This is a genomic window from Sedimenticola hydrogenitrophicus (genome assembly GCF_029017505.1).
Lineage (GTDB): Bacteria > Pseudomonadota > Gammaproteobacteria > Chromatiales > Chromatiaceae > Sedimenticola > Sedimenticola hydrogenitrophicus_A.
The window spans coordinates 1-96,439 of sequence record NZ_JAQGEI010000020.1 but is presented as its reverse complement, the minus strand read 5'-3'; the positions used below and the strand labels follow the sequence as shown (position 1 = coordinate 96,439).

The window sequence follows — 96,439 nt, the reverse complement described above, 5'->3', positions numbered from 1 at the left end:
TACGCTACGTGGCCACCCTACGCGACTACAGGCCGTGCTGCAGTTTCAGCCGCAGCTGCAGTTTCTTGGCCTGTTTGAACGCCTCTTTGAGCATCAGCCGATGCAGCTCGTTCAGGTCATCGGGGTTGATGCGGTTGGTGTCGTCCGGATCCTCCGCCAGCAGCTGCTGGCGAAAGCGGAAGCGCTGGATCAGGTAGAACGACTCCACCTCCCCGGCCACCTGTTCGGCGGACAGGCGCAGCGGTTCCGCCACCGCCCGCAGGCGGTCCCCGGTGCTGGTGGCCCAGACCCCGTACATCAGGCTCCAGATCCGCGCCGCGTCGACGAACGGCCGTGCTCCGAAGCATTTCAGGTCGATGCTGTGGGGGTGTTCCACGCCGCCGTCAAAGACAAAGCCGCCGGTCCAGCCGAGCGGTGGCGTGCAGGTCAGCGCCTCTTCCGCCATGGCGCGCAGAAAGCGCGGATGCTCCGGGGGTTGCGGCAGCAGCCAGTTGCGCAGTGCATCCACCAGCTCATAACGGCCATACAGCGGGCGGAAATCGAAGAAGATGGTGCTGTTCAGCAGCGCCTTGGGGTCGGGGGTGTGCATCCATTCGCTGAACCGCCCCTTCCACTCGTCCAGGCTCAGGCACCAGGCCGGATTGCCGGCCATGATGCCGCCGCGGCAGAGGCTGAAACCGCAGGCGTCCAGCCCCTTGTTGACGGCCCGGGCGAAGGGCAGGAACGCCTGGCGCAGCGCGGCGGCGGCGCCGGCGTCATCGGCCTGGAATACCAGTCCGTTGTCCTGGTCGGTGGCGAAGGTCTGCTCCAGCCGCCCCTCGGAGCCCATAACCATCCAGCACCAGGGCACGGCGGGCAGGTCGAACTCATCCTCGATCAGCTCGATGACGCGCATCACCACCAGGTCATTGAGGGCCGACATCCAGTGGCAGATGGCCTCGGCGCTCATGCCGCCGTTGAACAGCTCGGCGCCGCGCTGGCGGATGGCGGCGGCGGCGTGGGCCATGTGCGCCACATCCATGGCGGCGGTGACGCCCTCGGCCAGCAGATCGGCGCCGCCGCCGCGCAGACCGAACAGGTCGGCCCGGGAGATGACGTTGCAGAGGCGACCATCGGCCTCCAGCAGCACGATATGCCGCACCCCGCGCTTTGCCATCAGCACGGTGGCCCGGTGCGACGGGGCGTCGGCCGGCAGGGTCAGGGGGGCGGCCGTCATCATCCCGGCAACCGGCTCATCGAGGCCGCCGCCGTCCAGGGTGATGGCGTACACCAGGTCGTTCAGGGTGACGATGCCGAGCGGCAGGCTCGCCTGCTCATCCACCACCACCAGGGTGTCGGCCTGCATCTGGTTCAGGCCGGCCAGCGCCTCGCGCACCGTGGCGGAGGGGGGCAGGGTGAGGGGTGGCCGCTGCACCAGCTGGCGCAGCGGGCCCTCGACAAAGCCGGGGCCGGCCGCCTGGCTGTAGGCGCCGCTCATCTCCAGGCGTGTCTCGCTGTCGTGCACCATATGGGTGGGCCTCCTCATGTCGTCGGTTGCAACAGCGCCTTCACCTGGCTGACCAGCTCCCGGGTGGCGAACGGCTTGGTGATGTAGGCGTCGGCTCCCAGCGCCAGCCCCTTCTCCTTCTCCGCGTCGCGCCCCTTGGCGGTCAGCATGACGATGCGCACCCCGGCCAGTTCCGGGTCCTGGCGCACCGCCTCGCACACCTGGAAACCGTTCAGTTTCGGCATCATGATATCGAGCAGCACCAGGTCGGGCCGGTCGTCGCGGATCCGCCGCAATCCCTCCTCGCCGTCATGGGCCACCGAGACCTCATAGCCCTCCCGTCGCAACAGGTAGTCAACGGAGATGGCGATGTTCTTTTCATCATCCACGATCAGAATATGCTGGCTCATCACTTGGTCCTGTCTCGCTTGCCGACAGCGTGCTGCTGCCTTTTGGCATCCTAAAGGAGAAGATAGCACCCTTTCCGGGTTGGTTTTCCACCCACAGGTGGCCGCCGAAGTGCTCGATGATCTGGCGGCTGATCGGCAGCCCCAGGCCGGTGCCCATGGGGTTGGCCAGGTTGTCGCCGTCGCCGCGCTGGAATTTCTCGAAGATCAGCTCCTGCTGCCCGGCGGCGATACCGGGTCCGTTGTCCGCCACGCTCACCAGGAAGTCGGTCTCGCCACCGCTCAGGGTGACGGCGATGCGGCCGTTGCCGGAGGGGACAAACTTGACCGCGTTGGAGAGCAGGTTGAGCATCACCTGCAGCAGCCGGTCGCGATCCGCCGAGACGCGGAAATCGCCCTCCGGGATGCGCGTCTCCACCTCCGCCCCCTTGTCGCGGAACAGCTGGCCGGTGGTCTCGATGGATTGGCGGATCAGTTCCGCCAGATCCACCTCGCCGGTAGTCCACTCGCCGCGCCCCGATTCGATCCGTGCCAGATCCAGCACCTGGTTGACCAGCCGGGTCAGGCGTTCGGTTTCACCGACGATAATGCCGAGAAACCGCATGCGGTCATCCAGTTTTATCCGTGGGTCGTCGAGCAGCATCTCCGAGAAGGCGCGGATCGAGGTGAGGGGGGTGCGCAGCTCGTGGGTGACCGAGGACATGAAATCGTCCTTCAACTGGTCCAGCTCCTGCAGCCGCGTATTGGCCTCGCGCAGTTCGGCGGTGGCCGCCTCCAGCTCCCGCGACTTCTGCTCCAGCTCCTTGCTGTAGGCGCGGATGCGCGAGGCCTCGTCGAGGATACCCATCACCTCCTCCAGGCCCAGAGGCTCCTCCTGGGCTACCGAGGCGACCATCACCCGCGCCGAGGCGCTGCCGATGGCGCCGGTCAGCAGGGTCTCGGCGAAGTGCACCGTCTCCGCGTCCGCCGGCTGGGCCGGGTTATAGCCGGTACCCCGGTTCCGGGAGAATTCGGCGAACGCCGTGTCGACCTTGTCGCGGCCGAGAAAGCGGCTGGCCAGCCGCTTCAGCTCGGCGACCTCGGCATTGCCGCGCCACAGGCCGATGGCCGGGCGGTCGTACTTCATGGCATCCACGAACAGGCTGGCCTGGGCGGTCTCTTCGGCATTGGGCGGCCGCAACAGGGAGACCATCAGGTAGGCGCCGATGTTCGCGGTCAGGCTCCAGAACAGGGTGTGACTGATCTCGTTCATCCCCTCCAGGCCGAACAGCGCCTGAGGGGCCAACAGGTGGATGCCGAAGGGACCCGACTCCAGAAACGCCATTGGCAGCCAGCCGGACTTGGCGAACGAGGGCAGCAGCAGGGTGTAGAGCCAGACCGTGAAACCGGCGCCCAGTCCGGCCAGGGCGCCCGCCTGGGTCCCGCCACGCCAGTACAGCCCGCCGATCATGGTGGGGGCGAACTGGGCCACCGCGGCAAAGCTGATCAGGCCGATGGAGACCAGGGCGTAGGCCTCGCCGGCGACATGGAAGTAGGTGTAGCCGAGCAGCAGGATGCCGAAGATCGCCCCGCGCCGCACCCGCAGCAGCACCGCGGTGAGGTCGGCCGGCACGCTGCGGGTGCGCCAGTGGCGCAGCAGTACCGGCATCACCAGGTCGTTGCAGACCATGGTGGAGAGGGCAATGGTCTCGACGATCACCATGCCGGTGGCGGCCGACAATCCGCCCAGGTAGGAGAACATGGCCAGCAACTCCTGGCCGTGGGCGATCGGCAGGGTCAGCACGAAGGTGTCGGCATCGACGCGGCCGTCGGGGAACGCCAGCTGGCCCGCCAGGGCGATCGGCAGGACAAAGATATTGATCAGCAGCAGGTAGAGCGGGAACAGCCACACCGCACGGGAGATGTGGCGTTCGCTGCTGTTCTCCACCACCGCCACCTGGAACTGGCGCGGCAGCAGGATTACCGCCATGGCGGCGAGAAAGGAGAAGGTGAACCAGTTCTGGTCGGAGACCGAGGTGGCATTCATCATCGACTGCAGCAGCCCGGCCTCTTGAGCCTGCTGCATGATGTCGGCGAAGCCGCCATAGAGGCCGAAGGTGACAAACAGGCCGACCGCGGTCAGCGCCACCAGTTTTACAATCGACTCGAAGGCGATGGCCGCCACCAGTCCCTCGTGGCGCTCGCTGGCGTCCAGGTGGCGGGTACCGAACAGGATGGTGAACAGCGCCAGCAGCAGCGCCACATAGAGCGCGGTGTCCTGCCAGATCGGCAGGGCGGTGGCACTGCCCGGCATGGTGATGTCCGGGTAGTGCATGAGGATGGTGAAGCTGTTGGAGACCGCCTTCAGTTGCAGGGCGATGTAGGGCACCACGCCGACCACGGCGATGACGGTGACCAGCCCGCCCAGCAGGTGGCTCTTGCCGTGGCGTGAGGATATGAAGTCGGCAATCGAGGTGATGCGCTGGGACTTGCTCACCCGGATCATCTTCAGCAACAGGAATACCCAGAGCGCCGCCCCCAGGGTGGGTCCGAGGTAGATGGGCAGGAAGCCGATGCCGCTCTGCACGGCGCGGCCGACACTGCCGTAGTAGGTCCAGGCGGTGCAGTAGACCGCCAGCGAGAGGGCATAGACCGTGGGGTGGGCGATCACCGAGCGCCCCTGGTCGGCGCGCCGGTCGGCCCAGTAGGCGATGGCGAACAGCAGGCCGAGATAGAGAAACGAGGTGACGACGATGAGCGGCCCGCCGAGCATCACTTCTTACCGCCGATGATCAGGGCCATGGCGGCGATCAGGATGGCCCAGACAGTGAACAGGTAGAGGTAGATCAGCGGGATGCCGAACCAGAACACTGGCCGGTCGAACAGTGACACGATGGGAGAGAACAGCAGCAGCATGCCGGTGAGAAACACCGCCAGCAGTCGTTGACTGGTGAGAATGGCGCGTCGCATCCAAGCCCTCTTGGTGGTGACTTTTATTCATCCAAGTATAGGACAAAGCCATGCCGGGGGGCAGTGGTATGGCGGGTGGTCACTCCAGATCCGACGCAGGGCAACCCTCGTGGTTGCCCGATGTTCCCGGGCATCCGCAAAAAGGGCAGGCACGGGGGCCTGCCCCTACGGGCCGGTGCGGGGGTCGTCCCGGCTCCTCGTTCCCACGCTCTGAGACTGTGAAAGAATTGCCAAATGACGCGAAAAGGGGGGTACCCAAACCCTTCCCGAGGTGGCGATCGCCTCTCTACGGGCTTCTCAGGCGGTCAATTTTTTTGCCGCGTTGATCAGCCCGAATACTTTCACAGTCTCTCTGCGTGGGAATGCATACCCGGCGGCAATGGTGAGGAGTGGTACATGGATGTACCGTTTACGGACCTGAGGATGGCATGCGCCCCTCGGTCTTATCCACCACGCGTATTCAACGTGCGCCGATCAGCTCGATGGGGTAACCGTCCGGGTCTTCGACAAAGGCGATGATGGTGCTGCCGGCGTTCATCGGCCCGGCCTCGCGCAGGATCCGGCCGCCCTGCGCCTTGATCTGCTCGGTGGCCTGGTAGACGTCGTCCACCTCGATGGCGATATGGCCGTAGCCGTTGCCCAGGTCGTAAGAGTCCACGCCCCAGTTGTAGGTCAGTTCGATGACGCTCTGTGCCGACTCGTCACCGTAGCCGAGAAAGGCGAGGGTGAATTCACCCTCCGGGTAATCCTGCTGTCGCAGCAGTCGCATCCCCAGGATCTGGGTATAGAAATCGATCGCGCGCTGCAGGTCGCCGGTACGCAGCATGGTGTGGAGTATTCTCATCGGTCTGCTCCTTGGGTGGTGGTGAATGATGCCATTATCCCGCCTCGCGCGGCCGGGGCAACGGAGTCTCCAGCTCTTCGCGCAGCCGGATCGGGGTGTGGTTATCCGGGTTGGCACCGGCGACGTCGGCATAAAAGGCGCGGATCCGCGCCATGTCGGCCGCTATATCGCCCGTCGGTACGAAGCAGAGGCCGATCCGCGCGGTCTTGCTGGCGTAATCCAGGGAGCCGCACAGCAACGGCACCCCGGCCGCCAGGGCAATGCGGTAGAAGCCGGACTTCCAGTACTCCCGGCGGCTGCGGGTGCCGTCCGGGGTGATCGCCAGCACCATGCGGTCCGCGGCTTGAAGCTGCCGGGCCAGCTGTGCGGCGACGCCGCTCGGGTGCCCGCGATCTACGGGGATCCCGCCCAGCCAGCGCATGAGGCCGCCATAAGGCCGGCGGAACAGGGTGTGTTTGCCGACCCAGTGGATCCGCAACCGCAGTACATAGGTGGCGGCGATGCCGACGGGAAAGTCCCAGTTGCTGGTATGGGGGGCGCCGATCAGCAGGAACTTGTTACCCGGGGGGATCTCCCCCTCCACCTTCCAGCCCATCATAGTCAGCATCAGCCACCCGATCCAGTAGCTGATCAGGCCGGTGGACTGACAATCGTGGGTGATCCGGGAACTGCGCATGAGCGACTCTTTTGGCTTTGTACAACGTCATTAGATTCGATACCCATGATACCGGTTCAACAGGGCCTGCGCCCGCCGATCCGTCGGTTATTCCTCCATGCAGCCCAGATCAAAACGGACCCCCCGGCTGGTGACCCCGAGGTGGTGGCGGCCCTCCTGCTCGAACGGCTCGCCGAACTCCACCAGGTCGAGGTAGACGGCGCGGTTGATCAAGGCCTCCAGGTTGTCCTTGAAATGGATGTAGGGGCGCGGTTCGCCGCTGGCGGGATCGAACATCACGCGGATCGGATGGTCCGCATCCGCCACGATCTGCTCACCCAGATTGGTGGTGAACAGCAGGCTGGGTTGGGGCTCCGTGAGCCGTTCCAGCTGCACCGCGACAAAGGGCGCGTCGTCCACCCGGATGCGCATCTTCTCGGCCGGGGTCAGCAGGTAGTATTCGCCGTCCGCCTCGCGCCGCAACACCGAGGCGAACAGTTTCACCAGTGACTCGCGGCGGATCGGGCTGCCTTCGTGATACCAGGTGCCGTCACGGGCGATGCGGATATCGATATCGCCGCACAGCGACGGCTGCCACGGCTGCCGGGCCGTGCTGCGGGCCTCCCGGGTCTTGATCTGTTCAAGGATCTGGTCGAGTCTGGACATGAGGGTCTGCGATAGTTGATAGCGGAGTGATTATCTCAAAGCATAGTCGAGCGCGGGCAACCGGAGCCGCTCCGCGCTGTGTCGGATGACGCTGCGCTAAAGCCGGCGGCACAGGATGGTGGCCTCCGCGGGGCAGAGGTCGGCGAACTCGCGGGTCCGGCGGATGCTCGCCGGTGTCTCTTCCCGGGCCACGTCGTAAAAGCCCAGGCGACGGAAATAGTCGGCGGCCGAGGTGGTCAACAGGTAGAGCGTCGACGCTCCCTGCCCGGTGGCGACGTGCTGGATATGCCGGACCAATCCGGCCGCCAGCCCCCGGCCCCGGTATTCGGGATCCACCACCAGGGAGCGCAGCAGGGCCTCGTTCCCATGGCACTCGATTCCGGCCAGGGCGACGGCCTTGCCATCCACCTCGATCAGGTAGAAGCGGGCCTGCGGATTGAGGCCCACATCCTCGCTCGGCAAGCCGGCGGAGCGCAGCAGATGCCTGACGCTATCGTGATCGGTTGCGGGTATGATGTGCATCGGTTTTCCTCGGTATGCCGGTCTGGTTATGCTTGAAATTACCTGATTGTACGAGCCCCGCCCCGGGCTGAATAGCCGGTTCACGGAGCAGCACCCTCACGGGTACGTTTGCCCCGGATAATGGTCTTGAGATTTTGCTATGCCGCAACGTTTGAGTCTATGGCGACGCGAGGCCACCCCCACCCTGCTGCTGGCGGGGCCCTTGGTGGTGGCCCAGCTGCTGCAGGTGGGGATGGGGTTCGTCGACACGGTGATGGCCGGGCGCCTCGGCGCCTCGGCACTGGCAGCGGTCGGCCTCGGCTCCTCGCTCTGGGGTCTGATGCTGCTCGCCTGTATCGGCGCCACTCTGGCGATCTCGCCCCTGGTGGCGCATCTGAACGGGGCCGGCAATGACCGGGCCATCGCCGCCGAGTTCCATCAGGGGCTCTGGGTAGCCGTTCTGGTCGGGGTTGTGGCGGTCCCGCTGACCTACGGCATGGCGGCGGCACTGCCGCTGCTGGCGATCGATCCGGAAGTCGCCCCCCTGGCCGCCGACTATCTGCGGATCAGTGCCTGGGGCATGCCGGGACTCTGCCTCTATCTGGCCCCGCGCTATCTGAACGAGGGGCTGAGCAACACCAAGCCGGTGATGCTGGTGCAGGCGCTGCTGTTGCCGCTCAATATTCTGGGCAACTACTTGTTCATGTATGGGTTCATGTTCGGCGGTTTCGGCTTTCCGGCCATGGGGGCCGCCGGGGCGGCGCTGTCGACCGCCATCGGCCTCTGGCTGGGGGCGCTGATGATGTTTGGCTATCTCGCGCGCAGCCGACGCTTCCGGCATCTGGAGTTGTTTGTGGCGTTCTCCGGACCGCGCCCGAAGGAGATCGAGCGCATCCTCAGACTGGGTCTGCCGATTGCCGTCTCCATCATCATGGAGGTGGGCATGTTCAGCGCCGTGGCGATCCTCATGGGCCGTTTGGGCAAGGTGGAGATGGCGGCCCACCAGATCGCCCTCAACTACGCGGCCATGATGTTCATGCTGCCGCTGAGCATCGCCCAGGCGATCACCATCCGGGTCGGCCATGCCGCCGGCGCCGGGGACTATGCGCTGGCGCTGATCCGGGGGCGGGTCGGGATTGTCATGGCTGGCGGCATCATGGCGCTCTCCGCTACGTTGCTGCTGCTGTTTCCGGAGCTGATCGTCGCCCTCTACACCCGCGACGCCGCCGTTGCCGAGATGGCCATGACCCTGCTGTTTGCTGCGGCCCTGTTTCAGTTCTCCGATGGCCTGCAGGTCTCCGCCTCCGGCGCCCTGCGCGGACTGAAAGATACCGCCGTGCCCATGTTCATCACCATGTTCTCCTACTGGGGTGTGGGCTTTCCCACCGCCTGGATCATCGGTGTCGAATGGGGCATCGGACCGCAAGGCCTGTGGGGTGGATTGGCGGTGGGCCTGACCACCGCCGCGCTGCTGCTCAACCTGCGTTTTTATCTGCTGGGGCGCAAGCGGGTGATGCTGGAGTGAAAGACAGGGCGCCGCGCCGGAGTCGCGAATCGGCATAAAGTCGAATAGACCTAAGTCTAATCCTGCCTGCGGCTCGACTTAGGTTCAATGAACTAATTGCCAACAGTAAAAATTCCCAATCCGCACATTATATCCCTGTTCCCATTGCCGCATTCCGGGACTTATTTCTGCGCGAGCCCTTAAATCGCGTATCACAAATATAACAGGAGGATTAGGTATGAGTTTACTCATTGCGTTATCAATCAGCATCAGTCTGCTTGGCGGGATTGCCACCTGGGCATTTTTGTCAGCCTGGAGCGGGCCCGTACTGATCTGGGCGGCGTTTGTCGCCTGGGGTTGCTTCTATCATTCCGGCGGTGACGATGCCGCGCTCAAGAACACCATCGTCGGCAATATCTTCGGTGTGGTTTGCGCCTGGACCGCGGCGGTGGTCATTCTCCTGATCCCGCTGGCTGCCGCGCTGACTCTGCCGGTGTGGGCAGGGATTGTGGTGGGGACTACCGTACTGGTCGTGGTCCTGGCCGCCCACATCCCGGCCTTCTCGGTCATTCCCGCTTCCGTTTACGGCTATGCATCGACCTTTGCCTTCCTGCTGCAAACCCCACAGGCGTTGACCGTGGAAAGCCTGACTACGTTGAATTTCGGCAATGCCCTGCTGATTGTCCCGGCTTCAATGATCCTCGGCGCACTCTTCGGTTATGCCTCGGCCAAGCTGGGTGGCGCCCTGGTCGGCAAGGCACCGGCCACCGCCTGACGGTAAAACCGGGCTTCTCTATCCGAGAGCTTGCGAAACGACGGAACCTGGTATCTGCTGGGTTCCGTCATTTGCTGTTGATCCCGACCGCTGTTTTTCCCGCCGGGTCCGCTTACAGACGCCTGGGAGCCATCACGACCACCCCTTTTCCACTGCCGGAAGGGGGCAAAAGTTTACTGGTTCATTGTTGCTGCATCACCGCTGCGCGTTGCAGGTACTGCTGGTAGGCGGGTATGGCGATCGCCGACAGGATGCCGACCACCATGACAACGGGGATCAGCAGCCCGAGGATCTTTACCCCGAGGGGATTGCCGCACGGCTCCGGCCCATAACGGTTGGCGCCCGTTGTGCCTCTGGCGAAGAGCAGGTAGAGGGCCAGCAGAATGTTTCCCACCGGCACGATGAACAGCAGGCTGAGCAGGCCGGTGCGGTTCAGGTCGTTGAGCCGCCGCTTGGCGTAGATGATGGCGATGGCGAACAGGAACAGATAGAGCAGGATCATCAACAGGCCGGAGCCCCCGGCGGCGGACGGTATCCCCAGCGGGCCGCTGATGCCGGACAGGGCGCCGAGAAAGACGAAGAGCAGGTTGGACAGCAGCATGAGGCCGGTGCCATAGGCGATGTAGCGCAGGCGCCCGATACGCCCGCTGAGGGCAAAAACACGCGGTTGGTAAGTCTGGCTATCGGCCGGCTCGACCGTCGCCGCCGGGGTCTGGTAGGGATTGGTAGTGTCCATGCATCGGGCTCCGTGAATCAAATCCTAGGAGTCTGTCGGGCTTGACCGATCGTAGCGAGGGAAAGCCGATTTGAGCCAGATTTTTCGATCTTTCGAGGCGAATAGTGGACCTATTTAACAAGAAAGATCGGAAAATATGGCCAAATCCGGCTTTTCCGCAGTAGATCAGCGTTAAGTCCGACAGACTCCTAGGGATATTAAGTCTCTTTACCCCGGGACGCAACGGCCGATCCCCCGGCTCACAGACTCTTGCCGTCAAACACCTTGCTCGCCATGCTGAGCGGATCGAGCCCTTCGATACAGCCCAGGTTGAGCCGGAAATGACCGGGCATGCGCAGGGTTTCGTGGAATGGGTAGATGCCGCAGCGTTTGCAGAAGTAATGTTTGGCCACGCCGCTGCCGAACCGGTAGAGGGCCAGGGAGCCCGGCTTGGCGTCGATATGCAGCTGATCGGCGGGGAGTATGAAGTCGGACATCAGGGCGCCCTTGCGGATACAGATGGAGCAGTTACAGTGCAGGCCGCTGTTGATTTCGTCGTGCTCAAAGGTGAAGCGGACGTCGCCGCAGTGGCAGCTGCCGTGATAGGTCGTCATGGGCGAACCCCTCTCCTGTGGTCGGTTGCCGATCGATTGGCGAGGCGGATGTATAGGGGGAACCCCCATACTCCGGTACCTGTGCTAGGATTCACTTCGGGAGTGCCGGTTTCCGGCACAGTCGGAAGTATAGTTGGCAAGTCGAACAGGTTCAGTGGGCGATGGGTGCGGTCGTGGCTGGGTAGGGGTCGACAGACGGATTTTGGAGAGTGGTACCATGTCAGAGTTTGTCAAGGAGAAGCGCGAGCAGATTATCACGGCACTCGGTTTTCCCCGCCTGCTGATGGAGCAGGAGATCAAGCGGCGTGTCTGTCCCGAACACTACCGGTTCAATGATCAGGTGGAGGAGTGCAACGAGTGCCTCTATATCCTCGAGTGTCAGTGCTACGGCGAGTACCTGGCCGGTCCGGCGCTCGGGAAGGCCTCCACCATTGAACTGGTGCGGCTGCTGCAGTTTGGCTATGAGTACGTCACCCACCAATTGAAACGGCAGGATCACGAGACCGCCAGTTGCTCTTGCGAGCTGTGCAGCTGGATCCGCTCGGTCACCCCGCTGCTCGAAGCCCAGGAGTCTGTCGGACTTACTAGCGCTTGAACAGCCGCCGGACCCAGCGCTCCGGCTGACCGCTCTCCAGGCGGTCGGCAGCGTGGCGTTTCCATCCCAGCGAAAGTGTCTTGTGTTCCGCCAATAGTTCCAGGTCTTCATGGCAGAAAGGCCGGTTGTAGAGGATGTCCAGGCAGGTGCGTACCGACAGGTTGGAGGTGGAGAGTTCGTGCAGTTTCAGGGTGTCGTCCGGGGTTACCGTGCCCTCCTGCAGCACCCGGTACAGCCAGCCGGTGCGGCCCGAGGCCTGTACCAACAGTGACAGCTGGGGATAGCCGAAGCGGAGATTCAGCTTGTAGCAGGGCGAGCGGGGCTGACTGACCTGCAGTACCGCTTCTCCCAGGGTGAAGACGTCGCCGATGTTGACCTGCTCCTCGGTTAGCCCGGTATCGGACAAGTTCTCGCCGAAGGCGCCGGGAAGCAAGCGGCTGGCCGGTGGCGGCAGCGCCATGGCCTGCCAGAACTCCTCCCAGTAGACGTAATGTTCCCCGGGATAATAGTGCAGGGCGCGCTCCACGCCACCGTGATGGCGCCGGTCCTGCTGCCGGTCCCCCTCCAGACCCTCCCGGCCGCAGTGCCGTGGGCCGCTGATCAGCTGCTTGTCGATGGCGCTGCTGGTTTCGCTGTCCAGCGGGGCCGTGGTGCCAATGAATATCAATGTGCTCATAACGCGTATAAACCGTGGGTCTGTGGTTGCACGATGCGCCGCGACCACGGCGGCATCGGCCAGGAACAGCGGTTACAGGACCCGTCTGGATGTCCAGTACACCGACTGCCAGTAAGGGCTGTCCAGCGCGGAGATCATGACGCCGCGGCTTTTCGACGCGTGCAGAAAGCGGTTCTGTTCCAGGTAGATGCCGACATGCTGCGTGGTGCCGTCGATCCGGAAAAACACCAGGTCACCAGTGCTCAGCTCGGACTGGCGCACCGGCTGGCCGCTGACGGCCTGCTGCCCGGTGGTGCGTGGCAGTGCCACCCCCAGCCGGGACCGGTAGGTCAGCTGGACGAAACCGGAACAGTCGATGCCGTCGCGGTCCTGGCCGCCGATGCGGTACGGCGTTCCTCGCCACGCCGCATGTTGCCGGTAGAGGCTGGCCAGCAGCGCCTGCTCCAGTTCCCCCGACCGGACGGTTGCCGGTGCCGGCATGGCGCTGCCGCGTTGCGGGGCTGGCGCCATGCCGCCGCAGGCGCTGAGCAGCATCAGCAGGGGGATCAAAAGCAGTCTGGGCATGCGCATCCGTCGTTGTCCTGTCCGCCAGCCAGGTCGCCTGCCGCCGGAATGGTTGCCGTATGGTGAAATAATAGCAGTGAATCGCCCCGGCCAGCAGTTTCCCGGTACAGCCGCTGATCAATCAATTGCGGCATCGTCTGGGGTGGCGAGCGGCTTCTCGACCCGTCCCTTGATCGCCCAGGCGCGCGCGCGCAGTCGGATGGAGCCGTCGCTGGCGGTGGGCAGGCGCTCCCTCAGGAGTTCGCGCAGGGCCGCCTGGTCGGTCTCTGGTTGTTGCAGCAGATAGGTCGGAGCGGTGCCCTGGCCGGCCTGGAACGGTCCCCAGAACTGCTCGAAGTCGGGGAACTCCTGGGTGATCTCGAACGAGGTGAGGGCGATGTCGGCAAGGCCGGCGTCGCTGAACAGCTGGCGCAGCACCGGTTTGTTGCAGTCGGCAAAGCGCTTGCCCTCGTGCATCACCTCGGCCATCAGGTTGAGTTCCACCGCCGCATCCCAGAAGTAATTCAGCATCTCCATGCTGCCGGCGTAGTCCCAGACATAGGCGGCGACGCTGCCGCTATCTGCGGTGACCCGCACCATCTCCCGCAGCACCCGGTCGGGGTCCGGCGGGATGTTGAGCAGCAGTCCGGAGACGGTGATATCGACGGCAGCGTCGTCCACCGGCAGGGCCGTGGCCTCGCCGACCCGCAGCTGGATGCCCTGGCGCAGGCGCATCTGCGCGGACTTGATGAAGCTCTCGGACTGGTCCACGGCATACAGCTCGGCCGGCTTGTAGTGGTTGAGGATGATATCGCTCAGCGGGCCGGTACCGCAGCCGACATCCAGCCAGCGCAGCCCCGGCGCCGGGTTCAGCCAGTCGAGGAAGGGTTTGGCGACGAGCCGGCTCCAGCGGCCCATGTAGAGCTCATAGGCATCGCCCGATTCCCAGGTCACTTTCATATAGCCAGCTCCCGATTGATTCAGTCATTTGGCCCAAGTGTGAACCAATACGGGGATTAATAAAAGGCATGAAATGATTACCGGGAGCTCCCCGGGTTGTCGGGGGGGGGGCCTCAGGGGTCGGAGTCAAGCCGCACAGGGGTTTCGGGAAATCATCTCTTGTTCGGGCGGCTTGACTCCGACCCCTTCCCAAGCAGTCTGGATTCCATCCTTAGGTCCGTAAACGGTACATCCCTGTACCACTCCTTCTGCACCACTCCTCCGGCCTGCGCCGGGATGACGGTCAAGCAAGTGCCATTCGACTCCGACCCGAATGCTACTTAGTTAAGCTTAAAACTCCCGTCATTCCGGCGCAGGCCGGACTAAAGCGCGAAGCGCGTTGAACGACTGAAAGTCGGCCCGAAGGGTGAGCGGAGCGAATAATCCAGAGAAGCGACCACCATTGGTGGATATGGATCCCGGCCTGCGCCGGGATGACGATCTACTTACTTTCACGGGAATAGACTGCCTAATTGAGTGCCATTCGACTCCGACCCCTAAATACGGCTCAGGTGGTTTCGCTCTCTATCGCAGCCAGCTCCTTGGCGGTGGTGGCGATGCCCAGGTCGTGCAGGATGCTGAACAGGGCGGGTACCACCAGCAGCACCAGCAGGGTGGTGGCCAGCAGACCGAAGACGATGCTGGTGGCCAGCGGCACCAGCACCTGGGCCTGCATGCTCTTCTCCAGCAGCAGCGGTGTCAGTCCGGCAATGGTGGTGATGGAGGTGAGCAGCACGGCGCGGAAGCGGTCGCGGCTGGCCAGCTTGGCCGCCTCGACGATGTGATGGCCCTCTTTAACACGCAGCTTGAGAAACTCCACCAGCAGGATCGAGTCGTTGACCACGATGCCGGCCAGGGAGGTGAAGCCGATGATGCCGGGCATGGTGAAGCTGAGCCCCATCAGCAGATGGCCCCAGATGACACCGATCAGGGCCAGCGGGATGATCGCCATCACCACCAGCGGCTCCACATAGCTGCGGAACTGGAAGCTGAGCAGGATGAAGATGCCCACCAGGCCGATGGCAAAGCTGCGCAGCATGGAGCCACCGGTCTTGGCGGTGTCCTTGGACTGGCCCTCGATCATCGCCTGCATGCCGGGATAGCGGTTCAGCAGCTCCGGGATGAAGTTGGCGAGGGTGTGGTTGATCACCTCCCGGGCGTTGGCCATGCGGGTATCGAGATCGCCGCTGATGGTGACGGTGCGTACCCCGTCGACCCGCAGGATACGCGAGAAACCGCGCGCCTCCTCGATCCGGGCCACCGCGCTCAGGGGTACCTGAGCACCCGCGGCGGTGGTGATGCGGAAGTCCTCCACATCGGTCAGGTTGGCACGGTCGTCCGCAGCCAGCCGCACGTCGATCTCATAGGCCTCGGGGCCGATCTGGATCTCGCTCGCGGTGGTGCCGTAGAAGGCGGCCCTCAGTTGGGTAGCGATGGTGGAGGCGTCCAGGCCCAGCGCCAAGGCGCCGTCACGCAGGCGCAGCCGCAGTTCCGGTTTGCCGGGACGCAGGTTGTCCGACAGGTCAAAGGTGCCGCGATAGCTGGCGAGCCACCCCTGCAGCTCCAGCGAGGCCTGTTTGAGCTGGTCCAGATCGGGGCCGGTGAGGCGGATCTCCAGCGGGATTCCGCCCGGGCCGATGGTTGGCTCCTTGAAGTTCAGTGCCACCAGGTCGGGGATCTCGCCGGTGGTTTCGCGCCACAGATTGATGTAATCGTCCAGGTGGCCGCTGCGCGCCTCGGCAGTGAGCAGGTCCGCCGTGACCGTGGCCAGGTGGGGCCCGCTCTCATTGGCATCCTGGTTGTAGTTGAAGCGCACCTGCACGTTGCGCACCAGCCGCTGCCGGTCCGGCTGCAGGGGGGCGAAGTGGTCGTCCACCACGCGGATGGCATCGGTCACCTGCCGGACCACCGCCTCGGTGCGCGCCAGCGGCGTGCCCTGGGGCAGCAGGATGCGCGCCTCGATAATGTCCCCCTCGATGTCCGGGAAGGACTGGAATTTCAGTTTGCCGCCCACCAGCATGCCGATGCTGAGCAGGAACAGTGCGATGATCATGCCGATGAACCAGTAACGCTGATGGATGGCCCAGTCCACCAGATGGCCCACCGTGTGGTCGCGGAAATGGATCAGGCGGCTGTCGAAGGCCTGGCGAAACCGGCTCACCTGCTGCTCGTGGTGTTTCAGGGAGTGGGCCAGGTGATGGGGCAGGATCAGGAACGCCTCGATCAGGCTGATCGCCAACACCAGCAGCAACACCATGGGGATGAACTGCAGCACCTTGCCCATGTGGCCGGAGAGAAACGCCAGTGGGCCGAATACCGAGACGGTGGTGAGAAACGAGGAGATAACGCCGGGAGAGACCTGGCGGGTGCCGTCGATGGCCGCCTGCATGGCGCCGTTGCCGCGGCGCAGCCGGGTGGCGATGTTCTCGGCGATGACGATGGCGTCATCCATCAGCAGGCCGATGGCGATCAGCAGCGCCACCATGGTGATCATGTTGATGGTCAGGCCGAGGATGCTCATGAAAAACAGCGCGCCGAGGAAGGAGACCGGCAGGCCCATGGCGACCCAGAAGGCGAAGCGCCCCTGGAAGAACAGCCACATCACCAGGAACACCAGCACCAGCCCCTGGCCGCCATTCTTCAGCAGCAGACCGAGGCGGTCCTTGACGATGGAGGAGCGGTCCTGGGTGATATGAAATTGCACCCCGCGGGGGGCGCCGGGGCGCAGCTCCCGCTCCAGGAAGCGGCTCACCGCGTCCATCACCTTGATGGTATCCTGCTGCTTGGTCTTGATCACCTGCAGCAGGGCGGCGCGCTGACCGTTGAACAGCACCTGCTCCTCGTCCAGCTCGAAGCGGTCACTGATGCGGGCGATGTCGCCGAGCCGGATCTCGGCGCCGGAGTTGGCACTCACTACGGTCAGATCGGCCAGCTCATCGGGGCTGCGCCGCAGATCGGTGAAGCGGATCAGCAGGTCGCGGTCGGCCGTCTCCAGGGAGCCGGCGGGCAGATCGATGCCCTGGCGGCGCACGCTGTCGGCCACGTCCGTCATGCTGATGCCGTATTGCAGCAGGGCGCGGGCCGGCACCTCGATGCGCAGCTGGTGGTCGGAAAAACCGTTGATCTCGACCTGCGAGATCTCCGCCAGCCGCTGCATCCGCTCCTTGACCTGCTCCGCGTAGGCCTTCAGGTCACTCACCGACATGGGGCCGGTGATGGCGATCGCCACCACGTTGTCGGTGCGCCCCAGCTCCTTGATCACCGGCAGTTCGGTCTCCGCGGGGAAGGTGTTGATCGCCTCCACCTCGCTCTTGATGTCGTCCATGAAGCGGGCCATGTCGCCCCCTTCCACCATCTCCGCCACCGCGATGGCGACCCCCTCGCGCGCCTCGCAGCGCAGCTCTTCCACTTCGCTGACGCCATCGATGGCGTCCTCCAGGCGCTGGCAGATCGCCTCCTCCACGTCCTCGGCACTGGCCCCGGGGTAGGCGACGGTGATCTGCAGCTGCTCGGCGGCGAAGTCGGGGAAGGTCTCGCGCTGCAGGCCGGGCAGGGTGGAGAACCCGAGCACGGCCAGAAACAGCATCAGCAGGTTGCCGGCCGTCGGGTGGCGGGCAAAGAAGGCGATCATGGCATCTGCTCCCCGGCCGCCAGGCGCGCCAGACGCTGTTCAGTCGCCGGGTCCTGAACCGGTTTGAGCAGCATCTCCTGGATGGCCGGCACCAGGTCCGAGATCACCACCTGTTCCCCCGGCTGCAGGCCGGCGGCGATGGTGGCGAAACCGGGTTGCAACATCTCCACCTCCACCTCGCGTATCTCCAGCCGCTGCTGCCCGTTCACCACGTAGAGACGCCCGGCATGCAGGGCGGAGCGCGGCACCACCAGGCTGTCGGGGCGGGCTTTGCCGGCCAGGGTGACCTGAACAAACAACCCCTTCACCAGCGGCGGTCGGCGCCCCGGCATCACATTGGCATAGGGCTCGTCTACCTCGACAATCACCCCGACGGTGCGGGTTTTCGGGTCCAGGGTGTCGCTCAAGCGGGCGAAGCGGGCCTCCCAGGAGGCACTCAACCCGTTCTCCCGCAGCGTGGCGGTGGCGCTCAGTCCGATCTGCTGCAGGGCATCGCCCGGGTCCAGGTTGAGCACATCGATGGGTCGGCCGGCGTGTACCAGGTGACTCATCTGGGTGATGGGGATCTGGATCTCGATCTCGGCCTTGTCCAGAGCGTCGGCGGCCACCAGCAGTTCGCCCTCGCGCACGTACTGTCCCTGTTCCACGTTCACCTCGGCAATCCGGCTGGTGAAGGGGAGACGGATCTCGGTATTGGCGAGACTGCGGCGCGCGCTCGCCAGGGTGGCCATGTGGCGTGCCAGCTGCGCCTCCAGCAGTGCCTTCTGGCTGGGGAACAGGTTGAGGGTGTTGATCTGCGCCTGCACGCTCTGTTGCTGGGTCAGCAGGCTGCGCTCCTGGACCTCCAGGTCGGAGCGGCTGATGCCGCCCTTGTCCACCAGCTGGCGCTTGCGCGCCAGCTCCTTCTGGTTCAGCGCCAGGGCGGCCTGTTCGATCTTCAGCGACGCCTCGGTATTGCTGGCCTTGGCGGCCAGTTCGTCGAGCTGCGCCCGGGTGGCCTGGATATCCGCCTCGGACTGGGCGATGGCCAGCTCGTAATCCGCCGGGTCGATGCGCAGGATCAGGCTGTGCGCCTCCAGGATGGCGCCCTTCTGCAGCGCCGGCTGTTTCTCCACGATCTTGCCCTTGACCTGGGCCACCGCCTCCCAGGTACGGCTGGGCCTGACGCTGCCGTGTCCCTGGGCGGTCGGTATCACGGTAAGGCTGGGGGCGCGGATCACGCGCACCAGGCGCGCCTGCTCCTGGCGTGCCTCCTGTACCGGTGGATTACTGCTCTGTTTGAGCGCCATCAGGGCGGCGACACCGGCAATGACCGGGATCAGGATGACCCACTTTTTGCTGATGGGCATGGTTTCAAGACTCCGAGGGTAGGCTGTTTCTTATTTGGCTGGGTATGACGGGCAGGGTACGGGATGGCACCGAGTAGTCTAGATTGATAGTAGGCGTTGTGCTGATTCTACGCGATGCGAAATATCAAGCCAGGTGAATTTTCCGCGGCCTTGCGGATGAAGCCTGGCGGGCTTGAGATTTGTCACCATTGGAGGTGGCTAAAAGTCACATTCTTCTCCGCTTCCGCGGCAGAGAAATAGAGCCTGGGGAAGGCGGCCTGCCGGGGGCCGAATTCTGTTGACCCTGCAGTGGGTTTAGGCTTTAGAGTCGACCTTGTATTCACTTGATATAAAAGTGATTTAAGGAGGTTTATGGATGAAGTGTTGACTATCGGGCAACTTGCCCAGCGTGCGGGGATCAGTGTATCGGCGATACGTTTTTATGAACAGAAGGGGTTGATCGACGGCCCGCCCCGAAACAGATCGGGTTACCGGACTTACCCCCTGAAGATGATTGAGCAGGTCCGTTTCATCAAGAACTGCCGGGACCTGGGTTTCCCGCTGCGTAGCGTGACGGAGTTGCTGAAACTCTGTTATCCGGAAGGTGACGAGATCGAGTGCGCCATGGTTCAGGAGCGTATCCAGCGGCAGCATGAACTGGTGTTGAAGCAGTTTGAGGAGCTGAACCGGCGCCGGGCAAAGCTGGAGAGACTGCTGGAGGCCTGCCCTTGTGAGGGTGGCTGGCCTGAGGAGTGCGACTTTATCCGGATCATGCTGGATTAGGCCGGGGCTTAACCCTACCTGATTACCCATCATACTTAGCCGAGTCGGATACCGGTCATTAAAGCCGCGAACAAACGCTAATAGGGAGCAGGTGGGCAGGCTTACCGCTCCCAGTTTGTGACCTGGGTGGAGTCCGCTCCATGGGAGCTGGACAGGCGCACAGCACGGTAGCCTGGATGAAGCCCGCCCCACGAAACCCCGACAGACCCTTGAACCCCAAGCGGGCGGAATCCAGGGCTCTGCTCGGCGTCCGTCCCACTCCCCGGATTACGCCGCCACCAGCCCCTGTGCTTAACTCCCTGATTCGGTGGTGGCGGCTTCATCCAGGCTACGATGCTGGATTAGATCGGGACTTAACTCTACGCTCCGCTCAATGAGAGCGGGGGCATCGCGCTGGTCCGGGCGGCTTGACTGCGACCCCTTCCCCCCGAGTTCTTTATGCGCGATTCATGAAATGCTCGGGCCGGGACCGCTCAGGACTCCTCGACCGGTTCTGAAAAGGAGCACTCCTTCTGCGGGCAGACCTTCTCGGTGCCATTGCGCTTGGTGGTCTTGATGGTGAGGATCGGCCAGCCGCAGCTGGGGCAGGGCTCGGCGACTGGCTCGTTCCAGGTGGCGTAATCACAACCCGGGTAGGTGGAGCAGGAGTAAAATATCTTGCCGCGCCGCGATTTGCGCTTCATCAGCGTGCCCTTGGCGCATTTCGGACAGGTGACACCGGTATCCTCGGGTTTCTCCAGCGGCTCGATGTGGCGACAGGCGGGATAGTTGCTGCAGCCGATGAACTTGCCGTACTTGCCCCGTTTGATCACCAGGTCGGACTGGCACTCGGGACACTGCCTGCCCTCGACGATGGTCGGCTCTTCCTGCTCCCGCTTGTCGCCGTTCAGATCACGGGTGTAGTCACACTCGGGGTAGTTGGTGCAGCCGATGAAGCGGCCGTGCCGTCCCAGGCGGATGGAGAGCGGCTTGCCACAGCTGGGGCAGGCCTCGTCCAGGGCCTCGTGGGTCACATCGCTGCGCTTGACGTTCTCCTCGGTATGGTCGATGCGCTCCTTGAACGGCGCCCAGAACTGGCGCAGCAGCGGCACCCACTCCTGTTCGCCGCGCGCGATGGCGTCCAGCTCGTCTTCCAGCCGCGCGGTAAAGTCGTAGTCCACATAGCGGGTGAAGTACTGGGTCAGGAACTTGTTGACCACCCGGCCGACGTCGCTGGGGTGGAAGCGTTTCTTCTCCAGCTGCACGTATTCGCGATCCTGCAGGGTGGAGATGATCGAGGCGTAGGTGGAGGGGCGGCCGATGCCGTGCTCCTCCAGGGCCTTGACCAGACTCGCCTCGCTGTAGCGCGGTGGCGGCTCGGTGAAGTGCTGTTCCGGACGGATCCCGTTCAGGGTGATCATTTCGCCCTCTTGCAGCGGCGGCAGCAGTTTCTCGTCGCCGTCGCCCTTCTTGGCGTCATCGACGCTCTCCATGTAGACGGTCATGAAGCCCGCGTTGGCCACGGTGGAGCCGTTGGCGCGGAAGTTGTTGCCCGCGCCGCAGGAGAGGTCCGCCGCCACGGTGTCGATGGTGGCGTGGATCATCTGGCAGGCGACGGTGCGCTTCCAGATCAGTTCGTAGAGCCGGTGCTGGTCCTTGGTCAGGTGGCTGTGCAGCGATTCCGGCGTGCGTTGTACCGAGGTGATGCGGATCGCCTCGTGCGCCTCCTGGGCGTTTTTCGATTTGGTCTTGAAGCTGCGCGGTTCCTTGGGCAGTTGCTCGACACCGTACTGGCAGGCGATGAATTCGCGCAGTTCGCCGATGGCGTCGTCGGAGAGATTGACCGAGTCGGTACGCATGTAGGTGATCAGGCCGATAGCCCCGCTGCCGGTGTCGATACCCTCGTACAGCTGTTGCGCGGTGCGCATGGTGCGCTGTGCGGTGAAGCCGAGCTTGCGCGCGGCCTCCTGCTGCAGGGTCGAGGTGGTGAAGGGGGCGGCCGGGTTGCGCTTGCGCTGCTTCTTCTGGACCTGCTCCACCTTCAGGCGGCCGCCGGCGGCCGCCAGCAGCTGCTGTTCGGCGGCCATGGCCGCCTCGCCGTTGTCGATGTCGAACTGATCGAGCTTGTTGCCCTGGTAGCGGGTCAGTTTGGCGCTGAACGGCTGCTCCTGTTTGCTCAGGTCCGCCTCGATGGTCCAGTATTCCCGGCTGACGAAGGCCTCGATCTCCTCCTCGCGCTCGACGATCATGCGCAGGGCCGGGCTCTGCACCCGTCCCGCCGAGAGGCCGCGGCGGATCTTCTTCCACAGCAGCGGCGACAGATTGAAGCCCACCAGATAATCCAGGGCGCGCCGCGCCTGCTGGGCGTTGACCAGGTCCATGGAGAGGGTGCGGGGCTGTGCCACCGCCTCCCGGATCGCCTTCTGGGTGATCTCGTTGAACACCACGCGCTGCACTTCCTTGTCCTTCAGCAGCTTGCGGTTGTTCAGCAGCTCATACAGATGCCAGGAGATCGCCTCGCCTTCGCGATCCGGGTCAGTCGCCAGCAGCAGGGTGTCCGACTTCTTCAGCGCCTTGGCGATCGCCTGCACATGCCGGTCGTTGCGTTCGATGACCTGGTACTTCATGTTGAAATCGTTGTCGGGATCCACCGCGCCCTCTTTCGGCACCAGATCCCGGACATGGCCGTAGGAGGCCAGCACCTCGTACTCCGGACCCAGGTACTTCTTGATGGTTTTACACTTGGCGGGTGATTCTACAATTACCAGCTTCATCGGATCGGTTCGGTTGTTTAAACTTGTCAGCTAAATTTATCAATGCAGACAGAGGGTGGTCTGTCCGCAAGCATTCAGCGGTTAGAAAATTGTCAGTCTGACAGACCCAAACGGGTTATCAGTGCAGATAGGCAGGGATGTCGTTGTACACCAACTCTTCCATCTGTGCAAAAGCGCTCTCCTGGCCTGGTTGGTTGATCAACACCATCAGTACGACCCACTTGATCTCTTCGACCCCGATGGTAGGGGTGCCCAGGGCGATGGCCCGGTCGATCACCAGCTCACGCCCTGCCGGTTCAAGGATGCCGTTCTGTTCCAGGAACATCAGCAGACCGCGTGAATCGGTATCGATGCGGCACTGCTCGTCCGCGGTGTAGATGCGCATGGCGCCCTGGGGCTGGTGGTGGAAGTTATCCGGCATCTGCCGTTCGGCCAGTTCGTCCATCCACTGGAAGGCCTTATCGACCTCCTGTTCGGGAAAGCCGGCCTGGATCAGTTCATCATGGATCTGGTCCTGGTCGGAAATAGGGTCCTGATCGCTGTCCATGTAGTTCTCATAGAGGTAGATCAGGATATCGACTACGTTTTCGTTCATGCTGCGTCCTTCATTGGGAGCCTGTCGGACTTAACGCTGATCTACTGCGGAAAAGCCGGATTTGGCCATATTTTCCGATCTTTCTCGTTGAATAGGTCCACTATTCGCCTCGAAAGATCGAAAAATCTGTCTCAAACCAGCTTTCCCTCGCTACGATCGGTCAAGCCCGACAGGCTCCTGGCAATGCCAATAAATGCCGGTAAAATCCGGAAAAATCTGCAAACTATTGGGGTTCGGTGCCCATCTTTCCGGTTCGACAATAACGTCCGCCGGCCGCAGCTGAGACAAAACCTTCAAGCTCAAGTAGCAGAAGCATGGAGGAAACCGCGTCCGCGGTCAATCCGCTGCGCTGAATCAGCAGATCCACCGGTGCCGGATCAAAATCCAGGGCCGCCATCAGTTGCTGGTACTCCTGGTCCCATTTCCGCGGCGCGGGCTTGACCGGATCCGCCGCTTGCGGGCCCGCCGCGACCAAGCTGCCGAGCAGCGGTCCCAGCTCCTCCAGGATGTCTTCCGCCGTCTCCACCAGTTTGGCCCCCTGGCGGATCAACGCATGGCAGCCGCGGGCCAGCGGGTTGTGGATGGAGCCCGGTATGGCGAATACCTCCCGCCCCTGTTCCGTGGCCAGCCGTGCGGTGATCAGCGAGCCGCTCTTCTGCGCCGCCTCCACCACCAGGGTGCCGATACTGAGGCCACTGATGATGCGGTTGCGGCGCGGGAAATTGGCCGGTAGCGGCGGGGTGCCGGGCGGCAGTTCCGAGACCAGCGCGCCCTGTTCGGCAATCCGGTGGGCCAGGTCGCGGTGGCGGGCGGGATAGACCCGGTCCAGACCGGTGCCGGTGACCGCCAGGGTGGGCGTGTCGGTCTGCAGCGCGCCGAGGTGGGCCGCGCCATCGATACCCGCGGCCAGGCCGCTGCTGATCACCAGGCCGGCCTGGGCCAGAAAGCGGGCGAAATCCATGGCGGTCTGTCGGCCGCTCGGGGTCGGGTTCCTGGAGCCGACGATCGCCAGTTGTGCCATCGCCAGGATCGTCGGGTCGCCCTGAACGAACAGCAGGGGAGGCGGGTCTTCGATCTCCTTGAGCAGCGCCGGATAGCGGGCGTCCCGCAGGGTGAGGAGGGTGCGGTCGTCCCCCTCCAGCCAGCGCAGGTCCCGTTCCACCCGATCCCAGTCGGGGGCGCGCAGCCAGGCGATGCTCTCCGGCCGGAGTCCGTTGTGGGCGGGATGCCGGGCGCCGAACAGGGGGCGGGGATTCCCGCCGCTGAAGCCCAGCAGCCGGTTGATACCGCGGCTGCCAAGCCCGGGGGTGTGCAGCAGTGCCAGCCAGTAAGCGGGGTCGGCCGCCGGATGTTCGCAGTTCCCTTCCCTGGTCTGCCGAGTGACCGGGTCACTCTTCTCCTGAATGGACATCGGCGCGGGGTAATCCTCTTAGGGGTTGTGCACCCGGTCCAGCACGTGAATGGCCCGGCTGGCCTTCATGATCAGGGCGAAACTGACCCGGTCGAAGGTGCGGAACACCATCAGGGTGCCGGCCGGTTCGTCCGGCAGGGTCACGGTCTCGCCGGCGGTCTTGGAGACGATATCGCGAATGGTCTCGCCCCGGTGGTCGATGGTCAGGACGCTGCCGGGCTCAAGGCCGTCGCTGGCGCCGCGGTCCAGTACCACCACATTGAACTGGCCGATCTGAGTGACCCCGTTGAGCACCGAGATGATGCTGCCATTGACCTCCTGCTTGGGGGCGGCGGGGAAGAAGGTGTTCAGCGGCGTGTCCTCCGCCACCGGCAGCACGCGGTCGCCCTTGATGGTCTCCAGCTCCATGTTGCTGAGCATCAGGGTGGCCGGGTCGCCGGGCTGCAGCAGGTCGCTGCTGCTGATGTAGAGCGCCTCGTAACCGAGGATTTCCCCGGTCTCGGCGTCCTTGTAGGCGTCGCCTGGCCGAACCACATCAAATTTTCTGTTGTCTGTAGTGTCGATGGCGCGGACATAGGCCTTGACGTCATTGCTGCCGAGTATGTGCTCGTCGGCGAATGCGACCACGTAGGGGGCGCTGTCCAGCTCGTCCTGGTCCATGACATAGGGACGGGTGAGGAACTGGTGGATGGCGTCGATCGGGATGGCCGGGATGGCGCCATCCAGCGGCGTGGAACGGATCTGGGGCGAGAGCTGCACCAGCGAACCACGCTCCAGGCCCAGACGCAACTGCCCGTTTACATAGGTCATTGTGATAATATCACCGGGGTAGATCAGGTGCGGGTTGGCGATCTGCGGATTGACATGCCAGACATCGGGCCAGAGCCAGGGATCCCGCAGGAAGCGCCCGGCGATATCCCACAGGGTATCCCCCCTGACCACCACGTACCGGTCGGGGTGGTCGGGATTGACGGCGACCGGTTCGGCAGCCAGTGCGCCCCAGGAGATGAGCAGGCCAAATACCAGGCAGGCGAGCTTGTTGCTAGACGTAGACATGGCGATCCCTTTGCGTTGACTGTTGGTTCCGGATGACCAGTAAATCCGGCCGGATGGGTGGCCCAGAATCCTGTATCATCATAATGTTAGCGAATTATTCTAGCTTTGTACTATAGATTGACGGAAAACCCAATGGCAATTCTGAACATACTCCATTTTCCAGACCCCAGATTGCGTAATAAAGCACAGGTTGTGAAAACTTTTGACGCTGATTTGCGCAAACTGGCCGCCGATATGCTGGAAACCATGTATCAGGCCCCCGGTATCGGCCTGGCGTCGATTCAGGTGAACGACCCGCGCCGGCTGGTGGTGATCGATGTCTCGGAAAACCATGATGACCCACTCTGCCTGGTCAATCCGGTGATCCTGGAGAAGCACGGCGAACACAAGATGGACGAGGGCTGTCTGTCGGTGCCCGGGGTGTTTGAGCCGGTCGTCAGGGCGACCGATATCAAGGTGCGGGCGCAGAATCTGGACGGCGAGACCATCGAATTTGCAGCGGACGACCTGCTGGCGGTCTGCATCCAGCATGAACTGGATCACCTGGAGGGCAAGCTGTTCATCGACAACCTGTCCAATCTGAAGAGGCAGCGGATCCGCAAGAAGCTGGAAAAAGAGAGCCGGCAGGGGCAGCCGGAGGCTGCCGGCCAAGCGCTTTGAGGCGCTTTGAATGGCGCCGCCGCGGTTTCCGTACCGTCCGTGATCCCCGTCGTGACGGCCTGAGCGGCCACGAGAACAATAATCCTAGATTCCTCGGTTGACCGCTTCGAGCGGCATGTAAGCCATTAATATGCGAAAAGTTACTCTGCAATCGTCGATACACCCATCGGGTGAAGGCCGCTACGACCGCCAGTGCACGCACCGCGCGGCACGCACCCTGGCGGCCGTCCAACTGAGGATTCTAGGATAATGAGTGACAAGCTGAAGATCATTTTTGCCGGAACCCCTGAGTTCTCGGTCCCCCCGCTGCGTGAACTGATCCGCTCCCCCCACCAGGTGGTGGCGGTCTATACCCAGCCCGACCGGCCGGCCGGGCGCGGCCGCAAACTGACCGCCAGTCCGGTCAAGCGGCTGGCGCTGGAGCATGCAATTCCCGTCCACCAGCCCAGGAACTTTCGCCAGGAGGAGGATCTGGCGGCGCTGGAGGAGCTACAGGCCGACCTGATGGTGGTGGTGGCCTACGGGCTGATCCTGCCGCAGCGGGTGCTGGATGCGCCGCGGCTGGGCTGTATCAATATCCACGCCTCGCTGCTGCCGCGCTGGCGCGGCGCGGCGCCGATCCAGCGCGCGGTGCTGGCCGGCGATGCTCGCACCGGCATCACCATCATGGAGATGGAGGCGGGGCTGGATACCGGCCCGATGTTGCTCCAGCGGGAACTGGCGATCGGTGCGGACGAGACCGGCGGCGCCCTGCACGACCGGCTCTCCGAGCTGGGGGCCGAGGCGCTGATGGCGGCGTTGCCGGGCGTCGCCGATGGCACCCTGCAGGCGGAGCGCCAGGACGAGGCGCTGGCCAACTACGCCAGCAAGCTGGAGAAGGCGGAGTCCACCCTGGAGTGGAACCGGGATGCGCGGGCGCTGGACCGGCAGGTGCGCGCCTTCAACCCCTGGCCGGTGGCGCAGACCCGGCTGGCGGGCGAGGTGCTGCGCATCTGGGAGAGTACGCCGCTGCCCGGCCCGATGGCGGCCGCGCCGGGGACCGTGGTGGCCTGTGGCCGCGACGGCATCGATGTGGCTACCGGGGAGGGGCTGTTGCGCATCCGTTCGCTGCAGTTGCCGGGAAAGCGGGCCATGAGTGCCGCCGACTTTCTCAACGCCCACGACCCGCAAGGGGTGGTACTTGGTTAATCCGCCGCCCATTCAGCCCCCAGTTCAGCCATGGTCATGAAGGCCGCCGTCCAGGGAAATCCACGGGTAGTGGCGGCGCAGCTGTTGCGCCAGCTGGCCGCCGGCCGCTCGATCTCCGATCTGCTCGAACAGGGGCTGGATGCGGTCGCGCCGCGCGACCGCGGGCTGGTGCAGGAGTTCTGCTTCGGGGTGGCGCGCTGGCGCCCGCGGCTGGAGCGGATCGCCGGGCAACTGCTGAGCAAACCGATCAAGCCCAGGGAGGGGGAGGTGCAGGCGCTGATCCTGCTCGGCCTCTACCAGCTGATCTATATGCGGGTGGCGCCCCACGCCGCGGTGGCGGAGACGGTGGAGGCGGCCCGGCTACTGAGCAAAACCTGGGCGGTGGGGCTGATCAACGCCCTGCTGCGCCGCTTCCAGCGTGAGCGCGAGGCGCTGCTGGCGGCGGCGGATGCCGACCCCCTCAGCCGCTACGCCGTGCCCGGCTGGCTGTACCAGCGTATCCGCCGCGATTGGCCCAACCACTGGGAGGCGATCCTGCAGGCGACCAACGAACATCCGCCCATGAGCCTGCGGGTCAATCTGGCGGCCAACAGCCGGGAACAGTACCTGGCGCTGCTGGCGGCGTCGAACATCGAGGCGACCCCCATTCCCCAGGTGCCCTGCGGCCTGATCCTGGGGAAACCGATGGATGCGACGGAGCTGCCCGGGTTTGCCGAGGGCCGGGTCTCGGTGCAGGACGGCGGGGCGCAACTGGCGGCGCCACTGCTGGATCTGCGGCCCGGCCAGCTGGTGCTGGACGCCTGCGCCGCGCCGGGCGGCAAGTCGGGGCATATCCTGGAAACGGCGCCGGTCCGGCTCACCGCCATGGACCTGGAGCCGCGCCGCCTGGAGCGGGTGCGCCACAACCTGGCGCGGCTGGGGGTAACGGCCGATATCGTGCCGGGGGATGCGGCCGATCCGCGGGGTGACTGGGCCGCCCGGCAGTATGACCGCATCCTGCTGGACGTACCCTGTTCGGCCACCGGGGTGATGCGTCGCCATCCCGATATCAAGCTGTTGCGCCGCGACCGGGACATCGCCGCCCTGGTGCGGACCCAGGGGCATATCCTGCACGCCGTCTGGCCGCTGCTGAAGCCGGGTGGCCGGCTGCTGTATGCCACCTGTTCGCTGTTGGCGGATGAAAATGAGGGTCAGGTGGGCCGCTTTCTTGCCCAGACCGCGGACGCCCGCGAACGGCCGATCGAAGCGGAATGGGGGCACCCCCGTGCGGCGGGCCGGCAGACGCTGCCTGGTGAAGCGACCATGGATGGGTTCTACTATGCCTGTCTGGAGAAAATCTAGTAGCGTATGTATTACTCTCGATCACAAGCCGGACCCGTGCAGACCGCCATCAGGCTGCTCCTGCTGTGTGCCGCCCTGACCCTCAGTCTGCCGGCGCTGGCCGAGGCGTTCGAGGTGGAGGGGCTGACGGCGCGTGAGGTGGAAGGGGCCTATCTGATGGAGGCCAGCATCCGTTACCGGTTCAGCGACGAGGCGCTGGAGGCGCTGGAGAGCGGGGTGCCGCTGACCCTGGAGGTGCATATCCAGCTGCGCCGCGAGGGCGCCTGGATCTGGGAGGCGGATCTGGTGGACGCCCGGCTACGCTACCGGATCCTGTACCAGGCGTTGCACGGCCTCTATCAGGTGACCGATCTCGCCAGCGGCACCCAGCAGTACTTCGCCACCCGCGAGGCGGCCTTCACCGCCCTGGGCCGGGTCCGGGATGTGCAGCTGATACGGGTGGAGAAACTGCAGCGGGGCGAGACCTACCGGCTGTCCCTCAGGTCCAGCCTGGACATCGAGGCGCTGCCCCTGCCGCTGCGTCCCCTGGCCTACCTGAGCCCGGCATGGAATCTGTCCAGTGAGTGGAGCCTATGGCGCCTGCAGCCCTGAAACGACTGACCAGTGGGGCGCTGCCGGTGGTCTTGCTGCTGGCGGTGGTGCTGGTCTCGCTGCACCTGATGAGCGGCGCCCTGCAGAACACCGAGGAGCTGAGCCGGCTGTTCATCCCGCTGCTGGTGACCAGCGTGCTCGGCCTGTTCGCCATGGTGATCGTGGTCAGCTTCAATATCGTCCGGCTGATCACCCGCTATCGCCGCCAGGCGGCCGGCTCGCGGCTGGCGCTGCGCCTGGTGGTGGTGTTCGTGGCGCTGTCGCTGGCTCCGGTGACGGTGGTCTATTACTACTCCCAGCAGTTTCTGCTTAAGGGTATCGACAGCTGGTTTGATGTGCATATCGACCAGTCCATGGAGGATGCCCTCAGCCTGGGCCGGGCCTCCCTGGATCTGCACAAACTGGAGCGCCTGAAGGTGGCCCAACTGCTGCTGGAAGAGCTGTCCGGCTCCTCGGTGGCCGGTCTCAGCCTCAGCCTGGAGGATCTGCGCGAGCAGTTCGGCGCCAGCGAGCTGGTGTTGATGGATGCCAACGGCAGGTCGATCGCCAGCGTCAACGCCGATCCCAGTATCCTGCTCACCAGCCGGTTGGATGGGGCGATGCTGCAGCAGATCCGCTCCGGCGAGGACTATGTCGGGGTGGAGCCGAACCCGAACGTGGAGGGGCAACTGGAGGTGCGTGCCGTGGTGGCGGACCAGATCCGCAGCCGCCTGCTGCTGGCGCGTTTTCCCATCTCCCGTTCCATCGCCGATCTTACCGTCAAGGTGGAGGGGAGCTACAGCCGCTACAAAGAGCTGGCGTTCCTGCGCAAGAGCCTGAAGAGCACCTTCACCCTGTCGCTGGTGATGGTGCTGCTGTTCAGCCTGCTGGCGGCGATCTGGGCCGCCTTCTTCACCGCCCGGCGGCTGGTCAGACCGGTGGCCGGTATTGCCGAGGGTACCCGCGAGGTGGCGGAGGGCAACTACGGCCTGCAGCTGCCGTTGCCGAAGGCGCGCGACGAGCTCGGTTTCCTGGTGGACTCGTTCAACTCGATGTCGCGGCGCATCGCCCACTCCCGCGACGAGACGGCGCGCACCCAGCGCCAGGTGGAGGCGCAGCGCACCTACCTGGAGACGGTGCTGGGTCGCCTCTCCTCGGGGGTGATGTCGCTCGATGCGGCCGGTCATCTGCGCACCGCCAACCAGGCGGCGGGGGAGATCCTGAAAGTGGATCTGTCGCGGATGCTGGGCGAGGATGCCGACGCTCTGGCCGAGGTGTCGCCGCGCCTGCGCCAGTTCATCGAGGCGGTGCGCGGGCCGGTGGAGCAGGAGCAGCGCGACTGGCGCGGCCAGATCACCCTGATCGGCGGTGAAGGGCGCCAGGTGCTGCTGTGCCGGGGCACCCCACTGGCCCAGCCGGACGACGAGTCGATGGGCTATGGCCTGGTGTTCGACGACATCACCAACCTGCTCAAGGCGCAGCGCGATGCCGCCTGGGGCGAGGTGGCACGGCGTCTGGCCCACGAGATCAAGAACCCGCTGACGCCAATTCAGCTCTCGGCGGAGCGGTTGCGGCACAAATACCTGAACAAGATGCACGGCAAGGATGCCGATGTGCTGGACCGGGCCACCCACACCATCGTCTCCCAGGTCGAGGCGATGAAGGAGATGGTCAACGCCTTCTCCGACTATGCCCGGCCCTCGCGCATCGATCCGCAGCCGGTACACCTGGACGGCCTGGTCCAGGAGGTGCTGGACCTGTACCGCAGCGCCGGCCTGAGCTCCGGCCTGGTTATCCACCTGGGGGCGGGCGAGACCCGGGTCGAGGCGGACCCGGTGCGGCTGCGCCAGGTGGTGCACAACCTGGTCAAAAATGCCCAGGAGGCGGTCAGCGGGGAAAAAAATCCGCGGATCGAGGTCAGCACAGCGTTGAAAATGGTCAATGATTGTGGCTTTGTCCAGCTGGAAGTGGTGGACAACGGCCCCGGTTTCGATGCCGAGATCCTGGCCCACCTGTTTGAACCCTATGTCACCACCAAGGTCAGGGGGACCGGGCTGGGCCTGGCGGTGGTTAAGAAGATCGCCGAGGAGCATGCTGGTACCATCTGGGCCGAAAACCGCCCGCAGGGGGGCGCCAGCGTGATCCTGAGGCTGCCCACCATCGGCGCGGAGCCGCACCATGCAGACCGTATCGAGCGGTCTGCCGGACCCAATGCGAGGAGTAGAACCCCATGAGCACCGCACCCCATATCCTGGTGGTGGATGACGAACCGGATATCCGCAGCCTGGTCAAGGAGATCCTCGAGGACGAGGCCTACGACGTGGTGATGGCCGAGGACGGCGCCAGCGCGCGCAAGGCACTGCGCGACCGGCGCCCCGACCTGGTGCTGCTGGATATCTGGATGCCGGACGTGGACGGCATCTCGCTGCTCAAGGAGTGGTCGGACGGGGACGACGGCCTGCCCTGTCCGGTGATCATGATGTCCGGTCACGGCACGGTGGAGACGGCGGTGGAGGCGACCCGCCTGGGCGCCTACGATTTCCTGGAAAAACCGCTCTCGCTGGCCAAACTGCTGCTCACCGTGGAGCGGGCACTGGAGGTGGACAAGCTGCAGCAGGAGAACATCGGGCTGCGCCGCCACACCCAGCATGTGGTGGAACCCACCGGACGCAGCGCGGTGATCCAGCGGCTGCGGGAACAGGTGAAGCGGATCGCCCAGCACGACACCTGGGTGCTGATCAGCGGCGAGCCCGGCTCCGGCCGCGAGACCTTCGCCCGTTATCTGCACTCGCAGAGCGTGCGCCGCGATCGGCCGTTCATCGATGTCGGCGTCTCCTCCATCGCCCGCGGCAACTCCGCGCGCGAACTGTTCGGCAGCGAACAGGGCGGGCAGATCCATTACGGGGCGCTGGAGCAGGCGCGCGGCGGTACCCTGTTCCTGGACGAGGTGGCGGACATGGATATCGAGGCCCAGACCCAGCTGCTGGGGGCGCTGGACGGCGGCGCCTTTCTCCGCGTCGGCGGTTCCGAACCGGTGCAGATCGACGTGCGCATCGTCGCCGCCACGCAGAAGAACCTGCAGGACGAGGTGCAGGCCGGCCGCTTCCGCGAGGACCTGTTCTACCACCTCAACGTGGTGCCGCTGCACATCCCGCCGCTGCGCGAGCACCGCGAGGATGTGCCGGAGCTGCTCGCCTACTACGTGGACAGCTACGTGGCCCACGAGAAGTTGCCGTACCGCCGCTTCGACGTGCGCGCGCAGAACTTCCTGCGCAATCACAGCTGGCACGGCAATATCCGTGAACTGAAGAACCTGGTACAGCGCCTGCTGATACTCGGTGCCGGTGACGAGATCACCCAGGATGAGGTGGAGGCGGCGTTGGGCAGTGTCGGCCTGGCGCTGGAGAGCGGGGCCCGCTTCCCGGTCTCATTCGACCAGCCGCTGCGCCAGGCGCGGGAGGCGTTTGAGAAGGCCTACCTGGAGTATCAGCTGGAGAAACACGCCGGCAATGTGAGCCAGATCGCCCAGGCGTCGGGCATGGAACGCACCCACCTCTACCGGAAGCTGAAGTCACTGGGCATTGATGTGAAGGAGAAACGGTAATAAGGCCATTGCAGGGAAAAATTGTGCCTGACGTGTGGATGCAGACGGGATGCGATGCAAGGCGCGACGAGCGTGGTGTGGCTGGCCCACACCAGCGAGGAGTAACGCCGCAGCGCGCCCGTATGCGCCGCACAAGGGTATAATTTTTTCAGGAAATGGCCTAAGCTCGCCGCTTTGTACCGGACAGTGTGCAGACTGGCCGCGGCGGCGAATCGACTCAACCCGGACAGAATCAGAACAGAAACAATGAAAATAATCATCCTAGGCGCCGGGCAGGTGGGGACTTCGGTGGCCAACAACCTGGCCTCCGAGGCCAACGACATCACGGTGGTCGACCAGAACCCCGAGCTGCTCCGGGAGCTGCAGGACCGGCTCGACCTGGGGACCGTGCAGGGGCACGCGGCGCACCCGGAGGTGCTGATGCGCGCCGGCGCTGAGGATGCCGACCTGATCCTCGCCGTGACCAACAGCGACGAGACCAACATGGTCGCCTGCCAGGTGGCCTACAGCCTGTTCCGCACCCCCACCAAGATCGCCCGGGTACGCGCCCTCGGTTATACCAAATACCCCCAGCTGTTCTCTCCCGAGGCGATGCCGATCGACGTGCTGATCAGCCCCGAGCAGCTGGTCACCGACTACATCATGCGGCTGATCGAGAACCCCGGCGCCCTGCAGGTACTGGACTTCGCCGGCGGCCGGGTGCGCCTGGTGGCGGTGCGCGCCTATTACGGCGGCCCGCTGGTGGGCCACGAGCTGCGCACCCTGTATGACCACATGCCCAATATCGAGGCGCGGGTGGCCGCCATCTACCGCCAGGGGCGGGCGATCCAGCCGGAGGGGGACACCGTCATCGAGGCCGATGACGAGGTCTTCTTCGTCGCCGCCAAGGAGAACATCCGCGCGGTGATGAGCGAGCTGCGGCGCCTGGACAAGCCGTTCAAGCGCCTGATATTCGCCGGCGGCGGCAATATCGGCATGCGCCTGGCCCACGCCCTGGAGCGCGACTACCAGGTCAAGCTGATCGAACGCGACCGGCGGCGCGCCCAGAAGGTGGCCGAGGAGCTGCCCAAGACCATCGTGCTGCATGGCGACGTGGCCGACGAGGATCTGCTCCTGGAGGAGAATATCGAGGGCACCGACGTGTTCTGCGCCGTCACCAACGACGACGAGGCCAACATCCTCTCCGCCATGCTGGCCAAACGGCTGGGGGCGCGCAAGGTGATGGCGCTGATCAACCGCGCCGCCTACGTGGACATGGTGCAGAGCGGACCGATCGATATCGCCATCTCGCCCCAGCAGGCCACCATCGGCAGCCTGCTGACCCATGTGCGGCGCGGCGATGTGGTGATGGTGCACTCGTTGCGGCGCGGCGCGGCCGAGGCGATCGAGGCGGTAGCTCACGGCGATCCCAGCTCCTCCAAGGTGGTGGGCCGGGCGATCGAGGAGATCAAGCTGCCGCGCGGCACCAACATCGGCGCCGTGGTGCGCGGCGAGGAGGTGCTGATCGCCCACCACGACACGGTGATCGAGTCCGAGGATCACGTCATCCTGTTCCTGGTGGACAAACGCCAGATCCCTGAGGTCGAGCGGCTGTTCCAGGTGGGTATCACATTCCTATGAAGGGGCGGGCTCGGGACGATTCGCAGGCCACCGGCGGCGGCGCCGGCCGGCGGGGTGACTGAACGCCATGCAGTTCAGCGCCATTCAACGCATTCTCGGGATCCTGCTGATGGTGTTCAGCGCCACCATGCTGCCGCCGCTGCTGGTGTCGCTCTGGTACGGCGACGGCGCCTACACCTCGTTTCTTATCGCCTTCATCATCATTCTCATGGTCGGCGCCGTCTCCTGGGTCACGGTACCGGACCAGAAGCGCGAGTTGCGGCTGCGCGACGGGTTCATGGTGGTGGTGCTGTTCTGGAGCGTGCTCGGCATCGCCGGTTCGCTCCCCTTCACCCTCACGGTCGATCCCCAGATGTCCCTCACCGACGCTGTATTCGAATCGATCTCCGGTCTCACCACCACCGGATCCACGGTGATCATCGGCCTCGACGAGCTGCCACCGTCGATCCTCTATTACCGGCAGCAGCTGCAGTGGCTGGGCGGCATGGGCATCGTCGTGCTGGCGGTGGCGGTACTGCCGATGCTCGGCATCGGCGGTATGCAGCTGTATCGCGCAGAGACCCCGGGGCCGATGAAGGATACCAAGCTGACGCCGCGCATCACCGAGACCGCCAAGGCGCTCTGGTACATCTACCTCGGGCTGACCCTCGCCTGCACCCTGGCCTACTGGGCCGCGGGCATGAGCCTGTTCGATGCCATCGGTCACGCCTTCTCCACCATCGCCATCGGCGGCTTCTCCACCCACGACGCCAGCATAGGCTATTTCGACAGCACCCTGATCGAGATGGTGGCGGTGCTGTTCATGCTGCTTTCCGGGGCCAACTTTGCCCTCCACTTCATCGCCGTCAGCCGGCGCAATCCGCGTATCTACCTGCTGGACAGCGAGTTCCGCTTCTATTTGCAGGTACTGCTGTTCGTGGCCCTGGTGGTGGTGGTGGCCCTGTACAGCACCGGCACCTATCCGGACTGGGGCGAGGCCTTCACTAAGGGGCTGTTTCAGGCGGTCTCCATCGGCACCACCGCCGGCTTCACCACCGCCGACTACTCGCTCTGGCCCGGATTCATCGCCATCGTGCTGCTGTTCACCAGCTTCATCGGCGGCTGCGCCGGCTCCACCGGCGGCGGCATCAAGGTGATCCGCTTCCTGCTGCTGATCAAGCAGGGGCTGCGCGAGATCACCCGGCTGGTCCATCCCAGTGCCCAGATCCCGATCCGGGTCGGCGCCAAGACCATCACCCCGCGGGTGGTGGAGGCGGTGTGGGGCTTCTTCGCCCTCTACGTGGCCAGCTTCACCCTCATGTACCTGGCGCTGGCGCTCACCGGTCTGGACCTGATGACCGCCTTCTCGGCGGTCGCCGCCTCGATCAACAACCTGGGCCCGGGACTGGCCGCGGTGGGGACCAGCTACACCGGACTCAACGATCCGGCCAAATGGATCCTCTGCTTTGCTATGCTGTTAGGGCGACTGGAGATCTTCACCCTGCTGGTGCTGTTGTCACCAGCCTACTGGCGAAAGTAGTGACCCCCATGGACCATACCCCCAGAGTCAACCCAAGCGTCGACCCAAGCGTCGACAAGCCGGGCCTGATCAAGGCGCTGCGGCAGATCCTGCCGGCGCAGCGGATCCTGCATGAGCGGGAGGCGCTGCGCCCCTACGAGTGCGACGGGCTCTCCGCCTACCGTCAAGTGCCCCTGCTGGTGGTGCTGCCCGACGATGCCGAACAGGTGCGGCGGGTGATGCAGTGCTGCCACGAGCGCGGCGTGCCGGTGGTGGCGCGGGGGGCGGCGACCGGGCTCTCCGGCGGCGCCCTGCCGCTGGCCGACGGGGTGCTGCTGAGTCTGGCCCGGCTCAACCGGATCCTGCATATCGACCCGCTCAACCGCACCGCCCGGGTGCAGCCCGGGGTGCGCAACCTGGCCATCTCCCAGGCGGTGGAAGGCCTGGAGCTCTATTATGCCCCCGACCCCTCGTCGCAGATCGCCTGCACCATCGGCGGCAATGTGGCGGAGAATTCCGGCGGGGTGCACTGCCTCAAGTACGGCCTCACGGTGCACAATGTGCTGCAACTGAAGCTGGTGACCGCCGCGGGCGAGCTGGTCACCTTGGGGGCCGAGGCGTTGGACGCCCCGGGCTTCGACCTGCCGGCGCTGCTGATCGGCTCCGAGGGGATGCTCGGTATCGTGGTCGAGGTGCTGGTGAAACTGTTGCCGACGCCCGAGCGCGCCCAGGTGCTGCTGGCCGCCTTCGATGATGTCAGCAAGGCGGCCAACGCGGTGGGGGACGTGATCGCCGCCGGCATCATCCCGGCCGGCCTGGAGATGATGGACGGCCTGGCAATCCGCGCCGCCGAGGACTTCGTGCATGCCGGCTATCCGGTGGATGCCGAGGCGATCCTGCTGTGCGAGCTGGACGGCGCCAACGAGGAGGTCTCGGCCCACCTGGCCCGGGTGCGCCAGCAGCTGCTCGACTCCGGGGCCACCGAGGTGCGCACGGCCGAGAATGAGGAGCAGCGGGCGCTGTTCTGGAAGGGGCGCAAATCGGCCTTCCCGGCGGTGGGACGCATCTCGCCCGATTACTACTGCATGGACGGCACGGTACCGCGCAAGCGTCTGGCCGAGGTGCTGCTGGAGACCAGCCGCTTGTCGGCGCATTACCAGCTGCCGGTGGCCAACGTGTTCCACGCCGGCGACGGCAACCTGCATCCGCTGATCCTGTACGATGCCAACCGTCCGGGCGAACTGAAGCGGGCCGAGGATCTCGGTGCCGAGATCCTGGAACTGTGCGTGCGGGTCGGCGGCACCATCACCGGCGAACACGGTGTGGGGCATGAGAAGATCCACCAGATGTGCGTGCAGTTCAACGCCGCCGAACTGGCCCAGTTCCACGCGGTAAAACGGGCCTTCGACCCCCACGGCCTGCTCAACCCCGGCAAGGCGGTCCCCCAGCCGCGCCACTGTTCCGAGTACAAGGCGCTGGGCAGCGATACCCTGACCCCGCCCAGCGCGCGGGATCAGGACGCTCGGGATCAGGACGCCAGGGATCACGGGGCATAGCATGGAAATCGCAGCCAACGACATCAGTCAGACCCTGTGTCAGAGCGTGGCCGAGGCGGCCGGACTCGGGCGGCCGCTGCAGCTGTGCGGTTCCGGCAGCAAGGAGTTTTTCGGGCGCCGGGCCACCGGTACGCGGCTGGATCTGACCGCCCATCGGGGGGTGATCAATTACGAACCGCGCGAGCTGGTCATCACGGTCCGTGCCGGCACCCGGCTGGCCGAGCTGGAGTCGCTGCTTGCCGCCGAGGGGCAGATGTTGGCGTTCGAGCCGCCCCATTTCGGGCCGTCCGCCACCCTCGGCGGCAGCGCCGCCTGCGGTCTGTCGGGGCCGCGCCGACCCTATGCCGGCGCGCTACGGGACTTTGTCCTCGGGGTGACCCTGATCAACGGTCGCGGCGAACGGCTGCGTTTCGGCGGCGAGGTGATGAAGAATGTGGCCGGCTACGATCTCTCCCGGCTGATGGTGGGGGCCATGGGCAGCCTCGGGCTGCTGCTGGATGTCAGCCTGAAGGTGCTGCCGCTGCCCGAGACGGAGCGCACCCTGGTGCAGGCGTGTACTGAAGAGCAGGCCATCGAACGGATGAACCGGCTGGCCGGGACGCCGCTGCCGCTGACCGGCGCGGTCTATGACGGGCTGCAACTGTATCTGCGGCTGTCCGGTTCCGAGCCGGGTGTGGTGGCCGCACAAACCCGGCTGGGTGGTGAGGTGCTGGCGGATGGGTCGGGCTTCTGGCGGCGGGTGCGCGAGCTGGAGCATCCCTTTTTCGACAGCTCTTCCGCTAATGGTCCCGACAATGGGCGGCCGCTCTGGCGGCTTTCGATCTCCCCCGGTTCGCCCCCCCTGGGTCTACCGGGCAGGCAGTTTATCGACTGGGGCGGCGCCCAGCGCTGGCTGATTATCGAGCAGCCGGGCGAGCAGCCGACCGAACAATTGGCCGAGCGGCTGCGCGCGGTCGCCGTTCAGCATGGCGGCCATGCCCAGCTGTTTCGCGGCGGCGATCGAAACGGAGCGGTCAACCACCCGTTACCCGGACCGCTGATGCAGCTGCATCAACAGTTAAAGCTGGCCTTCGATCCCCAGGGGATCTTCAACCCGGGCCGGCTCTATCCGGAGTTCTGATGCAGACCAACCTGCTGTCAAGCTATCTCGACACGCCCCACGGCCGGGAGGCGGATGCCATCCTCAGGAGCTGTGTGCACTGCGGTTTCTGCACCGCCACCTGTCCCACCTATCAGCTGCTCGGCGATGAGCTGGACAGTCCCCGGGGACGCATCTACCTGATCAAGCAGGTGCTGGAAGGCGAGCCGGTGAGCGAGCGGACCCAGCTCCATCTGGATCGGTGTCTCACCTGTCGCTCCTGCGAGACCACCTGCCCCTCCGGGGTGCGTTATGGACGTCTGCTGGATATCGGCCGCGGCGTGGTGGAGCGGCAGGTCGGGCGGTCCGCGTTCGCCGGCGCCGTGCGCTGGGGTCTGCGCCAAGTGCTGCCCTACCCGCAACGCTTCGCCCTGCTGCTCGGGCTGGGGCAACGGCTGCGGCCGCTGCTGCCGGCGAAACTGCGCCGGAAGCTGCCGGCCCGGGTCGCGCCGTCGCCCCGTCCCCCGACGCGGCACGCCCGAACCCTGCTGGTGCTGGAGGGGTGCGCCCAGTCCGTGGCCACACCCAATACCAACGCGGCGGCGGCCCGGGTGCTGGACCGGCTCGGCATCTCCCTGATCGCCCCCGCCACCCAGGGCTGTTGCGGCGCGGTCAGCCAGCACCTGGCGGCGGAGCGCGAGGCGGCCGGCTTCATGCGGCGCAATATCGACGCCTGGTGGCCGCATATCGAGGCCGGGGTTGAGGCGATCCTGATCAGCGCCAGCGGTTGCGGCACCCAGGTCAAGGAGTACGGCGCGCTGCTGCGCCACGACCCGGTCTACGCCGGGAAGGCGCAACGGGTCTCCGAGCTGGCGCGGGACCTGTGCGAGGTGCTGGAGGCGGAGCCGCTGGAGGAGCTGCCGATCCCCCGGCGCGGCCGGCGGGTCGCCTATCACTCCCCCTGTTCGCTGCAGCACGGCCAGCAGCTGGCCGGGCGGGTGGAGGCGATCCTGACCCGCCTCGGTTTCGAGCTGACCCCGGTGGCCGACAGCCACCTCTGCTGCGGCTCCGCCGGTACCTATTCGATCCTGCAGTCCGAGCTCTCGCGGCAACTGCTGGACAACAAGCTGGCGGCGCTGCAGGCGGGGGATCCGGAGCTGATCGTCTCGGCCAACGTGGGGTGTCAGCTGCACCTGCAGAGCGGTACCATTCGGCCGGTGCGGCACTGGATCGAACTGCTGGACGAGGCGCTCGCCTGAGGCGGTCCCCGGTGGAGGAGGAAGAACCACGGATGGACACGGATACACACGGATTCTGGATAGGGATGCTTTCGAACAGACGGTTGGCCGTACGATGGGGTATGCCTGTGCCCGACTGGAGGGTGACCTCTCTGTGTCCATCGGTGTGAATACGTGGTTCGGACAGGGGCGGTCGTGCTGTTCCCGCGTTTCCAAAGCGGTCGGTCCGCGTGTGCCCTCAGGTGTCGGAGTCAAGCCATCTCCATGCCCGGAAATACCCCACCCCGCAATACACTGCTTGACTCCGACACCTTAACTAAGGGATTTACTGGTGTTGGGCGCTTTCGGCGGTGCCGTGCAGTCGACCCGACCAGACGCCGTCCGACTGAAACAGCCGGTGCAGCCGCTGGGCGCTGACCGGCTTGGGTTCGAAGTGGCACCACGACTGGTCGCACTCCAGGGCATTGGCATAGCCGCTACAGAGGATGACGCGCATGGCTGGATTGAGCGCCCGCAGCCGCTCCACCAGCTCCATCCCGCAACCATCCGGCAGGTTGTAATCCAGCAGCCCCAGGTCCACCCCTCCCGTCTCGGCGGCGGCGATCGCGGCCATGCAGCAGTCGGTGGCGGTGACCCGGTAGCCCAGGTCTTCAAACTCCCAGGTGAGCATCTGCCGCAGTGAGCGGTTGTCTTCCACGATGAGCAGATGTTGTACGGGGTTCATTCTATTCAGGCGACCAGGGCTTGTTTCAGTTTATTGCGTGCCCGGAACAGCCGGGTGCCGACGCCCGCCGAGCTGAGGCCCAGTTTCTCGGCGATCTCCTTCTGAGAATAGCCTCCTATGACCTGATGCACCAGGGGTTCGCGATACTCGGCCGGCAGTTCCTCGATCGCCCGGCGCAGTACGAAGGCCTCGGTGGAAGTGTCGTAGTAGTTGTCGTTCGACTCCAGTGTCTCCAGCGGGATATCCGACTCCTGCAGCTGCTTGCGTTCGAAGCGGCGGGCATTTTCGCGCCGCAGGATAGTGAACAGCCAGCCCTTGGCCGCCTGCGGATTCTGCAGGTGATGGAGCGACTTCCAGGCGCGCAGCAGGGTCTCCTGGACCAGGTCCTCGGCGGTATGTTTGTCACCGGCCAGCCAGTGGGCATAACGCTGCAGGTCCAGGGAGTAGCGACGGGCCAGTTCGTTGAAGTGGCGGTCGTCGCGGCCGGTCTCGGCAGGTGCTGTGTTCCAATTCTGTGCCAGGGCTAGATTACTCATGACTCGATTCCTTGCGTGTGCTGTCGGGTGGTTGTTTGCAAGGAGTAAAGCAGGAGCCGTGCCAGGTTTGTAAGTAATTGAATTTATTATAAATACATACTAAATCCAATATGGATTTTGTAACGAAGTGTTGTAACGAAATGTTATACGTAACGATCTGATGCGGCCCGGTTACCGGGCGTTTTCCGTAGGGGCAACCCCCCGTGGTTGCCCGATTCACCCTGGACGAGACGGGGCTGGACTGGAGCGGGCAGGCACAGGGGCGGCCGAATACAGGAATTTATTTTTGCGCGGAGCCTTACGGAAGGATCAGGTCGTACTTCTTGATCTTGCGGTCCAGGGCGGGACGGGAGATGCCGAGGATCTCGCAGCTGTTGCCCTTGTGTCCCCCGGTATGCTCCAGCACGCGCTGGATATGCTCGGCCTCCACCTGATCCAGGGTCCGCTCCACCGGGGTGTTGGCGGAGGTGACGGGGCCGGTGGCCTGGGGGCCGGGTTGGCGCGACTGCGGGAATAGCAGCAGATCGGGTGTGAGGACATCGGTTCTGGCATGCACCAGCGCCTGGGTCAGCAGGTTCTCCAGCTCCCGTACATTACCCGGCCAGTCGTAGGCCTTGAGCGCCGCCAGGGTGGCGTCGGTGAGTTGGGCGGCCGGTTTGTGGATTTTGCGGGCGATCCGTTCCACCAGCGCCTCGGCCAGCAGCTGGATATCCTCCAGCCGCTCGCGCAACGGTGGCAGGTGGATGGAGATCACCTTCAGCCGGTAGGCCAGATCCTCGCGGAAGCGCCGGGCCGCCACCTCGGCAAACAGGTCCCGGTGGGTGGCGGCGATGATGCGGGCATTGGTGCGCAGCAGCTGACTGCCGCCGACCCGCTCGAAGGTCTGCTCCTGCAGTACCCGCAACAGTTTCGCCTGCAGTGCGGGGGCCAGTTCGCCGATCTCGTCCAGAAACAGGGTGCCGTCCTGGGCCAGCTCGAACTTGCCCTGCTTGCGCTCGCTGGCGCCGGTAAAGGCCCCCTTCTCGTGGCCGAACAGCTCGCTCTCCAGCAGGGTGTCGACGATGGCGGCGCAGTTGATGGCGACAAAGGGACCCGGCACCCCGGAGTGGTTGTGGATCAGCCGGGCCACCACCTCCTTGCCGGTGCCGGACTCGCCGGTGATCAGCACGGTGGCGTTGCTGCCGGCGCTGAGGGCGATCTCCTTGCTCACCTGCAGCATCGCCTCGCCGCGGCCGATCAGCTCCTGGTGGCTCTTCGGTTCCGGGCGCTCGGACTGCAGCGCCTTCACCTCGCGCGCCAGGCGCTGGTTCTCCAGCACCCGCTCCACCACATGCCGCAGCTCGCCGAGCTTGATCGGCTTGTGGATGAAATCGACCGCCCCCAGCTTGATCGCCTCGATGGCCAGTTCCAGGTCGTGCTGGCCGGTCATCATGATCACGCACTGGTTCAGTGACTCCTCGCCGATCTGGCGCAGCAGGTCGATGCCGGTGCCGTCCGGCAGCTGCTGGTCCAGCAACAGGAGATCGTAGGCGGCCGCCCTGATCCGCTCGAGTCCCTCGGCGCAGCGCGCGGTTCCCTCCACCTGGAAGCCCTGCTCCTCGAAATGGAGCTGCAGCATCTGGTTCAGGGAGGCGTCATCCTCAATGATCAGCAGTCGGGTGGTCATGGCGCTTAGCATATCCCAAAGTTGTGGTGCAGGGGTGGGTTTTCAGGGCGCGCGTTCCGCTGGCAGCCGGTAGATGGCGTAAGCCAGGGCGGCCCAGCCGGCCAGCAGGCAGAGCCCGCCAAACGGGGTGACCAGGCCCAGCACCCGGATGCCGCTCAGGGCCATCAGGTAGAGGCTGCCGGAGAACAGCAGGATGCCCAGCAGCATCAGCCAGCCGCTGCGGCGGATCCAACGGGCGTCGGGGCAGTGCAGGGCGAGCAGGCCGATGGCCAGCAGCGCCAGCGTGTGCAGCCCCTGATACTGCACAGCGGTCTGCCAGACGGTCAGCATCCGGCCCGACAGGGTGTCGCCCAGGGCATGGGCGCCGAACGCCCCCAGGGCCACGGTGACAAATCCGCTGACGGCGGCACACAGCAGCAGCGGCCGGGTCATGGCGTTCAATGGGACTGGTTCCGGCCCAGTTCGCCGAGGATATCCAGGGTCAACTGGCGGGTCTGCTCATTCATCCCCTTGCACAGTTTGTCGGCATCGCGCTCGCCGTTGATCAGCGGGCGGATCACAGCGGCCAGCCGCGCCATCGGGCCGCCGGCGCGGCGCATCTGCTCGGCCATCTCGGAGATCAGGGTCAGGGCCTCCACATTGCCGCTGGCGGCGGCCTGGATCATCCCGGCCAGCCCGGGGGCGGCGAGGGCGGGTTCCGGGCGGGCGCTGGGGTCGGGCAGGGTGGCGGGATCCTGCAGGCCGCGCAGGATCGCCTCGGCGATCACCCGGTCCTCTTCGTCCAGTCCGCCGAGTGCGCCGAGCTCCCGGTGACCGTCGATGACTCGTCTGACCGCCCGGGTCAAAGTGTGCCAACCGCTCGCCTCGGCCTGCTGCAACAGCTGCTCCAGTGCGGCCCGGTTGTGGGGCTGCTGGGCCAGCTGCACCACCTGGCAGATAAAGGGGGCGTGCAGGGTAATGATCTGCTGATGTTTGGGGGGTAGATTTTTCATGGTAGACAGCGTGTTAAATGGCTTTGACCCACCATAACCGAGGTGCCGCGGCGGGTCCATCATCAAATGCTTATCCTGCGAATAAACAGGGTTTATGCCCCGCCCAAAACTATTGTTTGGCACTTTTATTAGCAAATCTTTATGTTGTCCCTCCTGATGTCTGGAATGCACTGACGCCGAAGTGGCGTTTATGTCCTGAATGGCTGGACCGACAGGTCACCCATGAGATCAAGTCGCTGGTTTACGGACCCTGCAGGTCGTGGATCAACCAGAGAAAAATACCGAATTGAGCATCTTCCCGCGAGCCGGGTATCGACTCGAGAAAACGCCACTGATGTCAGGTGGTGATTTTAACACTGCAGTGAAACTAGGAGAATAAGTACCATGCCTACATTTGTGCGTACTGATAAGTGTGATGGCTGCAAGGGTCAGGACAAGACCGCTTGTATGTACATCTGCCCGCATAACCTGATGAAACTGGACATGGACGGCTCATTGACCGGTCATGCCATGAAGTCCTTCAACCAGGAGCCGGACCAGTGCTGGGAGTGTTACTCCTGCATCAAGATCTGCCCGCAGCAGGCCATTGAAGCGCGTCCCTATGCCGATATCGTACCGCTGGGCGCGTCCGTGCAGCCACTGCGTGGTACCGACTCGATCATGTGGACCATCAAGTTCCGCAACGGCACCATGAAGCGCTTCAAGTTCCCCATCCGTACCACCCCGGAAGGCTCTATCGATCCTTATGGTGGCAAGCCAGAGGCCGATATTTCCAAGATCGCCGAGTCCGGCTTCTTCGTACAGTGCAACGGTTACCGCGTTGGCGATGCCAGCGAGCTGATCAAGAAGTAAGCTGCGGCATAGCCGAACTGTATTTGCAAAGTTTTTAGAACAAAGAGGAAATTCAAATGGCTGGTGAATTCGGAAATCCTGAAGTCATCGAGGAAGAGGTAGACATCCTCATTATCGGTGGTGGTATGGGCGCCTGTGGTGCAGCTTATGAGATCGGCCCCTGGGTCGACGCTGCCAAGAAACAGGGCGTGGATATCAAAGTCAAACTGGTCGACAAGGCCGCCATGGACCGTTCCGGTGCCGTGGCCCAGGGCCTGTCCGCCATCAACACCTACATCGGTTCCGAGCAGGATCCGGCGGACTATGCCCGTATGGTCTCCAACGACCTGATGGGTATCACCCGTGACGACCTGACCTACGATCTGGGCCGTCATGTGGACGAGTCGGTGCACCTGTTCGAGGAGTGGGGCCTGCCGATCTGGAAGACCGACGAGAACGGCGAGCGTTTCGACGGTTCCAAGGGCATGACCCCGCTGAAGGACGGCGGCAAGCCGGTCCGTTCCGGCAAGTGGCAGATCATGATCAACGGCGAATCCTACAAGTGGATCGTTGCCGAGGCCGCCAAGAAGGCCCTGGGTATCGAAAACATCCAGGAGCGCGTGTTCATCGTCAAGCTGGTCAACGACAAGAACGACAAGAACCGCGTTGCCGGTGCCGTCGGTTTCTCGGTCCGCGACCACAAGCTGTTCGTCTACAAGTTCAAGGCCTGTCTGCTGGTGGCCGGTGGCTGTGTCAACATCTTCCGTCCCCGTTCCGTGGGCGAGGGTCAGGGTCGTGCCTGGTATCCCGTATGGAATGCCGGTTCCACCTACTCCATGGCGGCCGAGGCCGGCGCCGAGCTGACCCTGATGGAAAACCGCTTCGTACCGACCCGTTTCAAAGACGGTTACGGTCCGGTCGGTGCCTGGTTCCTGCTGTTCAAATCCAAGGCCACCAACGCCTTCGGTGAAGTCTACATGGACCGCAACAAGGAGATGCTGGACGACTATCCTCCTTACGGCCAGGCGGCTGTACCGGCTTCCTGTCTGCGTAACCACCTGATGCTCAAAGAGATGCGTGAAGGTCGCGGTCCGATCTGGATGGACACCGTCACCGCTCTGGCCAACCTGCGTGAGACCCTGACCCCCCGTGAGGTCAAGCATCTCGAGGCAGAAGCCTGGGAAGACTTCCTGGATATGTGTATCGGCCAGTGCGGTATCTGGGCCGGCGAAAACGTCGAGCCGGAGAAGAAAAACTCCGAGCTGATGCCGACCGAACCGTACCTGCTGGGTTCACACTCCGGCTGCTGCGGCATCTGGGTCTCCGGTCCTACCGATGTCGGCGCGCCGACTGACGAGACCATGGACGGTGTGCCTGCACACCTGCCGAAGGGCTGGAACTGGGGCTACCGTGGCATGACCACCGTACAGGGTCTGTTCACCGCCGCCGACGGCGTGGGCGCATCCGGTCATAAGTTCTCCTCCGGTTCACACGCCGAGGGCCGTATGTGCGCCAAGTCCATGGTGCAGTTCGTCATGGACAACCAGGGCCACACCCCGGAGCTGGAGACCAGCGTCGAGGATCTGGTGACCGAGATCTACCGTCCGGTACGTAACTTCCTGGAGTTCAAGGATTACACCACCGCGATCGACGTCAACCCCAACTACATCACTCCGCGTATGCTGCAGTTCCGTCTGCAGAAGATCATGGATGAGTACGTTGCCGGTGTCGCCACCTACTACACCACCAACGAGCACATGCTGGCGATCGCTGAAGAGAAGCTGGGTATGCTGAAGGAAGACTCCCTGAAGATGCGTGCGAAAGACCTGCACGAACTGCTTCGCGCCTGGGAGAACTACCACCGCATCCTGACTGCCGAAGCGCACATGAAACACATTCAGTTCCGCCAGGAGTCCCGTTATCCCGGTTTCTACTACCGCATGGATAAGAACTTCGTGGACGAGGAGAACTGGAAGTGCTTCGTGAACTCCATCTATGACAAGGAGACCAAGACCTGGACCTGCTTCAAGCGCGCCCATGTCGATCTGGTCGACAAGTCCAAGCTGTTCAAATAAGCCTTATTTGACAGCCTGATGGCAAGGAAGTCCGGGTGTCGCAAGGCGCCCGGACTTTTTTTGTCCAGAGATGGAATGGCACTTACTTAAACCAAGAACCACCGTCATCCCGGCGCAGGCCGGGATCCAGATTGCTTAATGGTGGTGGTATTCCTGGATTCCGGCCTGCGCCGAAATGACGAAAATCCTGCAATTCGCCTTAAGTAAGTGCCATTCGTCCAGGGAAGGACTTATACCGCGAAGGCCAAGGTAATTCGTAGGTTGGGGTAAGGCACGAACCCCAACAACATGGCGCACACCCATGAAACTCTGTTGGGGTCGCAGGCTCACCCCAACCTACGAGTTCTCAGGTTTTACCCGAATAGCTGAACACCGACCCAATGGTTTAGTATTACCGGAGAAGTCAGGACGCACCGGCCCGCATCCGCCAGTGGATTTCTTGTCCCTATTGATTTACACGCTGCAATCCGAGGCTCCCATGAGCGAAAAATTCGACATCCCGTTTCAAAGCAATGTAGTGCCCAGCATGCTGGATCTGGGCTCCACCCTCAAGTTCAAGTGCCACAAGGGGATCTCCTGCTTCAACGCCTGTTGCAGCAACGCCGACATCACCCTGACCCCCTACGACATTATCCGCCTGAAACAGCACCTCGGAAAAAGCAGTACCGAGTTTCTCAAGGAACACACCGTCCCGTTCCAGATGGACCAGGACGGCCTGCCCGGCGTCAAGTTGCGCACCACCAATGAGGGCGCCTGCCTGTTCATGACCGACGGGGGTTGCAGCGTCTACCAGGACCGCCCCACCGCCTGCCGCTACTACCCGCTGGGTAACATGATCCGTCTCGATACCGGCGCCAAGCAAGAGCATGTCGACTATGTGCTGGTGAAGGAGGAGCACTGCAAGGGCCATGATGAGGAGCGCGAGCTGACCGTGCAGGAGTACCTGATCGAGCAGGAGACCGCCCAGTACGACGAGATGAATCGCGAGTGGCAGCAGCTGATGCTGATGAAACGCTCCGGCGGCCCCAGCGTCGGCAAACCGCCCGAGGCGACCCTGCAGATGTACTTCATGTGCTCATTCGACATGGAGCGCTTCCGCCGTTTTGTCATGAGCGACAACTTCAAGGCCACCTACGACCTGGAGGAGTCGCTCTACGAAGTGCTGGAGAAAGAGGATATCTCCCTGATGCAGTTCGGCACCCGGCTGATGAAACAGGTGTTCTTCGGCCTGCGCACCATCCCGGAAAAGGGTGGTGTCTGGGAGAAGCGTATGGACGAACGCCAGGAAGTGTGGGAGGCGCGTCGCCAGGCCGAGATCACCCGCCAGCAGCAGGGGGAGGACCAGCGTTACAGCGGGGACAATGACTGAATCCCCGTTGTGACAAATCGTAGGGGCAGGCCCCCGTGCCTGCCCTGATCCGGCGCACGCGACAAGCCGACAGCAGTGAGTCTGGCCCTATTGATTCTTCGTTCAAGTCCGTTCGATCAGGGAGGGTAAGATAATGCGCGAAAAACTGTTTTCAATATATGTCCGAGATGCAGGCCTGGTTTCTGGCCGCATCGGCAGTTCAAGTGGCGATCACATGTTGACGGTTCGTGACGTCCGTGCGGGCTTTTCCCGTCGTACAGCACTCGCCGCAATCGCGGCCGTCGGGCTTGGCATTCTTGCGCCAGGCATTGTGTGCGCCGAACAGCAATTCCCGGATGTTCTGTCCGCGAGGGTCCGCGCAATCTCGAGTGGAATGTTTAACTTCGATGTGACGATTGCTTCGCCATACGACACCCCCAGCCGCTACGCGGATGGGTTCCGCGTAACTACCAAAGAGGGTGAGGTCCTAGGTGAGCGCAAGCTCTGGCACGATCATCAGAGCGAGCAGCCTTTCACTCGGGATCTCTACTCGGTGAAGATCCCGTCCAAGGTCAAAACGGTCCTGGTTCAGGCTCGCGATCAGAAGTACGGGTACGGTGGCCAGGTTGTTGAGGTTGGGCTGCCTGGGCGATAACGGTCAATGGACATCTGTTTTGAGCCACCGTTGGCCATTAAGATTGATCCACCCACATCCGCGCAAAGAATCATCCATATCCCCAGGCCTCTACCAGGCCAATAAGGAAGCTCTTCCAGCTCAGCTATTCAAACCCAGGTAACAAGTGAGCGCCAGGAGGCATACATCGCATACTCGGGCAGAGCCAAATCCCACACAACGCAAAGAGTGAAGGTGATAGTCAGAAACAGACTGGTTGCATGGCCGACGGCTAGCAGCGGGATACTGGTTTTCGTATATCTGGCCACGCGCTCTATTCCCATGCCTTCCCGGTACAGTTGTCGTAAGCAAGGCATTCCATTGATGCCAAGGTGGAAAGAAGGCCGTGAGCTTGAGGGGCCAAAAGCCCTTTAGCTGCTACATCACCCCGGCGAGCCATTCCCCCATTTTCATATCGACAACCAGGATGTGCTCGGTCAGCCAGTGCTCCAGGTACTCGAAGTCCGCGTCACTCATCTTTCCGCCATCTTGCAGGTACTTCTGCTGAAATGCGGTCGCGTTTTCGATCAGTTCCCGGTGTTCGGCCTTGTGCTCGGTGATATCCGCGTAGTGGTATTTCAGCATCAGGCGCTCCTCGTGCCGAAAGTGCCAGACGGTGCAGGCGATCAGTTCCTCAAGCACGGCCTCCCGGTACTGTGGAGATTCACCCTCCGCTACGGAACGGTTGAAGAGATTAAGCAGCTCCACCAGCCGTCGATGATCCTCGTCTATTTCATCGACCGAGACACTCAGGGTTTTGTCCCAAACCAGCTCACTCATGGCCGCACCTCCATACCGGTCAGTATGTTAAACAGGTTACTGCTGGACCATGCTACTCTCCAAATTCATGGGGTGGAAGGGGGCGGAAGTCACTCTGGCGTCTGGAGCAACGCTGGATCAGGTGGTTCCGGTCTTGTAGGCCACGGCCTTGTGGACCGTCCTTCCGGACAGGCGTCTGACCACGAGGTCTTCGAAACGCCATAACCGTCAGGGCGAGTAGACAGAAGAGGGCGCCGGCATAGAAGGTAAAAGACGCCCCAAGGCGATCCCACAGCAGGCCGGCCAAGGCGCTGGCGACCAGCATCGTCAGGCCGCTGAGCAGGTTGAAGAACCCGAATGCGGTGCCGCGCAGATCGGCTGGTGCCGCATCGGCCACCATGGTTGCCAGCAAGCCCTGGGTGATCCCCATGTGCAGTCCCCACAGGGCGACACCGAGAAACACCACGTCCCAGGACTCCGCATAGGCCAGCACCAGGTCGGCACCGATCAGGACCACCAGACCGAGCACCAGCAGTTTGCGGTGACTCATGCTGTCCGACAGCTTGCCGAACGGGTAGGCGGCCGCAGCATAGACCAGATTCATCGCGACCAGGACCAGCGGTATCCATGCCAGCGGCAGGCCGCCTTGCAGGGCGCGCAGGATCAGAAATGCCTCGCTGAACCGTGCCAGGGTAAATATGGCACCGATCGCCACTACCCACCAGTAAGCCCCGCGCAACCGCTTGAGTTCACGCCAGTGGATGGGATTGATGCGCTTCTCGCCTGGGGGCCGCTCCGCTTCCCGCACCCCGAAGAGCAACAACCCAACCGCAAGCACACCCGGGATCACCGCCACCCAGAACACCGCGCGAAAATCGTTGGACCACAGCAGCATCAATCCCACCGCCAGCAACGGTCCGATAAACGCCCCCACGGTATCGAGTGATTGGCGCAATCCGTACGCCGCGCCACGCACCCGCGGTGGTGCGAGGTCGGCCACCAGGGCGTCACGCGGTGCGCCGCGAATCCCCTTGCCAATCCGGTCCGCGAACCGCGCGGTGAACACCATGCCGGCACTGGTCGCCATGGCGAACAGCGGCTTGCTCAGCGCGCTGAGGCCATAGCCAATGACCGTCAGCGCCTTGCGCCTGCCCAGGTAGTCGCTCAATGTGCCGGAAAACACCCTGGCGATCAGCGCGGTGGCTTCGGCGACGCCCTCGATCAGCCCCACGGTGAGGGCGCTGGCGCCCAGGACAGAGACCAGGAATACCGGCAGCAGGCTGTGGATGAGTTCCGAGGAGATATCCATCAACAGGCTGACGAAGCCGAGTACCCAGATGCTCAACGGGATTTGTTGGCTGTTATTCTTGTTGGATAGGTCCATCACTTGCTGCCACAAAGCACAGGAGACTCACATTTCTATTGGCGCAGTGGATAGGCGCCCAGGCCGTTTCCGGAAAGAATAGCCTCATCCTGAATTATTTCAGCCGTGAGTAAGGTCGCTTGGGGAGGAGTGGACGGGCGGTAAAGCCGCGTCTGCCTCTATACTCCTGTAATGGTAGTGATTTCTGAACCGGCAGCGTTATGGTCGTTGGCCATGCGGATGGATTGAAGGGAGAATGTTGTGAATCATAAGGCGATACTCATACTAACAGTGAGCGCGCTCCTCGGTGCAACCGATGTTGCCGCGGAGAAAGCGGTATTGGCGGGTGGCTGCTTCTGGTGCATGGAGGCCGATTTCGAGAAGCTCGAGGGGGTGACCGATGTCGTCTCCGGCTTCACCGGCGGCACGGCGGAGAACCCCACCTACAACGGCGACCACACCGGCCACTACGAGGCCGTGGAGATCACCTACGATCCAGACAAGGTCAGTTACCAGAAGCTGCTGGATCACTTCTGGGTGAACATCGATCCGTTCGACGACCGGGGACAGTTTTGTGATAAAGGGCCGAGCTATTTAAGCGCCATCTTTGTAGCGGATGAGCAGGAGCAGGCCATAGCCGAGCAATCGAAAAGGGTGGTGGAGGCGCAATTTCCCGACCAGGAGGTGGTGACGCCAATCCTGGATGCGGCCACCTTTTATCCCATTAAGGGCGAGGAAAGTTACCACCAGGATTACTACAAGAACAATCCGGTCCGGTACAATTTCTACCGCTGGAACTGTGGTCGCGATCAGCGCCTGAAACAGATCTGGGGGGATAAGGCGACTCATTGAGCCGACAGGGGTTACCTCTTTCCGCTGCATTGACAAGTGTAACGCGACGCTATACGCTTTACCCATGATCAGGAGCTTCCGGCATAAAGGGATTAAACGGTTTTTTGAGACCGGATCGAAGGCAGGCATTCAGGTGTCCCATGCCGACAAGCTCAGACATCAGTTGAAGGCGCTGGACAGATCGATTGGGCCGGATGATATGGATTTTCCGGGATGGGGTCTGCACGCTTTGTCCGGTGATCTGAAAGGCCACTTTTCGGTGAAGGTCAACGGCAACTGGCGGCTGACATTCATGTTTGATGATGGTGATGCGATTCTGGTGGATTATCAGGACTACCATTGAGTCGCAATTCTCAATAGGAGTTTAAAAATGACTATGTATAACCCGCCACATCCGGGATCTATTCTGCGGCAAGATGTCCTGCCGGCATTGAAGATGACGGTTACCGAGGCGGCCAGCGAGTTGGGGGTGTCCCGTGCCGCCCTGTCCCGGGTGGTGAATGAGCATGCGGCCATTTCACCTGAGATGGCGTTGCGGATTGAGGCGTGGTTCAGGCGTCTGGGTTATAAGGGCGGGCGCGCCGAACAGTGGGTTGGGATGCAGATGGACCACGACATGTGGCTGGCCAGGAAGAAGTGGGAGGCGGCCTGATCCGCTAGTTTGGCTACGCCGGAAGGTCGGGTGAGGCTGGGAAAAGCAGGGGTGGAGTCAGACCGCCGGTTTCTGGTGGCACTCCAGGAGCCCGGATTGGCTTGACTCCGACCCCGATGTTCGCTCCCGAGCTTTTGGTTTCCCGGCAAAAACAAACGGCCCTCAATCGAGGGCCGAAACGTTATAGTTATATTGATTGCTTCTTAGTGAAACTATTTGCCGGCGATATCTTCCAGTGACTTGGCGCGGATGATCTGACCATCCAGCGCCGAGTCCTTGCTGTTGCGGCCGAAGGCGACGCTCATCAGCTGGCTGTAGTAGACCACCGGCATGTTGAACTTGCTGCCGAAGCGGGCGTTGATCTGGTCCTGGTAGATCTCCACGTTGGCCTGGCACAGCGGGCACGGGGTGGCGATCAGGTCGGCACCGTGGTCGTAGGCGGCCTCGATGATGCCGTGGATCATCTCCTGGGACTTCTCCGGCTCGGAGAAGGCCAGGGCGCCACCGCAGCACTGTACCTTTTTCTCGTAGGTGGGGATGGAGTCGGCGCCCACGCTCTCGATCAGGTGGTCCAGGTAGACCGGGTTCTCGAACGACTCCTCGGCGATGCCGAAGGGGCGGTTGGTCTGGCAGCCGACGTAGCTGGCGATCTTCAGCCCTTGCAGCGGTTTCTTTATCTTCGCCTTGATCGCCTCGAAACCGATATCCTCCACCAGCACTTCCACCATGTGGCGTACCGGGGTCTGGTTGTTCAGCTTCAGGTTGATCTCGTTCAGCGCGGTGTTGGCGTCGCGGAACATGTTGGCATCTTCATGCAGGCGCTCTTTCGCCTCGCGGGTGGATAGCCAGCAGGCGGCGCAGGTGGCGACGATCTCCTGGCCCGGGTTGTGCTGCTCGGAGAGCGCGATATTGCGCGCCGACAGCGTCAGGCGCGGCAGTTCGCCGCCACTGCCGTAGCCGATCGAGGCGCCGCAGCAGTTCCAGTCAGGGATCTCGTTGAGCTGGATGTCCAGCTCGTCGCACATGGTCTGGGTGGCGCGCATCATGTTGGATGATGAGGCCCCTGTCTGTGAGGAGCATCCCGGGTAGTATGAGACTTCTTTCTTAGCCATCTTGGTCGGTCCTCACTTAGCTGTTGCCCTGGATTTTGGCATCTTCGATCTCCTGGGCCTTCTTGATCATCTTCTGCAGACCGCTGGTGTCCTTGATACTGTGACCGCCGAAGAACTCCATGGCATTCATGCGCTTGGCCTTCATCATGTTCTGGCCCAGCTGCTTGTTGGCGAGGGCGTTCTTGATGCCCTGGCCGAAGCCGTCCTTGAAGTACACGGAGAGGCCCAGCTTCAGCTCGTTGACCCGGCCCTTCTTCATCAGGTTGTCCCAGAAGATCTGCGAGAACTGTGCGGTTGGCTGGTTCTTCGGCGCCAGGCCGAGGCGTTTGGCGTAGTGGGCCAGGCCGTGCATGATGTGGGTGATGGGCAGGCCGCGCGGGCAGCGGGCGATGCAGTTGTAGCAGGAGGTGCACATCCACATCGAGTCGGACGAGAGCACCGCCTCGCGCTTGCCGGCGCGGATCATCATGAACAGTTTCTGCGGGGTGTGCTCCCAGGCATTGCCCAGCGGGCAGGAGCCGGCGCAGACGCCGCACTGCATGCACATCTTGACCCATTCGCCCTCTTCGACGTTGGCCTCAACCTCCCTGAGGAAGCTGTTGTGGTACCTTTCGGTCATTGCGCTATTTAAATCGCTCATAATCCGTATCCCCTAGAACTTGAACGGGCTCAGGCCGATCTTCTCGACCGTCTCAGCCATATCGTTGATCAGTTTGGGCGCACGCTCGATATCGGTGATCGCCACCTCGTAGACCACGACCCGCTCCGGCTCCAGGTTGAGGGAGGAGAGGGTGTCTCCCACCTTGTCCATGCGTTCATGGGCCATGGCCGAGCCACGCACAAAGTGACACTGATAGTCGTCGCCCTTGGCGCAGCCCATCAGCACGATGCCGTCATAGCCGCTGTTGAGCGAGTCGGTGATCCAGGAGAGGCTGACCGAGCCGAGGCAGCGCACCGGGATGACCCGGGCCCAGGGGTTGATCTCGACACCGTTCATACCGGCCTGGTCGAGTGCCGGGTAGGCGTCGTTCTCGCACGCCAGCACCAGGATACGCGGCTTCTCATCGAACTCCTCCGGCACCTCCACGTTCTTGATCTGCTGGTTGACCGACTCCACCGAGTAGTTCTCGAACGAGATCACGCGCACCGGGCAGGCGCCCATGCAGGTGCCGCAGCGGCGGCAGCGTGACTCGTTGAACATCGGGTAGCCCTTCTCGTCCTCGTTGATGGCGCCGAACGGACACTCCACAGTGCAGCGTTTGCACTGGGTACAGCCATCCATACGGAAGCTGGGGAACGACAGGTCGCCGGCACGCGGATGGGCGGCCATGCCCTTGCCGGCATTCTCCGCCGCCTGGATCGCCTTCATTGCGGCACCGGCAGCGTCATCCTGCGCCTGGCGCATATCCATGGGACGGCGCAGCGGACCGGCGGCGTAGATGCCGGTGCGGCGGGTCTCATAGGGGAAGCAGATGAAGTGCGAATCGGTAAAGCCGTTCTTCAGGTGTGGCAGGTCGGAGCCCTGGCGGTAGTCCAGGTTGAGGATCGAGTCGACCGTTACGGTCGGTGCCCTGGGCGTCTCGCTGGCGGCTTCCGCCTTCTCGTCGATGACGATTGGCACGGCGTAGGGGTCGGGACCGGAGTTGGGCATCATGCCCACGTCCAGGACCACCAGATCGGCCTGCATGCTGGTCTCCTCGTCCAGGATCAGGTCCTGGAACTTGACCTCCAGGCTGTCGCCGGGGACCACTTCGCTGACCTGGCCCTTGGAGAAGGTAATCATCTTCTCCTGACCTGCGCGGTAGAAGTCCTCGCCGGCGGCACCCGGGGTGCGCAGGTTGTTGAACAGGATGGTGGTGTCGCAATCGTTGTTGCGGTCCTTGAAGTACATCGCCTGCTTGATGGCGATCAGGTCGCCGATGCCGGAGTGGTAGGGGAGCTGTCCCTCTTCGCTGGAGCTCTGGCCGACGTTCTGTACGAAGGCGACCGCCTTCACTTCCTTGCCGTCGGAGGGGCGCTTGATCGGCCCGCCGTCGGCGGCCTTGACCAGCTTCTCCAGCTCGGCATTGGTGACGATGTCCGGGCTGCTGCTGTAGCCGTACTGCGGCAGGTTGGAGGGATCATACAGTTTGAAACCGGTAGCCTGGATAATGGCGCCGAAGGTCTCGTTGCTGACGGCACCGGACTCGGTGGCGATATCCACATTGAAGCGGCCGGGCGCGCCGGCGGTCTTGGCCACGGTGCTGTTGAGGTGCACGGTGATCAGGCCGTTGGCCTCGATGGCCGCGATCATCTCGGCCACGCCGGTATCGCGCGGTTCCTTGTAGGGTGAACGGGTGGGGATGGCTTTGGCGTAGTCGGCCGCCTGGCCGCCCAGGGCGCCCTGCTTCTCGACGATGTGCACCGGATAACCGGCCGCCGCGGATTCCAGCGCCGCGGTCATGCCGGTGATGCCGCCGCCCACCACCAGGATGGTCTTGTTCAGGCTCTGCTCGCCGGAGGCGTGGGGCAGTTTCAGGGAGCGCAGCTCGGCGCAGGCCATGCGGATGTAGTCGTCCGCCATCTCCTGGGTGGTCTCCTGGTGCTCCGGTGCATCCGGACGCACCCAGATGACGCCCTCGCGCAGGTTGGCACGGGTCATGGCGACCTCGGGGAAGTTGAAGGCCTCCACCTTGGCGCGCCGCGAGCAGGCGGCGATCATGATGTGGCTGGCACCCTCACTGCCGATGTCGTCCCGGATCATCTGCACGCCTTCGCTGCTGCACAGCATCGCGTGCTGTTTACAGGACTGCATCTTGCCTTCGCGGGTGGCAATCATCTCCAGCTGGCTGGAGTCCAGTCGCTCACCGATTCCGCAGCCTGTGCAGATATAACCGGCAAATTTCTTTTCGTCAGACACGTTGTTAACCCTCCGTTCCGGCGACGCGGTTTACTACCTGAATGGCGCGCAGTGCGGCGCCTGTGGCCTGCTGGACCGCGCGATTCACGTCCAGCGCATCGGAAGAGCAACCGGCTGCGAAGATGCCGCCGTTTTCTGTCGCTGGCTCGATGAAGCCCTCTTCATTGATCACGATATCCACCGGGAAGCTGGCCTTGTCGACGCTGGGCTGCATGCCCACCGCCAGCACCACCAGGTCGTGCTCGTTGGCATAGCGGTGATAACCCTCGGTATCCACCCCGTTGAGCACCGGGTTGCTGTTTTCCCTGTTCTGGGTGATCGAGGCGACCTTGGACTTGATGAAGGAGACGTTTGGATTCTCCCGCACCGCCTGGTAGAAATCCTCGAACCGGTCGATGGCGCGAATATCGATGTAATAGATGGTGGACTTACCCTCGTCGCCCAACGCCTCCTGCACATAATGGGTCTGCTTCAGGGTGGCCATGCAGCAAATGCGCGAGCAGTGCAGCAGATGATTCTTGTCACGTGAACCGGCGCACTGGATGAAGGCGATGTTCTTGGCCACCTCGCCATCGGAGGGGCGCAGGATCTTGCCGCCGGTCGGGCCGTTGGGATCGGCCATGCGCTCGAATTCAACATTGGTGACGACATTCTGGAAGCGATCGTAGCCGTAGGGCTGGATCTTGTTGGCATCGTACGGCTGCCACCCGGTGGCCCAGACCACGGCGCCGGCCTTGAAGGAGACTGTCTCTTCCTGCATCTCCAGATCGACGGCATTCACCTTGCAGGCCGCCTTGGCCTTCGCCGCCTCCTCGGTGCCGAGGATGGCCGGGTCGATCACGTAGCGTTGCGGATGGGCCATGCGGTGCGGCAGGTAGGCGCCCTTGCGCTTGCCCAGGCCATAGTTGAACTCATCGTCAAACTCGGCACTGACCGCCCTGGCGCAGTCGCCGCAACCGGTGCAGTTGTCGTTCACGTAGCGGGGACTGATCTTCACGCTGGCGGTGTAGTTGCCCACGTCGCCCTGGATGTCGGTTACCTCGGCCATGGTCAGGATGGTCAGGTTGGGGTTCATCTTGGCCCGGCGCTGATTGATTTCCAGTCCACAGGCGGGGAAGCAGAGCTTGGGAAAATATTTGTAGAGCTGGGTGACACGACCACCAACATAGGGACGTTTTTCAACCAGGACGACCTGCTTTCCTGTTTCGGCGGCTTCCAGGGCGGCGGTGAGGCCGCTGATACCGCCACCGACCACCAGGATGGTCTGGTTGGTTGCAATTACTTCCGTCATGGATGTTCCTCCGTCGCGGAAAGGGTTCAATCGATTAGCTGGGCTGACAAGGGATCCCGATGGGAATTGCGGTCACCATTCAGGGTACGTAAAAACCCATAATTTAGAATTTGGTAAGATACTCTTCTTGGTTCGATCCCGCCAGATTAAACCGGTGTTACGGCAATCGAAATTTCCGATGAGTCCATAGGGACGTTGTATGAAGGTACCGCTAGGATATAAATGAGGTTGATGGGATTACGCGGGCTATACTTTTGGGAGGGTGGAAAGCTGACAGATCCGGAGCGGGCAGAGTGCCTGGTAACCGGACGGCACGCCGGGTGATTGTCGGGCCCGCGCGGAGCTTTCGCGACACTCGCCAACAGAGCAATACACCAAGAAGATTAAAAAGGAGAGCTGCCGTGGCCGAGAGCAATAATCCCTACCTCCTGCCCAGGCGCGCACCGTTGGCCAACGGTGACGATAACTTCGAACCCAAGTGTTTCACCGAACGGATGGAGCAGTTGCCGATCGGCAACATTGGTCAGGTAGCGCAGGATCTGCACCACCTGCTGCAACAGATGAACGCATCGGTGATGCCGGTGGCCGCTCGGGTGAGTAATCTGGAAGCGCTCCTGAAACCGCTGATGGTGGTCCTGGAAGCGCTGGAAAGCGGTTTTTCCCGTCAGTTACCGCCGCTCAACCCGCGAGCGGGTCTGATGTCCGACATGCACGGCAGTCTCTGCATCCTGGCCACCCAGGGTTACAAGGTGGTGCTTGACCAGTACCATCTGGAGAATTTCACCGGGCAGCTGTTGCACAAGTCCAGCAGGGCCATGGCACTGCACCGGGTGCTCTATTTTCTGGGCCGGGGTCTGCTGCACGCCTATCAGCTCTATCGGCTGGCGCCCCCCTATATCTGGCAGGAGATTCATGGCATCCATCGCTATGCATTCGACCAGAAACTGGCCGACCGCCCGGTGGATAATCCGGACCGGCGCCTGCTCCCGCACGCCACGGTGAACGATCTCTACAAGCAGATTCTGCTGCTCTCCATGGCGGGGCCCTATCGGCTGATGCAGGGGGAGGTGGTACGGGTCTATCTGGCGTTGCGACGCTGGGCGCCGGAGGCGCGACTGGTGGACCTGGGTAATTCCAATGGTGATGAAGGCCCATTCATCGTGGATATCGGTCTCGATGAGGCGCCGCGTTACAAAGGAACCGAACGTGATCACCAGGTGCAGCGCGGCTGGGTACTCGATACCAGCGATCTCGCGGTCACGTTGGCCGCCGAGCTGGAGGCGATGGGCGCCCTGCACGGTGCCATGCGACCCCAGGATGTCCCGGACAAGATCTCTCCCGACCTGCTGGCGCGGCTGATGCTGACCTGGGGGATCGGATCCAACCGGGTCGCCGAGCGGGACGAGACCCAGGGCGAGGTGGGCCTGGTTCGCGGGCTGAAGGCGATCTATCAGGAGCTGGAGGGCGAGCCGGTGCCCGATACCACCGCCAAGCCCGGGGCCTTCAATTCGGGACCTGCCCAGGGGGAGGTCGTGAAACCCGCCCACGGCATGCCCCGCTCCGACCTGGAGGCGGATGAACATGTAATAGCGGATACTTTCGGTTCGAAGACGCGCCGGGAAGCCGGTAACAATGCGCCCGTGCCCCGGCCGGCTGGGGCGCACCCGCCGCCACCTGCCTATCCGGTCTCGCGGCTCTGTCCGGTGTATAACGAAAGCGGCGGTGGTTACCATTTGGGCTGGAGCGCGGCAGGGGAGGAGACGATCAGCGTGGGCGAGCTGGTGGCGGTGATCCATTGGGACGAAGCCGGGGAGGAGTATCTGCGTCCGGGTGTCATTCGCTGGATGCGGGTCGAGCGTCCGGCAGTGATAGACTTCGGTGTGGAGCTGATACCGGGAGACGTGGAGCCGGTGATCTTTTTCCGTCAGTGGGGACAGCGTGGGCAGGAGAGTTACGGCCCTGGCCTGTTGCTGCAGCGTCCACAGGAGGATCAGACGGTCATCACCCTGCCGTTCTACTCCGAGCCGGGGGAGCGCACCTGGTTCATCTCACCGGGAGGGAGGCGCGAGATCCAGCTCAGCCGGGAGATTGAGGCAACCGCCTCGTTCATCCAGTTTTATTATCATGACCCGGAGCGGCCCGATCCGGTTGACGCGGATGAAAACAGGTCGGATGTGGCGGATTTCGAGCAGCTCTGGAACAGTATCTGAATTGTGTCCGGCGAGTGGCGGGTGGTCCTGTCCCGGGTTGAACTCCCCTTGTGCAGTCAATGTCTGCTGTTAAGGACCCGCGAAAGAATAAGTTCCTGTATTCGGTCGCCCCTGGGCCGCCGCTGGCGGTGTTACGCTTTTTGCCAAGGGAGCGGGTTTGTCCATGGATGGACTTATGCCGCGGAGGCCATGGATGGCCGGGAGCGGCCATTGCCTGCAAAGCGTGCCTTGCCAGCGTGGCCCAGGAGCGCCCTCGGTACTACGGAATTATTCTTGCGCGGGCCCTAAGATGATACTGAAGCGGATTTTGTTGGGGATGCGATGAACAACGGGCAGGGCGGCGGTGTCGGGGGTATCGGCAGGTGGATGATGATCCTCTCCTGGGTACTGTTGCTGGGGCTGATGGCGTTCCTGTTCAACGGAATCCTGGAGAAGCAGCGCAACCCCAACCAGGCACCGCTCACGCTGCGGGATGATCGCGGGGCACAGGTGGTACTGAAACGCAACCGCGCGGGCCACTATGTAGCGAGCGGCCGTATCAATGGTCATCCGGTGCTGTTCCTGCTGGATACCGGCGCCACCGATGTGGCCATTTCCGATGAACTGGCGCGGCGCCTGGATCTGCCCAGGGGACGGCAGTCGCTGAGTCAGACCGCCAACGGTACGGTCATCTCCTGGCAGACGCGGTTGTCCGAAGTGGGGCTGGGGGAGATCACCCTGACCGATGTGAGCGCCAGCGTGTTGCCAACCATGACGGGTAGCGAGGTGCTGCTGGGCATGAGTTTTCTGAAGCAGCTGGAGTGGACACAGCGGGGCGATCAGCTGATGCTGAGAAAGTTATGACCGGGGTAACTACTCACGGGGTGATTGTCCTGCCTTGCCGGCGACGTGAGGGATTCACTAATGCCGCGGGGGCAGGGATGCCCAGGAGCGGCCTCACACGATGGCTGGATCAAGATCGGCCAACAAACCAGGCCAATCACTTGCAGACCGGGTGAGTAGTTACGACCGGGAAAACTGTGACCGGCGCGGGCGGACGGAAATGAAGCGGGCGGCGACTGTTGGACAGGCCGCCCGTTTTATCTATCAGGCGACAGTGTCTTTCAACGCCTTCAGTGCGGTGACCTTGACTACGGTGGTTGCCCGCTTGGCGGCGATCTTGATCGGTTCGCCGGTGGCCGGATTGCGGCCCATGCGCGCCTTGCGTGCCGGCTTGACCACCCGGCGGACCTTGACCCCGGTTTCAGGGATGGCGAATTCACCGGATCCGCGACGGATCATGTGTCCCTTGACCAGGCCCCCCAGTGAGTTGAACACGTCGCCAACCTGCTTGCGGCTGAGACCGGTCTCTTCGGCAATGGCCTGAAGGATCTGGGTCTTGGTCTGTTTGGCGGCGATGGCCTTGGGTTTTGCTGGAGCTGAGGCTTGCTTGACGGGTGCCTTTTTCGCAGCGGCTTTCTTGGTCGGCGCCTTTTTAGCTACGGCTTTCTTGGCGACAACCTTCTTCTTTGCTACGGGTGCTTTTTTAGCGGCGGATTTTTTTGCAGCTTTTTTCTTGACGGCCATGGAAGACTCCTGGGTTAGACCTGATGAGTGCGCGCTAAACATAGCATAGATTTGTGTTTTTCCAAGTACTTCCAAGCGGAAATGCAGTAAAAACCGGCCTTTTTCACGTTTCCCCGGATTTTCCGCGGCGTCACTGTATGGATCAGGCATGACGGGCACACCGCGCTTCGACCCTTCCGGGGTTGAAGCACGGGATCACAAGCGATAGCAGACGCCGCCCCGGCGACTGTCGCCGCAGCCGGAGAGTTGGCCATTGTGTTTGCGCATCACCGAGTGGGCGCCACCAAAGAACAGGTTTTTTTCCGGCCAGCAGCGGATGTCGGCAAACGCCTTTCCCAGTGCCCGGAGGGTGGCGGCGGAGGGTCCATTTTCGATATTCAGCAGGTCGGACTCGAAATGCACACGCGGCTGTTCAACCGCCGGTTCGATCTCCATGCCGAAGTCGATCAGATTGATCAGCACCTGGAGAATGGCGCTGCGTATCCTGTTGGAGCCGCCCGAGCCGAGCGCAATGGTATCGCCGGCGGCCGTCTTGACCAGCGAAGGGGACATCATGGAAGCGATGCGCCGATTGTATGGCCAGCGATTGAAGCCGTGCGGATTGATATCCTCTTCGCCGAGCATGTTGTTCAGCATGATGGCGCATCCGGGCAGCACGTAGCCCGACCCCTCACCGTTGGACAGGGTCATGCTGGCCAGATTGCCTGCCCCGTCGGCGATACTGATCTGGGTGGTGCCGCGGGAAAAACCCCTGTGATTGCGCATCACCTCCCGGTAGCGACCGAGCAGTTCGCTGGAGAGGATGTCGAGCCAGGACGCCGTGCCATCCGAGCCGATCCCCTGGTCGCTGCGCAGTTGCTGGGTCAGCTTCATGGCGTGGCTGATGCGACCGAGGTGAGCGGCGCTGTTGACCCGGTACTGCCCCAGCTGCTCCTGCTCCAGCAGTGCCAGGGTGAAGGCGATCAGGATGCCGCCGATGGAGGGCGGCGGGTTGGTGAACAGCCGGGTGCCGCGATAGTCCAGGGTCAGTGGTGATCGGCGTACCACCCGATAGGACGCCAGGTCGGTCGGGGTGAGACAGCCGCCATGGCTATGACAGTCGCTGGTCAGTTGGCGCCCCATCTCGCCGCGGTAAAACAGCGCCTCCCCTTCCAGGGCCAGGATCTCGAGGCCATCCGCCATGGCGGGATTGCACACCGTCTCATCCCGCCCGGCGATCACTCTCGGTCGCCGCGCGCTGGCATGCAACTGCAACGCCTCCGGGCTTGACTGGATGATGGGGGAGACAATCTCGGCGATGTAGTGCTGAAAGCTGTTCACCCGCACGCCGTCGCGGGCGGCTTCACAGGCCGGCTGGATGATCTCCCGCAACGGCATGCTGCCGAGGTCGCGGTGGATGGCGAAGGCCCCCTTGATCGCCCCTGGGGTGGCGATCGATCCCATGCCGATATGGAACTCCTGCTGGGCGGTGCCGAAATCGGCCAGGATGGGATAAAAGTTGAGTTCGGAATCGACCGGTCGGGCGTGGGGTGTCTGGGCGAAAAAGTCATACAGCAACGGTTGCGTGTCGGCGCACTGGGCAGTCAGGAAGCCGCCACCACCGAGGGAGGCCAGCACCGGCTCGGCGACGCAGGCGGCAAACAGCGCCGCCAGCGCGGCATCAAAGGCGTTGCCGCCGGCGCGCAGAATCTCCGTCGCGGCACTGGCGGTGACCGGATGGCCGGCCGCCACGATTCCTGCTGATCTCTTCATTTATGTTGTGCTCGGGTTGAATCTGTGGCATCAGTTCAAGTATTAGTCTAATGAAGCCGATAAACTCCATGTTTCCATTGGCTAGTTTCTATCCTGAAACGGCGGCAGGCAAGGCGGTATCCGGTGGTGTGACCGATAAATGTTGGCGATGCTGATATCAATAACAACCCGCGAGCCGAAACCCCGGTGTTTCGCTGCCGGGTCGCGGATCCGCCGGGACCCGGACCGCGCCGGTGCTGGACCTGGCCGGTATGAAAACAGATTTTCTTCCACTCTGACAACAGTATGGCATCGCCCGGTGGTGGATGAGGGCGGCCCGAAGCCAGGGTGGTTTGATCTATGCTTTGCGTAGGCTTCCCGACCGGACTGCAGGCGTTAGCAACGGCGGTGGCGCGGGAGCGGCACGGCAGGACCCGGTTCAAGGAGTCCGGCGTGGAGAGTGCACATCGATTGTGAACGTCATCGGGGCGGGCGCATGGGGGATTGTCTATGGCGGTAGTGCCAAAACAGAACGGGTTGAACATTTTGCGGAAACTGGTTCCGCTGAATACACTCACGGAAGCGACCCTGGCCGAGCTGATGGAGGCGGTCGGGTTTGAGAAGATTGCCAAGGGCGATTACCTGTTCCATGAAGGCGATACCAATCCCGAGCGAATCTATCTGCTCTCGGGCAAGGTCGCCCTGCTGGAGGATGGCAAGGAGGTGGATACCGTTGCCGCCGACAGCAACATGGCCCGCTACCCCATTGCCCACCATCTGCCGCGCAGATTTTCCGTTCAGGCCAGGACCAAGGCCGAGATTGTCCGTATTGACGGCCACCAGCTCAGTGAACTGCTGACCCGTGGTGGTAACGCCCTGTATCAGGTTGAAGAGCTGAGTGCCGACGCCGATGAGGACTGGATGGGCCAGCTGCTGCAGTCACCGATTTTTCAGCGCATACCGGCGGCCAATATCCAGAACATCATGATGCGCATGGAGGAGGTGCAGGTCGCGGCCGGCGAGATGGTGATCCGCCAGGGCGACGACGGGGACTACTTTTACCTGATCAACCGCGGCCAGTGCTCCATCACCCGGGAGCGGCGGGATGGGGAGATCGAAGAGCTCGCGCAGGTCGGTGCCGGCCACTGCCTGGGCGAGGAGTCGCTGCTCTCCGGCAAGCCGCGCGGCAGCACCGTCTCCATGCTCACCGACGGCATCCTGTTTCGGCTGGGGAAAAAGGATTTCGTTGAATACATCAAGTTGCCGCTGGCCAATGCCATCAGCTATGAGGTGGCGCTGGGCAAGGTGGAGAAGGGCGCCGTCTGGCTGGATGTGCGATCGCCCCAGGAGCATCAACGCGTGCACATTCCGAACAGCCGGAGCGTGCCGTTCAACACCCTGCGCTCGGCACTGCCGGAACTCGATAAACAGAAACCCTATGTCATCTACTGCCAGGACGGACTGGTGAGCTCCACGGCGGTCTATCTGCTGATGGAGCAGGGGCTGGATGCCTATGTGCTACAACGGGGACTCGAATCGGTACCCGATGAGGCGCTGCACCAGGACAGGTCCCAGGAGCGCGCGCAGGTCATCAGCCTGCGCCCGGAACAGACGGGTGCCCAGGAAGGTATGCCGGATATCGGCTCGGCACCGGATGACGAGGCCGGGCTGCTGCGCGAGCGGCTGCAGAAAACCGAGGCCCAGGCCCAGGAGCAGTTGCAGCGGGCACATAAGATGAAGCTGATGCTGGAACAGCTCAAAGGGCGCCTGGCGGAGGCGGAGGCGGCGGAAACCCGGGAGGGCGAAGCGAGCCGGCGGCTGGCCGGGGAAGTGGAAAAGCTGCAGAAACAGCTGGATGCCGGCGAGAAAAGCCGCGAAACCCTGAAAAAGCAGCAGACCTCCATCGAGGCACAGCTGGCGAATGTGGCCGGCGAGCGTGACCGGCTGCAGGATGAACTGGGCGAGGTCCATCAACAGATAGGCAAGCTGGAGAAACGCCTGGAGGTGAAACAACAGGAGGAGGCGCGACTGCAGCAGTCCCAGGCCGAGGCCCAGGAGGCGCTGCAGCGGGCGCTGAGCGACAGCCGCACGGAGCTGGACGAAGTGCGGACGGAAAAAACCGTGTTGGCCCAGGAGGCCGGACGGCTGCAGGAGGCTCTGGAGGGGGCGCGCGCCGAGCTGGAGCAACTGGGGCATGAGCTGACACAATCCCGGCAGGCGGCCGAAGCGGCGTTGGCGAAACAGCAGGAGGAGGCGCGGCTCAGGGAGTCCCAGGCCGAGTCCCAGGAGGCACTGCAGCGGGCGCTGAGCGACAGCCGCACGGAACTGGGCGAGATCCAGGCGGAAAAAACCACGCTGGCCCAGGAGGCCGGAAGGTTGCAGGAGGCCCTGGAGGGGGCGCAGGCCGAGCTGGCGCAACTGGGAGATGAGCTGAGGCAATCCCGGCAGGCGGCCGAAGCGGCCCTGGAACAACAGCAGGCGACGCAGCGCGACCTGCAGGCGCTGCAGGAGGAGGCGGCCGCGATAGGCACCGTCCATGAACGGCAGCAGCACGAGGCGGCCGAACAGACGCAGGCCATGGCCGAGATCCTGGCGGCGGCCAACGGCCGGATCGAATCACTGGAGGCGGCCCTGACGGAGCGAGGTGCCGATGACGCCGCGCACAGCGCGGTACTGGAGAGCGCCGATCAACAGCAGCGGCTGCTCACTGCCGAACTGGACCGGCTGCGCAGCGAGCTGGAAGCCGCCGGTGACCGCATCAGTCACCTGGATGCCGAGCGGCAGGCCCTGGAACAGGCGCGGACAGAGCGACAGAGTGATCAGGAGGCGGCGCTACGGCAATCACTCGTTGAGGCAGTTGAGGGACGGGATCAGGCGCAGTTCGCGTTACAGGCCGCGTCGGATGAGCAGGAGCGGTTGGCGGCGGAACTGGCGGTGCTGCAGAACAGCTTTGCCCAGCTGCAGCAGCTCGCCGATGAGCGGGAGAGCGGCCTGGCCGAACTGCGCTTGCAGATGGAGCGTGAGCAGCGCGCCGGGACCGAGGATGAACGGGCACGCAGCCGGCAGCAGGCTGAACTGGAGCGGCTGACACAGGAGCTCGCTGCGGCCAACGTGGAGCTGGAGTCGGCCCGCCAGGGGGCACAGGAGAAGACGCAGTCGTTGACGGAGTTGCAGCAACTACGGGATACGGATCAGGCCGTGGTGCAGGAGACAACGGCGCGGCTGGAAGCGGCGGAGCAGGCGCTGCAGGAGTTACACCGGGAGCGTGAACAGCTGACCGCCGAGCTCTCCGGTCTGGACACTGAACGTAGCGACCTGACCCGGCAACTGGAGAACGATCGCCAGCGCCTCGCCGAGCTGGAAAACCGACTGGCCGAGGCGGCGCAGGCGGAGGAGCAGCCCTCCACCGAAGAGCTGGAATCGCTGCGTGCGGAACTGGCGGAGGCAACCGCGGCGCGGGTCGCGGCCGAGGATGCCCTGGCGGCGGCCGGCCGGGTGGCCACCGGTAGCCCGGCGGCGCAGGGTGAAATCAAGGCGGTGCAGGCCGAACTGGAGACCCTGAACGACGCGCTGGACGAGGCGGACAAGGCCTATGAGGCGCTCGCCCGGGAGAAGGCGCAGCTGCAGGAGGAGCTGGAGCGGCTGCGTGCGGCGGCGCCGGGGGCGGATGACAATGCGCGGCTGCAGGAACAGCAGGCGGCCGCGGAGCAGGAGGCGGCACGTCTCAGCGTGGCCCTGGAAGCGTTGCGTGAACAGGTCGAGGCCGAGGCGCAGCAGCGGCGCCAGGCGGAGGAGACCGCGGCGGAACAGCCGGTCGACACACCGGCCACCGAAACATCGGCCGAACGGGTAGCCGTACTGCAGCAGGCGCTGGAGGAGGCGCATGGCGCACTCAAGGAACTGGAGCTCAACAACTCGGCCGATGCCGCGGAGTGTGAGGTACTGCGCCAGGATATCGACAAGCTGAAGCGCTCGCTGGAGGAGCGCAGCGCCGAACTGGAGCGGACGCGCAAAGAGAGCCTGCTGTTGGAAGAGAAGACCGAAGAGCGCAACAGCGAGATCGATCGTCTCAGGCTGGCACTGGAAGCGGCCCAGGTCGAGGCCGACGAGGCGAACTTCAAAAAAGATGAGGCGCTGGAGGCGCGCAAACAGGTCGAGGATTCGCTGTATGCGCTGCAGAGGCAGATCGAACACGGACGTCCCCGGGATGATCTGCTGGACAAACGGCTGGCCGCGGCGAGGGACGGGCTGGTGGTTGGCCACGGTTCCAGCCGACAGAAACTGGTCGGTGTGCTGATCGGCGCGGTACTCGCCTTCGGGGTGGCGGAAGGGCTCTCCCTCCTGGGGGGCAATGGCGAGATCATCAGCGGCTTCCTGGGGGAGGCACCGGTTGTCTCCCCGAGCCCGGTGAGCGAGCCTGTTGCCCCGGCGGCGCCATCGGTCGCCTCGCCGCTCGCCAAACCGCCAGCGGAGCCGGCGCCCGCGCTGCCGGAAAAACCGCGGGCGCCGGTCGTTGCCGCGCGTGAGCCGGTGACGCCCAAGCTTCCCCCTGCGCCCCGGGGACCGACCACCGGCACCCTGATCCAGGATCGTCTGGCCGCTGGCGGAAGTGGCCCGGAGATGGTCTATGTCGCTGGCGGGGTGTTCCGCATGGGCAGCGCCATCAGCCAGTTGGCCAGTGAAGAGCAGCCGGTGCATGAAGTGCGCTTGCGCAGCTTCAGTATCGGGCGCTACGAGGTGACCTTCCGGGAGTATGCGCGGTTCGCCGCCGCCACCGGACGTGGGTTGCCGGATGATCTCGGCTGGGGACAGGGGCCGCGCCCGGTGATCAATGTCAGCTGGAATGACGCCAGGGCCTATACCGACTGGCTGAGCGAGCAGACCGGCCAGCGCTACCGGCTGCCGAGCGAGGCGGAGTGGGAGTATGCGGCCGCGGCGGGTACCGATACGCCGTACTGGTGGGGTTTCGATCTGGGATCGGGCAAGGCCAACTGTTTCAACTGCGGCAGCGAATGGGACGGCGCCACCACCGCGCCGGTGGGCCGCTTCGCGGCCAATCCGTTCGGGCTTCACAACACCGCGGGCAACGTCATGGAGTGGGTGGAGGACTGTTACCATGGCTCCTACGAGGGCGCGCCGACCGATGGATCGAGCTGGCAGGAGCCGGGGTGTCGCGAGCGGGTGGTGCGGGGCGGTGCGTTTAACAAACCGGGCGTGAGTCTGCGGGTCACCCGGCGGGGGCGGCATGAAGTGGATACCCGGCTGCTGGTACTCGGTTTCCGGGTGGTCCGCGAGGTGCGCTGATTGCCGCGCCTGATGCGGGCTCCTTATGATAACGGAAAGGCCCGTGACGCTGCAGCATCACGGGCCTCTGGGTGGGTGTCGATTTTAAACGAAGAAACTATCGATAGGTTTCAGTATGAGATCGGACTTCAGCCATACCGGCTCCGGTTCGTACGCAAGCGGGATCTCCAGGAGTTGAAGGGTGGGGCGCAGGATGTCGCTGGGTCCCTCACAGTGGACCGGGGTTGACCGCCTTTCTGAACGGCTCTGTGGGAGTCGTTCGCCGCTGGTCATGTCATATACACGGATCATATTGCACCCCTGGAGTCGGTGGACCGATTGATCTCACTATAATTAGCGGACGCCGCCGGCAAACCTTTAGGGTTTTCTGATGGATCTATCCCAGTTGGTTGTTGGTGTTGATCAGGCTTGGTGAATCACCCCGTAGGAGCGCCTCTGGCGCGAATGTTTTTCGCGGCGAAGCCACTCCTACAAAAGCTCGTTGCGCGGGTCCGGCACCGGCCCTGCTGCCGGAAGCCCGGCGCAACCATCCATCGCCCCGGATCACCTATACTGTGAATAAAGTAATGTGGTGGGCGCAGGGCAGGTATGGCAACAGAGCGAGAACGATTGCGGGTGACGGCGAAAGGCGGCGGTCGGGCGCGGATGCTGGTGGCCGCGCTGATCGGCGCGATGATGCTGAATCCGCCGCTGTTGGAGATCTTCTCCACCGCCACGGGTAGCCGTCCCTTCGGCTGGCCGCTGATCATCCTCTATATCAACCTGATCTGGTTGTTGCTGATTGTCCTGGTGGTCTATCCGAAAGTCTGGCGGCTGCTCAGGGAAGCCTGGCGTTCCAGGGCCGGCACCATGCGCAAAGGGCGGTATTGATGCCGTTTGTGTGGCTGGTCTTTGTTACCTCTCTGGCTTACCTGGGGCTACTGTTCCTGATCGCCCACTATGCCGACAGGCGTGCCCGGCAGGGCCGCAGTATCGGCGCCAATCCCTATGTCTACTCGCTGTCCCTGGCGGTCTACTGCACCTCCTGGACCTTCTACGGCAGTGTCGGCCGGGTGGCGACCGACGGCATCGGTTTCCTGCCCATCTATCTGGGGCCCACCCTGCTGTTTCTGGTGGCGCCGTTTCTGTTGCGCAAGATCCTGAAGATCGCCGAGGCGCAGCACACCACCTCGATTGCCGACTTCATCTCCTCCCGTTACGGCAAGAGCCAGAAGCTGGCCGGCCTGGTGACGGTGGTGGCGGTGATCGGCATCATGCCCTACATCGCCTTGCAGCTGAAGGCGATCTCCACCAGTTTCGATATCCTTGGGGGCTATCCCACGATCAGCACCTATCTTCCCCACACCACCAGCGTGCTCAATGACAAGGCGTTCTACGTCACCATCGTGCTGGCCCTGTTCACCATCCTTTTCGCCACCCGGCGCCTGGACGCCTCGGAACACCATGAAGGGTTGATGGTGGCGATCGCCTTTGAGTCGCTGGTCAAGCTGTTTGCCTTTTTGGCGGTCGGCATCTTCGTCACCTTCTTCATGTTTGACGGATTCGAGTCGATCTATGACCGGGTGGAAGCGGATGCGGGGCTCGCCCACCTGATCTCCGGAGAGGCGCTGTTCGAAAGCGGCAGCTGGACCTCGCTGATGGTGCTGGCGGCGTTGGCGATCTTCTGCCTGCCGCGCCAGTTTCAGGTCACGGTGGTGGAGAACACCAACCGCTCGCATCTGGATAAGGCGATGTGGCTGTTTCCGCTCTACCTACTGGCGATCAACTTCTTTGTACTGCCGATTGCCATCGCCGGGCTGGTCAGCTTTCCGCCCGGGGCGGTCAATCCCGACACCTTCGTGCTGGCGCTGCCGATGGTGGCGGAGCAGCCGGGGCTGGCGCTGCTGGTCTATATCGGTGGCCTCTCCGCCGCCAGCGGCATGGTGATCGTGGCGACCGTGGCCCTGAGTACCATGGTCTCGAACGACCTGATCGTGCCGCTGCTGCTGCGCCTGCGCCTGTTCCATTTCGGCAGCAGGGCCTCCGACACGGCCACCGGCATGCTCAAGGCGCTGCGCCGGCTGAGTATCCTGGGTGTGCTGTTCCTCGCCTACAGCTATGTCACGCTCATCGGCGACTCCTATGCCCTGGTAACCATCGGCCTGGTCTCCTTTGCGGCGGCGGCCCAGTTTGCGCCGCTGATCATCGGCGGCATCTTCTGGAAGGGAGCGACCCTGGCCGGGGCCCTGACCGGCCTGATGAGTGGTTTTCTGGTCTGGGGCTACACCCTGGTGCTGCCGGCCTTCGCCCTGTCCGGCTGGCTGCCGCTGTCGATAGTCGAGCTGGGACCGTTCGAGATCGGTTTGCTGAAACCCCAGGCGCTGTTTGGTGTGGCCTGGGAAAATCCGCTGATCCACAGCCTCTTCTGGAGCGCCTTTTTCAATATCGGGCTCTACCTGCTGGTCTCCCTGTTCTCCCGCCAGAGTCTGATCGAGCGCACCCAGGCGCGGGCGTTTGTGGATGTGTTTTCGCCCAAGAGCGAATACGCGACCCGCCCCTGGGAGGGGCAGATCCGCATCGCCGATCTGGAGCGGGTCGTCGAGCGGTTCGTCGACCGTGACCGGGTGGGGCAGCTGTTCGGGCGCTATCGCAACGGCGGCTCCTCGGCCTATTCGCCCGGCATGGATGCCCCGGCGGATCTGCTCACCCAGGTGGAGAAACTGCTCGCCGGGGTGGTCGGCTCCGCCTCCGCCCGCGTGATGATCAACAGCAGTCTGCGGCGTACCAATATCAATCTGGACAGCGTACTGGAGATCATTGACGAGGCCTCCTCGGCTGTGGAGGGGAGCCGCGAAGTACTGAAGTCGGTGATTGAAAATATCGATCAGGGCATCTCCATGTTCGACAAGGAGATGAATCTGGTGGCGTGGAACCGGCGTTTCGTGGAGATCAACGGGTTTCCGGAACGGATGCTGCGTAGCGGCGTCACCCTGCGTGATATCTGCAGCTATAACATCGATCAGGGTGAGTACGGCGTCGTTGAGGACCGGGAGGCCTTTATCCAACAGTACATCAGGGACAACTTCCAGCCGCAGCGGATGGTGTTTGAAAAGGTGCGACCCAACAATACCGTGCTGGAGCTGTGCCGTACCCCCCTGGCGGCGGGCGGCGTGGTCACCACCTATACCGATATCACCCAGCGCAAGCAGGCCGAGCTGGAACTGACCCGGCTGCGCAACCTGCTGGGTAGCATCATCGACTCCATGCCGTCGGCGCTGATCGGTATCGATGTGGCGGGCCGCATCACCCACTGGAACCGGGAGGCGGAACGGATGAGCGGGATCAAGGCGGCGGCCGCCATTGGCGAGACCCTGACCCAGCTGATCCCGCAATTCCCGGACGTCCTGCAGAAGGTGGAGCGGGCCATCGGCGAGCTGGCGCCGGCCCAGGAGACCAACCTGCGCTGGGAAGACGCCAAGGGCGAGGTCCACTACATGGATGTCACCATCTATCCGCTGTTGGCCGAGTCGGTGGAGGGGGCGGTGATCCGCCTGGACGACGTGACCGAGACGGTGCGTATGGAAGAGATGATGGTGCAGTCCGAGAAGATGCTTTCGGTGGGTGGTCTGGCGGCGGGTATGGCCCACGAGATCAATAATCCGCTGGCCGGCATCGTGCAGAGTGTGCAGGTGATGAACGCCCGTCTGGGGCCGGAGATGGCGAAAAACCGCCAGGTGGCGGAGGCCTGTGGCACCTCGATCGAGGCCATTGACCGCTACATGGATAAACGCGGCATCGCGCCACTGCTGGAGATGGTTTCGGAATCCGGCAAGCGCGCGGCCAAGATCGTCAGCAGCATGCTCAGTTTCAGCCGCAAGAGCGACCTGAAGTTCGAGCTGCGGGATCTGCGGCTGCTGCTGGATGAGACCGTGGAGATCGCCTCCAATGACTACAACCTGGCCAAGCACTACGATTTCAGACGGATCTCCATCGTACGCGAATATGCCGCGGATCTGCCGGACGCCTGGTGCGAGGGTGGGCAGATCCAGCAGGTGCTGCTCAATCTGTTGAAGAACGGCGCCCAGGCGATGTTTGAAGCCGCCACCAACGGCGACCAGAGTGGCCGCAATGACCGTTTCATCCTGAGGGCCTACCGGGATCGGCAGTGGGCCTGTGTGGAGGTCGAGGACAACGGTCCCGGTATGAGCCCGGCGGTGCGCCGGCGTATCTTTGAACCCTTTTTCACCACCAAGGAGGTCGGCTCCGGCACCGGACTCGGCCTCTCCGTCTCCTACTTCATCATTACCCAGAACCATCGCGGCAGCATCGAGGTGAAGCCGGTCAGGGAGGGAGGCAGCTGTTTTGTCATCCGTCTGCCGACGAAGCCGCCGGAGCGGGTCTGATTCACTCCCGGTCAGCAGAAAGCGCCGCTGCGGCTGGAACGGCCGCGCCGGCTGTTGTATTGTCGTCGGCAGACTCGCCGGGACAGGGCGATGCCGTAACAACAAATGACGGGAGGCTCCATTGAGCTGGTGGGGAAAATTGGCCGGCGGCGCGTTCGGCTTCATGGTGGGCGGGCCGATCGGTGCGCTCCTCGGGGCCGTGCTGGGCCACAATCTGGATAAGGGCATCAAGGGGTTGTCCGAGGACGAGCGCTTCGCCCCCGGCGACCAGGAGCGGGTGCAGACCGCCTTCTTCACTACCACCTTCTCGGTGATGGGCGCCATCGCCAAGGCGGATGGGCGGGTCTCGCCGGACGAGATCGCCCTGGCCCGCTCGGTGATGGCAGAGATGGACCTCAGCGAGGAGATGCGCCGCACCGCCATCAACCTGTTCAATCAGGGCAAGGCGGCCGGGTTTCCCCTGGACAGGGTGCTGGAGCAGTTCCGTACCGAGTGTCACCGCCGCAACACCCTGATCCAGATGTTCATCGAGATCCAGCTGCAGGCGGCCTACGCCGACGGCAGCCTGCACAAGGCCGAAGAGCAGATGCTGCTGCATATCTGCAAGCGGCTTGGTATCCCCGAATTCGCCTTCCGCCGTCTGGAGAAGATGATCCGCGCCGAGCGCCATTTCGGCGGCGGACGTCGCGCCGAGGCGAAACCCGCCCGCCCCTCGCTGCAGGACGCCTACGCCATGCTCAATGTCCCCTCCGATGCCAGCGATGCCGAGGTGAAAAAGGCCTACCGGCGGCTGCTAAGCCAGCACCATCCCGACAAGCTGGTTTCCAAGGGTCTGCCGGAGGAGATGATGAAGGTGGCGACTCAGAAGACCCACGAGATCCGCCAGGCCTATGAGCGGGTGAAAGAGGCGCGGGGTATGTAGCTACCCATGTTGCCGGGGGTGTGATGCGGCCAGTGCTTTCTTGGAAACGGATGGGTGGAGGAGGAACGACGTAACCCATCAAGTGGAAAGGCAGTGGTAGGGTGGAGACGTCTTGCGTGCCCACGCTGTCTCCTTGTGGTTGTTTCCGCGTGGGCGCAAAAGCGTGCTCACCCTACGAGCTGTGTTGTGGCATCCGCGTTGGCATAAAAGCATGCCCACCAATCTGGAGCCTCGGCACTACCGCGAGCGGAGTACGGGGTTCAATAGTCGGCGAAGACCGCGCTGTTGCCTTCACGGTCAAAGGTCAGCACCTGATAGGGGTCCTGGCGCGCACCCTCCATGCCGGGCGCACCTATCGGCATGCCGGGCACGGTCAGGCCGGCCACCGCCGGTTTCTCCCGCAGCAGACGGCGGATCTCGTCGGCCGGCACATGCCCCTCGATCACATAGCCGGAAATCTCGGCGGTGTGGCAGGAGGCGTGTTGCGGTTTCACTCCCAACGACTGCTTGACCTGGTCCATGCGGTCCGTGTTGTGGGTCTGCACCTCGAAGCCGTTCGCCTTCAGGTGTTCGACCCAGGCGCCGCAGCAGCCGCAGGTGGGGGATTTGTAGACAGTGATCAGCTCCCCGGCAACGCCGACGGTGGCGGCCAGGCTCAGCAGGCCGGTGGCGATCAGTTTGGCCAGTGTGTTCATGGGCGGTTTCATGGGCGTTTCCCGGATTGTGTTGAAAAAAAGGCAGTTCACTTGACCTCGCGGTCGCGTACCCCGAGCAGATAAAGTATACCGTCCAGTCCCAGGGTGGAGATGGCGTGGCGGGCGTTTTCCCGCACCACCGGTTTGGCATGGAAGGCGACGCCGAGACCGGCCAGGCTGAGCATCGGCAGGTCATTGGCGCCGTCACCCACCGCGATCACCTGTTCCAGGCCGATGCCGAGATCGCGCGCCATCTGCTGCATCAGCTCGGCCTTGCGGGTGCCGTCGACGATCTCGCCCTGCACCTCGCCGGTAAGCTTGCCGTCGCGGATATCCAGCTCGTTGGCGGAGAAGAAGTCGACCCCCAGTTTCTCCTGCAGGTGGCGGGCGAAATAGCCGAAGCCGCCGGACAGGATGCCGACCTGATAACCGAGCCGTTTCAGGTTGGAGATCAGCCGTTCCGCCCCCTCGGTGATCGGCAGCCGCTCGGCGATATCCGCCAGCACCGATGCGTCCAGCCCCTTGAGCAGGGCCATGCGGCGGCGGAAACTCTCCTTGAAATCGATCTCTCCCTGCATCGCCGATTCGGTGATGGCGGCCACCGCCTCACCGACGCCGGCGGCCGTGGCCAGCTCGTCGATCACCTCCACCTGGATCAGGGTGGAGTCCATGTCAAACACGATCAGGCGCCGGTTGCGGCGATACAGGTCGTCGGCCTGGAACGCCACGTCCACCTCGTCGCGGCTGCTGATCTCCAGCAGGTCGTGGCGCAGCGCGCCCAGGTCGGCGGGCTCGCCGCGCACCGTGAACTCGACACAGGCGCGGCGGTGGGGGTTGGCGCCGCGCAGGGAGAAGCGCCCCGACAGGCGGGTAATGCCGTCGATGTTCATGCCGTGCCGGGAGACCACCTCGGCCACATGGGCGATGGTGCTGGCGCTCAATTTGCGCCCCAGCAGGGTGACGATATAGCGCAGTTTCCCCTGGTGGCTGACCCAGGTTTCATAGGCCTCCTCGTCGATCGGGGTGAAATTGATCTGCAGGCCCAGCTGGTGCGCCTGGAACAGCAGGTCCTTGATCACCGGTCCGGATTGCGCCTCGGGCGGAATCTCCAGCAGCATGCCCAGCGAGAGGTGGTCGTGGATCACCGCCTGGCCGAGATCGAGGATATTGATCCGGTGATCGGCCAGTACCCCGGTCAGGGAAGCGGTCAGGCCGGGGTGATCCTTGCCGGTGACGTTGAGCAGGATGATTTCACGCATGATTCAGATGGTCTCGCCGTCATACAGGTCTGGTACCAGTTTGGGCGGCATCTGCAGGTGATAGCCCAAGTTGCGCAGATTGCCGATCACCTTGTTGACGTCCTCGCGTGCCAGTGGACGGTCGGGGTGCAGCGCCAGCTCCATCACCGGTAGCGGGGTGCCGAAGCGTTGTAATAGCGCCTGTGGCACATCCTCGAAGGCATCCTGGCGGGCGAGATAGAGGTACATCTCGTCCTTCTTGCTGCTGCGGTAGATCCAGCAGGGGGTGGTGTTCGGGGTCTTGGTCATGGTGTCTGGCGCAGGCTGAAAGTGGCTATTCTAACGCGAATTCCCCGGCCGCGCAGAGATCAGGCGCCGTTTCTCCGCGGCGCTCAGTTGTCTGATCTCCCATTCCCGCCGACAGGCGGCCGAGCGTGACTCGGCCGCTTCCTGATAGGCCAGGACCAGGGGGCGGCGGGCGCGGGTGTATTTGGCGCCTCTCGGACCGTGGTTGTGCTCATGCAGCCGGCGCTCGACATCGGTGGTGACGCCGGTGTAGAGCGTGCCGTCTCCACAGCGCAGGATGTAGATAAACCAGTTCCGCATACTTATTCACTCAAGTGTCGGAGATCAGTTCCAAATGCCGGGCGGGCCGCCCTGAACGACGCCTTGTGAACTACGAAACTTGAGTTATTCAGCGGTGACCCGGCCCGGGTTGGCTGGCTTCAGAAGAACTCCTCGTCGGAGATGGCCATGGCCCCGCTACCGCCTTCCACGTTGCCGCTCTCCGCGAGGCGGATCTTCAGCGACAGGTTGTTGCGCGAGTCGGCATTGGCCAGCGCCTCCTCAAGGGTCACCTTGCCATCCTTGTAGAGCTTGTAAAGGGCCTGGTCGAAGGTCTGCATGCCGCGCTCATTGCCCTGCTCCATGGCCTCCTTGACGGCGTGTATATCGCCCTTCTGGATCAGCTCGGCGACGAAGGTGGTGAGCAGCATGATCTCCACCGCCGGCACCCGTCGGCCATCCTTGCTCTTGATCAGGCGTTGCGAGACGACCGCCTTCAGATTGAGCGACAGGTCCATGAACAGCTGATGGTGGGCTGTATCAGGGAAGAAGTTGACGATGCGGTCCAGCGCCTGGTTGGCGTTGTTGGCGTGCAGGGTGGAGAGGCAGAGATGACCGGTCTCGGCATAGGCGATGGCGTGCTGCATGGTCTGGCGGTCGCGGATCTCGCCGATCAGGATCACGTCCGGTGCCTCGCGCATGGCGTTTTTCAGCGCCACCTCGTAGGAGAGGGTATCCAGCCCCACCTCGCGCTGATCCACCACCGACTTTTTGTGGGTGTGAAGGAACTCCACCGGGTCCTCGATGGTGAGGATGTGCCCGGTGGTGCTGGCGTTACGGTGGTCGATCATCGAGGCCAGCGAGGTGGATTTGCCCGATCCGGTGGAGCCCACCACCAGGATCAGGCCGCGCGGCATCATGATCAGGTCCTTCAGTGATTGCGGCAGGTTCAGCTGCTCGATGGTCGGGATGTCACCCTTGATATAGCGGATCACCATGGAGACGTCGCCGCGCTGGCGGAACACATTGACACGAAATCGCCCCAGCCCCTTCATGGAGACGGCCAGGTTGCACTCCATGGTGCCTTCGAATTCGGAGATCTGGTCATCACTCATGATCGAATAGGCGAGCTTGCGTACCGCACCGTGTGCCATCGGGGTGTCGCCGATCGGCATGGTGCGCCCCTCCGCCTTCAGATTGGGGGGGGCACCCGTGCTGAAAAACAGGTCAGAACCGTTTTTCTGAACCATCAGCTTCAGGTAGGGGATGATCTCCATAACTATTTTCTCCGGCGGGCTGGCCCATAAGCATTTCTTGTCCCATTATAGGCGGCAGATTTTCCTAAGAATGAAGGGCGGGTTTTGCGCATATTTGTGACGTCCATCACGCCGACCCCTGTGGACAAATTCCGCCAGGCTCGATAATACGGCGTTATCAGGCCGGACTAAACCGGCCGCCTGGCTGTTGAAAGGAGCACACATGAGCCAACTGACCCTCAGCGGACTCTATTTTTACCCGGTGAAATCCCTGCGCGGCATCGCCCTGGAGCGCGCGCCGGTGGATGGTCGGGGCATCCGTTATGATCGTCACTGGATCGTGGTGGATGCGGCTGGGAAGTTTATCACACAGCGTCAGCAGCCGCGCATGGCGCTGATCCGCACCGCGCTCACGCCGGGCGGCCTGCGGCTGTCGGCACCCGCCATGCCGGACCTGGATGTGACCTTCGCGCCGGACGGGGCAGCCGCGGCGACGGTGCAGGTGTGGGGTGACCAGTGTCTGGCGCAGGGCGCCGGCGCGGAACCGGCCGCCTGGCTGAGTCGGTTCCTCGGCATCGACTGCCGGCTGTTCTTCATGCCGGAGCAGACCGAGCGGGCGGTTGATCCCCGCTACGCGGGTCCGCAGGACCTGGTCGGCTTTGCCGACGGGTTCCCCTTTCTGCTGATCTCCCAGGCCTCGCTGGACGACCTCAACAGCCGGCTGGAGCAGGCCTTGCCGATGCTGCGCTTCCGCCCCAACCTGGTGGTCTCCGGATGCGCGCCCTACGCCGAGGACGGCTGGCGGCGTATCCGCGTCGGTGGACTCACCTTCCGGGTCGCCAAGCCCTGTTCCCGCTGCGTCATCCCCACCATCGACCCGGAGACCGGGGAGAAGGGGGTGGAGCCACTGCGCACCCTCAACCGCTACCGGCGCGAGGGCAACCAGGTCTATTTCGGCCAGAACCTGCTGCACGACGGGGCGGGCGAACTGAAGCTCGGCGCCACGGTGGAAGTGCTGGAGTAGCCATACTACCCGGGAGTCGCGGGCAAGGGGTTGGAGTCAAGTCGCGCGGATCGGTAGGAGTTTTCCGCCACCGCTGCGCGACTTGACTCCGACCCGAATGCTACTTAGTTAAGCACAGAACCATCGTCATCCGGGCGAATGCCGGGATCCAGGCGGCTCGATGGAGGCGGTTTTCCTGGATGATTCGCTTCGCTCACCCTTCGGGCCGACTTTCAGTCGTTCAACGCGCTTCGCGCTTTTGTCCGGCCTGCGCCGGAATGACGGAAACAGGTGCATCCCGGCTTAACTAAGTGCCATCCGACTCCGACCCCTATGTGTTCAACCGTTAACGGCTGTTGGAGGCCATATTCAGAATCGCTGTGGCGGGGGACAGGTCTTGTGAAGGTTCACCGACGGTATTAGAATAGTACTGACCGATCGGTCAGTATGGAATCCCGATGACACCGACACAAACCCCCGATATCACCCACCCGGCACGGAGTGAGGAACGGCTTTCTTCCGGCGGCCAGGCCGTTCTGGATGTCGCCGCCGGCCTGTTCGCCGAAAAGGGCTATGACGCCACCTCCATGAGCGAAGTGGCGCGCGGCGCCGGGGTGAGCAAGGCCAACGTGTTCCACCATTTTCGCAGCAAGCACCAGCTCTATCTGGAGGTGATCCGCGAGGCCTGCCGCGACAGCAGCGCGGCGCTGCGGCAGGGACGGGTTTCCGGGAGCACGGTTACCGAGCAGCTCTCAGCCTTCCTCGCCCATCACCTGGATACCCTGCTGCGCCGGGAACAGGTCTCGCGCCTGGTGGTGCGCGAGGTGATGGAGTCCAGCCCCGAGGGTGGCAAGGAACTGGCCGAACAGGTGTTTTTCGAGGGCTTCAGCGAACTGGTGGCGATTGTGCGCGAGGGGCAGGAGAGCGGGGAGTTCCGCCGCGACCTGGATCCGGCGCTGCTGGCGCACCTGATCATCAGCACCAATGTGTTTTTCTTTCAGAGCCGCAACGTGCTGCGTCATTTTCCCTTTGTCGATTTCGCCGACGATCCGCGTCGTTTCGTGAAGATGGCCGGAGATCTGCTATTTCACGGCTGTTTGACCGCGCCCTCGGCCGAGGCGTCATCCGGCACGGTTGGCCACCCCTCCTTACCCGTAAATCCCCAGGAAAAAGTTCATGATTAAACGGCTGATTATTGTCCTGCTGTTGTTCGGTGCCGCCGCCGCGGGTGTCGGTTACTGGAAGTTCCAACAGTTCCAGCAGATGAATGCGCAACTGACCGCGCCGCGCCCCCCGGCGGTAATCGCCTCGGCCCGGGTGCGGCAGGAGAACTGGCAGCCGATGCTGCGCGCGGTGGGCAGTCTGCGGGCGCAGAGCGGCATCGAAATCACCAACGAGGTGCCGGGCATGGTCAGTCTGATCAATTTCGATTCGGGTCAGCAGGTCACGGCCGGCGAGGCGCTGCTGCGGCTGGAAGATTCGGTGGAACTGGCTACCCTGGAGTCGCTCAAGGCCGACCAGCGCCTGGCCGAGGTGCAGTTCCGGCGCACCGCCGAGCTGATGCCGAAGCAGGCGGTCTCCAAATCGGAGTTCGATATCGCCAAGGCGACCTATGAAAGTGCCCAGGCCAAGGTGGCGCAGCAGCAGGCCACGGTGCGCAAGAAGGTGATCCGCGCCCCGTTCGTCGGCATCCTCGGCATCCGCCAGGTGGACCAGGGGCAGTATCTTCCGGCCGGCACCCCGATCGTCAGCCTGCAGGCCCTGGATCCGCTGTACGTGGACTATGCGCTGCCGGAGCGTGAGTTCAGCCGGGTGGCCCCCGGCCAGGTGGTGCGGCTGCGGGTCGCCGCCTACCCGGACGCGCCGTTCAGCGGGCGCGTCAGCGCCATCGATGCCGGCGTGGACGAGGGCAGCCGTTCGATCCGGGTACGCGCCACGGTGCCCAATCCGGACCAGCGCCTGCGTCCGGGAATGTTCGCCGAGGTCGAGACCCTGATGCGGGAGGAGATGGCCGTGCTCACGGTGCCGCGTACCGCCATCAGCTACAACACCTACGGCAATTTCGCCTATGTCATCGGCGAAGCCGAGGGCGGGGGGCTGCGGGTGCAACGGCGTCAGGTCGAGACCGGCGCGGTGCGGGAGGGACGGGTGGCGGTCATCCGTGGCCTGGCGGCCGGGGAACGGGTGGTGCGTGCCGGACTGGTCAAGCTGCGCGACGGACAGCCGGTCACCATCGATGATTCGGTAGAGCTGGATGACAGCCAGGTCGTGGAACAATGAACTTTACCGACATCTTTATCAAACGCCCGGTACTGGCGACGGTGGTCAGCCTGCTGATCCTGATTGTCGGCCTGCGTTCCATCGGCATGCTGGAAGTGCGCCAGTATCCGGTGATCGACAGCACCGTGGTCAAGGTGACCACCAGCTACCCGGGGGCCAGCTCCGACCTGGTAAAGGGTTTTGTCACCACCCCGCTGCAGCAGGCCATCGCCGAGGCCAACGGCATCGACTACCTGTTCTCCACCAGCAGCCAGGGCAGCTCCAGCATCGAGGTGCACATGGAGCTCAATTACGATGCCAACGCCGCCGTCGCCGAGATCCAGGCCAAGGTGGCCAGCAAGCGCAATGTGCTGCCGGCGGATGCCCAGGATCCGGTTATCGAGTCCACCACCGGCGACTCCACCGCCCTGATGTATGTCGCCTTCTACAGCCAGGAGATATCCCGGGTGCAGCTCGCCGACTATGTGCTGCGGGTGGTGCAGCCGCAGCTGCAGGCCCTGCCCGGGGTGGCCAAGGCGCGCATGTTCGGCCAGCAGTTCGCCATGCGCATCTGGCTCGACCCGCGGCGCATGGCAGCGCTGGGGGTGACTGCCGAGGATGTGGCCGATGTGCTGCGGAACAACAACTACCTGGCCGGTATCGGCTCGACCAAGGGCCGATACGTGGCGGTGGACCTGACCGCCAGCACCGACATCAATCGGGCAGAGGATTTTCAGCGCCTGGTGGTGCGGGGCGGCAACGGCGCGCTGGTGCGCCTGGGGGATATCGCCCGCACCGAGCTGGGGGCCGAGGACTACGACTCCACCGCCTGGTATAACGGCATCCCCGCGGTGTTCATCGCCGTCGAGCAGGCGCCGGGCTCCAACCCGCTGACCGTGGCCGGGCTGGTCAATGACGAGGTGCCGAAAATCCGCGCCCAGCTGCCGGCGGGGATGCAGGTGATGATCCCCTACGATGCCAGCACCTTTATTCAGAACTCCATCGACGAAGTCTACCGCACCATTATCGAGGCGGTGCTGATCGTGCTGTTCGTGGTCTACCTGACGCTGGGGTCGTTCCGCGCCGCCGCGGTGCCGGCGGTGGCGGTACCGCTGTCGCTGATCGGCGGTGCCTTCGTCATGCTGCTGCTGGGTTACTCGCTCAACCTGCTGACCCTGCTCTCCATGGTGTTGGCGATCGGCCTGGTGGTGGATGACGCCATTATCGTGGTGGAGAATGTGCATCGGCACATCGAACGCGGCGAGACCAAGTTCCACGCCGCCATCTACGGGGCGCGGGAGATGGCGGTGCCGATCATCGCCATGACCACCACCCTGTTGGCGGTGTATGCGCCGATCGGTTTCATGGGCGGGCTGGTGGGCACCCTGTTCACCGAGTTCGCCTTCACACTGAGCGGCGCGGTGATCATCTCCGGTATCGTCGCCCTGACCCTCTCGCCGGTGCTCTCCGCACATGTACTCAAGCCCCACGGCAGCCAGGGGCGCTTCGAGCAGCGGGTCGAGGCGTTCTTCAACTGGCTGGCCGACGGCTATCGGCGGCTGCTGCACGGTTCGCTCTCCACCGTGTCGGTGAGCGTCATCTTCGCCCTGCTCACCCTGCCGGCCATCTACCTGATGTTCGTCACCAGCCAGAACGAACTGGCGCCGACCGAGGATCAGGGTATTCTCTTCTTCCAGGCCAGCGGTCCGCGCACCGCCACCCTGGATTACCACCGCGCCTATGCGCGGCAGATCCAGGAGGAGTTTCAGGGGATTCCCGAGTACAACGACGGCTTCTACATCCTCGGGCGCTCCCAGGACACGGTGTTCGGCGGCTTTAAGATGACCTCCATCAACCAGCGCGAGCGCACCCAGACGATGGTGCAGCCGGAGGTCCAGGCGGCCCTGGACAAGGTGGCCGGGTTCCAGAGCGTGGCCTTTCCCCGGCCCAGCCTGCCCGGTTCCGCCGGCGGCCTGCCGGTGCAGTTCGTGATTACCAGCGACCGCACCTATGAAGAGATTATCGAGCTGGCCGATCAGATCATCGGTCGCGGCATGGGCAGCGGCAACTTCATGTTCCTGAAGAAGTCGGTGGACCTGGACCGCCCGGTCACCCGCTTGCTGGTCGACCGCGACCGGGCCGGGGACCTGGGCATCAGCATGCAGGAGATCGGCCGCAATCTGGGCACCATGCTGGGTGGCGGCCACGTCAACTGGTTCAATCTCGATGGCCGCAGCTACAAGGTGATTCCTCAGGTCGAGCAGGCCTACCGGCTCAGCGAGGCGATGCTCGATGACTACCATATCCGTAGCGGCGGCGGGGCGCTGGTGCCGCTCTCCAGCGTGGTGCGCATGGAGAGCCGGGTCGAACCCTCGAAACGCACCCAGTTCCAGCAGCTCAACTCGGTGGCGGTGGAGGGGGTGACCTTCCCCGGGGTCAAGCTGGGTGATGCCCTGACCTTCCTGGAGGCCCAGGCCCAGGAGCTGCTGCCGAAAGGCTACAGCTACGATTATGCCGGCGATTCGCGCCAGTACGCCCAACAGGGTAGCGGTCTGGTGGTCACCTTCTTCCTGTCGTTGCTGGTGATCTACCTGGTGCTGGCGGCCCAGTTCGAGAGTTGGCGCGATCCGCTGATCATCCTCATCTCGGTACCGCTTTCTATCGCCGGGGCGATGGTCTTCATCACCCTGGGCATGGCCTCGGTGAATATCTACACCCAGGTCGGCCTGATCACCCTGATCGGGGTGGTGGCCAAGAACGGCATCCTGATCGTGGAGTTCGCCAATCAGCTGCAGATCAAGGAGGGGTTGTCGAAGCGCGAGGCGGTGGAGAAGGCCGCGGCGATCCGCTTGCGGCCGATCCTGATGACCGCCGTGGCGCTGATAGTCGCTATGCTCCCCCTACTGACCGCCAGCGGCCCGGGGGCGGTCAGCCGCTTCGATATCGGCCTCACCATCACCACCGGGCTGGGGATCGGCACCTTCTTCACCCTGTTTGTACTGCCGGCCTTCTATCTGCTGCTGGCGCGTGACCATAACAAGGCGCAACTGGCGCTGGAACGGGAGGAGCAGGCCGGCTGAGTGATTCCGGCAAGGCGGGGTGTGGCTAGTAGTCTTCCAATTTTATTAGCGGGGTACAGCTGATTCAGCTTTGGGTGGGTTAGGCGCCCACGGGGCGCCCTATGACCGGTTTTTTGGGTAGGATGCCGGTGAGCTTGCGAACCGCATCATTGGCTGGCCGCCGGACCGATGCGGTTCGTTTTACTCACCGCATCCTACAGGTTGTAGTCTTAAGGGTGGACAATTCGGTAGGCACATCCACCATTGCTGCTAGTCGTCGCTGCCTGGTTTTGCCTGCGGTGTCTCGGCCTTTTTCACCCGCATCCGGCTGCCGGCCAGCTCCTGCCCGTTCAGGCTCTTCATCGCCGCCTTGGCTTCCCCCGGCTTGGGCATGTTGACGAAGCCGAAACCCTTTGACTGGCCGCTCGCCTGATCCATCACCAGGGTGCAGGACTGCACCGTGCCGTACGCCTCGAACAGGGCGCGGAGTTCCGCTTCGGTGGTGCTACGGGCGAGGTTGCGTATCAGGAGTTTCATCGGGTCACCGTGTTTCGGAAAGTGCGCTGATTATACCCCGGTTAGGGCTCGCGCAAGAATAATTCCTTAGTACCGAGGGCGTCACTGGGCCACGCCGGCAAGGCACGCTTTGCAGGCAATGGCTGTTCCCTTGCCAAAAAGCGTAACGCAGGCGGCGGGGTCCAGGGGCGACCGAATACCGGAACTTATTTTTGCGCGAGCCCTTAGCGCCCGAGGAGCGGGTTTTGTCAGCGCGGGTCCTTATCCGGGCGTGAGCTGCCGGACCAGATAAAACCCCCGGGCGGGCGCCAGTTGCTGCTGCAGCAGCGGCAACAGTTCGCCCATCTGCCCGGGCAGGACCCAGGGCGGATTGATGGCAATGATGCCGCTGGCGGTCATGCCGCGCTCCCGGTTATCCGCCTGCATGCCCAGCTCGAATTGCCAGACATCCTTCAGGTTGGCGGCGCGCATTTGCTTGATCAGGCGCTCGATCCAGTCGCGCTGTACCACTGGATACCAGAGCAGGAAGGTGGCGTTGGCCATACGCTTGTACCCGGCCAGCAGCGACTCCACCACCGTCTGGTACTCACGCTTCACCTCATAGGCCGGGTCCATCAGTACCAGGGCGCGTTTCTGCGGCGACGGCAGCAGGGACTTCAGGGCATGGTGCCCGTCACCCTGTTCGGTGCGCACACGCCGGTCCCTGGCAAACAGCCGGGCGAGTTTCGGGTAATCGGTGGGATGCAGCTCAAACAGCCGCAGCCGGTCCTGTTCGCGCAGCAGGTCGGCGGCGATGAGCGGCGAGCCGGGATAGATCCGGCGCCTGCGGTAGCGTTCGATCAGCCCGCCATAGGGGGCAAAATCCGCCGGCAGTTCGGCGAGCCGCAAGGCGCCCGCGCCATCCGCATGCTCGTTGGTCTTGCGAACCATGGCGCTGTCGAGCGGATAGCTTCCCGCGCCGGCATGGGTATCGATATAGAGCAGCGGCCCCGGTTTCTGCAGCAGATACTCCAGGCTCCTGACCAGCACCAGGTGCTTGAAGACATCGGCGAAATTGCCGGCGTGGAAGGCGTGACGATAACTGAGCATGAAGGTACACCGGGAACGCTGGGTGGGGCGACAATGTGCACCCAAAGCGTCATTTTGGCAAGTGAGCCGGGTCAGAACCGGTCGTTTCGCACCAGCCACGCCTCCTCGGGTTCGTGACCGGCGTGCAGTGCCGCTTTGAGAAAGCGGGTCGTCGTGGCAATGGCCTGCTGGATTGCCTCACGCTCGGACCCGTAGGATATGCGAGTGGGATAATAGGGGGTAGCCTGCTCAGGTGTATGCACATGATGGCTGACTTCGAAATGGAACGGGGTATCCGGAATCATGGTGCTTTTGTATATTTTTATCTTCAGCTCCGGATGAAAGCGCTCGTGCTCCAGATCCAGCTGTAACTTTATTTCGCGAATCAAGACATAGGATTCCACTACCTCTTTATTCTCTTTAAGCACCCATACCACGTCATCAACGGACATTTTATTCTCCTTAGCTGCTGTCCCCGGATAATCGGCGAATCCACCTGGCGCTCGCCGATCCAGCTGTTGCGTTAGCGGTCATGATCCCGCCTCTGGTGATTTACTGCAAATCGTGGGCACTTAGTCCAGTTCGCCACTCAACGCGGTCTCGGCGCACTCCAGGGCCTCGCACGCCTCCAGCCACGCCTCTTCGGTCTGCTGCTGTTGCCGGGTGAGTTGGCTCTGGTCGGCCAGCAGCTGTTTCAGTTTGTCCTTCTGGCCGGACTCGTAGAGGGAGGGATCGGCCAGGGCGGTCTCCAGGATGTGCTGCTTCCCAGTCAGCTGCTCGAGCATTTTCTCATGTTGTTCCACGGCTTTTCTCAGCGGCTGAAGTTGCCTGCGCCGCTCCGCGTCGGCACGCTTGCGCTCCTTGCGGGCGCCGGCGCTGTGTTCGACGTCGCCGCCGTTTTTCTCCTGGCGCTGGTCGGCGTTGCGGTTGTCGGCCAGCCAGCGGGGGTACTCGTCCAGGTCGCCCTTGAATTCGTCCACGTTGCCGCCGTGCACCAGCAGCAATTGGTCGGTGGTGGTGCGCAACAGGTGCCGGTCATGGGAGACCACCACCATGGCGCCTGCGAAATCCTGCAGCGCCAGGCCCAGGGCGTGGCGCATCTCCAGGTCCAGGTGGTTGGTCGGCTCGTCCAGCAGCAGCAGGTTGGGCCGCTGGTAGACCAGCAGGGCCAGCACCAGGCGCGCCTTCTCGCCGCCGGAGAAGGGGGCCACCGGGCCGTCGGCGCGCTCCCCGGCAAAGCCGAAGCCGCCGATGAAGTCGCGCAGCGACTGTTCGGTCGCCTTGGGGTCGAGACGTAGCAGGTGGGCCAGGGCGCTCTCCTGCGGATTGAGCTGGTCCAGCTGGTGCTGGGCGAAGTAGCCGATCTTCAGCTCCTGCGCCGTCTCCCGCTTGCCGCCGCTCGGCTGGAGTTCGCCGGCCAGCAGTTTGATCAGGGTCGACTTGCCGGCGCCGTTGGGGCCGAGCAGACCGATCCGATCACCCGGCGCTAGGTTGAGTTTGACCCGGTCGAGGATCTGCCGCTCGCCATAACCGGCGCTGGATTCCAGCAGCTTGAGCAGCGGATTGGGGGTCTTGTCCGGTGTCCTGAAACTGAAGTGGAACGGCGAGTCGACGTGGGCCGGGGCGATCAGCTCCATCCGTTCCAGCGCCTTGAGCCGGCTCTGGGCCTGGCGCGCCTTGGTTGCCTGGGCGCGGAAGCGGTCGACATAGCTGCGGATGTGGGCCACCTCTCGCTGCTGTTTCTCGAAGGCCGACTGCTGGTTGGACAGGCGCTCGGCGCGAATCCGTTCGAAGGCGGAGTAGTTGCCGCTGTAGAGGGTGATGCGCTCCTGCTCGATATGGGCGATGTGGCTGGTGACGGCGTCGAGAAAGTCCCGGTCATGGGAGATCAGCAGCAGGGTGCCGGGGTAGCCCTTGAGCCACTCCTCCAGCCAGATCACCGCGTCCAGGTCGAGGTGGTTGGTGGGTTCGTCCAGCAGCAGCAGGTCGGAGCGGCACATCAGGGCGCGGGCCAGATTGAGGCGCATGCGCCAGCCGCCGGAGAAGCTGTTGACCGGATGGAGTTCCTCGCCGGGGCGGAAGCCGAGCCCGTGGATCAGCCGGGCGGCGCGGGAGCGGGCGGTGTAGCCGCCGATGGTGTCGAGCCGGGCGTGCAGTTCGGCCGCCCGTTCGCCCTGGTGGGCCAGCTCGGCTTGCGCCAGTTGCTGTTCGATCTGGCGCAGCTCCTGGTCGCCGTCCAGCACGTAGTCGAGCGCCTGGCGCGGGTCGGCCGGGGTCTCCTGGGCGACGTGGGCGATGACCCAGTCCCGGGGGCGGTAGAAATCCCCGGCATCGGCATGCAGCTGGTCGCGGATCAGGGCGAACAGGCTCGATTTGCCGGTACCGTTGGCGCCGGTGATGCCGACCCGCTGACCGGGATGGATGATGAAGCTGGCGTCGGCGAACAGCGGTTTTACCCCGCGCCACAGGCTAAGTCTGTCGAATCTGAGCATGGCGGCGGATTCTACCGCGTTCCGAGGCGGAGCGGGAGTGGTCTGGTTGGATGCATCGGGACGACGTCATCTAACTTCGGGTGGGGCGAGGATCTGCCTGCTTGCTTGCCGCGGCCGTTCCGGCCTCGCAGCACAGCTGCTTCAGCGTTCAGCTGCGCGCGAAGCTGCGCTTCGCAAGAGCTTGCCTCACCCATGGCCGCGGACACCCGTCAAACAAGCAGTCAGATCCTCTCTTCCAAACATTTGCACATTTAGATGACGTGGCCCTGCTGGATGCGCCGCCTGCGGAATCCGAATCAGGGGTTGGCGGGCGCTTGCAGGGCGTGGGCCGCCAGTTTGTCATAGCCCCGCAGCTGGTACTCGGCAATCTCGATGGAGCGGTCATACTGCCGGTTGAGCAGGGTGATAGCCTGTGCCTCGCCGCGTGTCCAGGCGCGGTCGGCGAACGCCTCGGCGAGGGCGATGAAGATGCGCTGGGTGTGGTAATGGGTCAGGTCGTCAGTCGGCTGATGGGCCTGCAGCCGGTTGAGTATCTGGAACTTGTCGAGCAGCTCGGCGTGATAGGCGCGGTTATAGAACAGGTTGGCGATGGCGGTTTCATCACACTTTTTAGCCACCTGGCGCAGCTGCGCGGGGGGGTATTCGGCACTGTGGGTAAAGGGGTTGTAGCAGTCATTCGGGTTGGCGGCGGAGCCGTTCAGACTGAACAGGCCACCGAGCACTCCCAGGATGAGCAGAATATGATAGTTCATGTGGCGCCTCCACTTCCGGCCGGCTCAAATTCAGTGTCGTAAATACTCACCCGGTCTGTAAGTGATTGGCCTGCCTTGCCGGCCTCACGCGATGGCTGGATCAAGATCGACCAACAAGTCAGGCCAATCACCCCGTAAGCATTGGTGGATAAGCCTACCGGCTTATCCACCACATTTTAATCACCCCGTGAGTAGTTACTCAGAGCCCTATCAGTCAGTGTAGTCAGTATCTTACGGTTCTGTGGCGAAAGGGTTACGGTGCGATGACAGCGCCGCTAATTCCGGCGGTCTTGGCGCCGGTAACCGATGGCTTCGCTGAGATGGGCGGTGTGGATGGTATCGGATTGCACCAGATCGGCAATGGTGCGGGCCAGCCGCAGGATGCGGTGGTAGGCGCGGGCGGAGAGGCCCAACTGGTCCATGGCGCGGGTGATCAGCTGGCGTGCCTCGGCGGAGAGGCCGCAGCTCTCGTCCAGCTGGCGCCCGGCCAGATGGCTGTTGGGACAGCCATTGCGCGCCAGCTGGCGTTGCCGGCACTGCTCCACCCGGGCACGCACCGTTTCGCTCGTTTCGGCAGCGGCGGGCTCGCTCTCCTGGAGCGCCTGGGCCGGCAGGCGGGGAACCTCGATGGTCATGTCGATACGGTCCAGCAGCGGCCCGGAGATGCGGCCGCGATAGCGCGCCACCTGGTCGCTGCTGCAGCGACACAGTTGCCCGCTGCTGTCACCCAGGTAGCCGCAGGGGCAGGGGTTCATTGCCGCGACCAGCTGGAAGCGGGCCGGAAACTGCTCCTGGCGGGCGGCACGGGAGATGGTTACCTGACCGCTCTCCAAGGGTTCCCGCAGTACCTCCAGCACCTTGCGGTCGAACTCCGGCAGCTCGTCGAGAAACATCACCCCGTTGTGGGCCAGCGAGATCTCCCCCGGTCGCGGATTGCTGCCGCCCCCCACCAGGGCGACCCCGGAGGCGGTGTGATGGGGCGCGCGGAACGGCCGCTGGCGCCAGTCGGCGGCGGAGAAGCCCTGACTGCTGATGGAGCGGATGGCCGCCGTCTCCAGCGCCTCCTGCTCGCTCATCCCGGGGAGGATGCCGGGCAGGCGGGAGGCGAGCATCGATTTGCCGGTACCGGGCGGCCCGATCATCAGCAGGCTGTGGCTGCCGGCGGCGGCGATCTCCAGTGCCCGTTTGGCGTGGGCCTGCCCCCGCACATCGGCCAGGTCGGGATGGCGGAGCCTCACCGGCGCGGCGGCAAAACCTGCCAACGCAGCGATGCCATCCCCCTTGATCAGGTGGTCGCAGACGGCCAGCAGATGATTGGCCGGAAACAGCGGGATCCGGCTCACCAGGGAGGCCTCGGCGGCGCTCCCTTGGGGCAGGATCAGGCCACGTCCGGCATCCCGGGCCGCCAGGGCCACCGGCAGGACCCCCCTGACCGGACGCAGGGCGCCGGAGAGGGCCAGTTCACCGATGAATTCATAAGGGTCCAGTGAGTGGGGCGGGATCTGGCCCGAGGCGGCCAGGATGCCCAGGGCGATGGCCAGATCGAACCGCCCGCCCTCCTTGGGCAGGTCGGCCGGGGCCAGGTTGATGGTGATGCGCCGGGCGGGAAATTCAAAGCCGGAGTTGAGCAGGGCGCCGCGCACCCGGTCCTTGCTCTCTTTCACCGCCATCTCCGGCAGGCCGACGATGGAGAGGGCCGGCAGGCCGTTGGCCAGGTGCACCTCGATGGTGACAAGCGGGGCGTGGATGCCGCTGCGGGCGCGGCTGTGCAGGGTAGCGAGGGACATGTTCACCTTCCGTGGCGGGTGTCGGGCCGGTCGTCACTGAGCGGCTTCCGTGGTCATCAATCAGCGGACTGTTTGGTCTCCGCTTCCAGGTCGGCGATACGCTGTTCCAGCACCTCCAGTTTCTCCCGGGTGCGCAGCAGCACGGCGCGCTGGATCTCGAACTCTTCCCGGGTCACCAGCTCCAGGTGGCCGAGGCCGGCCTCCAGTGCCGAACGCAGGTTTTTCTGCAGGTCTTCCTGTAGCAGTTGCAGACCGGCCGGCAGGCTGCCGGCCACCCGCTTGGCGAGATCATCTAAAAGCTTGGAGTCAATCATGGGCGCAAGATAGCGGGGGCGGGGGCGGTTGTCCAGTCCCGCGACGCGGGATGGTGGGACGATGTCATCTGAATTCGGGCGGGGCGAGGATCTGCCTGCTTGCTTGCCGGGACGCCGTAAACCCATCCTTGGGGGCTTGCCGTGGCCATCCATGGCCGCGGACACCCGTCAATCAAGCAGGCAGATCCATTCTCACAAGCCGTTGCGTGTTTAGATGATGTGGCCCTGAGTCCCGCGACGCGGGATGGCGGGCCAAGCCCTCGATTTTATTTGCACCAGATTGGTGCGTATATTTCGCGCAGCCTCTTCTTGGTGCGCCTTATTTGCCTTGTGATCTGTCTGGTTATTTTTATCTTATTGAATATAAATCAAAAATCACTGTTGGCACGGGAGCTGCAAAAGAGAGTGTAAGCCGGACCGGCTGGTTCCGGTCCATGGACTAAATGGCTCACCATCTCAAAAACAGCAGGAGAACATGTATGAAACTGGTTTCTGCAATCATCAAGCCGTTCAAGCTGGATGACGTACGCGAAGCGCTTTCGGAGATTGGCGTTTCCGGTATCACTGTCGTGGAAGTGAAGGGATTCGGTCGTCAGAAAGGTCACACGGAGCTCTATCGCGGGGCCGAGTATGTGGTCGATTTTCTGCCCAAGATCCGGGTGGATGTGGCGATTGCCGCCGACAAGCTGGATCAGGTGATCGAGGCGATCAGCGAGGCGGCCAAGACCGGCAAGATCGGTGACGGCAAGATCTTTGTCGCCAATCTGGAGCAGGTGGTGCGTATACGTACCGGCGAGACCGGCCCGGATGCACTCTGAACTCAAACAATAAGCTTTAAATATAGAGGTTAATGCTATGGAAGATATACTCAATCTTCGCTATGCCCTCGATACCTTCTACTTTCTGGTATCCGGTGCGCTGGTGATGTGGATGGCGGCGGGGTTCGCCATGCTGGAGGCGGGGCTGGTGCGCGCCAAGAACACCGCCGAGATTCTGACCAAGAACGTGGCGCTGTACGCCATCGCCTGCGTCATGTACATGCTGATGGGCTACGGCATCATGTACCCGGAGGGGGGTAACGGGGTGATTCCCGCCCTCGATCTGTCATTCATGTTCGGCGGCGACAACGATGCCGTGGCAGTGCTGGGTCAGGACCCGGCGGGCTGGTATGACGGTGACTACTACTCCGGCATGTCCGACTTCTTCTTCCAGGTGGTGTTCGTGGCCACCGCCATGTCCATTGTCTCCGGTGCCGTGGCCGAGCGCATGAAGCTCTGGAGCTTCCTGATGTTCGCCGTGGTGATGACCGGCTTCATCTATCCGATGCAGGGTTACTGGAAGTGGGGCGGCGGTTTCCTCGATGCACTCGGTTTCCAGGACTTTGCCGGTTCCGGCGTGGTCCACCTGGCGGGTGCCTCCGCCGCCCTGGCCGGTGTGCTGCTGCTGGGGGCGCGTAAGGGCAAGTATGGTGCCGACGGCGCGATCCGCGCGATTCCCGGTGCCAATATGCCGATGGCAACCCTGGGCACCTTCATCCTGTGGATGGGCTGGTTCGGCTTCAATGGCGGTTCGGAACTGGTGCTCTCCAATGTGGGCGAGGCGAATTCGGTGGCCGCGGTGTTCGTGAACACCAATGCGGCGGCGGCCGGCGGCGTGATCGCGGCCCTGCTGACCGCCCGCGTCATCTTCGGCAAGGCCGATCTGACCATGACCCTGAACGGTGCGCTCGCCGGCCTGGTGGCGATCACGGCGGAGCCCCTGGCGCCCAGCCCCCTGTGGGCCACGGTGGTGGGAATGATCGGTGGCGTACTGGTGGTGTTTGCCATCCTGTCGCTGGACAAGCTGAAGATCGACGATCCGGTCGGTGCCATCTCGGTCCACGGTGCGGTCGGTATGTGGGGCCTGTTGGCGGTTCCCTTCTCCAATGGCGACGCCACGTTCGGTGCGCAGCTGACCGGTCTGCTGGTGATCTTCGGCTGGGTTTTCGCTGCCAGCTTCCTGGTCTGGCTGGTGCTCAAGGCGACGGTCGGTATCCGGGTCTCCGAAGAGGACGAATACAACGGTGTGGACTTCAGCGAGTGCGGACTGGAAGCCTACCCCGAGTTTGTCGGCTCGCGCGGCTCCGGCATCTGATAACGCATCTCAATGCGACGAGTTGGGGCGCCCGGGTGGCGCCCCTTTTTTTTGTCCAGGGATGGCCGGGAGCGGTATTTTCTGCCCGGCTAGGGTTAACTGCTGCAAATTGATCATCTAATCCGTAGAATCGGTGACTCGGATGGTTCATCTTTTGGTTCACATGCACGGCAGAGACACGAAAAAACCGCAATGTCCCGTTGGCGAATGCCGCTGTGGACACATTGACGCGCTGATCGCCATGCGCCGCGAGCTGGAGGAGCTGGAGGAGCTGGTGTTGACCGATCCGCTGACCCGGCTGTTCAATTACCGGCATTTTTCCCAGGCCCTGGAGCAGGAGCAGGAGCGAACCCATCGCACCGGTCAACCCACGGCGCTGATCATGCTCGATCTGGACCGGTTCAAGGAGGTCAATGATGTGTGGGGCCACGAAGTGGGGAACCAGGTGCTGCGCCATGTGGCGGGGCTGATGGTCAGCCTGCTGCGCAAGATCGATATACCCTGTCGCTACGGCGGTGAGGAGTTCGCGCTGATCCTGCCCGGGACGCCGCTGCCCCGGGCGGTCAATGCCGCCGGGCGGCTGCGCGCGGCGATCGCGGCGTCCCCGGTGATGGTGGAGGGGGAACCCCTGTTTGTCACCGCCAGCATGGGGGTTAGCGTCTTCCTGCGGAACAGCCATTTGTCCGCAGATGCCTTTGTCAAACAGGTGGATGGCCTGCTGTATCAGGCCAAGGCCGAGGGGCGCAACCGGGTTGCCCATCCCGACCTGGAGAGCATGACACCCAAGGGGCAGGTGGGTATCGAGGAGAAAGCTGCACTCTATGGGGTGGATTGAGCGGCGGGGTGCTGCGCGGAGGGCGCGGGGAGAGACTGAAATGAAGGGACGAATTATCTGCATACTGGCACTCCTGTGGGGTGCGGTCGGGCTTCATCCGGCCCAGGCGGCGGTGTACCGCTGGGTCGACGCGGACGGCCGCACCCAGTTCGGTGACCGGCCCCCGCCGGACCGGCCCGCGGAGGAGCTGCAGCTCAGGCGGCGGCCGGCTCCCGGCCGGGATGCCGCACCGGCGACCGAAGAGCAACGCCGGGAGCTGCGCCAGAAGATGCTCGACGCCTACCGGGACGAGCGCGAGGAGAAGCGCCGGGCGCGGGAAAAACGGGCCGCCGAGGAGGCCCGGCGCAAGCTGGCCTGCGTCGAGGCGAAGAACCGGGTACGGGAGTACGAGTCCGCCGCCGGCCTCTATCAGCTGCAGCCGGATGGAACGCGCCGCTTCCTCTCGGACGCCGAGTTCCGCGTCTCCCTGCAGAGGGCGCGGGACGAGGTGAAGCGGCTGTGCCGCCAGGGCGGCTGAGTCGCCCGTCGGGCTGGCGCCGGTCCGGGCAGATTTTTTCCTGATTCCCTATATCATCGCTCTATATCATCCGGGCCGATCGGTTATCATACGCCCATCTTTTCGCCGCCTTGTAGCCTAGGTGCCCTGGCAGAGTAACTAGCCCATGAAACACAAGATACACATCGTACCCCAGGACTACGGGATCCACCGCTGGGGTGACGGATTCTTCGGCATCAACGAGCAGGGGCACGTGGTCGCCCGGCCGATCCGTGACGGCGATGTGGAGATCGATCTCTACCGCCTGGCCCATGAAGTGAAGAAGACGGGGCTGTCGTGGCCGGTACTAATGCGCTTTACCGATATTCTGCATGAGCGGGTCTCGGCCCTGTGCGGCTCGTTCGGCAGCGCCATGGAGGAGTTCGATTTTACCGGCAACTACATGGCCATCTACCCGATCAAGGTAAACCAGCAGCGCAGCGTGGTGGAAGAGGTGCTGGCCAAGGAGCAGGGGAGTGTCGGCCTGGAGGCGGGCAGCAAGCCGGAGCTGTCGGCGGTGCTGGCGCACGCCCCGCAGGGCGGGGTGATCGTGTGTAACGGCTACAAGGACAGCGAGTATATCCGCCTAGCCCTGATCGGCCTGAAGCTGGGGCATCGGGTCTATATCGTGATCGAGAAACTCTCCGAGCTGGAGCTGGTGCTGGCGGCGGCCGATGAGCTGGGCGTGGCGCCGCTGTTGGGCGTGCGGGTGCGGCTCTCCTCGTCCGGCACCGGTTACTGGCAGGACTCGGGCGGGCAGAAATCGAAATTCGGCCTCACCGCCATGCAGGTGCTGAAGCTGGTCAAGCGGCTCGACTCGGTGGGCAAGCTGGACCGGCTGCAGCTGCTGCACTCCCATATCGGCTCGCAGATCCCCAACCTGCGGGACATCCGGCGCGGCATGGGCGAGGTGGCGCGCTTCTTCGGCGAACTGCACCGGCTGGGTGCCGCGATCAAGGTGGTCGATGTGGGCGGCGGACTGGGTGTCGATTACGAGGGCACCAGCTCGCGCCACGACTGCTCGATGAATTACAGCATGGAGAGTTATTCGCGCGAGGTGGTAAAGGCGATCGCCCGCATCTGCAATGAGCAGGAGCTGCCCCATCCCATGATCTTCAGCGAATCCGGGCGCGCCATGACCGCCCATCACGCCATGCTGATGGTGAATGTGATCGACAGCGATCCGGCTCCGGAGACCCTGGCGCGGATTCAGCTGCCGGAGGATGCCCCGGAAGTGCTCTGTTCCCTGGCCGAACTGGTGGGGCTGGACGACTATTCGGTCACCGAACTCTACCAGGAGGCGCGTCACGGTCTGGAAGAGGCCCACGACATGTTCGAACGCGGGGTGCTGGACCTGGAGCAGCGGGCCCTGGCGGAGGGGATATTCAACACCATCTGCAGCCAGCTGATGCCCCGCCTGAGCAGCAGTTCGCGGCGTCACCGCGAGCTGCTGGATCAGCTGCGCGAGCAGCTCTCCGACCGGCTGTTCTGCAACTTCTCCCTGTTTCAGTCGCTGCCGGACGTCTGGGCCATCGACCAGGTGTTCCCGGTGATGCCGCTGCACCGCCTGAACGAGGAGCCGAAGCGTAGCGCCGTGCTGCACGACCTGACCTGCGATTCGGACGGCTGCATCGAGAACTATGTCGACCAGGATGGCGTGGAGAGCACCCTGCCGGTGCACCACCTGATCCCCAGCGAGCCCTACCTGCTGGGGATCTTCCTGGTCGGCGCCTACCAGGAGATCCTCGGCGACATGCACAATCTGTTCGGCGATACCGATGCGGTCAACCTGGAGTTGGATGACAAGGGCGGCTACCGCCTTACCCAGCCGGAGCGCGGCGATTCCGTTGACGAGCTGCTGCGCTATGTCCACTTCTCCCCCGAGGTGATGCTGGAGAAGTACCGGGAGAAGATGGCCGTGGCGGGATTGAGCGGGGAGGAGACCGAGTCCCTGTTCAGCGAGCTGGAAGCGGGCCTGCACGGCTACACCTACTTCGAGGAGTAGTCCTTATTTGATGGGGGCCCGATCGGAGCCCAGGGGCCGGCTCGGTTGCCGCTTGTCCCGGGTGGCGCTGGTGTGCCAGAAACCCTGGCGGATCATCTCCGCGATCTCGTCGGCGGAGATCGGCTTGCTGTAAAGGAAGCCCTGCATCTCGTCGCAGTTCTCCTTGCGCAGAAACTGCATCTGCTCCTCGTTCTCCACCCC

Annotated in this window: 82 protein-coding genes; 37 read left to right on the top strand and 45 right to left on the bottom strand. The window is 63.6% G+C overall.

Features of this window, described 5'->3' with window-relative positions:
* Positions 1-25: 25 nt before the first annotated feature.
* From O9K64_RS13725 to arsN2, 8 genes are all read right to left on the bottom strand, one after another.
* On the bottom strand, positions 26-1,507 hold the full coding sequence (locus O9K64_RS13725; protein WP_275098652.1) for a DUF294 nucleotidyltransferase-like domain-containing protein: 1,482 nt from the start codon (positions 1,505-1,507) through the stop codon (positions 26-28).
* Positions 1,508-1,521: 14 nt separating this feature from the next.
* Positions 1,522-1,896, bottom strand: coding sequence for a response regulator transcription factor (locus O9K64_RS13720; RefSeq protein WP_275098650.1), 375 nt, complete (start codon positions 1,894-1,896; stop codon positions 1,522-1,524).
* On the bottom strand, positions 1,868-4,645 hold the full coding sequence (locus tag O9K64_RS13715; protein WP_275098649.1) for a sensor histidine kinase: 2,778 nt from the start codon (positions 4,643-4,645) through the stop codon (positions 1,868-1,870). The genes O9K64_RS13720 and O9K64_RS13715 overlap by 29 nt, the downstream gene beginning before the upstream one ends.
* Positions 4,645-4,842: a hypothetical protein gene (locus O9K64_RS13710; RefSeq protein WP_275098648.1), complete on the bottom strand. Its 198-nt coding sequence runs from the start codon at positions 4,840-4,842 to the stop codon at positions 4,645-4,647. The genes O9K64_RS13715 and O9K64_RS13710 overlap by 1 nt, the downstream gene beginning before the upstream one ends.
* A gap of 460 nt (positions 4,843-5,302) precedes the next feature.
* Positions 5,303-5,686 carry a lactoylglutathione lyase gene (gene gloA / locus O9K64_RS13705; protein ID WP_275098646.1) on the bottom strand — a complete coding sequence of 128 codons (384 nt, stop codon included), beginning with the start codon at positions 5,684-5,686 and terminating at the stop codon, positions 5,303-5,305.
* Positions 5,687-5,720: 34 nt separating this feature from the next.
* The gene (locus O9K64_RS13700; protein ID WP_275098645.1) at positions 5,721-6,362 is read right to left on the bottom strand and encodes a lysophospholipid acyltransferase family protein; all 642 of its coding nucleotides are present in this window, start codon (positions 6,360-6,362) and stop codon (positions 5,721-5,723) included.
* 87 nt (positions 6,363-6,449) lie between these two features.
* Positions 6,450-7,007, bottom strand: a complete 558-nt coding sequence (locus O9K64_RS13695) for a DUF1285 domain-containing protein (protein WP_275098644.1) — start codon at positions 7,005-7,007, stop codon at positions 6,450-6,452.
* Between the two features lie 96 nt (positions 7,008-7,103).
* Complete coding sequence (arsN2, locus tag O9K64_RS13690; RefSeq protein ID WP_275098643.1) at positions 7,104-7,529, bottom strand: arsenic resistance N-acetyltransferase ArsN2; 426 nt, start codon at positions 7,527-7,529, stop codon at positions 7,104-7,106.
* Positions 7,530-7,668: 139 nt separating this feature from the next.
* On the opposite strand from arsN2, the gene O9K64_RS13685 reads away from it, so the two are divergent.
* Positions 7,669-9,033 (top strand): MATE family efflux transporter, encoded by a 1,365-nt coding sequence (locus tag O9K64_RS13685; RefSeq protein WP_275098642.1) that lies wholly within the window; start codon positions 7,669-7,671, stop codon positions 9,031-9,033.
* 217 nt (positions 9,034-9,250) lie between these two features.
* Entirely contained in the window at positions 9,251-9,787 is a 537-nt protein-coding gene (locus O9K64_RS13680) for a DUF1097 domain-containing protein (protein WP_275098641.1), read from the top strand.
* Positions 9,788-9,968: 181 nt separating this feature from the next.
* Here the strand turns inward: O9K64_RS13680 and O9K64_RS13675 are convergent, their stop codons facing one another.
* Both O9K64_RS13675 and O9K64_RS13670 read right to left on the bottom strand, forming a co-directional pair.
* Entirely contained in the window at positions 9,969-10,523 is a 555-nt protein-coding gene (locus O9K64_RS13675; protein WP_275098640.1) for a DUF805 domain-containing protein, read from the bottom strand.
* 239 nt (positions 10,524-10,762) lie between these two features.
* Complete coding sequence (locus O9K64_RS13670; RefSeq protein WP_275098639.1) at positions 10,763-11,116, bottom strand: GFA family protein; 354 nt, start codon at positions 11,114-11,116, stop codon at positions 10,763-10,765.
* Between the two features lie 217 nt (positions 11,117-11,333).
* Between O9K64_RS13670 and O9K64_RS13665 the strand changes: the two genes are divergently transcribed.
* Complete coding sequence (locus tag O9K64_RS13665) at positions 11,334-11,711, top strand: hypothetical protein (RefSeq protein ID WP_275098638.1); 378 nt, start codon at positions 11,334-11,336, stop codon at positions 11,709-11,711.
* Here O9K64_RS13665 and O9K64_RS13660 read toward each other — a convergent pair.
* The 5 genes from O9K64_RS13660 to O9K64_RS13640 form a co-directional block, all read right to left on the bottom strand.
* Positions 11,701-12,387 carry an MOSC domain-containing protein gene (locus tag O9K64_RS13660; RefSeq protein ID WP_275098637.1) on the bottom strand — a complete coding sequence of 229 codons (687 nt, stop codon included), beginning with the start codon at positions 12,385-12,387 and terminating at the stop codon, positions 11,701-11,703. The two genes, O9K64_RS13665 and O9K64_RS13660, sit on opposite strands and share 11 nt — an antisense overlap.
* Positions 12,388-12,459: 72 nt before the next feature.
* Entirely contained in the window at positions 12,460-12,951 is a 492-nt protein-coding gene (locus O9K64_RS13655; RefSeq protein WP_275098636.1) for an NlpC/P60 family protein, read from the bottom strand.
* Between the two features lie 117 nt (positions 12,952-13,068).
* Complete coding sequence (locus tag O9K64_RS13650; protein ID WP_275098635.1) at positions 13,069-13,890, bottom strand: class I SAM-dependent methyltransferase; 822 nt, start codon at positions 13,888-13,890, stop codon at positions 13,069-13,071.
* A 547-nt stretch (positions 13,891-14,437) separates the two neighbouring features.
* Positions 14,438-17,560 carry an efflux RND transporter permease subunit gene (locus tag O9K64_RS13645; RefSeq protein ID WP_275098634.1) on the bottom strand — a complete coding sequence of 1,041 codons (3,123 nt, stop codon included), beginning with the start codon at positions 17,558-17,560 and terminating at the stop codon, positions 14,438-14,440.
* A complete protein-coding gene (locus tag O9K64_RS13640; RefSeq protein WP_275098633.1) occupies positions 17,557-18,909 on the bottom strand; it encodes an efflux RND transporter periplasmic adaptor subunit in 1,353 nt (450 codons plus the stop codon). The genes O9K64_RS13645 and O9K64_RS13640 overlap by 4 nt, the downstream gene beginning before the upstream one ends.
* A gap of 351 nt (positions 18,910-19,260) precedes the next feature.
* Between O9K64_RS13640 and O9K64_RS13635 the strand changes: the two genes are divergently transcribed.
* Complete coding sequence (locus tag O9K64_RS13635; protein ID WP_275098632.1) at positions 19,261-19,671, top strand: MerR family transcriptional regulator; 411 nt, start codon at positions 19,261-19,263, stop codon at positions 19,669-19,671.
* Between the two features lie 473 nt (positions 19,672-20,144).
* On the opposite strand, the gene topA is transcribed toward O9K64_RS13635, so the two are convergent.
* From topA to O9K64_RS13615, 4 genes are all read right to left on the bottom strand, one after another.
* On the bottom strand, positions 20,145-22,424 hold the full coding sequence (gene topA, locus O9K64_RS13630) for a type I DNA topoisomerase (protein WP_275098631.1): 2,280 nt from the start codon (positions 22,422-22,424) through the stop codon (positions 20,145-20,147).
* Positions 22,425-22,542: 118 nt separating this feature from the next.
* On the bottom strand, positions 22,543-23,019 hold the full coding sequence (locus O9K64_RS13625; protein WP_275098630.1) for a DUF494 family protein: 477 nt from the start codon (positions 23,017-23,019) through the stop codon (positions 22,543-22,545).
* Positions 23,020-23,242: 223 nt separating this feature from the next.
* Positions 23,243-24,430, bottom strand: coding sequence for a DNA-processing protein DprA (gene dprA, locus O9K64_RS13620; RefSeq protein ID WP_275098629.1), 1,188 nt, complete (start codon positions 24,428-24,430; stop codon positions 23,243-23,245).
* A gap of 18 nt (positions 24,431-24,448) precedes the next feature.
* The gene (locus O9K64_RS13615; RefSeq protein ID WP_275098628.1) at positions 24,449-25,486 is read right to left on the bottom strand and encodes a LysM peptidoglycan-binding domain-containing protein; all 1,038 of its coding nucleotides are present in this window, start codon (positions 25,484-25,486) and stop codon (positions 24,449-24,451) included.
* Between the two features lie 132 nt (positions 25,487-25,618).
* Here O9K64_RS13615 and def point away from each other — a divergent pair, with 132 nt between their 5' ends.
* The 11 genes from def (at position 25,619) to glcF (ending at position 39,860) form a co-directional block, all read left to right on the top strand.
* Positions 25,619-26,146: a peptide deformylase gene (gene def, locus O9K64_RS13610; protein WP_275098627.1), complete on the top strand. Its 528-nt coding sequence runs from the start codon at positions 25,619-25,621 to the stop codon at positions 26,144-26,146.
* A 249-nt stretch (positions 26,147-26,395) separates the two neighbouring features.
* Positions 26,396-27,334, top strand: a complete 939-nt coding sequence (gene fmt, locus O9K64_RS13605; protein WP_275098626.1) for a methionyl-tRNA formyltransferase — start codon at positions 26,396-26,398, stop codon at positions 27,332-27,334.
* 36 nt (positions 27,335-27,370) lie between these two features.
* Positions 27,371-28,675 (top strand): 16S rRNA (cytosine(967)-C(5))-methyltransferase RsmB, encoded by a 1,305-nt coding sequence (gene rsmB / locus O9K64_RS13600; protein ID WP_275098625.1) that lies wholly within the window; start codon positions 27,371-27,373, stop codon positions 28,673-28,675.
* 36 nt (positions 28,676-28,711) lie between these two features.
* On the top strand, positions 28,712-29,266 hold the full coding sequence (locus O9K64_RS13595) for a DUF4390 domain-containing protein (protein ID WP_275098624.1): 555 nt from the start codon (positions 28,712-28,714) through the stop codon (positions 29,264-29,266).
* Positions 29,248-31,479, top strand: a complete 2,232-nt coding sequence (locus tag O9K64_RS13590) for a sensor histidine kinase (protein WP_275098623.1) — start codon at positions 29,248-29,250, stop codon at positions 31,477-31,479. The genes O9K64_RS13595 and O9K64_RS13590 overlap by 19 nt, the downstream gene beginning before the upstream one ends.
* Positions 31,476-32,849, top strand: a complete 1,374-nt coding sequence (locus O9K64_RS13585; protein ID WP_275098622.1) for a sigma-54-dependent transcriptional regulator — start codon at positions 31,476-31,478, stop codon at positions 32,847-32,849. Before O9K64_RS13590 ends, O9K64_RS13585 begins: the two co-directional genes overlap by 4 nt.
* Before the next feature lie 246 nt (positions 32,850-33,095).
* Positions 33,096-34,469, top strand: a complete 1,374-nt coding sequence (gene trkA / locus O9K64_RS13580; protein ID WP_275098621.1) for a Trk system potassium transporter TrkA — start codon at positions 33,096-33,098, stop codon at positions 34,467-34,469.
* A 67-nt stretch (positions 34,470-34,536) separates the two neighbouring features.
* Positions 34,537-35,988: a TrkH family potassium uptake protein gene (locus tag O9K64_RS13575; protein WP_275098620.1), complete on the top strand. Its 1,452-nt coding sequence runs from the start codon at positions 34,537-34,539 to the stop codon at positions 35,986-35,988.
* An 8-nt stretch (positions 35,989-35,996) separates the two neighbouring features.
* The gene (locus O9K64_RS13570) at positions 35,997-37,523 is read left to right on the top strand and encodes an FAD-linked oxidase C-terminal domain-containing protein (protein ID WP_275098619.1); all 1,527 of its coding nucleotides are present in this window, start codon (positions 35,997-35,999) and stop codon (positions 37,521-37,523) included.
* A 1-nt stretch (position 37,524) separates the two neighbouring features.
* The gene (gene glcE / locus O9K64_RS13565) at positions 37,525-38,643 is read left to right on the top strand and encodes a glycolate oxidase subunit GlcE (RefSeq protein ID WP_275098618.1); all 1,119 of its coding nucleotides are present in this window, start codon (positions 37,525-37,527) and stop codon (positions 38,641-38,643) included.
* Complete coding sequence (gene glcF / locus O9K64_RS13560) at positions 38,643-39,860, top strand: glycolate oxidase subunit GlcF (RefSeq protein WP_275098617.1); 1,218 nt, start codon at positions 38,643-38,645, stop codon at positions 39,858-39,860. The genes glcE and glcF overlap by 1 nt, the downstream gene beginning before the upstream one ends.
* Before the next feature lie 304 nt (positions 39,861-40,164).
* Here glcF and O9K64_RS13555 read toward each other — a convergent pair whose 3' ends face one another.
* The 5 genes from O9K64_RS13555 to O9K64_RS13535 form a co-directional block, all read right to left on the bottom strand.
* Complete coding sequence (locus O9K64_RS13555) at positions 40,165-40,563, bottom strand: response regulator (protein ID WP_275098616.1); 399 nt, start codon at positions 40,561-40,563, stop codon at positions 40,165-40,167.
* A gap of 5 nt (positions 40,564-40,568) precedes the next feature.
* Positions 40,569-41,099 carry a sigma-70 family RNA polymerase sigma factor gene (locus O9K64_RS13550; RefSeq protein WP_275098615.1) on the bottom strand — a complete coding sequence of 177 codons (531 nt, stop codon included), beginning with the start codon at positions 41,097-41,099 and terminating at the stop codon, positions 40,569-40,571.
* 298 nt (positions 41,100-41,397) lie between these two features.
* Positions 41,398-42,765, bottom strand: a complete 1,368-nt coding sequence (locus O9K64_RS13545; RefSeq protein ID WP_275098614.1) for a sigma-54-dependent transcriptional regulator — start codon at positions 42,763-42,765, stop codon at positions 41,398-41,400.
* A 42-nt stretch (positions 42,766-42,807) separates the two neighbouring features.
* A complete protein-coding gene (locus O9K64_RS13540) occupies positions 42,808-43,197 on the bottom strand; it encodes a DUF423 domain-containing protein (RefSeq protein WP_275098654.1) in 390 nt (129 codons plus the stop codon).
* A 5-nt stretch (positions 43,198-43,202) separates the two neighbouring features.
* On the bottom strand, positions 43,203-43,757 hold the full coding sequence (locus tag O9K64_RS13535; protein ID WP_275098613.1) for a hypothetical protein: 555 nt from the start codon (positions 43,755-43,757) through the stop codon (positions 43,203-43,205).
* Positions 43,758-44,141: 384 nt separating this feature from the next.
* Here O9K64_RS13535 and aprB point away from each other — a divergent pair, with 384 nt between their 5' ends.
* From aprB to O9K64_RS13515, 4 genes are all read left to right on the top strand, one after another.
* Positions 44,142-44,609, top strand: a complete 468-nt coding sequence (aprB, locus tag O9K64_RS13530) for an adenylyl-sulfate reductase subunit beta (RefSeq protein WP_275098612.1) — start codon at positions 44,142-44,144, stop codon at positions 44,607-44,609.
* A gap of 56 nt (positions 44,610-44,665) precedes the next feature.
* Positions 44,666-46,663: an adenylyl-sulfate reductase subunit alpha gene (gene aprA, locus O9K64_RS13525; RefSeq protein ID WP_275098611.1), complete on the top strand. Its 1,998-nt coding sequence runs from the start codon at positions 44,666-44,668 to the stop codon at positions 46,661-46,663.
* Between the two features lie 478 nt (positions 46,664-47,141).
* Entirely contained in the window at positions 47,142-48,032 is an 891-nt protein-coding gene (locus O9K64_RS13520) for a YkgJ family cysteine cluster protein (RefSeq protein WP_275098610.1), read from the top strand.
* 133 nt (positions 48,033-48,165) lie between these two features.
* A complete protein-coding gene (locus O9K64_RS13515; protein WP_275098609.1) occupies positions 48,166-48,666 on the top strand; it encodes a hypothetical protein in 501 nt (166 codons plus the stop codon).
* A gap of 396 nt (positions 48,667-49,062) precedes the next feature.
* Here O9K64_RS13515 and O9K64_RS13510 read toward each other — a convergent pair whose 3' ends face one another.
* Positions 49,063-49,464, bottom strand: a complete 402-nt coding sequence (locus O9K64_RS13510; RefSeq protein WP_275098608.1) for a bacteriohemerythrin — start codon at positions 49,462-49,464, stop codon at positions 49,063-49,065.
* A gap of 52 nt (positions 49,465-49,516) precedes the next feature.
* Positions 49,517-50,827 carry an MFS transporter gene (locus O9K64_RS13505; RefSeq protein ID WP_275098607.1) on the bottom strand — a complete coding sequence of 437 codons (1,311 nt, stop codon included), beginning with the start codon at positions 50,825-50,827 and terminating at the stop codon, positions 49,517-49,519.
* 240 nt (positions 50,828-51,067) lie between these two features.
* On the opposite strand from O9K64_RS13505, the gene msrA reads away from it, so the two are divergent.
* The 3 genes from msrA (at position 51,068) to O9K64_RS13490 (ending at position 52,310) form a co-directional block, all read left to right on the top strand.
* Complete coding sequence (gene msrA, locus O9K64_RS13500) at positions 51,068-51,658, top strand: peptide-methionine (S)-S-oxide reductase MsrA (protein WP_275098606.1); 591 nt, start codon at positions 51,068-51,070, stop codon at positions 51,656-51,658.
* A gap of 64 nt (positions 51,659-51,722) precedes the next feature.
* Positions 51,723-52,001, top strand: a complete 279-nt coding sequence (locus O9K64_RS13495) for a type II toxin-antitoxin system RelE/ParE family toxin (protein ID WP_275098605.1) — start codon at positions 51,723-51,725, stop codon at positions 51,999-52,001.
* A gap of 27 nt (positions 52,002-52,028) precedes the next feature.
* Positions 52,029-52,310 carry a HigA family addiction module antitoxin gene (locus O9K64_RS13490; protein ID WP_275098604.1) on the top strand — a complete coding sequence of 94 codons (282 nt, stop codon included), beginning with the start codon at positions 52,029-52,031 and terminating at the stop codon, positions 52,308-52,310.
* 212 nt (positions 52,311-52,522) lie between these two features.
* Here the strand turns inward: O9K64_RS13490 and O9K64_RS13485 are convergent, their stop codons facing one another.
* From O9K64_RS13485 to O9K64_RS13470, 4 genes are read right to left on the bottom strand one after another with little or no spacing between them, the layout of a single operon-like run.
* Entirely contained in the window at positions 52,523-53,422 is a 900-nt protein-coding gene (locus tag O9K64_RS13485; RefSeq protein ID WP_275098603.1) for a CoB--CoM heterodisulfide reductase iron-sulfur subunit B family protein, read from the bottom strand.
* 16 nt (positions 53,423-53,438) lie between these two features.
* Positions 53,439-54,062 (bottom strand): 4Fe-4S dicluster domain-containing protein, encoded by a 624-nt coding sequence (locus O9K64_RS13480; protein WP_275098602.1) that lies wholly within the window; start codon positions 54,060-54,062, stop codon positions 53,439-53,441.
* 12 nt (positions 54,063-54,074) lie between these two features.
* A complete protein-coding gene (locus O9K64_RS13475; protein ID WP_275098601.1) occupies positions 54,075-56,321 on the bottom strand; it encodes a hydrogenase iron-sulfur subunit in 2,247 nt (748 codons plus the stop codon).
* Between the two features lie 4 nt (positions 56,322-56,325).
* Positions 56,326-57,612 (bottom strand): CoB--CoM heterodisulfide reductase iron-sulfur subunit A family protein, encoded by a 1,287-nt coding sequence (locus tag O9K64_RS13470; protein WP_275098600.1) that lies wholly within the window; start codon positions 57,610-57,612, stop codon positions 56,326-56,328.
* 401 nt (positions 57,613-58,013) lie between these two features.
* On the opposite strand from O9K64_RS13470, the gene O9K64_RS13465 reads away from it, so the two are divergent.
* A complete protein-coding gene (locus O9K64_RS13465; RefSeq protein ID WP_275098599.1) occupies positions 58,014-59,822 on the top strand; it encodes a hypothetical protein in 1,809 nt (602 codons plus the stop codon).
* A 321-nt stretch (positions 59,823-60,143) separates the two neighbouring features.
* The gene (locus O9K64_RS13460; RefSeq protein ID WP_275098598.1) at positions 60,144-60,665 is read left to right on the top strand and encodes a retropepsin-like aspartic protease family protein; all 522 of its coding nucleotides are present in this window, start codon (positions 60,144-60,146) and stop codon (positions 60,663-60,665) included.
* 243 nt (positions 60,666-60,908) lie between these two features.
* Here O9K64_RS13460 and O9K64_RS13455 read toward each other — a convergent pair whose 3' ends face one another.
* Entirely contained in the window at positions 60,909-61,538 is a 630-nt protein-coding gene (locus tag O9K64_RS13455) for an HU family DNA-binding protein (protein WP_335342296.1), read from the bottom strand.
* Between the two features lie 45 nt (positions 61,539-61,583).
* A complete protein-coding gene (locus O9K64_RS13450; RefSeq protein WP_275098597.1) occupies positions 61,584-63,140 on the bottom strand; it encodes a gamma-glutamyltransferase in 1,557 nt (518 codons plus the stop codon).
* Between the two features lie 525 nt (positions 63,141-63,665).
* On the opposite strand from O9K64_RS13450, the gene O9K64_RS13445 reads away from it, so the two are divergent.
* The 4 genes from O9K64_RS13445 to djlA all read left to right on the top strand — a co-directional run bounded on the left by O9K64_RS13445 (position 63,666) and on the right by djlA (position 73,727).
* A complete protein-coding gene (locus O9K64_RS13445) occupies positions 63,666-68,423 on the top strand; it encodes an SUMF1/EgtB/PvdO family nonheme iron enzyme (protein ID WP_275098596.1) in 4,758 nt (1,585 codons plus the stop codon).
* A gap of 588 nt (positions 68,424-69,011) precedes the next feature.
* The gene (locus O9K64_RS13440; protein ID WP_275098595.1) at positions 69,012-69,293 is read left to right on the top strand and encodes a hypothetical protein; all 282 of its coding nucleotides are present in this window, start codon (positions 69,012-69,014) and stop codon (positions 69,291-69,293) included.
* The gene (locus O9K64_RS13435) at positions 69,293-72,805 is read left to right on the top strand and encodes a PAS-domain containing protein (RefSeq protein ID WP_275098594.1); all 3,513 of its coding nucleotides are present in this window, start codon (positions 69,293-69,295) and stop codon (positions 72,803-72,805) included. Before O9K64_RS13440 ends, O9K64_RS13435 begins: the two co-directional genes overlap by 1 nt.
* Before the next feature lie 121 nt (positions 72,806-72,926).
* The gene (djlA, locus tag O9K64_RS13430) at positions 72,927-73,727 is read left to right on the top strand and encodes a co-chaperone DjlA (RefSeq protein WP_275098593.1); all 801 of its coding nucleotides are present in this window, start codon (positions 72,927-72,929) and stop codon (positions 73,725-73,727) included.
* Between the two features lie 260 nt (positions 73,728-73,987).
* Here djlA and O9K64_RS13425 read toward each other — a convergent pair whose 3' ends face one another.
* The 5 genes from O9K64_RS13425 to O9K64_RS13405 all read right to left on the bottom strand — a co-directional run bounded on the left by O9K64_RS13425 (position 73,988) and on the right by O9K64_RS13405 (position 77,501).
* Complete coding sequence (locus tag O9K64_RS13425; protein ID WP_275098591.1) at positions 73,988-74,422, bottom strand: DUF411 domain-containing protein; 435 nt, start codon at positions 74,420-74,422, stop codon at positions 73,988-73,990.
* A gap of 47 nt (positions 74,423-74,469) precedes the next feature.
* Positions 74,470-75,681 carry a phosphoserine phosphatase SerB gene (serB, locus tag O9K64_RS13420; RefSeq protein ID WP_275098590.1) on the bottom strand — a complete coding sequence of 404 codons (1,212 nt, stop codon included), beginning with the start codon at positions 75,679-75,681 and terminating at the stop codon, positions 74,470-74,472.
* 3 nt (positions 75,682-75,684) lie between these two features.
* On the bottom strand, positions 75,685-75,969 hold the full coding sequence (locus O9K64_RS13415) for a YcgL domain-containing protein (protein ID WP_275098589.1): 285 nt from the start codon (positions 75,967-75,969) through the stop codon (positions 75,685-75,687).
* A 30-nt stretch (positions 75,970-75,999) separates the two neighbouring features.
* Positions 76,000-76,266 (bottom strand): GIY-YIG nuclease family protein, encoded by a 267-nt coding sequence (locus tag O9K64_RS13410; protein WP_275098588.1) that lies wholly within the window; start codon positions 76,264-76,266, stop codon positions 76,000-76,002.
* Positions 76,267-76,385: 119 nt separating this feature from the next.
* Entirely contained in the window at positions 76,386-77,501 is a 1,116-nt protein-coding gene (locus O9K64_RS13405) for a PilT/PilU family type 4a pilus ATPase (protein ID WP_275098587.1), read from the bottom strand.
* Positions 77,502-77,703: 202 nt separating this feature from the next.
* Between O9K64_RS13405 and O9K64_RS13400 the strand changes: the two genes are divergently transcribed.
* The 4 genes from O9K64_RS13400 to O9K64_RS13385 all read left to right on the top strand — a co-directional run bounded on the left by O9K64_RS13400 (position 77,704) and on the right by O9K64_RS13385 (position 83,822).
* Positions 77,704-78,504, top strand: coding sequence for an MOSC domain-containing protein (locus O9K64_RS13400; RefSeq protein ID WP_275098586.1), 801 nt, complete (start codon positions 77,704-77,706; stop codon positions 78,502-78,504).
* 437 nt (positions 78,505-78,941) lie between these two features.
* Positions 78,942-79,667: a TetR/AcrR family transcriptional regulator gene (locus O9K64_RS13395; protein ID WP_275098585.1), complete on the top strand. Its 726-nt coding sequence runs from the start codon at positions 78,942-78,944 to the stop codon at positions 79,665-79,667.
* A complete protein-coding gene (locus tag O9K64_RS13390) occupies positions 79,660-80,763 on the top strand; it encodes an efflux RND transporter periplasmic adaptor subunit (protein WP_275098584.1) in 1,104 nt (367 codons plus the stop codon). The genes O9K64_RS13395 and O9K64_RS13390 overlap by 8 nt, the downstream gene beginning before the upstream one ends.
* On the top strand, positions 80,760-83,822 hold the full coding sequence (locus O9K64_RS13385; RefSeq protein ID WP_275098583.1) for an efflux RND transporter permease subunit: 3,063 nt from the start codon (positions 80,760-80,762) through the stop codon (positions 83,820-83,822). Before O9K64_RS13390 ends, O9K64_RS13385 begins: the two co-directional genes overlap by 4 nt.
* A gap of 249 nt (positions 83,823-84,071) precedes the next feature.
* On the opposite strand, the gene O9K64_RS13380 is transcribed toward O9K64_RS13385, so the two are convergent.
* The 7 genes from O9K64_RS13380 to ubiK form a co-directional block, all read right to left on the bottom strand.
* The gene (locus O9K64_RS13380; protein ID WP_260295074.1) at positions 84,072-84,338 is read right to left on the bottom strand and encodes an RNA recognition motif domain-containing protein; all 267 of its coding nucleotides are present in this window, start codon (positions 84,336-84,338) and stop codon (positions 84,072-84,074) included.
* 240 nt (positions 84,339-84,578) lie between these two features.
* On the bottom strand, positions 84,579-85,406 hold the full coding sequence (locus O9K64_RS13375) for a 23S rRNA (adenine(2030)-N(6))-methyltransferase RlmJ (protein WP_275098582.1): 828 nt from the start codon (positions 85,404-85,406) through the stop codon (positions 84,579-84,581).
* A 71-nt stretch (positions 85,407-85,477) separates the two neighbouring features.
* Positions 85,478-85,837 (bottom strand): hypothetical protein, encoded by a 360-nt coding sequence (locus O9K64_RS13370; protein WP_275098581.1) that lies wholly within the window; start codon positions 85,835-85,837, stop codon positions 85,478-85,480.
* 120 nt (positions 85,838-85,957) lie between these two features.
* A complete protein-coding gene (locus tag O9K64_RS13365) occupies positions 85,958-87,877 on the bottom strand; it encodes an ATP-binding cassette domain-containing protein (RefSeq protein WP_275098580.1) in 1,920 nt (639 codons plus the stop codon).
* A 296-nt stretch (positions 87,878-88,173) separates the two neighbouring features.
* A complete protein-coding gene (locus O9K64_RS13360; RefSeq protein ID WP_275098579.1) occupies positions 88,174-88,629 on the bottom strand; it encodes a hypothetical protein in 456 nt (151 codons plus the stop codon).
* 275 nt (positions 88,630-88,904) lie between these two features.
* Positions 88,905-90,416: a YifB family Mg chelatase-like AAA ATPase gene (locus tag O9K64_RS13355; RefSeq protein WP_275098578.1), complete on the bottom strand. Its 1,512-nt coding sequence runs from the start codon at positions 90,414-90,416 to the stop codon at positions 88,905-88,907.
* 56 nt (positions 90,417-90,472) lie between these two features.
* Positions 90,473-90,730, bottom strand: coding sequence for a ubiquinone biosynthesis accessory factor UbiK (gene ubiK, locus O9K64_RS13350; protein WP_275098577.1), 258 nt, complete (start codon positions 90,728-90,730; stop codon positions 90,473-90,475).
* A gap of 443 nt (positions 90,731-91,173) precedes the next feature.
* Between ubiK and glnK the strand changes: the two genes are divergently transcribed.
* The 5 genes from glnK (at position 91,174) to speA (ending at position 96,238) form a co-directional block, all read left to right on the top strand.
* Positions 91,174-91,548 (top strand): P-II family nitrogen regulator, encoded by a 375-nt coding sequence (glnK, locus tag O9K64_RS13345; RefSeq protein ID WP_335342295.1) that lies wholly within the window; start codon positions 91,174-91,176, stop codon positions 91,546-91,548.
* Positions 91,549-91,585: 37 nt separating this feature from the next.
* Positions 91,586-92,863: an ammonium transporter gene (locus O9K64_RS13340; RefSeq protein WP_275098576.1), complete on the top strand. Its 1,278-nt coding sequence runs from the start codon at positions 91,586-91,588 to the stop codon at positions 92,861-92,863.
* Positions 92,864-93,005: 142 nt separating this feature from the next.
* A complete protein-coding gene (locus tag O9K64_RS13335) occupies positions 93,006-93,698 on the top strand; it encodes a GGDEF domain-containing protein (RefSeq protein ID WP_275098575.1) in 693 nt (230 codons plus the stop codon).
* 40 nt (positions 93,699-93,738) lie between these two features.
* The gene (locus O9K64_RS13330; protein ID WP_275098574.1) at positions 93,739-94,215 is read left to right on the top strand and encodes a DUF4124 domain-containing protein; all 477 of its coding nucleotides are present in this window, start codon (positions 93,739-93,741) and stop codon (positions 94,213-94,215) included.
* A gap of 145 nt (positions 94,216-94,360) precedes the next feature.
* Positions 94,361-96,238, top strand: coding sequence for a biosynthetic arginine decarboxylase (speA, locus tag O9K64_RS13325; RefSeq protein ID WP_275098573.1), 1,878 nt, complete (start codon positions 94,361-94,363; stop codon positions 96,236-96,238).
* A 3-nt stretch (positions 96,239-96,241) separates the two neighbouring features.
* On the opposite strand, the gene O9K64_RS13320 is transcribed toward speA, so the two are convergent.
* Positions 96,242-96,439, bottom strand: a 198-nt coding sequence (locus tag O9K64_RS13320; protein WP_275098572.1) for a hypothetical protein, incomplete at its 5' end; no start/stop codon positions are given.

What these genes read in the sequence shown, in the direction of transcription:
- O9K64_RS13725 (WP_275098652.1), bottom strand. Translation starts at nt 1,507, where the DNA reads ATGGTGCACGACAGCGAGACACGCCTGGAGATGAGCGGCGCCTACAGC.
- O9K64_RS13720 (WP_275098650.1), bottom strand. Translation starts at nt 1,896, where the DNA reads ATGAGCCAGCATATTCTGATCGTGGATGATGAAAAGAACATCGCCATC.
- O9K64_RS13715 (WP_275098649.1), bottom strand. Translation starts at nt 4,645, where the DNA reads ATGCTCGGCGGGCCGCTCATCGTCGTCACCTCGTTTCTCTATCTCGGC.
- O9K64_RS13710 (WP_275098648.1), bottom strand. Translation starts at nt 4,842, where the DNA reads ATGCGACGCGCCATTCTCACCAGTCAACGACTGCTGGCGGTGTTTCTC.
- gloA (WP_275098646.1), bottom strand. Translation starts at nt 5,686, where the DNA reads ATGAGAATACTCCACACCATGCTGCGTACCGGCGACCTGCAGCGCGCG.
- O9K64_RS13700 (WP_275098645.1), bottom strand. Translation starts at nt 6,362, where the DNA reads ATGCGCAGTTCCCGGATCACCCACGATTGTCAGTCCACCGGCCTGATC.
- O9K64_RS13695 (WP_275098644.1), bottom strand. Translation starts at nt 7,007, where the DNA reads ATGTCCAGACTCGACCAGATCCTTGAACAGATCAAGACCCGGGAGGCC.
- arsN2 (WP_275098643.1), bottom strand. Translation starts at nt 7,529, where the DNA reads ATGCACATCATACCCGCAACCGATCACGATAGCGTCAGGCATCTGCTG.
- O9K64_RS13685 (WP_275098642.1), top strand. Translation starts at nt 7,669, where the DNA reads ATGCCGCAACGTTTGAGTCTATGGCGACGCGAGGCCACCCCCACCCTG.
- O9K64_RS13680 (WP_275098641.1), top strand. Translation starts at nt 9,251, where the DNA reads ATGAGTTTACTCATTGCGTTATCAATCAGCATCAGTCTGCTTGGCGGG.
- O9K64_RS13675 (WP_275098640.1), bottom strand. Translation starts at nt 10,523, where the DNA reads ATGGACACTACCAATCCCTACCAGACCCCGGCGGCGACGGTCGAGCCG.
- O9K64_RS13670 (WP_275098639.1), bottom strand. Translation starts at nt 11,116, where the DNA reads ATGACGACCTATCACGGCAGCTGCCACTGCGGCGACGTCCGCTTCACC.
- O9K64_RS13665 (WP_275098638.1), top strand. Translation starts at nt 11,334, where the DNA reads ATGTCAGAGTTTGTCAAGGAGAAGCGCGAGCAGATTATCACGGCACTC.
- O9K64_RS13660 (WP_275098637.1), bottom strand. Translation starts at nt 12,387, where the DNA reads ATGAGCACATTGATATTCATTGGCACCACGGCCCCGCTGGACAGCGAA.
- O9K64_RS13655 (WP_275098636.1), bottom strand. Translation starts at nt 12,951, where the DNA reads ATGCCCAGACTGCTTTTGATCCCCCTGCTGATGCTGCTCAGCGCCTGC.
- O9K64_RS13650 (WP_275098635.1), bottom strand. Translation starts at nt 13,890, where the DNA reads ATGAAAGTGACCTGGGAATCGGGCGATGCCTATGAGCTCTACATGGGC.
- O9K64_RS13645 (WP_275098634.1), bottom strand. Translation starts at nt 17,560, where the DNA reads ATGATCGCCTTCTTTGCCCGCCACCCGACGGCCGGCAACCTGCTGATG.
- O9K64_RS13640 (WP_275098633.1), bottom strand. Translation starts at nt 18,909, where the DNA reads ATGCCCATCAGCAAAAAGTGGGTCATCCTGATCCCGGTCATTGCCGGT.
- O9K64_RS13635 (WP_275098632.1), top strand. Translation starts at nt 19,261, where the DNA reads ATGGATGAAGTGTTGACTATCGGGCAACTTGCCCAGCGTGCGGGGATC.
- topA (WP_275098631.1), bottom strand. Translation starts at nt 22,424, where the DNA reads ATGAAGCTGGTAATTGTAGAATCACCCGCCAAGTGTAAAACCATCAAG.
- O9K64_RS13625 (WP_275098630.1), bottom strand. Translation starts at nt 23,019, where the DNA reads ATGAACGAAAACGTAGTCGATATCCTGATCTACCTCTATGAGAACTAC.
- dprA (WP_275098629.1), bottom strand. Translation starts at nt 24,430, where the DNA reads ATGTCCATTCAGGAGAAGAGTGACCCGGTCACTCGGCAGACCAGGGAA.
- O9K64_RS13615 (WP_275098628.1), bottom strand. Translation starts at nt 25,486, where the DNA reads ATGTCTACGTCTAGCAACAAGCTCGCCTGCCTGGTATTTGGCCTGCTC.
- def (WP_275098627.1), top strand. Translation starts at nt 25,619, where the DNA reads ATGGCAATTCTGAACATACTCCATTTTCCAGACCCCAGATTGCGTAAT.
- fmt (WP_275098626.1), top strand. Translation starts at nt 26,396, where the DNA reads ATGAGTGACAAGCTGAAGATCATTTTTGCCGGAACCCCTGAGTTCTCG.
- rsmB (WP_275098625.1), top strand. Translation starts at nt 27,371, where the DNA reads ATGAAGGCCGCCGTCCAGGGAAATCCACGGGTAGTGGCGGCGCAGCTG.
- O9K64_RS13590 (WP_275098623.1), top strand. Translation starts at nt 29,248, where the DNA reads ATGGCGCCTGCAGCCCTGAAACGACTGACCAGTGGGGCGCTGCCGGTG.
- O9K64_RS13585 (WP_275098622.1), top strand. Translation starts at nt 31,476, where the DNA reads ATGAGCACCGCACCCCATATCCTGGTGGTGGATGACGAACCGGATATC.
- trkA (WP_275098621.1), top strand. Translation starts at nt 33,096, where the DNA reads ATGAAAATAATCATCCTAGGCGCCGGGCAGGTGGGGACTTCGGTGGCC.
- O9K64_RS13575 (WP_275098620.1), top strand. Translation starts at nt 34,537, where the DNA reads ATGCAGTTCAGCGCCATTCAACGCATTCTCGGGATCCTGCTGATGGTG.
- O9K64_RS13570 (WP_275098619.1), top strand. Translation starts at nt 35,997, where the DNA reads ATGGACCATACCCCCAGAGTCAACCCAAGCGTCGACCCAAGCGTCGAC.
- glcE (WP_275098618.1), top strand. Translation starts at nt 37,525, where the DNA reads ATGGAAATCGCAGCCAACGACATCAGTCAGACCCTGTGTCAGAGCGTG.
- glcF (WP_275098617.1), top strand. Translation starts at nt 38,643, where the DNA reads ATGCAGACCAACCTGCTGTCAAGCTATCTCGACACGCCCCACGGCCGG.
- O9K64_RS13555 (WP_275098616.1), bottom strand. Translation starts at nt 40,563, where the DNA reads ATGAACCCCGTACAACATCTGCTCATCGTGGAAGACAACCGCTCACTG.
- O9K64_RS13550 (WP_275098615.1), bottom strand. Translation starts at nt 41,099, where the DNA reads ATGAGTAATCTAGCCCTGGCACAGAATTGGAACACAGCACCTGCCGAG.
- O9K64_RS13545 (WP_275098614.1), bottom strand. Translation starts at nt 42,765, where the DNA reads ATGACCACCCGACTGCTGATCATTGAGGATGACGCCTCCCTGAACCAG.
- O9K64_RS13540 (WP_275098654.1), bottom strand. Translation starts at nt 43,197, where the DNA reads ATGACCCGGCCGCTGCTGCTGTGTGCCGCCGTCAGCGGATTTGTCACC.
- O9K64_RS13535 (WP_275098613.1), bottom strand. Translation starts at nt 43,757, where the DNA reads ATGAAAAATCTACCCCCCAAACATCAGCAGATCATTACCCTGCACGCC.
- aprB (WP_275098612.1), top strand. Translation starts at nt 44,142, where the DNA reads ATGCCTACATTTGTGCGTACTGATAAGTGTGATGGCTGCAAGGGTCAG.
- aprA (WP_275098611.1), top strand. Translation starts at nt 44,666, where the DNA reads ATGGCTGGTGAATTCGGAAATCCTGAAGTCATCGAGGAAGAGGTAGAC.
- O9K64_RS13520 (WP_275098610.1), top strand. Translation starts at nt 47,142, where the DNA reads ATGAGCGAAAAATTCGACATCCCGTTTCAAAGCAATGTAGTGCCCAGC.
- O9K64_RS13515 (WP_275098609.1), top strand. Translation starts at nt 48,166, where the DNA reads ATGCGCGAAAAACTGTTTTCAATATATGTCCGAGATGCAGGCCTGGTT.
- O9K64_RS13510 (WP_275098608.1), bottom strand. Translation starts at nt 49,464, where the DNA reads ATGAGTGAGCTGGTTTGGGACAAAACCCTGAGTGTCTCGGTCGATGAA.
- O9K64_RS13505 (WP_275098607.1), bottom strand. Translation starts at nt 50,827, where the DNA reads ATGGACCTATCCAACAAGAATAACAGCCAACAAATCCCGTTGAGCATC.
- O9K64_RS13495 (WP_275098605.1), top strand. Translation starts at nt 51,723, where the DNA reads ATGATCAGGAGCTTCCGGCATAAAGGGATTAAACGGTTTTTTGAGACC.
- O9K64_RS13490 (WP_275098604.1), top strand. Translation starts at nt 52,029, where the DNA reads ATGACTATGTATAACCCGCCACATCCGGGATCTATTCTGCGGCAAGAT.
- O9K64_RS13485 (WP_275098603.1), bottom strand. Translation starts at nt 53,422, where the DNA reads ATGGCTAAGAAAGAAGTCTCATACTACCCGGGATGCTCCTCACAGACA.
- O9K64_RS13480 (WP_275098602.1), bottom strand. Translation starts at nt 54,062, where the DNA reads ATGAGCGATTTAAATAGCGCAATGACCGAAAGGTACCACAACAGCTTC.
- O9K64_RS13470 (WP_275098600.1), bottom strand. Translation starts at nt 57,612, where the DNA reads ATGACGGAAGTAATTGCAACCAACCAGACCATCCTGGTGGTCGGTGGC.
- O9K64_RS13460 (WP_275098598.1), top strand. Translation starts at nt 60,144, where the DNA reads ATGAACAACGGGCAGGGCGGCGGTGTCGGGGGTATCGGCAGGTGGATG.
- O9K64_RS13455 (WP_335342296.1), bottom strand. Translation starts at nt 61,538, where the DNA reads ATGCCTGATCCATACAGTGACGCCGCGGAAAATCCGGGGAAACGTGAA.
- O9K64_RS13450 (WP_275098597.1), bottom strand. Translation starts at nt 63,140, where the DNA reads ATGAAGAGATCAGCAGGAATCGTGGCGGCCGGCCATCCGGTCACCGCC.
- O9K64_RS13440 (WP_275098595.1), top strand. Translation starts at nt 69,012, where the DNA reads ATGGCAACAGAGCGAGAACGATTGCGGGTGACGGCGAAAGGCGGCGGT.
- O9K64_RS13435 (WP_275098594.1), top strand. Translation starts at nt 69,293, where the DNA reads ATGCCGTTTGTGTGGCTGGTCTTTGTTACCTCTCTGGCTTACCTGGGG.
- O9K64_RS13425 (WP_275098591.1), bottom strand. Translation starts at nt 74,422, where the DNA reads ATGAACACACTGGCCAAACTGATCGCCACCGGCCTGCTGAGCCTGGCC.
- serB (WP_275098590.1), bottom strand. Translation starts at nt 75,681, where the DNA reads ATGCGTGAAATCATCCTGCTCAACGTCACCGGCAAGGATCACCCCGGC.
- O9K64_RS13415 (WP_275098589.1), bottom strand. Translation starts at nt 75,969, where the DNA reads ATGACCAAGACCCCGAACACCACCCCCTGCTGGATCTACCGCAGCAGC.
- O9K64_RS13410 (WP_275098588.1), bottom strand. Translation starts at nt 76,266, where the DNA reads ATGCGGAACTGGTTTATCTACATCCTGCGCTGTGGAGACGGCACGCTC.
- O9K64_RS13405 (WP_275098587.1), bottom strand. Translation starts at nt 77,501, where the DNA reads ATGGAGATCATCCCCTACCTGAAGCTGATGGTTCAGAAAAACGGTTCT.
- O9K64_RS13400 (WP_275098586.1), top strand. Translation starts at nt 77,704, where the DNA reads ATGAGCCAACTGACCCTCAGCGGACTCTATTTTTACCCGGTGAAATCC.
- O9K64_RS13395 (WP_275098585.1), top strand. Translation starts at nt 78,942, where the DNA reads ATGACACCGACACAAACCCCCGATATCACCCACCCGGCACGGAGTGAG.
- O9K64_RS13390 (WP_275098584.1), top strand. Translation starts at nt 79,660, where the DNA reads ATGATTAAACGGCTGATTATTGTCCTGCTGTTGTTCGGTGCCGCCGCC.
- O9K64_RS13385 (WP_275098583.1), top strand. Translation starts at nt 80,760, where the DNA reads ATGAACTTTACCGACATCTTTATCAAACGCCCGGTACTGGCGACGGTG.
- O9K64_RS13380 (WP_260295074.1), bottom strand. Translation starts at nt 84,338, where the DNA reads ATGAAACTCCTGATACGCAACCTCGCCCGTAGCACCACCGAAGCGGAA.
- O9K64_RS13375 (WP_275098582.1), bottom strand. Translation starts at nt 85,406, where the DNA reads ATGCTCAGTTATCGTCACGCCTTCCACGCCGGCAATTTCGCCGATGTC.
- O9K64_RS13370 (WP_275098581.1), bottom strand. Translation starts at nt 85,837, where the DNA reads ATGTCCGTTGATGACGTGGTATGGGTGCTTAAAGAGAATAAAGAGGTA.
- O9K64_RS13365 (WP_275098580.1), bottom strand. Translation starts at nt 87,877, where the DNA reads ATGCTCAGATTCGACAGACTTAGCCTGTGGCGCGGGGTAAAACCGCTG.
- O9K64_RS13360 (WP_275098579.1), bottom strand. Translation starts at nt 88,629, where the DNA reads ATGAACTATCATATTCTGCTCATCCTGGGAGTGCTCGGTGGCCTGTTC.
- O9K64_RS13355 (WP_275098578.1), bottom strand. Translation starts at nt 90,416, where the DNA reads ATGTCCCTCGCTACCCTGCACAGCCGCGCCCGCAGCGGCATCCACGCC.
- ubiK (WP_275098577.1), bottom strand. Translation starts at nt 90,730, where the DNA reads ATGATTGACTCCAAGCTTTTAGATGATCTCGCCAAGCGGGTGGCCGGC.
- glnK (WP_335342295.1), top strand. Translation starts at nt 91,174, where the DNA reads ATGGCTCACCATCTCAAAAACAGCAGGAGAACATGTATGAAACTGGTT.
- O9K64_RS13340 (WP_275098576.1), top strand. Translation starts at nt 91,586, where the DNA reads ATGGAAGATATACTCAATCTTCGCTATGCCCTCGATACCTTCTACTTT.
- O9K64_RS13335 (WP_275098575.1), top strand. Translation starts at nt 93,006, where the DNA reads ATGGTTCATCTTTTGGTTCACATGCACGGCAGAGACACGAAAAAACCG.
- O9K64_RS13330 (WP_275098574.1), top strand. Translation starts at nt 93,739, where the DNA reads ATGAAGGGACGAATTATCTGCATACTGGCACTCCTGTGGGGTGCGGTC.
- speA (WP_275098573.1), top strand. Translation starts at nt 94,361, where the DNA reads ATGAAACACAAGATACACATCGTACCCCAGGACTACGGGATCCACCGC.